The sequence below is a fragment of the Paenibacillus sp. SEL3 genome (assembly GCF_054602585.1).
Map to the genome: position 1 here is coordinate 346,029 of NZ_CM137725.1, position 115,343 is coordinate 461,371.

Annotated in this window: 108 protein-coding genes, 3 tRNA genes and 1 other annotated feature (2 of these 112 cut by a window edge); of the genes, 36 read left to right on the plus strand and 75 right to left on the minus strand. The window is 44.9% G+C overall.

Annotated features, from left to right (window positions below):
• Nucleotides 1-554: the 3' portion of a 30S ribosomal protein S4 gene (rpsD, locus tag ACYCS5_RS01765; protein WP_013310919.1), read on the plus strand. The gene continues 46 nt to the left of window position 1, outside the view; only the last 554 of its 600 coding nucleotides appear in the window; its start codon lies off the left edge, out of view; the stop codon is at nt 552-554.
• A 78-nt stretch (nt 555-632) separates the two neighbouring features.
• On the opposite strand, the gene ACYCS5_RS01770 is transcribed toward rpsD, so the two are convergent.
• The gene (locus ACYCS5_RS01770; RefSeq protein WP_029517647.1) at nt 633-1,502 is read right to left on the minus strand and encodes an AraC family transcriptional regulator; all 870 of its coding nucleotides are present in this window, start codon (nt 1,500-1,502) and stop codon (nt 633-635) included.
• Nucleotides 1,503-1,703: 201 nt separating this feature from the next.
• Nucleotides 1,704-2,957 (minus strand): tyrosine--tRNA ligase, encoded by a 1,254-nt coding sequence (gene tyrS, locus ACYCS5_RS01775; RefSeq protein WP_165150271.1) that lies wholly within the window; start codon nt 2,955-2,957, stop codon nt 1,704-1,706.
• A 66-nt stretch (nt 2,958-3,023) separates the two neighbouring features.
• Nucleotides 3,024-3,289: a binding site (T-box leader), on the minus strand.
• A 135-nt stretch (nt 3,290-3,424) separates the two neighbouring features.
• Between tyrS and ACYCS5_RS01780 the strand changes: the two genes are divergently transcribed.
• Nucleotides 3,425-6,448 (plus strand): penicillin-binding protein 1A, encoded by a 3,024-nt coding sequence (locus ACYCS5_RS01780; protein ID WP_209949563.1) that lies wholly within the window; start codon nt 3,425-3,427, stop codon nt 6,446-6,448.
• Between the two features lie 88 nt (nt 6,449-6,536).
• Here ACYCS5_RS01780 and acsA read toward each other — a convergent pair whose 3' ends face one another.
• The gene (acsA, locus tag ACYCS5_RS01785; protein ID WP_209949561.1) at nt 6,537-8,252 is read right to left on the minus strand and encodes an acetate--CoA ligase; all 1,716 of its coding nucleotides are present in this window, start codon (nt 8,250-8,252) and stop codon (nt 6,537-6,539) included.
• A 240-nt stretch (nt 8,253-8,492) separates the two neighbouring features.
• Between acsA and ACYCS5_RS01790 the strand changes: the two genes are divergently transcribed.
• Nucleotides 8,493-9,125, plus strand: a complete 633-nt coding sequence (locus ACYCS5_RS01790) for a GNAT family N-acetyltransferase (protein ID WP_340955876.1) — start codon at nt 8,493-8,495, stop codon at nt 9,123-9,125.
• A 13-nt stretch (nt 9,126-9,138) separates the two neighbouring features.
• On the opposite strand, the gene ACYCS5_RS01795 is transcribed toward ACYCS5_RS01790, so the two are convergent.
• From ACYCS5_RS01795 to ACYCS5_RS01810, 4 genes are all read right to left on the minus strand, one after another.
• Nucleotides 9,139-9,837: a 5'-methylthioadenosine/adenosylhomocysteine nucleosidase gene (locus tag ACYCS5_RS01795; protein ID WP_029517651.1), complete on the minus strand. Its 699-nt coding sequence runs from the start codon at nt 9,835-9,837 to the stop codon at nt 9,139-9,141.
• Nucleotides 9,838-9,951: 114 nt separating this feature from the next.
• Nucleotides 9,952-10,959 (minus strand): catabolite control protein A, encoded by a 1,008-nt coding sequence (gene ccpA, locus ACYCS5_RS01800; protein WP_029517652.1) that lies wholly within the window; start codon nt 10,957-10,959, stop codon nt 9,952-9,954.
• 107 nt (nt 10,960-11,066) lie between these two features.
• Nucleotides 11,067-11,408 carry a bacillithiol system redox-active protein YtxJ gene (gene ytxJ / locus ACYCS5_RS01805; RefSeq protein WP_069010576.1) on the minus strand — a complete coding sequence of 114 codons (342 nt, stop codon included), beginning with the start codon at nt 11,406-11,408 and terminating at the stop codon, nt 11,067-11,069.
• 101 nt (nt 11,409-11,509) lie between these two features.
• On the minus strand, nt 11,510-11,956 hold the full coding sequence (locus tag ACYCS5_RS01810; RefSeq protein ID WP_039270826.1) for a hypothetical protein: 447 nt from the start codon (nt 11,954-11,956) through the stop codon (nt 11,510-11,512).
• Between the two features lie 337 nt (nt 11,957-12,293).
• On the opposite strand from ACYCS5_RS01810, the gene ACYCS5_RS01815 reads away from it, so the two are divergent.
• Nucleotides 12,294-12,824 (plus strand): type 1 glutamine amidotransferase domain-containing protein, encoded by a 531-nt coding sequence (locus tag ACYCS5_RS01815; RefSeq protein ID WP_029517654.1) that lies wholly within the window; start codon nt 12,294-12,296, stop codon nt 12,822-12,824.
• 193 nt (nt 12,825-13,017) lie between these two features.
• Here ACYCS5_RS01815 and ptsP read toward each other — a convergent pair whose 3' ends face one another.
• From ptsP to aroA, 4 genes are all read right to left on the minus strand, one after another.
• Nucleotides 13,018-14,763 carry a phosphoenolpyruvate--protein phosphotransferase gene (ptsP, locus tag ACYCS5_RS01820; RefSeq protein WP_459760711.1) on the minus strand — a complete coding sequence of 582 codons (1,746 nt, stop codon included), beginning with the start codon at nt 14,761-14,763 and terminating at the stop codon, nt 13,018-13,020.
• Nucleotides 14,760-16,643, minus strand: a complete 1,884-nt coding sequence (locus ACYCS5_RS01825) for a glucose PTS transporter subunit IIA (RefSeq protein ID WP_023989337.1) — start codon at nt 16,641-16,643, stop codon at nt 14,760-14,762. Before ACYCS5_RS01825 ends, ptsP begins: the two co-directional genes overlap by 4 nt.
• Nucleotides 16,644-16,942: 299 nt before the next feature.
• Nucleotides 16,943-17,377 (minus strand): CoA-binding protein, encoded by a 435-nt coding sequence (locus tag ACYCS5_RS01830; protein ID WP_013310932.1) that lies wholly within the window; start codon nt 17,375-17,377, stop codon nt 16,943-16,945.
• Nucleotides 17,378-17,410: 33 nt separating this feature from the next.
• Nucleotides 17,411-18,703: a 3-phosphoshikimate 1-carboxyvinyltransferase gene (aroA, locus tag ACYCS5_RS01835; protein WP_459760712.1), complete on the minus strand. Its 1,293-nt coding sequence runs from the start codon at nt 18,701-18,703 to the stop codon at nt 17,411-17,413.
• A gap of 268 nt (nt 18,704-18,971) precedes the next feature.
• Here aroA and ACYCS5_RS01840 point away from each other — a divergent pair, with 268 nt between their 5' ends.
• Nucleotides 18,972-19,277, plus strand: a complete 306-nt coding sequence (locus ACYCS5_RS01840) for a rhodanese-like domain-containing protein (protein WP_010345522.1) — start codon at nt 18,972-18,974, stop codon at nt 19,275-19,277.
• 248 nt (nt 19,278-19,525) lie between these two features.
• On the opposite strand, the gene gndA is transcribed toward ACYCS5_RS01840, so the two are convergent.
• On the minus strand, nt 19,526-20,932 hold the full coding sequence (gene gndA, locus ACYCS5_RS01845) for an NADP-dependent phosphogluconate dehydrogenase (protein WP_013310934.1): 1,407 nt from the start codon (nt 20,930-20,932) through the stop codon (nt 19,526-19,528).
• A gap of 173 nt (nt 20,933-21,105) precedes the next feature.
• A complete protein-coding gene (locus tag ACYCS5_RS01850; RefSeq protein WP_029517659.1) occupies nt 21,106-21,705 on the minus strand; it encodes a hypothetical protein in 600 nt (199 codons plus the stop codon).
• A 279-nt stretch (nt 21,706-21,984) separates the two neighbouring features.
• On the opposite strand from ACYCS5_RS01850, the gene ACYCS5_RS01855 reads away from it, so the two are divergent.
• A complete protein-coding gene (locus ACYCS5_RS01855; protein WP_029517661.1) occupies nt 21,985-22,617 on the plus strand; it encodes a YktB family protein in 633 nt (210 codons plus the stop codon).
• 25 nt (nt 22,618-22,642) lie between these two features.
• Here ACYCS5_RS01855 and ACYCS5_RS01860 read toward each other — a convergent pair whose 3' ends face one another.
• Complete coding sequence (locus tag ACYCS5_RS01860) at nt 22,643-23,926, minus strand: MFS transporter (protein WP_340932581.1); 1,284 nt, start codon at nt 23,924-23,926, stop codon at nt 22,643-22,645.
• 187 nt (nt 23,927-24,113) lie between these two features.
• On the opposite strand from ACYCS5_RS01860, the gene ACYCS5_RS01865 reads away from it, so the two are divergent.
• On the plus strand, nt 24,114-25,589 hold the full coding sequence (locus ACYCS5_RS01865) for an aminotransferase class I/II-fold pyridoxal phosphate-dependent enzyme (protein ID WP_459760713.1): 1,476 nt from the start codon (nt 24,114-24,116) through the stop codon (nt 25,587-25,589).
• A gap of 107 nt (nt 25,590-25,696) precedes the next feature.
• On the opposite strand, the gene ACYCS5_RS01870 is transcribed toward ACYCS5_RS01865, so the two are convergent.
• Entirely contained in the window at nt 25,697-26,002 is a 306-nt protein-coding gene (locus tag ACYCS5_RS01870) for a DUF1292 domain-containing protein (RefSeq protein WP_007431055.1), read from the minus strand.
• A 79-nt stretch (nt 26,003-26,081) separates the two neighbouring features.
• Nucleotides 26,082-26,639 carry a hypothetical protein gene (locus ACYCS5_RS01875; protein WP_013310940.1) on the minus strand — a complete coding sequence of 186 codons (558 nt, stop codon included), beginning with the start codon at nt 26,637-26,639 and terminating at the stop codon, nt 26,082-26,084.
• 201 nt (nt 26,640-26,840) lie between these two features.
• Between ACYCS5_RS01875 and ACYCS5_RS01880 the strand changes: the two genes are divergently transcribed.
• Entirely contained in the window at nt 26,841-27,599 is a 759-nt protein-coding gene (locus ACYCS5_RS01880; RefSeq protein WP_340932583.1) for an MBL fold metallo-hydrolase, read from the plus strand.
• Nucleotides 27,600-27,707: 108 nt separating this feature from the next.
• Here ACYCS5_RS01880 and ACYCS5_RS01885 read toward each other — a convergent pair whose 3' ends face one another.
• Entirely contained in the window at nt 27,708-27,944 is a 237-nt protein-coding gene (locus ACYCS5_RS01885) for a DUF3892 domain-containing protein (protein WP_069010570.1), read from the minus strand.
• A gap of 87 nt (nt 27,945-28,031) precedes the next feature.
• The gene (locus tag ACYCS5_RS01890; RefSeq protein ID WP_029517666.1) at nt 28,032-28,475 is read right to left on the minus strand and encodes a GNAT family N-acetyltransferase; all 444 of its coding nucleotides are present in this window, start codon (nt 28,473-28,475) and stop codon (nt 28,032-28,034) included.
• A 142-nt stretch (nt 28,476-28,617) separates the two neighbouring features.
• On the opposite strand from ACYCS5_RS01890, the gene ACYCS5_RS01895 reads away from it, so the two are divergent.
• Nucleotides 28,618-28,689, plus strand: a tRNA-Val gene (locus tag ACYCS5_RS01895).
• 249 nt (nt 28,690-28,938) lie between these two features.
• Here the strand turns inward: ACYCS5_RS01895 and nirD are convergent.
• Together nirD and nirB (ACYCS5_RS01905) are read right to left on the minus strand one after the other, a co-directional pair.
• Nucleotides 28,939-29,268: a nitrite reductase small subunit NirD gene (gene nirD, locus ACYCS5_RS01900; protein ID WP_029517667.1), complete on the minus strand. Its 330-nt coding sequence runs from the start codon at nt 29,266-29,268 to the stop codon at nt 28,939-28,941.
• Nucleotides 29,269-29,280: 12 nt separating this feature from the next.
• Nucleotides 29,281-31,713 (minus strand): nitrite reductase large subunit NirB, encoded by a 2,433-nt coding sequence (gene nirB, locus ACYCS5_RS01905; protein ID WP_241113302.1) that lies wholly within the window; start codon nt 31,711-31,713, stop codon nt 29,281-29,283.
• Between the two features lie 445 nt (nt 31,714-32,158).
• Between nirB (ACYCS5_RS01905) and ACYCS5_RS01910 the strand changes: the two genes are divergently transcribed.
• A complete protein-coding gene (locus ACYCS5_RS01910) occupies nt 32,159-32,761 on the plus strand; it encodes an ANTAR domain-containing response regulator (protein ID WP_029517669.1) in 603 nt (200 codons plus the stop codon).
• 19 nt (nt 32,762-32,780) lie between these two features.
• On the plus strand, nt 32,781-33,854 hold the full coding sequence (locus tag ACYCS5_RS01915; protein WP_342444230.1) for an anthranilate phosphoribosyltransferase: 1,074 nt from the start codon (nt 32,781-32,783) through the stop codon (nt 33,852-33,854).
• 125 nt (nt 33,855-33,979) lie between these two features.
• Here ACYCS5_RS01915 and nasC read toward each other — a convergent pair whose 3' ends face one another.
• A complete protein-coding gene (nasC, locus tag ACYCS5_RS01920) occupies nt 33,980-36,160 on the minus strand; it encodes an assimilatory nitrate reductase catalytic subunit NasC (RefSeq protein WP_459761291.1) in 2,181 nt (726 codons plus the stop codon).
• Nucleotides 36,161-36,241: 81 nt separating this feature from the next.
• Nucleotides 36,242-38,416 (minus strand): nitrite reductase large subunit NirB, encoded by a 2,175-nt coding sequence (nirB, locus tag ACYCS5_RS01925; protein WP_459760714.1) that lies wholly within the window; start codon nt 38,414-38,416, stop codon nt 36,242-36,244.
• A 419-nt stretch (nt 38,417-38,835) separates the two neighbouring features.
• Here nirB (ACYCS5_RS01925) and ACYCS5_RS01930 point away from each other — a divergent pair, with 419 nt between their 5' ends.
• The 4 genes from ACYCS5_RS01930 to ACYCS5_RS01945 all read left to right on the plus strand — a co-directional run bounded on the left by ACYCS5_RS01930 (nt 38,836) and on the right by ACYCS5_RS01945 (nt 45,340).
• Complete coding sequence (locus ACYCS5_RS01930; RefSeq protein WP_029517674.1) at nt 38,836-40,077, plus strand: nitrate/nitrite transporter; 1,242 nt, start codon at nt 38,836-38,838, stop codon at nt 40,075-40,077.
• A 395-nt stretch (nt 40,078-40,472) separates the two neighbouring features.
• Nucleotides 40,473-42,191: an NAD-dependent malic enzyme gene (locus tag ACYCS5_RS01935; protein ID WP_459760715.1), complete on the plus strand. Its 1,719-nt coding sequence runs from the start codon at nt 40,473-40,475 to the stop codon at nt 42,189-42,191.
• Nucleotides 42,192-42,290: 99 nt separating this feature from the next.
• A complete protein-coding gene (locus ACYCS5_RS01940) occupies nt 42,291-43,250 on the plus strand; it encodes an AEC family transporter (RefSeq protein ID WP_341039604.1) in 960 nt (319 codons plus the stop codon).
• 326 nt (nt 43,251-43,576) lie between these two features.
• A complete protein-coding gene (locus tag ACYCS5_RS01945) occupies nt 43,577-45,340 on the plus strand; it encodes a methyl-accepting chemotaxis protein (RefSeq protein ID WP_459760716.1) in 1,764 nt (587 codons plus the stop codon).
• A 93-nt stretch (nt 45,341-45,433) separates the two neighbouring features.
• Here ACYCS5_RS01945 and ACYCS5_RS01950 read toward each other — a convergent pair whose 3' ends face one another.
• From ACYCS5_RS01950 to ACYCS5_RS01980, 7 genes are all read right to left on the minus strand, one after another.
• The gene (locus tag ACYCS5_RS01950; protein ID WP_069010561.1) at nt 45,434-46,486 is read right to left on the minus strand and encodes a glycoside hydrolase family 53 protein; all 1,053 of its coding nucleotides are present in this window, start codon (nt 46,484-46,486) and stop codon (nt 45,434-45,436) included.
• Between the two features lie 101 nt (nt 46,487-46,587).
• The gene (locus tag ACYCS5_RS01955) at nt 46,588-48,675 is read right to left on the minus strand and encodes a beta-galactosidase (protein ID WP_318627886.1); all 2,088 of its coding nucleotides are present in this window, start codon (nt 48,673-48,675) and stop codon (nt 46,588-46,590) included.
• A 26-nt stretch (nt 48,676-48,701) separates the two neighbouring features.
• Nucleotides 48,702-49,580, minus strand: a complete 879-nt coding sequence (locus ACYCS5_RS01960; RefSeq protein ID WP_029517680.1) for a carbohydrate ABC transporter permease — start codon at nt 49,578-49,580, stop codon at nt 48,702-48,704.
• A gap of 27 nt (nt 49,581-49,607) precedes the next feature.
• Nucleotides 49,608-50,498: an ABC transporter permease gene (locus ACYCS5_RS01965; RefSeq protein WP_029517681.1), complete on the minus strand. Its 891-nt coding sequence runs from the start codon at nt 50,496-50,498 to the stop codon at nt 49,608-49,610.
• 251 nt (nt 50,499-50,749) lie between these two features.
• Complete coding sequence (locus ACYCS5_RS01970) at nt 50,750-52,432, minus strand: type 2 periplasmic-binding domain-containing protein (RefSeq protein WP_459760717.1); 1,683 nt, start codon at nt 52,430-52,432, stop codon at nt 50,750-50,752.
• A gap of 136 nt (nt 52,433-52,568) precedes the next feature.
• Nucleotides 52,569-54,194: a response regulator transcription factor gene (locus ACYCS5_RS01975; protein WP_029517683.1), complete on the minus strand. Its 1,626-nt coding sequence runs from the start codon at nt 54,192-54,194 to the stop codon at nt 52,569-52,571.
• Nucleotides 54,169-55,989, minus strand: coding sequence for a sensor histidine kinase (locus ACYCS5_RS01980; protein WP_459760718.1), 1,821 nt, complete (start codon nt 55,987-55,989; stop codon nt 54,169-54,171). Before ACYCS5_RS01980 ends, ACYCS5_RS01975 begins: the two co-directional genes overlap by 26 nt.
• A 114-nt stretch (nt 55,990-56,103) precedes the next feature.
• On the opposite strand from ACYCS5_RS01980, the gene ACYCS5_RS01985 reads away from it, so the two are divergent.
• On the plus strand, nt 56,104-56,280 hold the full coding sequence (locus ACYCS5_RS01985; RefSeq protein WP_176715684.1) for a hypothetical protein: 177 nt from the start codon (nt 56,104-56,106) through the stop codon (nt 56,278-56,280).
• Here ACYCS5_RS01985 and ACYCS5_RS01990 read toward each other — a convergent pair.
• Entirely contained in the window at nt 56,273-56,713 is a 441-nt protein-coding gene (locus ACYCS5_RS01990) for a NucA/NucB deoxyribonuclease domain-containing protein (RefSeq protein ID WP_029517685.1), read from the minus strand. The two genes, ACYCS5_RS01985 and ACYCS5_RS01990, sit on opposite strands and share 8 nt — an antisense overlap.
• Before the next feature lie 140 nt (nt 56,714-56,853).
• Here ACYCS5_RS01990 and ACYCS5_RS01995 point away from each other — a divergent pair, with 140 nt between their 5' ends.
• Nucleotides 56,854-57,048 carry a hypothetical protein gene (locus ACYCS5_RS01995; RefSeq protein WP_029517686.1) on the plus strand — a complete coding sequence of 65 codons (195 nt, stop codon included), beginning with the start codon at nt 56,854-56,856 and terminating at the stop codon, nt 57,046-57,048.
• Between the two features lie 385 nt (nt 57,049-57,433).
• Entirely contained in the window at nt 57,434-57,736 is a 303-nt protein-coding gene (locus ACYCS5_RS02000) for a hypothetical protein (protein WP_013310964.1), read from the plus strand.
• Between the two features lie 74 nt (nt 57,737-57,810).
• On the opposite strand, the gene ACYCS5_RS02005 is transcribed toward ACYCS5_RS02000, so the two are convergent.
• From ACYCS5_RS02005 to ACYCS5_RS02025, 5 genes are all read right to left on the minus strand, one after another.
• On the minus strand, nt 57,811-59,697 hold the full coding sequence (locus tag ACYCS5_RS02005; protein ID WP_459761292.1) for a tenascin: 1,887 nt from the start codon (nt 59,695-59,697) through the stop codon (nt 57,811-57,813).
• 129 nt (nt 59,698-59,826) lie between these two features.
• Nucleotides 59,827-60,249 (minus strand): YolD-like family protein, encoded by a 423-nt coding sequence (locus tag ACYCS5_RS02010; protein ID WP_029517688.1) that lies wholly within the window; start codon nt 60,247-60,249, stop codon nt 59,827-59,829.
• 16 nt (nt 60,250-60,265) lie between these two features.
• Complete coding sequence (locus ACYCS5_RS02015) at nt 60,266-60,934, minus strand: uracil-DNA glycosylase (RefSeq protein WP_029517689.1); 669 nt, start codon at nt 60,932-60,934, stop codon at nt 60,266-60,268.
• A 259-nt stretch (nt 60,935-61,193) separates the two neighbouring features.
• Nucleotides 61,194-61,856, minus strand: a complete 663-nt coding sequence (locus tag ACYCS5_RS02020; RefSeq protein ID WP_341039612.1) for an S-layer homology domain-containing protein — start codon at nt 61,854-61,856, stop codon at nt 61,194-61,196.
• A 117-nt stretch (nt 61,857-61,973) separates the two neighbouring features.
• Nucleotides 61,974-64,034, minus strand: coding sequence for a glycosyl hydrolase 115 family protein (locus tag ACYCS5_RS02025; protein ID WP_459760719.1), 2,061 nt, complete (start codon nt 64,032-64,034; stop codon nt 61,974-61,976).
• 257 nt (nt 64,035-64,291) lie between these two features.
• On the opposite strand from ACYCS5_RS02025, the gene ACYCS5_RS02030 reads away from it, so the two are divergent.
• Complete coding sequence (locus tag ACYCS5_RS02030; RefSeq protein ID WP_459760720.1) at nt 64,292-66,235, plus strand: serine hydrolase domain-containing protein; 1,944 nt, start codon at nt 64,292-64,294, stop codon at nt 66,233-66,235.
• A 177-nt stretch (nt 66,236-66,412) separates the two neighbouring features.
• Here the strand turns inward: ACYCS5_RS02030 and ACYCS5_RS02035 are convergent, their stop codons facing one another.
• Nucleotides 66,413-66,679 (minus strand): hypothetical protein, encoded by a 267-nt coding sequence (locus tag ACYCS5_RS02035; protein WP_459760721.1) that lies wholly within the window; start codon nt 66,677-66,679, stop codon nt 66,413-66,415.
• Nucleotides 66,680-66,995: 316 nt separating this feature from the next.
• On the opposite strand from ACYCS5_RS02035, the gene cysK reads away from it, so the two are divergent.
• Nucleotides 66,996-67,934: a cysteine synthase A gene (gene cysK, locus ACYCS5_RS02040; protein ID WP_459760722.1), complete on the plus strand. Its 939-nt coding sequence runs from the start codon at nt 66,996-66,998 to the stop codon at nt 67,932-67,934.
• A 79-nt stretch (nt 67,935-68,013) separates the two neighbouring features.
• Here the strand turns inward: cysK and ACYCS5_RS02045 are convergent, their stop codons facing one another.
• The 3 genes from ACYCS5_RS02045 to ACYCS5_RS02055 are packed head-to-tail and all read right to left on the minus strand — an operon-like array spanning nt 68,014 to nt 68,959.
• Nucleotides 68,014-68,220, minus strand: coding sequence for a hypothetical protein (locus ACYCS5_RS02045; protein ID WP_165150340.1), 207 nt, complete (start codon nt 68,218-68,220; stop codon nt 68,014-68,016).
• A complete protein-coding gene (locus ACYCS5_RS02050; RefSeq protein ID WP_459760723.1) occupies nt 68,220-68,690 on the minus strand; it encodes an IS3 family transposase in 471 nt (156 codons plus the stop codon). Before ACYCS5_RS02050 ends, ACYCS5_RS02045 begins: the two co-directional genes overlap by 1 nt.
• Nucleotides 68,645-68,959, minus strand: coding sequence for a transposase (locus tag ACYCS5_RS02055; RefSeq protein ID WP_459760724.1), 315 nt, complete (start codon nt 68,957-68,959; stop codon nt 68,645-68,647). Before ACYCS5_RS02055 ends, ACYCS5_RS02050 begins: the two co-directional genes overlap by 46 nt.
• A gap of 542 nt (nt 68,960-69,501) precedes the next feature.
• Here ACYCS5_RS02055 and ACYCS5_RS02060 point away from each other — a divergent pair.
• The 3 genes from ACYCS5_RS02060 (at nt 69,502) to ACYCS5_RS02070 (ending at nt 71,188) form a co-directional block, all read left to right on the plus strand.
• Nucleotides 69,502-69,846: a hypothetical protein gene (locus ACYCS5_RS02060; RefSeq protein ID WP_165149147.1), complete on the plus strand. Its 345-nt coding sequence runs from the start codon at nt 69,502-69,504 to the stop codon at nt 69,844-69,846.
• A gap of 153 nt (nt 69,847-69,999) precedes the next feature.
• Nucleotides 70,000-70,455, plus strand: a complete 456-nt coding sequence (locus ACYCS5_RS02065) for an AraC family transcriptional regulator (protein ID WP_165149145.1) — start codon at nt 70,000-70,002, stop codon at nt 70,453-70,455.
• A gap of 331 nt (nt 70,456-70,786) precedes the next feature.
• Nucleotides 70,787-71,188, plus strand: coding sequence for a hypothetical protein (locus ACYCS5_RS02070; RefSeq protein ID WP_459760725.1), 402 nt, complete (start codon nt 70,787-70,789; stop codon nt 71,186-71,188).
• A 379-nt stretch (nt 71,189-71,567) separates the two neighbouring features.
• Here the strand turns inward: ACYCS5_RS02070 and ACYCS5_RS02075 are convergent, their stop codons facing one another.
• On the minus strand, nt 71,568-71,819 hold the full coding sequence (locus ACYCS5_RS02075; protein WP_459760726.1) for a hypothetical protein: 252 nt from the start codon (nt 71,817-71,819) through the stop codon (nt 71,568-71,570).
• A 198-nt stretch (nt 71,820-72,017) separates the two neighbouring features.
• Here ACYCS5_RS02075 and ACYCS5_RS02080 point away from each other — a divergent pair, with 198 nt between their 5' ends.
• Entirely contained in the window at nt 72,018-72,191 is a 174-nt protein-coding gene (locus ACYCS5_RS02080; RefSeq protein WP_203055954.1) for a hypothetical protein, read from the plus strand.
• A gap of 340 nt (nt 72,192-72,531) precedes the next feature.
• Here the strand turns inward: ACYCS5_RS02080 and ACYCS5_RS02085 are convergent.
• A tRNA-Leu gene (locus ACYCS5_RS02085) sits at nt 72,532-72,617 on the minus strand.
• Between the two features lie 236 nt (nt 72,618-72,853).
• Here ACYCS5_RS02085 and ACYCS5_RS02090 point away from each other — a divergent pair.
• Nucleotides 72,854-73,012 (plus strand): hypothetical protein, encoded by a 159-nt coding sequence (locus ACYCS5_RS02090; RefSeq protein WP_013311032.1) that lies wholly within the window; start codon nt 72,854-72,856, stop codon nt 73,010-73,012.
• Between the two features lie 129 nt (nt 73,013-73,141).
• Entirely contained in the window at nt 73,142-73,330 is a 189-nt protein-coding gene (locus tag ACYCS5_RS02095; protein WP_023989396.1) for a hypothetical protein, read from the plus strand.
• Between the two features lie 75 nt (nt 73,331-73,405).
• Here ACYCS5_RS02095 and ACYCS5_RS02100 read toward each other — a convergent pair whose 3' ends face one another.
• The 3 genes from ACYCS5_RS02100 to ACYCS5_RS02110 form a co-directional block, all read right to left on the minus strand.
• Nucleotides 73,406-73,558: a hypothetical protein gene (locus ACYCS5_RS02100; RefSeq protein WP_165149143.1), complete on the minus strand. Its 153-nt coding sequence runs from the start codon at nt 73,556-73,558 to the stop codon at nt 73,406-73,408.
• 97 nt (nt 73,559-73,655) lie between these two features.
• Complete coding sequence (locus ACYCS5_RS02105; RefSeq protein ID WP_029517707.1) at nt 73,656-73,982, minus strand: YnfA family protein; 327 nt, start codon at nt 73,980-73,982, stop codon at nt 73,656-73,658.
• A gap of 53 nt (nt 73,983-74,035) precedes the next feature.
• Nucleotides 74,036-74,218 (minus strand): hypothetical protein, encoded by a 183-nt coding sequence (locus tag ACYCS5_RS02110; protein WP_029517708.1) that lies wholly within the window; start codon nt 74,216-74,218, stop codon nt 74,036-74,038.
• A 353-nt stretch (nt 74,219-74,571) separates the two neighbouring features.
• Here ACYCS5_RS02110 and ACYCS5_RS02115 point away from each other — a divergent pair, with 353 nt between their 5' ends.
• Both ACYCS5_RS02115 and ACYCS5_RS02120 read left to right on the plus strand, forming a co-directional pair.
• Entirely contained in the window at nt 74,572-74,850 is a 279-nt protein-coding gene (locus tag ACYCS5_RS02115) for a hypothetical protein (protein WP_029517709.1), read from the plus strand.
• A gap of 31 nt (nt 74,851-74,881) precedes the next feature.
• A complete protein-coding gene (locus ACYCS5_RS02120; protein ID WP_029517710.1) occupies nt 74,882-75,913 on the plus strand; it encodes a glycosyl hydrolase in 1,032 nt (343 codons plus the stop codon).
• A gap of 72 nt (nt 75,914-75,985) precedes the next feature.
• Here the strand turns inward: ACYCS5_RS02120 and ACYCS5_RS02125 are convergent, their stop codons facing one another.
• The 6 genes from ACYCS5_RS02125 to ACYCS5_RS02150 form a co-directional block, all read right to left on the minus strand.
• A complete protein-coding gene (locus ACYCS5_RS02125) occupies nt 75,986-76,201 on the minus strand; it encodes a hypothetical protein (protein WP_013311038.1) in 216 nt (71 codons plus the stop codon).
• 186 nt (nt 76,202-76,387) lie between these two features.
• Complete coding sequence (locus ACYCS5_RS02130) at nt 76,388-77,491, minus strand: glycerol dehydrogenase (protein ID WP_029517711.1); 1,104 nt, start codon at nt 77,489-77,491, stop codon at nt 76,388-76,390.
• Nucleotides 77,492-77,624: 133 nt separating this feature from the next.
• Nucleotides 77,625-78,101 carry a GNAT family N-acetyltransferase gene (locus tag ACYCS5_RS02135; RefSeq protein ID WP_238437947.1) on the minus strand — a complete coding sequence of 159 codons (477 nt, stop codon included), beginning with the start codon at nt 78,099-78,101 and terminating at the stop codon, nt 77,625-77,627.
• A 273-nt stretch (nt 78,102-78,374) separates the two neighbouring features.
• Nucleotides 78,375-79,361: a ketoacyl-ACP synthase III gene (locus ACYCS5_RS02140; protein ID WP_165149141.1), complete on the minus strand. Its 987-nt coding sequence runs from the start codon at nt 79,359-79,361 to the stop codon at nt 78,375-78,377.
• Nucleotides 79,362-79,392: 31 nt separating this feature from the next.
• Entirely contained in the window at nt 79,393-79,743 is a 351-nt protein-coding gene (locus tag ACYCS5_RS02145) for a hypothetical protein (protein WP_029517714.1), read from the minus strand.
• A gap of 183 nt (nt 79,744-79,926) precedes the next feature.
• Nucleotides 79,927-80,580 carry a cell wall hydrolase gene (locus tag ACYCS5_RS02150; RefSeq protein ID WP_459760727.1) on the minus strand — a complete coding sequence of 218 codons (654 nt, stop codon included), beginning with the start codon at nt 80,578-80,580 and terminating at the stop codon, nt 79,927-79,929.
• Between the two features lie 457 nt (nt 80,581-81,037).
• Between ACYCS5_RS02150 and ACYCS5_RS02155 the strand changes: the two genes are divergently transcribed.
• Together ACYCS5_RS02155 and ACYCS5_RS02160 are read left to right on the plus strand one after the other, a co-directional pair.
• Complete coding sequence (locus tag ACYCS5_RS02155; RefSeq protein ID WP_342444275.1) at nt 81,038-81,703, plus strand: cupin domain-containing protein; 666 nt, start codon at nt 81,038-81,040, stop codon at nt 81,701-81,703.
• A 112-nt stretch (nt 81,704-81,815) separates the two neighbouring features.
• On the plus strand, nt 81,816-82,046 hold the full coding sequence (locus tag ACYCS5_RS02160) for an LSm family protein (RefSeq protein ID WP_029517718.1): 231 nt from the start codon (nt 81,816-81,818) through the stop codon (nt 82,044-82,046).
• A 189-nt stretch (nt 82,047-82,235) separates the two neighbouring features.
• On the opposite strand, the gene ACYCS5_RS02165 is transcribed toward ACYCS5_RS02160, so the two are convergent.
• On the minus strand, nt 82,236-82,364 hold the full coding sequence (locus ACYCS5_RS02165; RefSeq protein WP_013371969.1) for a hypothetical protein: 129 nt from the start codon (nt 82,362-82,364) through the stop codon (nt 82,236-82,238).
• A gap of 168 nt (nt 82,365-82,532) precedes the next feature.
• On the opposite strand from ACYCS5_RS02165, the gene ACYCS5_RS02170 reads away from it, so the two are divergent.
• A complete protein-coding gene (locus ACYCS5_RS02170; protein ID WP_025719729.1) occupies nt 82,533-82,799 on the plus strand; it encodes a DUF2642 domain-containing protein in 267 nt (88 codons plus the stop codon).
• Nucleotides 82,800-82,870: 71 nt separating this feature from the next.
• On the opposite strand, the gene ACYCS5_RS02175 is transcribed toward ACYCS5_RS02170, so the two are convergent.
• The gene (locus tag ACYCS5_RS02175) at nt 82,871-84,415 is read right to left on the minus strand and encodes a GH25 family lysozyme (RefSeq protein ID WP_029517719.1); all 1,545 of its coding nucleotides are present in this window, start codon (nt 84,413-84,415) and stop codon (nt 82,871-82,873) included.
• 239 nt (nt 84,416-84,654) lie between these two features.
• Nucleotides 84,655-85,680, minus strand: a complete 1,026-nt coding sequence (locus ACYCS5_RS02180) for a YeiH family protein (protein ID WP_459760728.1) — start codon at nt 85,678-85,680, stop codon at nt 84,655-84,657.
• Nucleotides 85,681-85,798: 118 nt separating this feature from the next.
• On the opposite strand from ACYCS5_RS02180, the gene ACYCS5_RS02185 reads away from it, so the two are divergent.
• Entirely contained in the window at nt 85,799-86,686 is an 888-nt protein-coding gene (locus tag ACYCS5_RS02185; protein ID WP_459760729.1) for a LysR family transcriptional regulator, read from the plus strand.
• A 64-nt stretch (nt 86,687-86,750) separates the two neighbouring features.
• Here ACYCS5_RS02185 and ACYCS5_RS02190 read toward each other — a convergent pair whose 3' ends face one another.
• From ACYCS5_RS02190 to ACYCS5_RS02220, 7 genes are all read right to left on the minus strand, one after another.
• The gene (locus ACYCS5_RS02190) at nt 86,751-88,328 is read right to left on the minus strand and encodes a glycoside hydrolase family 43 protein (RefSeq protein WP_459760730.1); all 1,578 of its coding nucleotides are present in this window, start codon (nt 88,326-88,328) and stop codon (nt 86,751-86,753) included.
• A complete protein-coding gene (locus tag ACYCS5_RS02195) occupies nt 88,294-89,301 on the minus strand; it encodes a pectinesterase family protein (protein ID WP_318627875.1) in 1,008 nt (335 codons plus the stop codon). Before ACYCS5_RS02195 ends, ACYCS5_RS02190 begins: the two co-directional genes overlap by 35 nt.
• 25 nt (nt 89,302-89,326) lie before the next feature.
• Entirely contained in the window at nt 89,327-90,211 is an 885-nt protein-coding gene (locus tag ACYCS5_RS02200) for a dienelactone hydrolase family protein (protein ID WP_029517724.1), read from the minus strand.
• A 23-nt stretch (nt 90,212-90,234) separates the two neighbouring features.
• Complete coding sequence (locus ACYCS5_RS02205) at nt 90,235-91,596, minus strand: glycoside hydrolase family 28 protein (RefSeq protein WP_318627874.1); 1,362 nt, start codon at nt 91,594-91,596, stop codon at nt 90,235-90,237.
• 171 nt (nt 91,597-91,767) lie between these two features.
• Entirely contained in the window at nt 91,768-93,288 is a 1,521-nt protein-coding gene (locus ACYCS5_RS02210) for an extracellular solute-binding protein (RefSeq protein ID WP_190297585.1), read from the minus strand.
• 28 nt (nt 93,289-93,316) lie between these two features.
• Complete coding sequence (locus ACYCS5_RS02215) at nt 93,317-93,940, minus strand: YesL family protein (protein WP_013311055.1); 624 nt, start codon at nt 93,938-93,940, stop codon at nt 93,317-93,319.
• Nucleotides 93,941-93,961: 21 nt separating this feature from the next.
• Nucleotides 93,962-94,921 (minus strand): ABC transporter permease, encoded by a 960-nt coding sequence (locus ACYCS5_RS02220; RefSeq protein WP_459760731.1) that lies wholly within the window; start codon nt 94,919-94,921, stop codon nt 93,962-93,964.
• 267 nt (nt 94,922-95,188) lie between these two features.
• Between ACYCS5_RS02220 and ACYCS5_RS02225 the strand changes: the two genes are divergently transcribed.
• Nucleotides 95,189-96,088, plus strand: a complete 900-nt coding sequence (locus tag ACYCS5_RS02225; protein WP_459760732.1) for a carbohydrate ABC transporter permease — start codon at nt 95,189-95,191, stop codon at nt 96,086-96,088.
• Here the strand turns inward: ACYCS5_RS02225 and ACYCS5_RS02230 are convergent.
• Nucleotides 96,085-98,346, minus strand: a complete 2,262-nt coding sequence (locus ACYCS5_RS02230; protein ID WP_029517728.1) for a helix-turn-helix domain-containing protein — start codon at nt 98,344-98,346, stop codon at nt 96,085-96,087. The genes ACYCS5_RS02225 and ACYCS5_RS02230 overlap by 4 nt on opposite strands.
• 168 nt (nt 98,347-98,514) lie before the next feature.
• Between ACYCS5_RS02230 and ACYCS5_RS02235 the strand changes: the two genes are divergently transcribed.
• Nucleotides 98,515-100,011 (plus strand): GDSL-type esterase/lipase family protein, encoded by a 1,497-nt coding sequence (locus ACYCS5_RS02235; RefSeq protein WP_459760733.1) that lies wholly within the window; start codon nt 98,515-98,517, stop codon nt 100,009-100,011.
• A gap of 288 nt (nt 100,012-100,299) precedes the next feature.
• The gene (locus ACYCS5_RS02240) at nt 100,300-100,632 is read left to right on the plus strand and encodes a hypothetical protein (RefSeq protein ID WP_165149122.1); all 333 of its coding nucleotides are present in this window, start codon (nt 100,300-100,302) and stop codon (nt 100,630-100,632) included.
• A gap of 102 nt (nt 100,633-100,734) precedes the next feature.
• On the opposite strand, the gene ACYCS5_RS02245 is transcribed toward ACYCS5_RS02240, so the two are convergent.
• The 12 genes from ACYCS5_RS02245 to lspA form a co-directional block, all read right to left on the minus strand.
• Complete coding sequence (locus ACYCS5_RS02245; protein WP_459760734.1) at nt 100,735-101,838, minus strand: fibronectin type III domain-containing protein; 1,104 nt, start codon at nt 101,836-101,838, stop codon at nt 100,735-100,737.
• A 473-nt stretch (nt 101,839-102,311) separates the two neighbouring features.
• Nucleotides 102,312-102,385 (minus strand) — tRNA-Ile (locus ACYCS5_RS02250).
• A gap of 124 nt (nt 102,386-102,509) precedes the next feature.
• The gene (locus ACYCS5_RS02255; RefSeq protein WP_014282411.1) at nt 102,510-102,674 is read right to left on the minus strand and encodes a hypothetical protein; all 165 of its coding nucleotides are present in this window, start codon (nt 102,672-102,674) and stop codon (nt 102,510-102,512) included.
• Nucleotides 102,675-102,821: 147 nt separating this feature from the next.
• A complete protein-coding gene (gene pyrE, locus ACYCS5_RS02260; protein WP_013311063.1) occupies nt 102,822-103,463 on the minus strand; it encodes an orotate phosphoribosyltransferase in 642 nt (213 codons plus the stop codon).
• Complete coding sequence (gene pyrF / locus ACYCS5_RS02265; RefSeq protein ID WP_459760735.1) at nt 103,460-104,254, minus strand: orotidine-5'-phosphate decarboxylase; 795 nt, start codon at nt 104,252-104,254, stop codon at nt 103,460-103,462. Before pyrF ends, pyrE begins: the two co-directional genes overlap by 4 nt.
• A 67-nt stretch (nt 104,255-104,321) precedes the next feature.
• Nucleotides 104,322-107,537, minus strand: a complete 3,216-nt coding sequence (carB, locus tag ACYCS5_RS02270) for a carbamoyl-phosphate synthase large subunit (protein ID WP_459760736.1) — start codon at nt 107,535-107,537, stop codon at nt 104,322-104,324.
• Between the two features lies 1 nt (nt 107,538).
• The gene (carA, locus tag ACYCS5_RS02275; RefSeq protein WP_459760737.1) at nt 107,539-108,675 is read right to left on the minus strand and encodes a glutamine-hydrolyzing carbamoyl-phosphate synthase small subunit; all 1,137 of its coding nucleotides are present in this window, start codon (nt 108,673-108,675) and stop codon (nt 107,539-107,541) included.
• A gap of 61 nt (nt 108,676-108,736) precedes the next feature.
• A complete protein-coding gene (locus ACYCS5_RS02280; protein ID WP_459760738.1) occupies nt 108,737-110,059 on the minus strand; it encodes a dihydroorotase in 1,323 nt (440 codons plus the stop codon).
• A 58-nt stretch (nt 110,060-110,117) separates the two neighbouring features.
• Nucleotides 110,118-111,032 (minus strand): aspartate carbamoyltransferase catalytic subunit, encoded by a 915-nt coding sequence (locus ACYCS5_RS02285; protein WP_023989427.1) that lies wholly within the window; start codon nt 111,030-111,032, stop codon nt 110,118-110,120.
• Nucleotides 111,029-111,595, minus strand: coding sequence for a bifunctional pyr operon transcriptional regulator/uracil phosphoribosyltransferase PyrR (gene pyrR, locus ACYCS5_RS02290; RefSeq protein WP_043882258.1), 567 nt, complete (start codon nt 111,593-111,595; stop codon nt 111,029-111,031). Before pyrR ends, ACYCS5_RS02285 begins: the two co-directional genes overlap by 4 nt.
• A gap of 504 nt (nt 111,596-112,099) precedes the next feature.
• Nucleotides 112,100-113,071, minus strand: a complete 972-nt coding sequence (locus ACYCS5_RS02295) for an RluA family pseudouridine synthase (RefSeq protein ID WP_459760739.1) — start codon at nt 113,069-113,071, stop codon at nt 112,100-112,102.
• A gap of 1 nt (nt 113,072) precedes the next feature.
• Nucleotides 113,073-113,564 (minus strand): signal peptidase II, encoded by a 492-nt coding sequence (gene lspA / locus ACYCS5_RS02300; RefSeq protein WP_023989430.1) that lies wholly within the window; start codon nt 113,562-113,564, stop codon nt 113,073-113,075.
• 235 nt (nt 113,565-113,799) lie between these two features.
• Here lspA and ACYCS5_RS02305 point away from each other — a divergent pair, with 235 nt between their 5' ends.
• Nucleotides 113,800-114,534 carry a TraR/DksA C4-type zinc finger protein gene (locus ACYCS5_RS02305; protein ID WP_459760740.1) on the plus strand — a complete coding sequence of 245 codons (735 nt, stop codon included), beginning with the start codon at nt 113,800-113,802 and terminating at the stop codon, nt 114,532-114,534.
• Between the two features lie 22 nt (nt 114,535-114,556).
• Here ACYCS5_RS02305 and ACYCS5_RS02310 read toward each other — a convergent pair whose 3' ends face one another.
• Both ACYCS5_RS02310 and ileS read right to left on the minus strand, forming a co-directional pair.
• Nucleotides 114,557-114,949, minus strand: a complete 393-nt coding sequence (locus ACYCS5_RS02310) for a DUF5665 domain-containing protein (RefSeq protein WP_459760741.1) — start codon at nt 114,947-114,949, stop codon at nt 114,557-114,559.
• 140 nt (nt 114,950-115,089) lie between these two features.
• Nucleotides 115,090-115,343, minus strand: the 3' end of a protein-coding gene (gene ileS, locus ACYCS5_RS02315; protein WP_341039634.1) for an isoleucine--tRNA ligase. 2,836 nt of this gene lie beyond the right edge of the window; 254 of the gene's 3,090 nt are visible here — the last part of the coding sequence; its start codon lies beyond the right edge, outside the window; it ends in the stop codon at nt 115,090-115,092.

Here is a 115,343-nt window from a genome sequence, read left to right on the forward strand (position 1 = left end):
GTATTTCCCTGAGCGGCACAGGTAAAGAATTGAAACGCCCTTTCCCTCCGGGACAACATGGTGCAAACCAACGGAGAAAAATCAGCAACTACGGTATGCAGCTTCAAGAGAAACAAAAGTTGCGTCACATGTACGGCTTGGGTGAAAAACAATTCCGTACCCTGTTCAACAAAGCTCAACACATGCACGGTATCGCTGGTGAAAACTTTATGTTCTTGCTGGAAAGCCGCCTGGACAACCTTGTATTCCGTCTTGGCTTTGCTAATTCCCGTGCAGGCGCACGTCAATTGGTAGCTCACGGTCACGTTACTGTGAACGGTAAAAAAGTTGACATCGCTTCTTACCAAGTAAGCCCTGGCGACGTGATCGGTCTTCGTGAAAGAAGTCGTTCCCTGTCTTCCATCAAAGAAGCTTTGGAAAACCGCAACCACTTGGTAGCTTACCTGGAGTACAATGACGCAGCTCTGGAAGGTAAATTCATTCGTTTGCCTGAGCGTGGCGAATTGTCCCAAGATATCGATGAAAAACAAATCGTCGAATTCTACAACCGCTAATCCCTGCATTAGCACCAAAAAGCACCCGAATTTATTCGGGTGCTTTTTTTATATTCCTTATGATCGAGCCTGAGAGTTTTATTCAATGGGGATGTATACTTTCATGCTCAAATGATCTGGATAGGAGGAATTCATCACGTCCGTAATTTCAAAATCTGGTCCCTCCCTCCGTTCAAAATTAGAATTAGGAAGCCATGTGCCATAGATAAAGTCTCGTATATTCTGAACCCGTCCATCTGAACCCGAAGCGTCAAACTCAGCATACTTCCCTGCTGGAATCTCCATATATATGAAACCCTCTGCCAGTTCATTTGACTCTTTTTCAACTGCCTCGCCCACCACAAATGAAAATGCACCATTGTCTTCAAATCGACAGGCAACCCCATATGACATTCCCGGTGCGATCTTGTTCGGGATACACATAAAATATTCATTGGCTCCAAAGTGCCCATAAAATCCTGGAATTTCTTTATAGTGCTGCTCATTATTCAGATTTGTTTTATATTCATACCCTATAATTTTGGTCGTTTCGAGCTGCAATATCACTGGCTTGTTCACATCCAAATCCCCCTTCGTATTTTTTTGATAATCCAGAAAATTAATTTTGCTTTGTCCAGGAAGCTCAATATCACTGTTACGATATTTCCCAGGGGTGATCCCAAAATTCTTTTCAAAAGCGCGGGTAAAGGCTTCTTGCGAGTTGTACTGAAACTCAATAGCAATGTCCAACACTTTTTGATTGGATTGTTTTAGCTGTTCAGCCGCCTCGGACAATCTTCTCCTTCTTATATACTGTTGAACCGTAAAACCCGAAATGGCCTGAAAAACCCGCTGGAAATGAAAAGCTGAAAAGCATGCCTGTGAAGCAATATCGGCAATTTTTAGATCCTCCCGGAGATTCAATTCAATAAACTCAATCGCACACTGAATTCGTTTAAAATAGTCCATATAATCCTTCCCCACACTCGTAATTGTTCTGATTATCGATCCTACACCCAAATTGTGCAACCCACGTTTTCATTATGTATAACTCTTCACCTACATGTTTGATTATTTGTGCTAAGTTTACCATGACTTTTCACTTGGCAGAAATAAAAAAGCAACGCTGAGATCGAGACAATCTCAGCGCTGCTTTTGAATATATTTTCATTATCCAAGCTTGATTTTAGCAAATTTCCGTTTACCTACCTGCACAATGTCGCCTTCCTTCGGCGTGTATGCTTCGTTCACATCGGTCCATTTCTCTTCGTTAATTTTGACCGAACCCTGCTGAATACTGCGCTTGGCTTCACCGTTAGATGCTGCAAAGCCCAGATGAGTCAGCAACTGGATCACACGAATGCCACCTTCTTCTAACTGATCAGCCGTCAAGGTGAACTCTTCAATATCGTCAGGCAGCGCGCGCTGCTGGAATACGGTCACAAAATGCTGCTTCGCTGCTTCCTCTGCTTCTTCACCATGGTACATGCGCACTAACGTTCCAGCCAGCTTCATTTTGGCATCACGTGGATGCACTGAGCCTTCCTTAACACCTTTCGCCAGCTCTGCCAACTCCTCGTTGTTGATATCCGTTGCAAGCTCAAAATATTTCAGCATCAGCTCATCAGGAACGGACATGGATTTTCCGTATATTTCGTTCGGCTCCTCATCAACACCAATGTAGTTCCCCAAGCTTTTACTCATCTTCTGAACTCCATCCAGCCCTTCAAGCAATGGTAAAGTAATAGTAGCCTGTGGCTCAACTCCGTATTCTTTTTGCAGGGTTCTACCCATCAGAAGATTAAACTTCTGATCCGTTCCCCCTAATTCAATATCGCTTTGGAGAGCCACGGAATCCATGCCCTGCATCAGCGGGTAAAAGAACTCATGGATGCTGATCGGCAATCCGTTTTGGTACCTTTTTGTAAAATCATCCCGTTCCAACATACGGGCAACCGTTACTTTGGCCGACAGGGTTACTACATCAGCAAAAGACATTGGCCCTAACCATTCGGAATTGTAAAATACCTTTGTTTTTTCAGGATCGAGAATTTTAAAAATTTGTTCCTTGTATGTTTGGGCATTGCGCTGTACATCTTCTTCAGTCAGTTGCTTACGAGTCTCCGATTTACCTGTCGGATCACCAATTCTGCCTGTAAAATCTCCGATAATCAGTTGTACTTGATGGCCTAATTCCTGGAACTGGCGCAGTTTGTGCATAACAACCGTATGTCCGATGTGAATGTCGGGAGCAGATGGATCAAGGCCCAGCTTAATTTTGAGTGGCTCGCCGCTAACGACCGATTTGATCACCTTACGCTTCAGCTCATCCTCCGGTACAATTTCCGCTACACCCCGCTGTATCACCTCTAGCTGTCGTTCTACCTCTACCTGCTGCTCCGGCTTCAATTCTTCCCACTTCATCCTGTATACCTCCTATTTTTCATCCAAAATATTACATATTAGACAAACCAAAAAGCCCCTTTCATCCCAAGGGACGAGAAGGAGCTACTCGCGTTACCACCCTAATTAAAGAAACGCATGTCAAAGACAGACATTTCTTTCACTTCATTCCTATAACGGGCCTACACCCGGTACTGGATTACTATGGTGCTTCGCAAACCTGCAAAAGCTTTCCATTCATCCAGACAGCTCCAGACGGTAATTCAAAGGAGGGACGCTACCGATTCACACCACCCATCGGCTCTCTGTACAACGTGAATCCGCCTTCTACTGAAGTCTTTCTCTGCTTTTCACGATATTTACTTTGACCTATTTATAACACACTGCTTTTATGTAGTCAACGACACCAAAAGACAGGCTTTTTAGCATATGGGTTCATTTTGTAATTTTATGCTATAATAATGGCTGTTATAAAGGAGGAAGACTTAATGGTTGAAGAAAAAAACAATGTATCAGAGCCAAAGCCTTCCCGCTTGCGGACAACCATGCGAAGGCTCGGCCGTGTCATAAAGTGGGTCGTCATCATCGGTTTTATGGGGGCACTATTTGCAGGAGGGGCGGCCGCCGGCTATGTTGCTTCTATTGTAAAAAGCGAACCCGTGCGTTCCAGATCCATGATCCTACAGGAAGTAGATAAGAATGCAATTACAGGCTTCGCTTATTTCAATGATGGCTCTCCCATCGGACAACTCCGGACAGAAGAAGATCGAAGACCTGTCACGTTTAAGGAGATTCCACAACTCGTCATTGACGCAGTCATTGCCATTGAAGATAATCATTTTTACGAGCATAAAGGTGTCGATCTATCGGGAACACTGCGTGCTGTGAAGCAAAAGGCGCTGCATGAATCCGTACAAACCGGGGGTAGTACCCTCACCCAGCAGCTTGCGCGTCGTGTCTTTCTAAATCTCGATCGCACGGATGATCGCAAGGTCAAAGAAATTTTGCTGTCTCTGCGCCTTGAACGCTTCCTAAGCAAGCAACAAATTATTACGGCCTATCTTAATAAAGTACCTTTTGGTAACGGTTCAAGCGGTTACAACGTCTTTGGCATTAAAGCAGCGGCCAAAGGTATTTTTAATGAGAATGATCTGAACGAGCTTAATATAGCCCAGGCTGCCTATCTGGCAGGTTTGCCACAGCTTCCTTCTTCCTATTCTGCTTACAACGGTAAGGGTGAGTTTAATGAAGCTGGCTTTAAAAGAGCCATCAACCGCCAGCACCTGGTGCTCAGTCGAATGCTGGAGGAGAACAAAATCAATAAAGCACAGTATGATGAAGCGATGGCTTTTGATATCAAAAAATCTCTCGCACCACGTACTGTTAAGGCTTATAACACCTATCCATATCTTATGATAGAAACAGAACGACAAGCTGCGCAGGCACTCATGTCTGTCACCAATCCGGGTCAAGCAGCTAATGCCAGTGCAGATGCCAAAACCAAGGACGATAATGATTTGCTCAAAGAAGCTGAACAGCAGCTTCGCACAGGCGGTTATATGGTGTACACCACCATTGATAAGAGCGTATACAAATCTATGCGTCAAATTGCAGAAAATAAGAATAACTTCTCTGCCACTAGTAAAACCAAGGGTGACGAACAAGCAGCGGCTATTCTGATTCAGCATAAAACAGGCGCCATTCTTGGAATGATGGAAGGTCGGGACTTCCAAAAGGAGCAGATGAATTATGCCACCCAGATGGTTCGTCAGCCGGGTTCGGCAATGAAACCGATTGCTGCCTATCTCCCTGCATTGGACAGCGGTCTTGTGCAGCCTGGTAGTATCGTGGATGATGCCCCTATTATTTTGAAAGATGGCAGTAATGGGTATCACATTCCGAAAAATTCTAACAACCGCTATCAAGGATTGGTCACGGCGCGTTATGCACTGAATCAATCGCTCAATACGATAGCACTCAAGCTGTTTAACGAAAAAGTAGGGATCAGCAAAGCCTGGGCTTTTGCCAAGAAGCTGGGCATCACCACCTTGGAATCCAGTGATAACAACGCCCAAACGGGTGTACTTGGCGGCTTGGCCCATGGGGTGACCGTCGAGGAGCTTACGAATGCATATGGAGCCATTCCAAATGGCGGTGTGTTTAATGACGCCTATATGATCGAAAAGATTGTGGATTCGCAAGGCAATATTATATACAAGCATCAGCCTAATCCTGTGCAGGCCTTCTCACCGCAAACCGCCTACCTGATGACAGATATGTTGCGTACAGCCGTGTCGGAGGGCACAGGCAGACTGGTGAAGCGGAACTTTGACCAATCCGGTAAGATTCCGATTGCCGGCAAGACAGGCACTACGCAATCCTACACTGATGTTTGGTTCGAGGGCTTTACGCCTGACGTCACACTGGGTGTATGGGTTGGTTACAAGCAACCTGTCAATAAGCTTGAAACGAAAGTCCAAAAAGAGCGGGCTCGCCGCTTATGGGCTCTAATCATGAATGAAGTAACAGCTAAAGATGCTCAGCTGTTCCAAACGGACAGCTTCAAGAGACCTGACGGCATTGTAAGCCGTACAGCATCCGCATATGGTTCGGACATTTATAACAGTAAGTATCCACCTAAAAACAGTGAAAATGGTGTGAGTCGTGCGAAATATATTACCTACCAAGGTGTGAATTATATTCCACGCGATGGTACACCGGATGATATGTTATATGAACGGACCGTTAGGAAACGGGAAAAGTCAATCTCAGAATTGATTAAAGAGCTTCAGCAAGCCTTTAAGGTGATGAGACGACATAATTCGTTGTCCTACTATCTGCCTCAGGATGCAGATAAGGAAGCTCCTACTCAGATTGATCCACGCAAGGACGATGGAGCAGCTCCTAACGCTCCATCTAGCGTCAACGTAAGCTATAGTGATGGTAAAGCCATAATCAGCTTTAGCCCAAGCGGAAACAGCGACGTCGTAGGATACCGTCTGTATCGTTCTACAGATGGGGGGAGCTTCCAACGGCTTGGCAAGGTCGTTATGGCTGACAGCTCCAAGGTGTTCTCTGACAGCCCTGGGGGCAGCAGCTCTAGCTACTACGTGACCGCCGTTGATGTGGGCGGCCATGAGTCCGGTCCAAGCACGAAAGCAAGCGCAACACCTGTAGTGCCACCTGCAGATTCTGAGTCTCCAGACGTTCCGGGCGAGGGAGATGGAACAGGTGAGCAGCCTACAGAGGTCCCTACTGCCCCTGGACAGCCTCAAGCTAAAGCCGCAGGCTCATCCGTAGCGCTCCAATGGAGCGCAGGTAAGTCGGCGGACGCTATTACAGGCTATAACGTGTATTACAGCGAAAGCGGTGCGGAGCCTTTTACAAATATAGGCTCTACCGCATCTACCAGCTTTGAATATAAGTCGAAGAAAAAGCCAAAAGGCTGGTTTCGTGTCACTTCCATGAATGCCATGGGGGAATCGGCTCCTTCCGGAGCCGTCCGTCCATAACTGAAGACAAGAGTAGAAAGTGATAGGAGTCCCCTTAGCCATTAGGGCTTTGGAGACTCCTTTTTTTAATTCTAATATACACAGTACTTCAATCCTCTATGGTAGATAAGTCACCTGTAGGAAGGTTAAGCTCCCAGGCTTTCAACACGCGTCTCATAATTTTACCAGAGCGGGTTTTGGGTAACTTTTCCTTAAATTCAATTTCGCGTGGAGCAGCATGGGCAGACAGCCCTTCCTTAACGAAGCGATAGATGTCCTGCTGTAAAGCTTCAGACGGTGCATAGCCTTCACGCAGTGCAACAAAAGCTTTGATAATCTCTCCCCGCACGGTATCTGGTTTTCCAATGACTCCGGCTTCCGCTACAGCAGGATGCTCCAGAAGCTTGCTTTCCACCTCAAAAGGGCCGATTCGCTCTCCAGAGGAGTTAATGACATCATCAATCCTACCCTGAAACCAGAAATATCCGTCCTCATCCATGTAAGCTGAATCACCCGATACATACCAACCGGGAAAGCGGAAATATTCCTGAAACTTGTTCGGATTGTTCCATATACGATTCATCATGGATGGCCATGGTGTACGGATCGCCAAGTGACCCATCCGGTTAGGAGGCAACACCTGCCCTCTGTCGTCCAAAATAGCAGCTTGAATACCTGGGAGTGGCTTTCCCATCGAACCCGGCTTAATCGGCAGCTCAGGGTAATTACAGATCAACTGTGCGCCTGTTTCCGTCATCCACCAAGTATCATGAATGCGCTGTGTATATACTTGCCATCCCCATCGCACCACTTCGGGATTCAGCGGTTCCCCAACGGATAATACATGCCGCAGACTGCTGAGATCATATTTGGAAACAACCTGCTCCCCTGCGCTCATCAGCATCCGAAACGCTGTAGGAGCACTATACCATATGGTCACTTCGTGACGCTCAATCGTACGGTACCAGTCTTCCGGGCTGAAACGCCCCCCACGAATGACATTCGTCGCTCCATTTAGCCATGGAGCAAAAATACCGTATGACGTTCCCGTGACCCAGCCAGGATCAGCAGTACACCAATACACATCATCTTCCCGCAAATCCAGCACCATTTTGCCAGTATAGTAATGCTGAATCATTGCATTTTGCACATGATACACGCCTTTGGGCTTGCCTGTTGAGCCTGATGTATAGTGAATAATTAATCCATCTTCACGATCCAACCATTCAGGCTCAAGTTCCTCTGAGGACGTAAGCATTTCTGTCTCAAAATCGATAATTCCCTGCTCGCGTTCATCCATATCACCAACCACAAAAATATGCCGTAGCTCAGGAAGCTCCTCACGTTTTACCCGTGACAGAAGCGCAGGTGTGGTCACTAATGCAACTGCCCCACTATCCTCCAATCGATCCTTAACCGCAGTTTCCATAAACGCCTCAAACAATGGACCGACAACAGCCCCTACCTTTAGAACACCAAGTAAACTAATAACCAGCTCAGGTGAACGTGGCATGAAAATAAACACCCGCTCCCCTTTACCAATACCGTATTTGCGCAGCACATTTCCGAACCTGTTAGAGCTAGCACGAAGCTGAGAGAAGGTGTAGGTTTCATGACGGTTTGCGTCACAATACAATAGTGCCGCTTTCTCACCCCGTCCTTCCTGTACATGTCGATCAATGGCTTCATGTGCCATATTTACCTTGCCTGTTTCATACCACGTAAAATGACGCTCTGCATCCTCCCACTGAAAGTTGTTGTAAGCTTGTTCATACGGGCCCATGTTGGATGTGGGAACTACAGTCTGGAGTTCTTCAATCTTCATGCGTTCAGCCTCCTCACAATGGATTAATGAGAAATACACAGGACAAGATAACGCTTACAAAAATCAATAAAGCAGATAGATTCCTTTGGTTTACTGGTTGATTTAAATTGTGAACATTTTATGTCTAAAACAGTATATCATAGGTCACGATGTGACGACCATCCTTTTCATTTAATTGTTTTTTTGCTATAAGTATGGGATATGAGGAACGAGCTCATGGCGAACAAGGAGGGCGTACGTATGCAGCATTTAAAACTGTACCACTCGGATACGCTGAATCATAACGGACAAACAATCTATGTAGAAGGCCCCGTATCCGCGGATCAACTGCGTTCATTTCAAATGCACAAGCAATTAGATGCCTTTCGCAAACCAAAGGAGCAATTCGACGCGTTGGTGGATATTTCGGAACTGCCAGAAGGCAGAATTATCATTGCCCACAACGGGGAAACCCTTTTGGGATATGTTACTTTTCATTACCCAGATGAGATGGAGCGCTGGTCGGAAGCTGGCATGAAGGATTTACTGGAACTCGGAGCTGTTGAGGTAGCCGATGACTATCGTGGTCTAGGCCTGGGTAGCCGAATGATACGGATTGCCTTTGAGGATGGACAGCTTGAATCCTATATTATTTTTACGACCGAATACTATTGGCATTGGGATTTAAAAGGCAGCGGTCTCTCCGTATGGGAATACCGGCGCATGATGGAGCGTCTAATGAAAACTGTAGATATGGTCTGGTACGCCACGGATGATCCTGAAATATGCTCACATCCTGCTAACTGTCTGATGGTACGAATGGGAAAGGATGTGCCCCTCGCATCACAAGAGCAGTTTGACCATATCCGATTTGTCCGAAGATTCATGTATTAAAAAAATTATACCATTAGCCCAAATGCTTGAGCATGAACTCCACAATACGATGCGAACGATGTGAAGCTTCTACCGTAAATTCAGCATAATTAACGTGGGCCGATCCATCAGCCTTATCTGACATAGATCGTAGTACAACATAAGGCACAGCGTTCATATGAGCTGTCTGAGCCACAGCCGCACCCTCCATTTCGGTACAAGCGCCGTCCATTTCCTGATGCAATGCAGTCACTAACTCACGATGTGCAACAAATTGATCGCCAGAAAGTACCTTGCCGACAATATACCGATCGCCAAACGATTTGCAGGCTTGCTCAGCTAGACTTACAAGCTCGGGATCAGCCACAAACTCTGAGGTGTCCTGATAAGGAATGACCCCTCTGGCATAACCCAAAGGCGTTACATCCATATCATGCTGCATACATGTTGATGAGATGACAATATCTCCAATGTTTAAATCAGGATGAACCGCCCCTGCCACTCCCGTGAATATAATCTGTTCTACACCAAAATGATCAATCAGGATTTGTGTTGTTACCGCCGCATTAACCTTGCCTACACCGGATTTACAGACGACGACTCTTTGCCCGTGAATGATTCCTGTAGTGTAAGTGATTCCAGCCTTGACCGTCTTACTCGCTTCCGTCATCGCTGCCAGCAGCAATTCAATCTCTTCATCCATAGCACCCATTAATCCATAAAGTCGGCTCATTACGCATCCCTCTATTCTTAGTTTGATGATGATGTCCAGAAGAAGCTTTATATCCACGAAAAAAGCTCCATCAAAGGAGCTTTCATCGAAGGTATATCCTATTCAGCACTGCGTCTAGTCTAAATAATTAACTGACAACCGCAAAATAGTTTCATGCGGCAAAATAACGCGAGGGTTCTCCACGTTTTCCTTTTTCATCAGCTTGGTCAGCAAACGCATCGCTACCGCACCCAAATCGTACATCGGTTGCGCGACGGTTGTCAGCTGAGGACGAACCATAGAGGCCATACGAATATTATCAACACTGATTACCGAAAAATCATCAGGAACTTTCAATCCCTCATCTTGAATACTATGGATCGCACCAATTGCCATTTCATCCGTTGCAGCAAAAATCGCACTTGGCTTCTTCTTCAGGCCGAGAAAATATTTCATGGCTTCAACACCAGATTCATAACGGTAGTTCCCGATTCGCACCAGATCCTCCTGATAATCAATTCCGGCTGCTTCCAATGCTCTCTTGTAACCTTGGAAACGTGCATAGCCGTTTGCAGGATCTTGAAGCGTACCACTGATCATTGCGATTTGACGGTGTCCATGGCGGATCAACGTGTTTACTGCATCAAAAGCAGCCGCTTCATGGTCAATATCGACCGAAGGATAGCTTCCTTTTTCATCACTCGTTGCACATAGAACGATAGGGACCGCAGCTGTATGGAACGCCTGAATATGCTCGTCCGTTACTGTACCACCCATGAACAGAAGACCATCCACTTGCTTTTCAAGCAATGTGTTGATGACACGAATCTCTTTTTCTTTTCGCTTGTCGGCATTACACAAAATAATATTATAGTGATACATATTCGCTATATCCTCAATACCGCGTGCAATTTCTGCAAAAATTGAGTTCGATATATCCGGTATAACCACGCCGACGGTCGTTGTCTTCTTGCTGGCCAGACCTCTAGCGACCGCATTTGGGCGATATCCCAATTGTTCAATCGCTTCGTACACTTTCTTGCGGGTCTGAGGTTTCACATTAGGATTATTGTTAACTACGCGGGACACTGTGGCCATTGAGACACCAGCTTCGCGAGCTACATCATAGATCGTTACCGTCACATTCCTTCTCTCCATTGCCAATAAATTTTCAACCGAATCCTAGATCAACTAATTAGAACCATGATACGACAAAATACTACTTTATGCAACGACAGCACACATTCTATCTATGTGAGATGATCGTGGAGTGCACGGGCTGTAATATTCGAATGGGATGTATGCCAAACAGCTTCTCCGCCCTTGATTAAAATGGCCTGCGGGGATTCATGCTTCACCTGAAGCCTGTCCGCGGTTTCATTGGACACCGGCCGATCTTCTACTACATAAATGATACCGTATTCAATATTTTCGTTGGGAGCGTCATGCAAATAGGACTCCACTTCCTGATATGCGCCTGCACTTATCGGACAACGTGTGCTATGTTTAAAGAGAAGCAACGGCTTGTCTGATGACGCTTCCAGAGCCGTATCTAATTGTTGAACAGTAGTCATTTTTGTCATCGTCGCCATTGGATATACATTCCTTTCTGTGTCTTGTCGTATGGCCTATTCCCATCGTAACAAAAAGAACATGTAAAATCCAATGGTGACCATGAAAATTTTCATATTTTTTAGTTTTTTGTATTTGTAAATACCGATTCACTGGTAAAACCGGATAATTGGACCAATTTTTTCTCTACATCATTCATCCAATCTTCGTCTCCCAGACTTCTCGCATAGCGATAAAGATCCAGTAAGAGATTAATTCGAAGCTCCATCCGCTCCTCCAAAGCAGATTGCCAATCTACATTGGGATTGTCCGCTTCCTCCAGTACAAGCTTGCGAATGATTTCTGCCAGTTCATTGTTGCGAGCAAAAGAAATTCTCCGCGCCGTAGGTTTGCTCCCTAGACTTTGTAATAGTGCCTTAATGTCCTTCGTCACATGCTGCAAAACCTCACTGGAAAAGCATGACGAGCATGAGAATACAGGGACGTGCAAAATTTCAACCTTGTCCGCATAGATTACCTTTCGCAGTTCCAGTCCCATCGGTTTGCCACATTGACATTGCTTTTGCATTTAACCACCTCATTACGTAGGATCAAACTATACGAGGATCTCATCAGAATCCAAATATATCTATCTACTAGTCTAATAAATATTTGTTAACTCCATTAAATCTATCATACCTTGTTTTATTTCGACTTTGGGACTTCAAATCCTTCCACACGTTGCAGCTATGAACAAATTACCAAAGCTTTAGCGAGTCAGAAAATGACGACAATTGCCGTCAAAGAGCAGACTACTACATAAGAATCTGCGAAGGAATGGACTTCGGGCGTTCTTTTTCTTAAGATGTAAAAGTACAGATTACAAAACAGAGGTGTCATCATGTGACGCACGAAAGGATGGTTGGATGTCAAGACTTGCCGGAAAAAAGGTTATCGCCCTAGTGGATGAGGAATTCGAGGATCTGGAGCTGTGGTATCCAATTTACCGTGTTCGTGAAGAAGGTGCAGAAGTGCATTTAGCCGGTGCGGAAAAGGGTAAAAAATATATTGGAAAATATGGCGTACCTGCTGAAGCGGAATATGCCTTTGAGGAACTGAATAGCAGTGATTATGACGGGATTCTCGTCCCTGGCGGTTGGGCACCTGATAAATTGCGCCGCTATCCCAAAGTAATTCAACTCGTACAGGAGTTTCATGCTGCTCATAAGCCGATTGGACAAATCTGTCATGCAGGCTGGGTACTGATTTCTGCTAAAATTTTGGATGGTGTTACGGTAACTTCCACACCAGGTATTCGTGATGATATGGAAAATGCAGGAGCTACCTGGAAGGATGAAGCTGTTGTGACGGATGGGCATATTGTTTCTGCTCGTCGGCCGCCCGATCTTCCACCTTACGGAAAAGCGTTCTGCGATTTGTTAGCAGATAACACCTAAACCGTAATCACAACAGACTGTCAACAAGATGAAAAAAGAACCTTCAAAACCATGAATGAGGTGGTTTTGAAGGTTCTTTTTCGTCCAAACCATGCTACGCCATTAAGGTTTGTCACGACAAGTCTAACAGTATGGAGTTTTTGGCTCCCCCCAAAAGTGTATGCTAATTGCGAAGCTTTGCGGACATTACATATTACTGCCGTCCAGGCCCGGCCGGAGTGCAGCTGACATTAGCTGCAGTCAGCTTGTCTTCAATCGCTGCACCAGTGGACATGCCAAAGCAAACCTGAGCGACCGTCGTTGCCTCAGATGCAGTCGTATTCAGCACACGATGCTTGACCCGCAATAAAGATTGGGGAGACATGCTGAGTTGATGAATCCCCAGTTCCAGCCAAAGCGGAACGGACCGTTCATCTCCAGCCATCTCACCACATACACTCACATCAATTCCTGCTTGATGTGCCGCTTGTGCAGTCATGCGCAGCATTCGAAGTACAGCTGGATGGTATGGATGGTACATATGTGCAATCTGCTCATTCATACGGTCTACAGCCAGCACATATTGAACCAGATCATTCGTTCCGATACTAAAAAAATTGGTTTCAGCTGCCAATAAATCAGCGATCATCGCTGCAGCCGGTACCTCAATCATAATTCCTCGCTGAATGTTCGGATTATAGGCAAGCCCTCTTGCATCCAAATCCGCCATAGCCTCCTTCAAAAGAGCATCTGCCTGGCGGACCTCCTCTACAGATGAGATCATCGGATACATTACCTTGATATTTCCCATTGCACTGGCTCGCAAAATTGCAGTCAACTGGGTTTTAAACAATTCTTTCCAATCCAGACTGATCCGTATAGCACGGTAACCCAGAAAAGGATTTTCTTCCTCTGGTAGTTCAAGATAGTCCAACGGCTTATCTCCACCGATATCCAAGGTACGGATGACCACAGAGTGGTTTCCTGCCTTTTCTGCTATCAGCCGATATACTTCATACTGTTCCTCTTCATCTGGAGCAGATTTGCGATCCATGTATAAAAATTCCGTGCGGAACAGTCCTACACCTTGAGCGCCATGCTTCAAAGCTGCCTCCAGCTCTTTAATCGAACTAATATTGGCCGCCAGCCTCAGGGTGGTTCCATCCTTAGTCACGGCATCTACAGAAGCAAGTACCTGAAGCTGCTCTTTTCTACGTCGCTGCTCGTCGCGCAAAATTTTATAATGATCAGTTACCGTTTTTTCCGGATTCACATAAACTTTGCCCAGGTCTCCGTCCACAACCATTATGTCTCCCGTTTGAACGGGCAAATTCAGATTGCTCTCCAGTCCTGAAACGAGTGGAATCCCAAGTGCACGGGCCATGATCGCAGAATGCGAAGTTTTACCACCATTCATAGTTACAATCCCTAAAACATAGCTAGGATTCAAGTGTGCCGACTGGGAGGGTGAGAGCTCCTTGGCTACCAGAATATAGGGCTGTGTGTCCTTGGGAAGAGTCACCTCCGGTGCACCCAGCAAATGCTTGAGCAGCCGGTTCCCCACATCTTTGATATCGATTGCCCGCTCCTTCATATATTCATCGTCCAGTAAATCAAACATTGTCACAAAATGATCAATAGCTTCCTTCACGGCCACCTCGGCCGCCTTGTACTGACGCTCAATAATTCCACGAATTTCATTCATGAATTCCGGATCTTCCAATATCGCAAGATGAGCATCAAAGATGCTGGATTCTTCTGGCCCCACCATCTCTCGAAACTCATCCTTAATAAACTGGATTTCACTTTTGGATGTGCGTATCCCTTCATACAAACGTTCAAATTCCTTTGCAAGATCTACCGCATCCATTTTTTGATCAGGTAAATCCCACTCCCAGCTCGGCAGGACAAATGCCTTCCCGATTGCCACACCTGCTGCGGCGCCGATGCCTTCTATCATGTTTCTACCCCTCCAACATTCCTGTCATGCAGCACAACGGACATTACCGAGGCCTGACCTTTTTTCACTGTTTTAAACGGAGCAAAGCTCCACGACTTGACGCGATCCGGATTCGTGATGACCATAGGAGTCACCAGCGATGGAGCTTGCTCTCGTAGCGCCTGCAAATCAAATTTGATCAGCAATTGCCCCGGTTCCACCGTATCGCCTGCTTCTACCATAGCAGTAAAATTCCCTTTTAGCTGTGAAGTATCAATCCCGATGTGAAGTAGAACTTCAAGTCCTTCTCGTGTGGAGATGCCTAAAGCGTGCATGGTCGGATACAAATGCATCACAGTACCATACACCGGAGAAACAAGTTCACCGCGTTCAGGAACAAAAGCAACACCGTCCCCAACCAGCTTCGTCGCAAAAATTTTGTCAGGCACTTCATGAATCGGTAGCATTTTTCCATGTACAGGAGCGTTGAACAAAATTTGAGGGAGATCACGCTCCATCAGCTTCGCGATTTCCTCACGAATCAGTTCTGAATACGTTCCGAATACAACCTGCAAATTACCCCCACCCAGATTGATAAGCCCAGCCGATCCCAAAGCCTTCATCGCTCCGGTATCAATTAGCCTGTCATTGTGGACGGTCAGCCGCAAACGTGTGATGCAGGCCTCTACTTGCACAATATTTTCCTTCCCGCCAAGTGCTTCCAAAATAAGCGGAGCACTATAAGGAATATTGCCGGCCCAATCCTCCAGAACCGAACCTTCCTCGCGTCCAGGAGTTGGAATACGGAACCGCCGGATAGCCCATCGAAACAGTACATAATACACAAGCCCGTACGCGACTCCCACTGGAATTAACAACCAGGCGTTATGTGAGAGATGAAAATTAAGGACATAATCTATAAAACCCGCCGAATAGGAAAATCCGTGATGAATATCCAGCTCAAAGGTAAGCCACATGGCCAGCCCAGACATAACTGCATGAACGAGGAACAAATAAGGAGCAGCAAATAAAAAGGCAAACTCAATCTGTTCCGACACTCCAGTAAAAAAGCAAACAAGCGCAGCTGTCAAAAATGTTTTTTGCACCTTTGGCTTCAAATCTTCACGCGCTTCCTGAATGATCGCCAGCGCAATGGCAGGGATCGCAAACATCATAATGGGGAACAACCCGGACATGAAATAGCCCGCTGTCGGATCGCCAGCAAAAAACCGGGGTAAATCTCCCTGCACAACGTTACCAGACGGTGTTTTATATGTACCCAGTTGAAACCAAAAAATATTATTAAGCAGATGGTGAAGACCAAAGGCCGCCAGTAGTCGGTATAGAATACCGTAGATAAACAGTCCAAAGCCGCCCAAGCTCGATTCCAAACCTACTATAAATTGCAGCCCTCTCTGTATGAGTGGGGCAATAATTAGCATGAGTCCTGCAAACACAGCCGAGAAGAGACCAATAAGCAGCAGAACAAATCGGGTACCTCCAAAAAATTGAAGCACCTCGGGCAATTTGATGCTTTTGAAGCGATTATAGGCCACCCCTGAAATGACCCCCAAAATGATACCAATGAGCGTCGCCGGTTGAATGAGTCCGTTTCCAAATCTCAATGTGACCTGATCGTATATAGCCATACCAGCCAATGCTGCCAGTCCCGCCTGACCTGCCTGATTCGACATACCCAGGGCAACACCAACCGCAAATAAATATGGCAAAAAATAAAAAATCCCGTGTCCCGCCGCATTTGCCATATCAGACACCATGGGGAATCCCCATGTCGACCAAGGAAGGCTGCCGAGACTTAGCAATATTGCAGCGGCTGGTAGCACCATCGTCGGGAGCATGACAGCACGACCGAGCTGTTGTAAGGATCCGAGCCAATTCATGGCATTCCTCTCCTTTCTTTCCCTGATGGTAAGCCGAATAAATACTTTTGTCAAAGCAATGATTCCGTCTGCCAAATATTTATTTACGCTACTACAGGTCAAAAACTTTATCATCACAAAAGATAACACTATGAATCCGTTTAGATCCATTTCATCAACAAGGCATACATACATTATATGGATTCCCGAGAGGATAATATACTGTACCATATTCCTCATTTCGCACCAAAAACCTTCAACCCTGTGAAGCAAGGGAAGAAGGTTTTCATGTGCGTATAGCACGGGTCACTGATCCTTGTTTATCCTTTACGTACAGCCTGGGTCACTGAGTCCTCCACCTTAATGCAACGATCCATAATAACCGTCATTCCATGCTCCTGCGCAATGTCAGCGGCTTCCTGGCTTATAATCCCCTGTTGAAGCCACAAAATCTTAGCTCCAATAGCTGCTGCTTCACGCGCAACCTCTGCACAGTATTCACTGCGGCGGAATACATTGACCAGCTCCACAGGCTCAGGTACTTCAGCAAGACTGGCATAACAAGTCTCCCCAAGAATCGTTTGCCCTGCCGCCGCAGGGTTAACCGGAATAATCCGGTATCCCCGCTTCTGCATGGCATAAGAAACCATATAAGAGGTTCGATCTGATTTATCAGACAAACCAACAACCGCAATATTTCCTACTTGTTCCAAAATGGTTTTAATCTCTTCTCTCGACGGATTTTCAAAAGCCATCCTGTTCCCTCCTATTCGCATCTTCGTTTGCTTTTATTTTACCCATTCTACAGAAGCACCAAGCGTCGTTAGATGATCAAAATACTGCGGATACGATTTGGCGACATGATGTGCATCCTTGATCACTAACGGCTTCTGTGAACGCAAACCTACAATCGTCAAGGCCATAATAACACGGTGATCAAAATGCGCGTTAATTTCCACGCCACCTTCGACACCCTCCGGTCTGCCATGTACGATAATTTCCGCTTGGCGTTCTTCTACCCGAGCTCCAGCCTTGGTCAGCTCATTCAAATAATCGGTAATGCGGTCGCATTCCTTATACCGTAAATTCTCCACGTTATAAAAGCGGGACGTGCCTTCAGCAAATACAGCCGCAGCCACCATTGCAAGCACAGCGTCTGTTGCAGCATCACCGTCAAACTCGACAGCTTTCAATCGGCCATCGCCCTTCACGACAACGGTATCGTTCTCATGTGTCAGTGGCACTTCCATCATACGCAACACATCTACGATAGCGCGTTCTCCCTGTTTGCTCTGCTCTTTAAGACGATGAATGGTAACATCAGAATTCGTTACTGCAGCAGCCGCTAGCACCGCTGCACTCCCTGGATAGTCTCCCTGTACCGTATATGTACGTGGCTGATAGGATTGCCGTCCCGGGACACGGAAAGACATGTAATCATCGCTTGCATGAATGATAATACCAGCCTCTTGCAATACCTCCAGGGTCTGCCCAATGACCACCTTGGATTTCAAATCATGCAGCACTTCGATTTCACTGTCTTCCTCCAGTAAAGGCGTAAGGAATAGCAAGGCACTCAAATATTGTGAGCTAACCGAGCCGGACACCTGAATTTTACCGCCCTTCGCCTGACCACCCTGAATACGAATTGGCAACTTACCTTCACGATGATCTACTTTCACACCCAGTTGCCCCAGTGCATCGATTAGATCATCATGTGGTCTCTTACCCAATGAGTCGGGATATGTATTAACAAATGTAACATCCGGACATAGAGATGCAATACCCATCAAAAAACGGAGCACCGCTCCTGCGTTTCCCACATTCAATTCCTTCACAGCTTGAGGATGGCTACCAAAACCTGTAATAACTATTTTTTCATCATCCTCTTCCAGAACTGCACCCAGATCGGCGATACAACGACGCATAGCATCACTGTCTTCACTATGGGCAGGATAATAAATGGTACTTTGTCCCTCAGCAAGTGCCGCAGTGAGCAGATAACGAGTAGTGTAGTTTTTGGAGGACAGGGCCCCAATCTCTCCTTGTAAGGAAGGGGTAGGTCTAACGATAACATCCATAATGTACATGCTCCTTTTCGGTTCAACCATCAAATTATACGTTAATTATACAAGTTGTAGCATTCATTTCTCCACCCAAAAAATAAGAAATATTAATCTAGGCCACCCGAGTGAATCCCGTCGGTTATTTAATCTATACCTGCCTTCAGGATTAAGCTGATTGACAGCCTAGAGATAGCTTAGCTATCATACATAGAGTGTGTGTGACATTTTGCACACGTCAAAAACATACGCAGCACCCATTATATATCAGAAAAGAGGTCCGGCCATGACGCAAATCGCCCTGATTGAACCTTCTGAGTTGCGCGCACGTCTGCAAGCAGGAGAGCAATTGCAACTAATTGACGTCCGCGAAGCGGAAGAAGTAGCGGAAGGCATGATTGAAGGTGCCAAGCACATTCCGCTCGGACAGCTTCCGGGTCGTCTTGAAGAAATTGAACGCACCGGTGAAATTATCTTTATTTGCCGGAGCGGTTATCGCAGTGAACGAGCCTGCGAATATCTACAGCAGCTAGGTTATGAAGGCTGTACTAACATGACTGGCGGCATGCTGCAATGGTCACAGGAGCAATAGAATACCTACTTCACAAAAGAGACGGGAACCTTCCCGTCTTTTTTGTTTCAACTCAAAGCTTAGACGCGGTAATGCATTAAAATCTTTTGTCCCTATCATACCATAGCGCCAAAAGATTACACAATCCTCTACTGCCATCATAATCGTATCCATAATTATAAATTAAAAAACGGAAGCTTCTTCTACCCATAGGGCAAAAAAGCTTCCGTTGTATTACATAATGCTATTCATACATATCCGTTCGTTCATTAGAACCATTGATGATGGAATACGCCTTCTTTGTCCACACGTTTGAACGTATGGGCACCAAAGTAGTCACGTTGTGCTTGCAACAGATTTGCTGGCAAACGCTCAGTGCGGTAGCTGTCATAGTATGCAAGCGCGCTGGAGAAACCAGGCACTGGAATACCTTGGGATACAGCCACGGAAATCACTTGACGCCATGCATCTTGATACGTTTCAACTACATTTTTGAAGTAAGAATCCAGCAACAGGTTTTTCAAGGCAGGATCGCGGTCATATGCATCCTTGATATTTTGCAGGAATTGCGAGCGGATAATGCAACCGCCGCGGAAGATCATAGCAATTTTTCCGTATTTCAAATCCCAATCATATTCATCGGAAGCTGCACGCATTTGAGCAAAACCTTGAGCATAGGACACAATTTTACTTGCAAACAGTGCTTTACGTACGCTTTCGATAAATTCTTTCTTGTCGCCACTGAAGGACTCAGCATTAGGACCGCTCAGCACTTTGCTTGCCGCAATGCGCTCGTCTTTCATAGCAGACAAGAAGCGGGAAAATACAGATTCAGTAATCATGGACAATGGCACACCCAGATCCAAAGCGCTTTGGCTTGTCCATTTACCTGTACCTTTTTGACCTGCAGCATCCAAGATAACATCTACCATTGGCTTGCCTGTTTCAGCATCGTACTGGGAGAAGATGTCAGCTGTAATTTCGATCAGGTAGCTGTCCAGTTCCCCTTTATTCCATTCCGTGAAGATTTCATGCAGCTCTTCTGCATTCACGTTTAGGACTGATTTTAACAGGTGATACGCTTCACCGATCAATTGCATGTCACCGTATTCGATACCGTTATGCACCATTTTTACATAGTGACCAGCACCGTCGGGACCGATATATGTACAGCATGGGTCGCCTTCCACTTTAGCAGAGATTGCCGTTAGAATCGGCTCTACCAGTTTATAGGCACTTTCTTGTCCACCCGGCATGATCGCAGGACCATTCAAGGCACCTTCTTCACCACCGGACACGCCTGTACCAATAAAGCGAAGTCCTTTTTCCTCCAGCTCCTTGCTGCGGCGCTGTGTATCAGGGAAGTAGGCATTGCCTCCGTCTATAATAATGTCGCCCTTGTCCAGATGAGGCACAAGCTGTTCAATCGTGGCATCTGTAGCTTTACCAGCTTGAACCATGATCAGGATTTTACGGGGCGATTCCAATGAGTTCACAAATTCTTCAATGGAGAAAGTACCCGTCAGTTTTTTACCTTCTGCTTCTTTGATAAGATCGTGCGTTTTTTCTGGAGAACGATTAAAAACCGAGACAGTGAAGCCTCTGCTCTCAATATTAAGGGCTAAATTCTTACCCATTACCGCCAGGCCGATCACACCAATTTGCTGTTTTGCCATCTGGTTCCTCATCCTTTGCAACATATTTTGTCTTCTATATCGCCGCTTTACCGCATTACACTTTATGTGAATCGGAATACGTGCACTTCTATTTTAACGTTTTTGGTGTAAGAAGTGAACCCCTGTCTATTCACAGATCAAAACACCCCATTTACATGAGGTGTTCAGATGTACTACGCTTCCATCATCAGCAGTTGGTGGGATAGCGTTTGCAGGCGTTCATGGCAATTCCCGATTTCAGTCTTATCTCCGTCTGTCATCGCTGTGAACAGCTTCTCCAATGCATCGTCCACTTCCATTTTAAGCAGCAGCAGTCGGGTTTCTCCTTCATTGGAAGCGTACATATCCTCCATTTCCTGTGCTGACAGCACCGGTCCCTTCTGATAAATAACACGCTGCTTAAAGCCTGTAACCTCGACCAGACGAATGACCTCACCAAACAAAATATTTTCTACTAAAATATGATGGTCCTTGACTCTTTTGACAATGGCATGGCCCCGGGTGCTTCCAATCAGCTTCTCCAGCCACTCAGCCAGCTTGGCATCGCGGATCACATAATCTCCAGCCAGCTTGTAGTGTCCTGTGCGCAATTGTTGAAAACGGAGCTTCACCAGCTTGCGCCCGGTTCTCACCGACAAAACCAGATACGACTCATCCTCGCTCCAGTACAGCGAATACCCTTCCGATATCAAATCCTTGATCAGATTATGGATATGCCGACGGCTAAACCGGAGCTCTAGATTGCAATATTCTACCTCACAGCCCTTGTTCACGGCATTCCCTCCTTTTTCAAGTCCGATTCAAGAAGTCCGGCTACAGCAAGCCTGCGGCTTTCCCGCTTGATCTTCCCTTGCTCTATTTTATACTTCATTTTATGTAAGGGTACTTGGTTATTTGACCTATTTTTATGAGTAACAGCGCACAATCCTACTTTTGCCTTATATGCTTGTACCGAGCCTGGCCTAAAGTCGGTCAAGCCCGCTGACATTATGCTATAATCGGACATATTACGCCACACGACATGGCTTAACCCATTTACAGGAGGAAAAGGAATGACATTTAGTGGATTTACTGCAAAGGACTTCGATGTTTTTGAAATACCGGGGTTGGAGCCTCGTATGGAAGTGCTGATTCAGCAGGTTCGGCCCAAGCTGGAAGCGATTGGCGAGGAATTAGCTCCATTTCTAACAGATTTATGTGGGGAGCCTATGCATGTTCACGTTGCCAAGCATGCACGACGCAAAGTCAATCCCCCGATAGATACATGGGTAGCCTGGGCGGCAAATAAACGCGGGTATAAGGCGTTGCCCCATTTCGAGGTAGGTATGTTTGCTTCCCATATTTTCGTCATATTCGCAGTCATTTATGAAAGTCCCAATAAAATAACGTTTGCCCAGGCGCTTGAAGCCAACCTGAGCGATGTGCGCTCTAACATACCGGGCCATTTTTACTGGTCCATGGATCATATGGCTCCAGAAGGTACAGAACAGCAGCACATGGACACTGAAGAGTTTCAAACGATCATCCACAAGCTGCAACAGGTAAAAAAAGCCGAGGTCATGTGTGGGCTCCGTATTGATCGTAATGACCCTCTCGCCAGTGACGGAGCAGCATTGCTGCAGACGGTGCGTTCCACCTTTGAGCATTTGCTGCCGCTGTACCGAATGTCTTTCTCGAAAGAGTAGCCCTCGCTGCTTTTCAAGGCGCTGTTCAGGCCTCCACAGTCTTCCTGCGTGGATTCCGCGCCAGAGCCAAGTGGCAGCCAAACATGAGCAGCATCACGACCCCACTGATGATAAATGGAGCTGTGTGTCCAGCACGGTCCCATAGCACTCCTGAAACGAGCGGGCCTATAACCATGCCGGAGCCTTGAAGTGTTAAAAAAAAGCCCCATACCGTTGCTCGCTCGTTTTCCGGAATCAGTCGGGCAAGAAACGTGTTCCATGCAGGCAAAATGAGCGCATATCCCAAACCAATAAGCGCTACGGATACAAACACCAGCGGAATAGATCGAACGATTGAGAAGAAAAACAGCGTAATTCCGGCTAACAAAAAGCCAACATGTAGAAAATACTCCGTTCCAAGTCGGTCGACCAATTTGCCGCAAGGGATCAGTGCCAGCACAGTCACCCCACCGCCTGCAATCAGGAGCACGCTGTACAGGTTCGGTGAAATCCCAAGGTCCGTCCGAGCGTATAGCGTAAGTACTGGGCTGATCAAACCGATAACAAAAGACTGCAAAAACAGCGCCGGGTAAATTAACGGATTGACGTTAAGCTTTGTTTTGAGTACGCCGATCGTCTCTTGGATTCCCCTTAGAGTCCCCCGCTTCTGCTTTATGTACCCATCAGACGACACTAGAGCGCTCTGTTCGAGGTCAACTTTGTCAGCAGACCTTTTCGGTCCTGGCAGCATGAGAGCAACCAACAACAACACAATACTGCATCCTATCAACATCATGAACACCATGCCGTAAGAATGTCCATAGTGGGATATGGCGAAGTTCATAATGAGCGGGCCCAATCCTGTTCCGCCCATAGACGCAATTTCCAGTGTACCCATCGCCGCGCCATTGCTGTTATTAGGCCCGGACATTTCAGTCGTTCCGGTCATAACACAAGGCCAGAGCGGAGAAGTACCTAGACCGAGCAGCAGACACGCGACGACGAGCCACACGGGCTCTGTCAGTACGCTCAGCATAATAATCGCTACAAGCGTAAACAACAGCGCGGTCGACATCGTTCCACGGTAGCCAAGTCGTTCAGCCATCCAGCCCGCCGGTGCCCGAAACGCGTTGTCTCCAAAATACTGAAGTGAAAAGGCCAAACCAATAACCCCAGCCGACAAACCAAGCGTTTCTCCCATATATACCGGCAGGATGGATACCAGAAGAGATCCTTTCATAAATTCGACCAGAAATACCAAAACCCATAATTTAGTAAAAAAAGGAGTCCACAACCGCTGCGGAGCTTTTTTTCGTCCTATTTGTCTCATCTAATCCACATCCTCCACCTTCATTTTTTGGCTATAAAGACCGGGTTCTCCGCCTACTCCACTCTTTCGCAAATAAATGCGCCCTCAATCGCTTGCATTCCTACTTTAAACTGCTATACTCAATTTTGTTCTATTATCACTTGCACAGGATTGTCGAAATCCTGCACGAAAGGTTGTGACAACACTAATGAATCAAAGCAACACCCCGCTTTTTACTGCTTTGAAAAAGCATGCTCAGAGCAACCCGGTTCAATTTCACATCCCAGGTCATAAAAAGGGAGTGGGAGCAGATTCGGAATTTCGCGAATTTATGGGGGATAATGCCTTTTCCATAGATATGATCAACATCGCTCCATTGGACGATCTGCATCAGCCTTCAGGCGTCATCGAAGAAGCTCAAAAGCTTGCAGCAGAGGCCTTCGGAGCTGATTATACGTATTACAGTGTACAGGGAACAAGCGGAGCCATCATCACCATGATTATGTCGATTTGCATGCCTGGTGATAAAATTATTGTACCCCGAAACATACACAAATCTATAATGTCTGCCATTATCTTTGCTGGTGCAAAACCAGTATTTATTTCTCCAGTCAGTGATGAGAATCTCGGTATTCATCACGGGGTTACAACCAAGTCCGTACGCCGGGCATTAGAACGTCACCCTGACGCCAAGGGCGTCCTTGTTATCAACCCGACATATTACGGTGTGTGCGCCGATTTAAAGGAAATTGTAGATCTCGCTCACAGCTATAATGTGCCGGTCCTGGTCGATGAGGCTCATGGAGTACTGATTCATTTTCACTCTGATCTACCGATGTCCGCCATGGAGGCAGGAGCAGACATGTCAGCTACAAGCGTTCACAAGCTGGGTGGTTCCTTAACTCAAAGCTCAATTCTGAATGTGAATACGAAAAACGGATACGTTAACCCACAGCGTGTACAAACGATTTTCAGTATGCTGACAACAACGTCGACTTCGTATATTCTTTTGGCTTCGTTAGACACATCCCGACGTAATCTGGCCCTTAACGGTCATGAAATAGCACAACGCGCCCTTGATTTGGCTGAATATTGCCGCTCAGAGGTTAACAAGATTGAAGGGCTATATTGCTTTGGTAGTGAAATTCTCGGCACGGAAGCTACCTACGATTATGATCCAACCAAAATTACGGTTCATATCCGCCATTTGGGCCTTACCGGATACGATGTGGAAAATTGGCTGAGAGATCACTATAATATCGAGGTTGAACTTAGCGATATGTACAATATTCTCTGTTTGGTGACCCCTGGGGATACCAAAGAGGAAATTGAAATTTTGTTGAAAGCTCTGCGTGAGCTGGCTTCTCTGCACTATTCCACAGGTCAGGAGCATGAGCTGGTTGTAAAGATACCAGATATCCCTCAGCTCTCCCTCATTCCAAGAGACGCTTTTTATGGAGATACGGAAATCGTGCCCTTCAAGGAATCTGCTGGTCGCATTATTGCAGAATTCATTTATGTGTATCCACCGGGTATTCCGATCTTACTGCCAGGAGAAGTTATTTCGCAGGACAATATTGATTATATTGTTGATCATGTAGAAGTAGGCCTGCCTGTTAAAGGACCTGAGGACCGAACAGTACATCAGGTGAAGGTTATCGTCGAGACTGACGCTATTTCATAATATTGATCGGACAACACATGCTTACAAAATATGTTGATAGTCAAGAAAAAAAGCCTCCATTTGGGGGCTTTTTTCTTAAAGAACTATAACAGCTACTACATCCAATTCTATTCGTATTGGGCAACAAGCTCGCTATATGCAGCTTCTACACGTTTCCACTCATCTTCGTCCTCAATATTGTAAAGCACCATTTCTTCGTTTTCTTCTTCCATACGAAGAATAATGCCATCCGCTTCGGGATTGCCTCGCTCAAGCAGAAGAGCATAAACGTGATCTTCTACATCAAAGGTCTCTACCAGCACCATTTCTACATCTTTACCATTTTCATCAGTTAGCGTAAGAACCATTTCTTCATGTTCGTGGTCATGATCGTGGTTGCAGGCTTCACCGTGTTCATGTTTGTGATCACTCATGGAAATACCTACCTTCAAATTGTTTTATTTTCCCCCGTATCGTAACATGATCAAGGGTGCAGGTCAATTTGTGGTATGCCTAATTTATCGCTGTAATGACTTTTTCGGACACCAAGGTATAGCTGCCGTCTTTGCTCTCTTTAATATAGAAACCAACCCGGTAATTCCCTGCTGTTTTGAAATCATACGTAAAGTCGTTCGTACGGAACCAGAAGTTATCCTTTTGCGCTCCTTTGATATCTTGAGACTGAATATCCTTCACGTTGCCCGAAGGGTCGGTGATCGCTACCTTCACTCCGGAGATATCTGTTTTCAAGGTATCAATTTGACTAAATACATTAAATTTCACTTTATTGCCTTTATTCACGTTACCAAACACAGTATCTCCCTTGAACAGGAACATATGCACGTTAGGCTGGTCGAAAACAACTTTTCCACCGGATGGATCAAAATTTACAAGTCCGTTAAAATCACGGATGGGCACATAGGTCTTCCCATCAATGACAACTGCACCATCTTTTGACACCTCTCCATTAATAATCAACTGCACTTGGTCCTTGGCGGATTCCGCCGAAATGGCGGTCCCTCCCATTATTGAAAAGGCCATCATTAGGGCCATCACTCTTCTCCATTTCATCACTACTAATCCCTCCATCGTCATCTGTTAAAAACCTTCTGTCGTACATTTATACCTAGCTCAGCCGCACAAGTTGCGCTGTGTTTCACAAATTGTCCAAAGTTTTTACAGAAGGAGCCAAATCTTTAGTTCCAGCAGCATAGGTGGTAAAATACGACTGTAGAATGTCCTAGTACACAAAGTCTGGAGGATAGATCCATTATGAGCCTAACGATACAAATGCTTGGCACAGGCAGTGCCTTTGCCAAACATTATTACAACAACAACGCGCTGCTGGACAGCGGAGAAGGCAAACTGCTAATCGATTGTGGTACAACCGCTTCGTTAGCATTACACCAAATGCGCGTTCCTTTGCCTGATATTGACGCCATTTTAATCACACATATTCACGCAGATCATGTCGGAGGTTTGGAGGAATTCGGTTTTCAAATGAACATTCTCCATCGTCGCAAGCCTCTACTTTATATCGCCGAACCCCTAATCCACCCTTTATGGGAGCATACACTCAAGGGCGGGATGTCACAGCAGGGTATGATTGACAAGCTTGAAGATGTATTCGAGGTAAACGTAATAACGCTTGGTGTGCCCACTACATTAGTATCCGGTATTCAGGTGGAGCTGATCCCTACACGGCATATTCCTGGTAAAAACAGTTATTCCTTATTCATAAATGACCGACTTTTTTATAGTGCAGATATGGTTTTTGACCCTGATTTGCTTCATCATCTGGTGCATGAACGAGGATGTCGGAGTATTCTGCATGAGGTTCAATTACAAGGTGCCGGAGAAGTCCATACGACGTTGAACGAGCTGCTAAGCTTGGCGCCATCTCTTCAAGAGCGGATTCATTTGATGCACTATAGTGATGATATGGAACAATTCAGGGATAAAGCTGGCGTCATGTCCTTTCTGGAACAGCAACGATTATATCAACTTGCAGAGTTGGAACGTGCAGAGTAGCATGCTAAATACAGCTTAACAATTAACAAAAAGCCGCCTGGCTATCCTTTGTAGGAAAGCCAGGCGGCTTGCTGTTCTTAAATATAATGCTAGTGTTGCGAGTTAAGGTCAGAACAATGGCAGTTGATCCAGGTTATTAGAAGGATCTCCGTCGGCATCTCCCCGAATTCGTTTGCTGCCATCCTTGGCCTTGAAAACGTTAACGCCTGCAATTGAGCCTGTCTCAATCTCATTCAAAGCCTGGCTATAATCTAAAATCCGACCGGTAGATGTCTGAAAAGACATAAGGTCGCCATCCCCGTTTTTACGTACTGCTGTAATTTGCTCCCGTTCTGTATTAGCCATGCTGTATCGCTCCTTATCCATAGTATAGTGGAGGAACTTTTACTAGCATGCGCATTGTACAGATTTGTATGCACCTTGCGCTGCCGACTACAACTTTTTGCGCATACGAACATGCGGTATTCCCGCATCGTCAAAAGGTTCATCGGAGATCGTCTCGTAGCCAAGCTTTTCGTAAAACTTCTCGGCTTGACATTGGGCATCTAGCAACGAGTATCTTAACCCCAATTCACGTGCACGTTCCTCCAGTGCTAGCAGTAATACACGTCCATAGCCTGCGGCACGATGCTCCTTGAGAACGGCAATACGTTGCATTTTAGCTGTATCTTCCTCATAGTATGTCAACCGACCAGTGGCCACCATTTCACCATGTTCACAAATTAGCAAATGATGGGCCGTATCTCCCAGCTTGTCATAATGGTCAATTTCTAAATCGAGAGGAACCTTTTGCTCATCGACAAACACTTTGGTACGGATCGATATTGCCTCCTGTAGCTGCTCCTCTGTTGTTACACTTATAATTTCTGCGGCCATCACCTGTTCCCCCTATCATTAACTCCAAATTTGTAAACTCACTAAATTCGAATTATATATATAAATGGTCATGAAGTACAGGCTGACTTCTATTTTTTCACTTTACATATATGGTTAATACATGATATTATCTAATAACCGAAGGACGGTAGCTCAGCGGGAGAGCATTATCTTGACAGGGTAAGGGTCATGGGTTCGATCCCCATCCGTCCTATTCGTCAAAAGCCTTGATATTCAAGGCTTTTTTGTTTGTCTAGAGATAAATCCAGTTATCCTGTTTTTTAATCAAAATGATATTTATAAGATAAAAAAGCCGCCCGGAAAGATAGGGTCGACTTTTCTGTATACTCAGATCGTTGTAATTTAACAATGTCATTTTTTCTTCAGCAAAGCTTTTCACCTTAATCCTTCTATTTATATAGAAGAAAAAAAACAGGACCTCAGCACAATACGCATAGAACTCTTAGATTACGATATAAACCGCCCCGCTCTCACCGTCAATCTCCGTCGGGTAAGCAGTCACACATCCAGTATCTGGCTCTTGCACCCGGCCAGTGGAAAGGTCAACTTTCCAGTCATGGAGCGGACAATGGATTGCTGAGCCACATATCATTCCTTCGGATAACCGTCCCCCTTTGTGCGGACAACGATTCTCAAGTGCATGCACGCTGCCATCGCTCAGACGGAATACAGCTATTTCTGTATCATGAATGCGAACTGTCCTTGCTCCACGTCGGTCAATTTCGTTCAAATTAGCTATTCTGATTCTGTTGGTTGTCGTATTGGTCTCCATTTTGTCAGCCCCCTATTCCATTACTGGCTTAAGTTCCGGCAGCTGCACAAAATTTTTGCGCAGCTCTTCGTTGTGAATAATTTCGTGCCACGGATCAGTCGTCGTGCTTAATGTCTCTTCAATTCTGGTCACCAGTTGCTTCCTCGTCTCTGCATCCGAAAGTGCCTGTTTGATGGATTCCACTCCGACCCGTTCCAACCAATGGGCTGTGCGTTCGTTCCAATTGGCCTGCTCACGATAATACTGCAGATAGGCACCGGTCCATTCCATCACTTCATCCTCGGTTCTAACGGTACAAAGTAGTTCAGCTGCCCGAACCTTGATACCCCCGTTACCTCCAACGTAGATCCCCCAGCCACCGTCAATAGCAACGACGCCCAAATCCTTGATCGTCGCTTCAGCGCAGTTACGCGGGCAACCGGACACAGCCAGTTTGACTTTGGATGGAGCATTCAGACGTTCAAATGCCTTTTCCAACCGGATGCCCATCCCCATAGCATCCTGCGTGCCAAAGCGGCAAAAGGTATTACCTACACACGTCTTAACCGTTCGCAGCGTCTTTCCGTAGGCATATCCAGACGGCATATCCAACTCGGCCCAGATCCCTGGCAAATCCTCTTTTTTCACACCAAGCAGGTCAAGACGTTGACCACCCGTAAATTTAACCAGAGGCACATTGTATTTCTCCGCGACAGCAGCAATTTTCTTCAGGTCGGCAGGTGAAGTAACTCCTCCATAAATGCGGGGCACGACAGAATAGGTGCCATCTTTTTGTATATTGGCATGGTACCGTTCATTCGTAAATCTGGATTCCTTCTCATCTTCATAATCCAGTGGCCATAGCATACCTAGATAATAATTGAGGGCCGGCCGACATTTCGTGCAACCTTCCGGTTCGTTCCATCCCAGCACATTCATCACTTCTTTGACACTCTTTAATCCCATCTCCCGAATGCCATCAATGATCGCTTCCCGGTCAAGCGTCGTACAACTACAAATACCCTCTTTCATCGTTTCTCCGGCTTCTGCGCCTGCGTATAGCTGTAAGAGTCCCTCCACTAATGGCTTGCAGCCGCCACATGAGGCCGATGCTTTTGTGCATGCCTTAATCTCCCCGACACTCCGGCAGCCAGCCGCAACCGCCTCTCCAATGTCACCCTTGGATACACCATTACATCCACATACAATTTCGTCATCAGGCATCTGCTCCAGCATCATGGAGCCACTAGCTTCTGGTTGACCAGGATTGAAGCCAAGTAATAACTCTTTCTCTCGGCCAACCACCGACTCGCCACTTTTGATCAACGAAAACAGCATGGCTCCGTCAGACGTATCCCCAAACAGAACGGCTCCGATCAGTTTTTCTTCCTTGATTACGATTTTTTTGTAGACGCTACCAATATCATCCTGATACCGCAGGGAACGTGTTCCCGGTTCATCCTTGTAATCCCCTGCTGAAAACACGTCGACACCCGATACCTTCAACCTTGTCGAGGTAACTGAACCACTGTAGCCGGGAGTCTCCATTCCCGCGAGTCGCTGAGCCAGTACACCACCTTGCTCATATAATGGAGCAACCAGCCCGTAAGTGATTCCCCGGTGTTCTGCACATTCTCCAACGGCGTAGATGCCGGGGATATTCGTTTCCATGTGATCATTTACGATGATCCCGCGGTTTACAGGGATTCCCGCCGACACCGCCAGTTCAATGTCTGGTTTGATGCCTACCGCCATAACGATCAGATCCGCTTCCAACTCGCTGCCATCGGCAAATTTCAACCCTTCCACGCGGCGACGTCCTGTTATAGCCGCCGTCCGCTTATTGACCAGAAATGTCATTCCCTGCTCTTCCAGCTCGCGCCGTAGCATAAGGGAAGCAGCCTCATCCAGCTGCCGATCCATAATATATCCGTTAATATGGATAACTGTGACGTCCATCCCCAAGTTAAGCAGCCCCCTGGCTGCCTCTAGTCCAAGCAATCCGCCACCGATGACGGCTGCTTTTTTGTGCGTCTTCGCCGTCTCCATCATCGTTTCACAGTCACGAATATCCCGGAAACCGATAACACCATCCTTGTCGGCCCCTGGAAGCGGCAGAATAAAGGCTTTAGACCCCGTTGCCAACAACAACAAATCATAAGAGATGCATACGCCGGAGCGTGATGTCACCTGCTGCTTTTCCGTGTCGATAGCTGTGACAGGATCATTGGTATACAATCGAATATTGTTGTCTTCATACCAACTCCAGTCGTTGATGACAATATCCTGCAAACCAGCCCCTCCCGCCAGAACGGAAGACAGCATGATCCGGTTATAGTTTGGATGGGGCTCGGCCCCGAATACCGTAATCTCATAGCTACCTGGTGCAAGCTTCAGCAAATGTTCGAGAGTGCGTATCCCCGCCATTCCGTTGCCGATCAACACTAACTTTTGGATATTGTTCATCAGGTCACTCCCTTTCCATTTGTATCCTCAAAACATAAAAAGCCCGCTTCACATATGGGGATTCAAAATATCCCCCACATGAGAAAACAGGCTCCATTGCCGTTTCATCGAATACGCCGTTGTATCCATCAGAGTATGGAATTAAAAAGTATTGTAGCTAATATATAATGGTTCAAATGATATGTCAACATTCCTTACGCATTAACTTATAAAAAATTATATTTTATCACCATGTAACATGTCTATGACGTATAAAATATCACTCCCCTACAAAATTAGGATTGATTTTCAGACCAAAACACGCCAAAATGGTTTAAAAGTCCGTTTTAACTTGATGATGGTGGAAAAATAAAGCAAACGGATAAAATCCAATGTCATATTTGTTATCAATGAATACCATCCCCATCGCTAACTACCCTTCATATTACAGAGAGGAGGAGCCCGCTTGCGTTCCTTGTTGGTAATTCACTTACATTCTGACCATGTATCTGAGCAGACACACGCCGTTTCCTCATGGCAGGCAGGACCTGAAAACCTTTTAGAATCCAACGGATACCTAACTCTGCCCTGCCGCAATGAATCTGAAATCAAACAGCTAATCCTTAATGCAGATGCGGCGGTACTAGACATGCCTGTCGGCACGATCAGCATGTGGGGTGGCAGGCTGGAGCAAGCCAAAGCAGTCCCGTTGCTCTGGTGGTGCAGCGCAGAATCAGCGTTATCATCGACAGAGGCTTGTGAAGCTGATGTCACTGTTGATGGCATTCTAACCCCTTCTATGGCAGCCCATGAGCTGAATTGGGCTCTTCATTTTAGTGCCAAACGCTTTTTTGAACGCCAGCACTGGCAAAGTGAACGCAAGCAACTGACCGCTCGGTTGGAAGAACGCAAATGGATTGATATGGCGAAAGGAATACTTGGAGAAGTAAACGGTATCCCGGAAGCGGAAGCATATGATGTGCTGCGGAAAAAAGCAATGAACGAACGCAAACGTATCGTTGATGTGGCAATTTCCATCGTCAAAGCACAGCAAATGCTAAAAGCATAAATCTGAAAGGGGCCTGAACATGAATATCATAGAAATATTAAAAGAAGTGGGTCGTGGCAAAAGGGGCGCCCGGGATCTGAATTACGCCGAAGCCGAAGCTGCTGCCGAACTTATTATGACCCAGTCAGCAACCCCTGCTCAAATCGGAGCTTTCTTTGCCGCGGAGCGCATTAAAATGGAGAGTGTTGGCGAGCTGGAAGCATTCGTAAACGTCTGCCGTAAATATACCCATCGCTACCCGATGCATAAAGGTATTGATTTCGCCGGTCCGTATGATGGCAGGAAGTCTTCATTTATTGCCACCTTCGCAACGGCCTTTCTACTCGCCTCATGCGGAATTCCTGTAACGATGCATGGTAGTGCACCCCTCCCTCCCAAATGGGGTGTTACGCTCCCGCTTTTATTGCAGGAAATGGGAGTAACGCCCCGGAACATGACGCGTGAAATCGCCGTTCATGCCGCGAAGCTGACTGGTGTACTGTTCGTAGCCTCCGAACAGTGGTGTGTGCCCCTGCGAGATATGCGGCCCATTCGCGAAGAACTGGGGCTTCGCACAGTGCTGAATACTGCCGAGAAACTGGTTGATTACGGTTCTTCCCCATATATTGTATTCGGCGTTTTCCACAATACTGTGTTCGAAAAGACGGCGAAACTCATACAAAATCTGAATTACCACAGAGCTCTGATCGTCCAGGGGAGCGAAGGATCGGAGGATCTGTTCATCGATCGGCCGACCCGGACTTACCTGCTTGCTAACGGCGAGGTATCATTACAGGTTATTGATCCGGAAATGTACGGACTGGATTCGGTGGTACCAGAGCATAACTGGACCCCCGCTGAACAACTGCGCATTACGGAGGAAGTGCTACAAGGCACAGCTTCTATAGCCTTTTCGAATCAAGTGTTACTCAACAGTGCGGTCCGGCTGTTCGTTGCAGGGCGAGTTGACTCCATAGAGGAAGGTTTGTATACCTGCAAACCGCTGCTAGAAAATGGGCACGCCTGGGGTTTGTATTGTCACTGGCGGGAAGCCATGCTCAGAACAGAAATAAAAACGGGAGCAGACAGATCTGAAACCCGATTGCATTTATAATTACTGGCGTCACGCAGTCTGTGATTACGAGCCCTAAACTGTCCAACTCAAAAAGGCTAGCTCCCTCACTCATACAAGGGGGCTGGCCTTTTATGCAAAGAAAAAGTCACTTACTCCGTCCTGCTCTAGAACTCCGACCATTCCTCGTTATCTGCACTGGTTGCGGCTGCAGCCAGATGAAGGGGACGGATGCGTACAGCTGCCGTTTTGAAGCCAGGCATCCGACAGAACGGATCAAGATCAGGGCGGGTCGCCCGATTAACATTTTGTATCCCACCCCAATGCATGGGCACGAAGAGCGTATCTTCGCGGATATGTGGTTTGATCCGGCTGCGGACAGTGAAGCTGCCGCGCTGTGATGCTATTTCTACCCACTCCCCGTCCCTGATGTGCCAGCGTCGCGCTGTCCGCGGATGAATTTCCACATAATTCTCAATCTCTCGCGCGGCCAGCGACGGACTTCTGCGCGTTTGTGCACCGGTCAAATAGTGAGCCAGTACACGGCCGTTCGTCAAAATAAGCGGGTACTCCTCTGATATCTCCTCTCCTGCTCCACAGCTTTCAACCACCGTAAAAACAGCCTTTTGATCAGAATGGGCAAAGGTTTCCCGAAACATTGTATCCATACCGGCTCTGTCCGTAGACGGGCATGGCCAATATACTCCTTCTTCACGACGCAGCCTGTCGTATGTGATCCCGTAGTAATCGGAAGGACCGCCCCGGCTGGCGAGCCGCAGTTCTTCAAAGATATGCTCGGCATCCCTGTACGAGAAATAGCCGCCCTTGTTTAGCTTTGCAGCCACCTGACACAAAATGTTCCAGTCATCTCTAGCCTCGCCTGGTGCGGGCCTCGCCGCTTCCCGTAGCAGAACGCGGCCCTCCAGATTGGTCATCGTCCCCGTATTCTCCAAATAAGATGTCACAGGCAAAACGACGTCAGCCATTCGCGCGGTTTCCGTGAGAAACATATCCGCCACAACCAGCAGATTCAGCTTTTTGAGGGCTTTCTCCACCAGCCGGACATTCGGGTTAGATACAATAGGATTAGAGCCCATCACGAACAAAGCTTGGATTTGTTTCTGATGGACAAGCTCCATCATTTCATAGGCGGACACCCCTTTTCCTGGCAAACTGCTTGGTTTCACTCCCCATACGGACGCCACATAGGCTCGATCTTCTTCATCCTCAATCGATCTGTAACCAGGAAGCTGGTCAGCCTTTTGGCCGTGCTCTCGTCCCCCTTGCCCGTTTCCCTGACCTGTGATAGCTCCATAACCGCATCCTTCCCTTCCAATCTTGCCAGTGGCCAGCACCAGATTAAGAAATGCACGCACCGCCATATGTCCATCTGTCTGCTGTTCAACACCCCTGGCCGTAAAAACGATGCCCGTCTCCACACTGCCAAAGGCACGTGCTGCCTGCTGGATCATTTCTACTTCAATTCCGCACAACGCAGCCGATTCTCTCAGATCCACACCCTTCAAATGAGTCAACAGCTGGTCATAGCCGTTGGTCCGCTTGCGGATAAACTCTTCATTCGCAAATCCCTCATCCACGATGACCTTTAGCATGGCATTGGCCAGCACAGCATCCGTACCCGGCTTGATTTGCAGGTGCAAATCAGCGGCGGCCGCCGTTGGTGTCGCGCGCGGGTCAATTACGATGACAAAGGCGCCGTTTTCCTTCGCCTGGTGAAAGTAAGGCATTAAGGTCGGCTGGCATTCAGCGATATTCGTACCTGCGAGCACAATACAACGAGCCAACGGAATATCAGCCAGCCTGCAGGTCAGTCCGCGATCAATGCCAAACACTTTACTGCCAGCGGATGCCGCTGCCGACATGCAGAAGCGCCCGTTATAGTCGATATATCGCGTACCTACAGCCACTCTTGCAAATTTGCCGAGTAAATAAGCCGTTTCATTGGAGAGTGAACCTCCACCGTAAATTCCGATTGCATCAGGACCTTGTGTGGACAGTAGCGTAGAGAAACTGCTAGCTATAGTATCCAACGCCTCCTCCCACTTGACGGGAACCAGTTGACCCTCTTTGCGAATGAGGGGCTGTACCAGCCTTTCCGCATGAGTCGCATGCTGATGCGCATTCATTCCCTTGATGCACAACCTACCCTGCGAGGCTGCATTATGCTTCCCTTCCGCCTTATACACTGTACGAATGATACCCGCAAGTGTCTCTGTACCCGTGCTAACGGTCATCTTACATTGCACGCTGCAAAACGGGCACTGCGTATCCATTACTGACGGTACATGTAGCCCAGCTTCCGGTTTGCCTTCTCCCGACTGACACATCAAAGCCACCTTCCTTTCGCCATTTTTCGGAATTTTATCGTCTGCACGATAGATAATTCGCCATAACTCCAACTCAACCCGTCATCCTGTCAGCATTGTGGTCCGCAGACTACCCGCTAGACCACTTCGAAGAGCAGCGTCAAGCACACTTTCCCGTAATGCCAGAACACCAGTCCTTTCAATCCACTCCCACATTTTTTCCCCATACCGGGCACTATGTCGGTATATTTGCAAGCAAGTTGCAGTCAGCAGAACCGCTTCTGTCGGGTCTTCCTCCAATCCAAGCAGGTGCCCCTGGCGAACCGGATGCTCTGCATGGCCACCCGCATAGACCTCCCAGCCTGCTGGAGAACGAGATATTCCAATATCGTGGACAAGTACACCTCCGGGATACGCCGATCCAGGACAAATAGCAACTGTAACTAACGCTGGCAATGCGAGACTTCCCCATAAAGTTGCCAACCGCTCTCTTAGCCAGGCTACTTCTACAAATGCCTGATCCATCAGATCCGACTCAACAAAAGACCGATCCTCGGCATTTAGGTTCGTAAAGCGCAGACCCGCAGAGGGCGCCTCTCCTCCGTACTGCGGTGTGACCTGAACCGCAACGCCAGCCCCTAATGGATTTGTCGCAGATCTGTCGCGCAACCCGAGAGATTCCAAGTAATAAAGTACAGCCGGACGACACAATTCACACCCCTGCTGTCTAGTCCAACCGAGACGGGATACTACTTCACCTGGAGTCTGACAGATTGCGTCCACCATAGCTGTTTTAAGCGAATCATGATCGTAATGCGTACATCCACACACAGGGACAACTTCTTGGGCGGTTGGAGTAACTACAGGTCCGGAATCTGTGGATCGGGACAAACTATTTTTGACCAGTGCAGCCACCAGCGGCCGACATCCCCCACAGGAACCGGACGCTTTGGTCCGGCTCTTCACCTCTTCCACCGTCTTCAGCTTATCCGTGGCAATCGCTCGCAAAATAGCCCCCTTACTCACGCCGTTGCACGCACATACCGTTTCTTCTTCCGGCAGTGCGGCTGCCGCATCCTCTGCTTTGCTCCGGCTGTTATCCCGGGATGTAAGCTCTGTAGCGGACGCCCCGCGCCGTACCATTCCGAGCAACGAGGTACTTTCCGCCGTATCTCCGTACAAAATGGCGCCAGTGACAGCACCGCCGTGCATCATCACTTTTTTATAAACCTCCAGCATCCCGTTATATTCCATAACTGCTGTCTCGTTTCCCTCATCGCGAATGTCTCCTGCGGAAAACACATGGATCCCCGCTACCTTGAGCTGCGCATACGGAATCGTCCCTTCATAGGGAGCCGTTTCACGACCACAAATAACTTTTGCCAGCACTTTGCCCTGCTCATATAGCGGCGCCACCAGTCCGTATGAAATCCCCCGGTGCTCAGCACATTCGCCAACGGCATAAATACCAGGAATACTCGTGCGCATATAATCATCCACGACAATGGCGCGGTTTACAGTCAGACCGCTATCCTGAGCTAATTCGATATTCGGTCGGATACCAACCGCCAGCACAACCAAATCCGTGTCCAGCCTGTTCCCGTCCGCAAACATCAAGCCTTGTGCCCTGTTTCGGCCTATGATGTTGACCGTTTCCTTCGCCAAATGAAACCTCATGCCCTGTTCCTCCAACTTTCGCTGCAGAAGCACAGCTGCCGTCCGGTCAAGCTGACGGTTCATAAGATACTGCGCATTATGAACAACCTCAGTTTCCATCCCTAGATTCAGCAGGCCTTGAGCAGCTTCAAGTCCTAACAGCCCCCCTCCGATAACCGTGGCCCTGCGGTATGTTTTGGCATATCTAGCCATGGTTTCACAATCATTCACATCACGAAAAGCAATTACTCCCTGTTTTCGCACTCCAGGAATGGGCGGCATGAAAGGCAATGAGCCCGTTGCCAATATGAGCATGTCATAAGGTTCTTTCATGCCGGATTCCGTTTCCACCATCCCGGCTGCAACATCAATACGACAGACGCGTTCACCCGCGTACAGCTTTACCCCGTTCTCTTCATACCAGTCCCAGTCATGGGTAACGATATGTTTAAATGAGCTCTCCTCCTGAAGCATTTTGGACAGGAGCACTCGGTTGTACCCGGGACGGGGCTCTGCACCAAATATCGTGATTTGGAACCGCTCTGGCTCCAAATTGAGTATTTCCTCCACACATTTGATGCCTGCCATACCATTGCCGACGACGACCAGTTTTTTCATCATGTTAAACCAGCCCCATTCTCCGAATAAAATAAGACAGAAAAAGCCCTTCTCCATTCAATGGAAAAGGGCACCGTTGCCGTAAAAGTCGGCACATCGTTGTGCCGATATGTATCTAAGATTACTGAATTGTGAATGTCATGTCAACATTCAATACATGAAAACTATATTTTCACCTTTTATTTAATTTTTTTCTCGAATTTGTGTTATGTATATTGACATACATTAGATCCTTTTTTATAATTTGAATTAAAATCACTCCAACGTGATCATACCAAGTCGACTCACAATGAAGTGTGTCAACCACGGCAATGAAGCCGCAAACCGTTTCCTAGATACCATGTAGGGGCGATTTGCGGCTTTTCATGTTCAAATTACATTTTGCAGACAAAGAACAACAATTAGAACAGGAGAGATGGAGAATGAACAAAAAAAGTTTCTGGAAAAGCGGACACAAGCCCACCTTATTTGGTTCCTTTCTGTATTTTGATATCAGTTTTATGATATGGGGGATGATCGGACCGTTGGCCGTTGTAATTGCCAATGATTATCCAATGGACCCTGTACAAAAAGCCAATCTTGTCGCTCTACCCATACTCGGTGGTTCCCTGCTGCGGCTCGTGCTCGGATTCATGTCGGATTATATCGGTCCCAAGCTCACAGGACAGATTGGTATGCTTGTCACGATCATCCCGCTTTTGCTCGGCTGGCTGTGGGTTGATTCGCTGGAGCAATTATACGTTGTTGCCCTACTCCTGGGCGTAGCTGGAGCTTCATTTGCAGCTGCGCTGCCGTTAGCCGGTCAATGGTACCCCAAAGAGCATCAAGGCTTGGCTATGGGAATTGCCGGAGCCGGTAATAGTGGTACCGTCCTTGCGACTTTGTTCGCCAACCGCATTGCTCAACATTTTGGCAGTTGGGAAGCCGTTTTCGGATTGGCCATCCTCCCCATCTTAATCGTCTTCATTCTGTTCAGTATTTTTGCCCGCAACAGCCCTCACCGCCCGGCACCAAAAAATCTGTCGCAATATGCTTCGGTGCTCAAACAGAGGGATGCCTGGGTATTCTGTGCCTTTTATTGCGTGACGTTTGGCGGATTCGTTGGCCTTTCTAATTATTTGACTATTTTCTTCAATACCCAGTATGGCCTCTCCGCGGTACATGCCGCCGATTTTGCAACCGTTTGTGTGATTGCCGGAAGCTTTTTTCGTCCTGTAGGTGGTTTTTTATCCGATCGGATTGGTGGTTCACGCATGCTAATGTACTTGTATGCGGGGGCCGGGATTATGCTCGCCGGCATTGCGTTTTTACCGCCACTTACCGTGGTAGTTGTGCTGCTGTTCGTAGGCATGATGTGCCTTGGCGCTGGCAACGGCTCTGTATTCCAGCTCGTGCCGCAGCGCTTCGGCAACGAAATCGGGCTCATGACCGGCATCGTCGGCGCTGCTGGTGGCATAGGCGGGTACTTTCTCCCTCTTATACTGGGTCATCTGTACAAATCAACGGGTTCCTATATGCCGGGCTTCATCTGTCTGAGCCTACTTACGTTCTGTGCCTTTACCCTCGTCATCATAATGCAATTGAAATGGCGTAACAGCTGGATGCGACGCTCTGCTACAGTTACTGATGAAGCCGTCAATCGCATTGGAGAATTAAATGCCTGATATTCATTAAATATAAAGCTGCGAAAAATATAAAGCTGCGAAGCATTGAATTGTCCCTCAACCATCCCTATAGCCCAAAAAATGGCTTAACTTCGTTTATATAAAATGAAGTTAAGCTATTTTTCATGCACACTCAATCGAATCACACCTATAAAAACTATGATAATTATCACATTTGATCAATGTTTTCCGAAAATATTATGAAAATTAAATGAAATTTTCATTTAAAAACATTGAAAATCGCTTTTATTTTCATAATTTCTCTTATGTAAACACTTATATAACCATTTTTCACACAACATACTTGTTCACTTGGTTTAAAATAAGGCGTATACTTGTTCACGAATTGTTCAAGGATGAACTAAATGTAATTTTCTAGAAAGAAGGAATTAAAAATGCGTGCTTTTCATTTTACGGAAGACGGATCTATCGAAACCAAATTAACCGGAAAAGATCTACTTGCCAACCCACTGCTGAATAAAGGAGTGGCTTTTACCTTGGAAGAACGGAAACAACTTGGACTTGACGGTCTCCTTCCTCCTACGATATTAACTATTGAGGAACAGGTTCAACGGGTTTACGAGCAATTTCAGAGCCAACCGGATAATTTGCGTAAAAATGTTGCGTTAAATGATCTTTTTAATCGCAATACGGTCCTTTATTATCGTTTGCTCTCTGAGCACCTAAGCGAAATGCTCCCGATTGTTTATACACCAACAGTAGGCCAGGCTATACAGGAATACAGTCATGAATATCACAAGCCCGGTGGTATGTATTTATCTATTGATAATCTGGCGGGTATCGAAGAGGCTTTTAAGAATTTGAACCTGGACCCTGATGATATCGACCTGATCGTAGCCACAGATTCCGAGAGTATTTTGGGAATCGGGGACTGGGGAGTCGGAGGTATTAATATCTCTATTGGTAAGCTTGCTGTGTATACAGCTGCTGCTGGTATAGATCCTAGCCGGGTGCTGGCAGTTGTTCTTGATGCAGGTACAAACAACGAGAAGCTATTGGAAGATCCTTTATATATGGGGAATCGTCACAAACGTGTACGTGGAGAACAATATGATCAATTTATTGACACTTATGTTCAGGCTGCACTTTCCTTTTTCCCGAATGCTCTGCTGCACTGGGAAGATTTGGGCAATGTCAATGCACGGAACATTATCAATAAATACGGAAATAGTATTTTGACTTTTAATGACGACATTCAAGGTACTGGAGCGGTTACACTCGCAGGTGTGATGTCCGGTGTTCAATTGTCCGGAATCCCACTGAGCAAGCATCGGGTTCTAGTCTTTGGTCCAGGAGCTGCCGGAATCGGCAATGCAGACCAAATTAGCGCCGCCATGATGCTGGAAGGACTGTCAGAAGCAGAAGCAAGACGTAACTTCTGGGCTTATGATTACCGTGGCCTGCTTACCAACGAAACAGAAGGACTTTTTCCATTTCAGCTTCCTTATGCGCGTGATGCTGCAGAATGCCGTGACTGGGAACATGCTGAAGATGGAAAAATCCCTCTGCTTGAAGTCATTCGCCGCGTGAAACCGACGATTATGATTGGTACTTCCGGTGTTAGTGGGGCATTTAGTGAGGAAATCGTTAAAGAAATGGCCAAACATACAGAACGTCCTATAATTATGCCTATGTCCAACCCGACTCCACTTGCAGAAGCAACTCCGCAAGATTTGATCCACTGGACCGAAGGAAAAGCCCTGATTGCCACAGGAAGTCCTTTTGAGCCGGTGATCTATAACAATATTAAGTTTGAAATTGGGCAATCCAACAATGCTTTCGTGTTCCCGGGTCTTGGTCTTGGCGCAATCGTGGTAAAATCCAAAATCATAACAGATAGCATGTTTGCTGCAGCTGCCCATGCAGTAGCTCAAATGGTGGATTTGTCGCAGCCTGGTGCTTCCCTGCTGCCAAAAATCAATGAATTACGCGAAGTATCTGAAGCGGTAGCCGTGGCTGTGGCCAAGGCAGCAGTTCAGGATGGAGTAGCGCGTCATCAACCGGACGATATCGCACAAGCAGTTCGAGATGCGATGTGGGACTGTAAATATAAACCCATCAAACAATATGGTCAGGAAGCGGTCCTGGTTTAAAAAATAGCGAACAACATCAAATTTATACTTGCATACGCAAAGTGATTATTTAACTGATGTCCGCCATTTTTGGCGGACATCTTCATTGGAGGCGACATCATGGCTACAGGTCATATTTTTATTATCTTAATTCCTATTTTCTTTGTCATTTTAATTGGTTATTTCGCAGGATTGTTTAAAGCTTTTAACCCCGCTTCTTCTAAGGGATTAAATACACTCGTGACGAAGTTTGCTCTACCCGCACATTTGTTTATTGGGATTACGACGACACCAAGAGAGACGTTGATTCAAAAGTGGCCCTTTCTTGTGGCTTTGCTACTTGGTGTAATCGGCTTTTATATTGTATTGCTCATTGTTTATCGCTTAATTGCCAAAAAAGGCCTGACTGAATCCTCTATGTTCGCATTGAATTCAACACAGCCTTCTTTTGCATTCATGGGAATTCCGGTTCTGGGCAGCTTGTTCGGAAGTGCGGCAGTCGCCATCCCGATTGCAATTACCGGGATCGTCGTTAATGCCATTCTTGATCCGCTTGCAAGTATTTTGGGAACGGTCGGCCAGCGCAAAACAACAGAATCCGACGGCACTAAAGGCAACTTATTTAAAGTCACTATGAAATCAGTCCTTCATGGACTCAGCGAGCCGCTTGCCTGCGTACCTTTGTTTGGTGTCGTATTGACTCTATGTGGATTCCACGCTCCGAAACTTTTGCAATCCATGTTTGATCAAATCGGCAATATTACTGCTGGTACAGCCCTATTTGCCATCGGGGTAACTATTGGTATCAAAAAGATTACGTTCAGTCCAAAAGCACTTAGCATCGCTGTGCTGAAAGCGATCGTGATGCCTATTGTTATGCTCGGTATTGCTGTTCTGATAGGACTATCCCATGAAGATGTAAGCAAAGCCGTACTGCTTGTCGCTTTTCCCGGCTCGGCTGTGGCCGCTATGATTGCTACCCGTTATGAAACACTGGAAACGGAAGCTGCATCTGCATTTGTTATTAGCTCAGTCTTATCGCTCATTTCACTACCCTTGCTCATTTCACTTCTTTTATAAGGGACAGAAAAGTTAAGAACCCTCAATGCAATCCAGGTATTTATAGGTGTAAAGCAAACCCGTTTGTCCTCATTTATCTTATTTTTTAAATATTGTCTGAACAATAAAGTGATTTAGTAAGAATTGAGTTGGAAAAACAACATAAATCCAGTTTGCCGACAAGCGGCGGCCCCATCGTTTCATTCACTCGGGGGCCGCCGTTCTTTTTGTATAACCTTCTACTCTCCCTTTTAATAAATACCTAACAATTAGAAAGCAAATTGTCGAAATATATATGGGATAGGTTGTATATGAAACTAAATCGCTAATTCAAAGGAGAAGAAAACGTGAAAAACTTGAAGTGGAGAACTATGTCCTTTTTTGGTAAAAATCTATTAATCTCTTTTCTTAACATCGTATTAATAGGAGCTATTCTCATCACATCCAGCTATATACTTCAAAAGAACATTCTCACCACGCAGCTGCAAGACCAAGTTAAGGTATTGACTAAAAAATGGGCAGAAGATGTTGATAAAACAAAAGTACAACAAGCATTGAATGAAAAAGATTATAACGGCTCTGTGCAACAAGATTTACGCAAATTTCTCGATTCTATTCACACACTTTATCCTAACGTTGCCCAAGCTTACATATTCGGCACAGAACTAAAAGAAGGAAATCAAACTTCCATTATTGGCGTTCCCACAAATTTAGTCCAAGCTTTCCAAGACTTAAAGATGAACATTGGGGACATGTACACTCTTCCTGACGAAAATGCACAAGCCGTAAAAAAGATGCTTCAATCTAATGAATCAGCATTAAGCAGCTTTTACACGGACGAATATGGCACATGGACTACTATTGTTTACCCGATTACAGATGCTAGCGGGAAAGTCACAAGTGCGATTTACTTTGACGTAGATGCGAGCTCTGTACCTACCGGCCTTCATAAATTGCTTGTATACGGTGTTTCACTGCTCATTCTGTTTCTTGCCATCTTCTTAACGATTCAATATTTACTGGTAAAACGCACCCTCTCCCCGATTCGTAGCCTGATGAAGGGCATTGAAGAAGTCAGCGAGGGAAATCTGAATGTAAAAATCAAGACAGGCGAGGACGACCTTGGCATTATCAATCAAAAATTTAATTCAATGATCAAACACCTTAACGATACAATGGTGAAAGTACAGGATACCACGCAAGAAGTTACGGGATCTGCCCAGGAATTGTTAAGCATTAGCGAGAAAAACAGTACGAATACGAACGTCATTAACAGCAATATTCAGGAAATAACCCAAGGGCTTGAAGCTCAGGATCACGCAGCACTTGAAAGCTCCAGAGCTATGAATGAAATGTCGACGGTTATCCAAACCATTGCGGAGAGCTCCTCTTCCGTAGCCGATCAAGCTTATTCTATGGAAAAACGCTCCGTTGAAGGCAATCAGGTAGCCCAAAAGCTTTCCGCTCAAATGGACTCTATCTCCACTACAATGGAAAGTACAGCTGATTCCGTTAATGCGCTGCAGAACCGTTCTAACGAAATCAGCAATATCGTCAGCATCATTACAGGCATTGCCAGTCAAACGAATCTGCTTGCACTGAACGCTTCTATTGAAGCTGCCAGAGTCGGTGAAGAAGGCAAAGGTTTTGCAGTCGTAGCGGGAGAAGTGCGTAATTTGGCTGAACAGTCTCAAGAGTCTGCCAAACAAATTGCAGAGCTTATTGAAGAAATCCAAAAAGAAATTGAACAGACTGTAAAAGGCATCAGCCTTGGTACAAAAGAAGTTCAGATTGGGCTAGAAGTTACGAAGCAGACAGGCGAAATGTTCTCTGAAATTTTAGATGCGTCTAATAAAGTGTCGTCACAAATCCAGGAAGTATCCAGTGCAACGGAGCAGATTTCAGCCAGCACGCAGGAAATGTCAGCTACCTCTGACGAGCTGTCTTCCACAGTTAGCAAAACAGTCGACAGCAGCAAACAAATTCAGCATACTATTGGAGAACAGGCTGAGTCTATGGCTTCTATTGTCCAAGCTTCTGACAAGCTTACATTGATGTCCGGCGAGCTGGAAGAGCTCATTTCGTTCTTCAAGGTGAACCGAGAAGCCTAATCCTATAACTTCCAAGAGCCCTAGATAACAATAAAGAACCTCTAGTCTGATAAATGCGAACTAGAGGTTCTTTGATCTACTCTTACATACTTCTTAATTTATAAATCCTTCCAAAGCTGAGGTTGGTTTACCGTCAGCCTGCCAAGCACCTTTGTTATAACCTTGATTGTAACCTGGAGTTGCAGCAGGCTCCCAATAAAATACCCCTGTACCTTTACCGCCTCCGATGTTCCGAACCTTCGTTTTGATTGCAAATATAAATGCCTTGGAAGCCGCAGGTTCATTATATTCCATCCCGATTTCACTGATGACAATGCCTTTTCCGTATTTGGCAATGAGGTTATTGGCATTGGTAATCGTCTGATCCACCTTGCCCTGCCAGTCCGCAGGAGAGGGATACAGAGACAGTCCGATGAGATCAAACTGAGCTCCATTATCAATCAGTCCGCCGATATTCCAGTTCAACACAGAACTGTTATCCCCGTTGGCTAAATGTACGATCGTTTTAGTACTACTGCTTACCGATTTTACAGCGTTATTGCCCGTGTTGACGAGCCACGCATAGTTTTTCATGTTCACCGAAGCTTTGCCGTCTTCCCAGAGCATTCCATTGTTCGTCTCATTACCGATCTGCACCCAGTCCGGTGTTACCCCCTTGCTTTTCATCGTGTTCATAACATAGACCGTATGGGACCAGACTGCATCCATAAGTTGTGTAAATGTGAAATTGCGCCACGCATAAGGTTTGTTCTGTTGCCCTGGATCTGCCCAAGAATCACTATAATGTAGAGTCAGCATAACGCTCATACCTAACTTTTTAGCTCGTTGCGCCAGTTCTGCTGCCTTTTCGGCATTCATGTATCCGCTTGCATAATCTTTCATGTCAGGGTTTACCCACACACGGATACGCACCGCGTTGATCTGATAGTCATCTCGCAAAATTTGCAGTATATCTCGACGAACACCCTTCTTATCCTTCCAACTCATACCTTGCGCTTCCATTCCTGCTACCCAGCTTATATCTGCTCCTTTGGCGAAAGCAGGGGCGGCCGAAGCCGCACCCAACCCTACAGAACCGAACGGATACAATAAGCTGGATAACAAGATCAACATCGCAAATACCATCGTGCGGTTACCTGTTTTCATAAGTCATCTCCCATCCGAATTGTATACTTCTCATTGCCTCTGACCAATCTACCAGCTCCCACTCGGGAAAACGATAGAGATCACACTTAATATATCATGTTCTATTTATTGCGCTCTGTCTTTAAAACCTTAACAGCGTAGGCATCCAATTGAATGCTACCATCTTCTATCACATGATTTTCAAGCATATCCGCATAAGTTCGTCCATCCAACATAATCTTTTGCGGCTCATGCGTGAAATTCAATATGAAAATATAATCATGAACTCCATCGGTACGAATCGCCGTATTCACTCCATGAGGCAACTTCACATTGAGCGCTTTACTGATTCCTGCATCATCAATTAAACTTCTGTAAAAATGACTGTGGAATAGTCCGATGTTGCGTGATGCGATGTAATAAGCCTTTCCTTGTCCCAAACGGTTCACCGTCAAAGCTGGGCGTCCTGCATAAAAGTCTGAACCGTACACAGCCAGTACCTCTGCACCCTCTGTATGAATGAGATCACACAATTCTACAGCTTCATACTCCCCTTGCAGATCCAGCTCATTGCCTTCAACCGGCAAAATGTGATTACGGTCATGATCATGCAATCCGTCAATCTCTTCCGACCAGATCCCCAGCGTCTTACGAAGCGGGCCCGGAAAGCCTCCAAGGAAGCACAAATCATGTTCATCTACGATACCAGACCAATAGGTTGCTACGAAAATACCACCGTTTTCAACAAACTTCTGTATACGCTCCCCCACACCGCTGCGGACCATATATAACATCGGAGCTACCAAAAGTTTGTATTTGGAGAAATCTGCATCCATATGAATGACATCTACAGGCACACCCTGCTCCCACAGCGCCAAATAATGCGCTTCAGCTGTCTCTTCATATTTTACACCTTTGTTCCGCGGTCCCTGTGAATCGTTGATTCCCCAACGGTTCTCCCAGTCAAAAATGACTGCGGCCTCCGCCGGTACAGATGTACCGATAACCTCCTCCAATTTTTCCAGCGTATTACCGACATGGGTCACATCCCCGAATACCCGAGTGTGCTCATGTCCGACATGATCGACAACCGCACCATGCAGCTTTTCACTCGAACCGCGGCTTTTCCGCCACTGAAAATATTGAACGGTGTCTGACCCGTGTGCCACAGCCTGTAAAGACGAGAGCAGATGCATTCCCGGCCGCTTCAGCTTGCTAACGTCTTGCCAGTTCGTCAAACTTGGTGTACTCTCCATGAGCATCCAAGGCTTACCTCCCTTGATTGAACGAATAATATCATGCATCATGGCCACTTTAGCAGCCTGACGGCTATCATCTCCCTCACGATCATGCCATGTTGGGTAACTATCCCAGGATATAACATCGAGCAGATCAGCAAACTTCCAGTAGTTCAATCCTTCAAAAAACTCCATCAAATTGGTTGTGACCGGAATTGCTGGATTTGCAGCCTTGAGCGGCACAATCTCATGCTTGATAAAATCTGCGGTCTGATCGGTCACAAACCGTCTCCAGTCCAAATTCATGGCATGAACCTGTGTTTCACCGTGAGGTGCCGGGGACTCAACTTGGCTCCAGTCCGTAATCGTATGACTCCAAAAGGTCGTCCACCATGCGTGATTTAGCTTGTCCAGCGTACCGTATTTATCCTGGACCCAAGCGCGAAATGCCTCCTGACAATAATCACAGTGGCAATCTCCACCAAATTCATTGGAAATATGCCAGCCAATAACAGCCGGATGGTTAGCATAACGCTCGGCTAGCTTCGTATTCATGATACGTACTTTTTCCCGGTAAACAGGCGATGTAGCACAGTGATTATGGCGAAACCCGTGCAGATTACGAACACGGTTAGCCTCCACACGCAGCACCTCAGGATATTTTTGTGACATCCAGGCTGGTCTTGCTCCACTAGGAGTAGCCAAAAATGCATAGATTCCGTTCTCAGCAAACGAATCCAGAATACGATCCAGCCACTCAAACGTAAATACACCTTCCTCAGGCTCCAATGATACCCATGAGAAAATGCCAACAGACATCACGTTACATTTGGCTAGTTTCATTAGACGAATATCCTCCGCTAACACCTCAGGGTAATGCTGCCATTGCTCCGGGTTATAGTCCGCTCCATGCAGCATACGTGGAATTCGCTCACTAATCGGGGGGTACTTAGTTATGTTTTGATACGTCACTGTAAATCATCTCCTTATTATTTCTATTACTCTTTGACGGAACCTAGCGTCATACCTTTAACAAAATACTTTTGTAAAAATGGATATACAATGAGAATAGGCGCTGCACCAATGAAAATTTGCGCTGCATTAACCGTCGTTTGAGAAAGTAATTCCATCTCCTTTGGACTCATGCTCATGGAACTCATGTCCTTCTGAATAATTACAGTTTGCAGGAACGTCGCGAGCGGATAGTCCTTTGCATTGCTCAAATAGAGTAGACCGTCAAACCAGGAGTTCCAATGAAATACCATACTAAACAGCGCAATCGTCGCAATGGAAGGCATGGATATCGGTAAAAAGATACTAAACAATGTCCGAAAATGTCCTGCTCCGTCGATCAATGCGGCCTCTTCCATCTCTTTGGGAATTCCTCTAAAAAAGTTCAACATAAGGATGACCAGAAATGTGTTGACCGCTCCTGGCAAAACAAGTACCCAGAAGCTATCCATGAGATGGATCTTTTGAATAACCATATAGAATGGAACCAGACCACCGTTAAAAATCATGCTGAACACGAACAACCATGAATATACGTTTCGGCTACGGAACACAGATGTTTCCTTTGAAAGTGGATAAGCAGCTAAAAAGGTAATCAGCAGTGTCAAGCCGGTTCCCAATACAGTCCGACAGACAGAAATCCAGATGGAGTGCAGAAAAATCGGGTTATTCATTGTCTTCTTATAGGCTTCTAATGAAAACTGCACTGGCCACAGTCCAACCAGATTGGCATCTGCTGCTGATTTAGCACTAAATGATACCGCCAACACATGAATCAGTGGAACGATACACATGATAGACAACATCACTAGTAAGCAAATATTAAACACATTGAAGATGCGGTATGGCGTTGTTTTATGATACATGACTCTCCCTCTTTCAGCCTCGTGGAATCAGAATATGCGGTAACCTGCCCATTTGTAAGCAAGTCGATAAGATATCAGAATGAGAATCATACTGATAACGGATTTGAACAAGCCGATAGCGGTGGCAAAGCCCATTTCCCCATTGATTAACGCTGTCCGGTAGACGAATGTATCAATAATATCGCCTTTTTGGTAAACCAGTGGATTATAAAGGTTGAAAATCTGGTCAAAACCGGCATTCAGTACATTGCCAAGTGCAAGCGTTCCAACAACGACTACCATCGGAATTAACGAAGGTACAGTGATGTGTAGCGTCTGTCTCCAGCGGCTCGCTCCATCCATTTCAGAAGCCTCATACAACGAAGGATTAATACCCGCCAGTGCAGCGAGAAATACGATGGTGTTGTAGCCGAACTCCTTCCATATATCTGAAACAATGACAGTAAACCGAAACCAGTTATTATCTCCCAGAAAAAAGATAGGCTGGATCCCGAAACTACCGAGAATACGGTTCATAAATCCATCTGTAGCCAACAGGTCAATCAGAATTCCGCCCAAGATGACCCACGACAGAAAGTGTGGTAGATAAACCAGTGTCTGAATGGATCGCTGAAGTCCGACCTTGCGAATTTCATTCAGCAGTATAGCAAAAACAAACGGAACCACCAGATTGAAAAACATCTTTAACACAGCAATAATTAGTGTATTCCATACAACTTGAAGACTGTCCTCTCGTTGGAACAAAAAACGGAAGTTATCCAGTCCAACCCACTCGGAACCCGTTATGCCTAGCCAAGGCTTGTAATTTTGAAAGGCCATCACGATGCCGCCCATCGGAATGTAGCTGAATACAATTAAGAATATGATGGCTGGCAGCAGCATGATATGAAATGGCCACGTACGTTGCAGACTTCTCATTGCAGTTCCTCCTGTAACTTTCATTCATGGTATACTTCAATTATAAAAGCGTTTTCGCAGTCCCGACAGTTCAAAAAACCAACATACATGGCACAAAAGCAATCATTTTTTTTAGCTCGCCAAACGAATAAAACTTTTTTTCAAATACACCATGATAGCGCATTCATTTCTACTCGATACGGGTGAAACTGTAGTAAAAAGGCTGCCCACCTCGGGACAGCCTTCCTACTCTGTTACAACATCATTGGTTTTTACTTTTCGACGCTTTTATACCATTCGTTTACTTCATTTGTAATTTGTTCGCCACCCGCTGTTTTCCACGTCTGCACAAAGGTATCAAAAGCAGAGATCGGCTGCTTGCCATAAATAATTTCATTGAAGGTCTGACTTTCAATTTTATCCAGATAGTCCTTTTTAGCCTTCATGGTTGGCGTAGTTGGACCTGTGAACTGATCTTTCATGGAGATATCCTTCTGTTCCATAAGCACTTTGGCAGCTGCAGGAGTACCTTTCCCGTAGTTCACCATTACATCTTTCTCCAGACGGGTCTTCGGTTCTGCGCCGTTAGCCAAACTTAGCAAAGCCTTCATTTGGGCATCAGGTATACGCGCACCATCACGAACCAGCAAATAACGAATAGAGTTTACATAACCGCCTGGTATTTTATCAATAGACATTAGCTTTCCGTCCGCATCCAAATCATAATCGTAGCCCTTAAACAGCCCATTCGACAAATCGCTATCCGGTTTGGCATTAGCATAATGGTCAAACAAATAGTTTTGATAAGTGAAAAAAGCTTCAGGATGCTGCATTTGTTTGTTGATTAATACAACACCATTGGTGTATTGCGTTCCGTGACGCATGGCTTTGTTGTCAGGACCCGCTGGAATCTTGATCGGCTTCCACACGGCACCCGGCGCATTTTTGACTGTATCCTGAAGCGGCCAGCCGCTCATCCAATATGGCCCAGGAATCATGCCGGCTGTTCCTGCGACTGTAGGTTCTGCCGTTTTATTTTCATCCCACAATGCTGCTTCCTGAGGGATATATCCCTTTTTGAGCCACTCGCTCAGCTTTTGCAAACCCGGCTTCATGCCAGGCTGCACGGAGCCATATTCCAAACTGCCATTCACGCCTTTGTTCCACTGCTGAGGTAGTGTGCCATATGCCCCGAAAATCCAGGACGGGTCACCCATCCAAGTGTTCATGGATGTTTTAAAACCGATACTGAGCGGAACCACTTTGTTCGGAGCCAGTCCGTCCGGATTTTTATTTTTAAAGGCATCCATCACTTTTTCCAGATCATCCATCGTCTCAGGAGCCTTCATACCCAGCTTATCCAACCAATCTTGTCGTACCCACAATACATAATCATGGTTATAGGCGAAATCAAGCACAGGAATACCCATTTTCTTACCATCTCGGCTATACTGATTCCATACATTCGTATCCTGATTCATCGCCTGCTTCCAGGAATCCGAAGCGTACTTGTCAAACAACGGACCAGCCTCTGCAAACATACCGGAATCGATCATGTCCTGTGCCAGTTGCTCATTTTCCGTCCCCAGTACAACGACGTCCGGCATCTCCTGACCGGAGGACATAGCCAAACGCAGCTTCGTAGCAAATGCACCATTCGTATCCGTGACGGACCAGAGTGATTTGATATTAATACCGAATTTCTCTTTAGCCCATTTGGTCGCAATGTTATTTTCGATAGATTCACCATTTTTAAATTTTAAGGCGGGATCTACACCCCATACCGTGGAAATTGTGACTTCTGGATTGTATTTTTCTTTGTATACGTTTTCAGTTTTAGCTGTGCCGTCCGCATTCCCATCATTTTCCGCACCTGAGCAGCCCACAAGGCCAACTCCTAATACCATAGTTGCGGCGAGCAACGACAACAGCTTTTTCTTCGAATGAACTCGCATATTGTTCCCCCTCTAGAAATCATTTTCTACTCTTTTATTATAGAAGGGCTTTTCTTCACAGCCTATGTCACAAAATAAATATTTCTGCACCTTTCCCAACTGATCTTTACTGATTTCGTCTTTACTGGTCCCATCTCTACTGATCTCGAAATTCGTGCGGAGTCATTCCGTAATGCTTTTTGAACATTTTACTGAAATATTGGGGATTCTGGTAGCCTAGTTCCGTCGTAATTTCGTATATTTTTTTGTTGGAATATTTGAGCAAATAAAGAGCCCGCTCCATTCTCATTCGGATAATATAGTCACCCAGACCTTCTCCGGTTTCAGCTTTATAAATTTTAGACAGATAGACTGGATGAAGATAAACCTGATCAGCAATCGTCTTAACAGACAGCTCCTGGCCTTTATCCTGGGAGATGAGCTCCTGAACCTGCTTGACCACATAACTTTTAGCGCTTTGTTCGCTTGCGGACCATTCAGATTTAAGTTTGTTCATCATGGAAAATATCCACTCTTTGAGGTGGGGGAACGAATGAACCATTTTCTGCGCATGTAACGGATCGAAGCCTACTTGATCCATCTGTGTAATGAAACGTCCTTGTTTGTGCGCTGTATACATAAAGGCGCTCGTCACCGAAATAAACAGCTCATATAAATGCTCGCGTGTATATCCCACCTCTTCCATTTTTCCAAATACACGGCTCACTTTCGCTTCAGCCTCGTCCCATTGCCTGGATTCGAGCAGATGAGTAAGCGTAGGGTGCATATAAAGCCCCTCTAGTGACTTAACTGAACTGTGTGGCTGTTCTGTCTGTTCTTCTATGAATAGCAGTGCATCCGTTTCCTCCTGATGATTCCAGTATAAAGATCTAATCGCTGTCTGATATAGCTTAGGCAGTTCCTCTGGAAACTTAAACCATCCGGTTAATGCAACGTAAATTTCCCCTTTCAAGTAATTGCTTACATTTTTTCGAAAGGCCTCAATCGCCGCACTCAAAAAACGATTCTGCTCATCCACACTCCGCTCAGGAAATGAATTCCAATCCCCTTCTATTAATACAATTAAGCAGTCATGCGGCGCTTTGCAATGCCAAACGTGAAAATCAGGTGCGAACACTTCTTCGGCAATATTTCCAATCGCATACTCAATTAAGGAGACTGAATGATAGTCCATATCAGAAAAATGCTTTCCTAGCTGAATAAGCAGCATACTGGCAGGATGTCCCGTACGTAGCTTGATTTCGTACTCGGACATTTTGCTCTCTATTTTTGGTACTGGTAAATCACGCCCGAGTAGCAAATCATGCATCAAATGGGTCCGCAGTACACCAAAATCGTTTCTGCGGCTATATTGTAATTGATGAACCTTGTCAAATGCTTCCCATTCTTCCTTTAGCGAATCCATGGCGGCTGACACACATTTGATAAACTCTTCATCATCCACCGGCTTTAAAATGTAATCAAAAGCCTTAAGCTGAAGCGCTTTTTTAGCATATTCAAAATCGGCATAGCCTGTCAGTAACAAACTTCGGATATGCGGCCATCGCTCGTTTACTTCAACAATCAACTCCAGTCCCGTCATACCAGGCATACGAATATCTGTTACCAGAATATCAATATCGTACGCTTCCAGCACATCCACTGCTGCTAATGCGGAAACCGCTTGATGAACCCTCTCGATGCCTAGCGTCTCCCACGGAATGGTAGCTGCCAGACTTTCTGTTACATAACTCTCATCATCTACTAGTAATATCTGAACCATCTGGTCCCTCCGTTTTAACTATATTCGAATCTAGCGAAGGCTCAATTAAACCATTCGCATGCTCTCCTTCTGTTGAGATCGACCATTTTAATACTGCACGCAATCCTCCCAATGGAGACAAAGAGAACTCCAGTCCGGCATCTTCCCCAAAATGTAATCGCATGCGGTGATGCACATTCCACAAACCGTATCCATGATCCTCTTCCACAGGCTTGTCAAGCGTTGATGTCAGGGCAGCTATAGCCTCTCTACTCAAACCGAGTCCGTTATCATCCACAATCAGGTACATATACGAGCCAACACGCTCAGTCAAAATATGAATTAGACCCTCCTCCGCTTGAGGCTCTATTCCGTGCAGCACCGCATTTTCCACCAGTGGCTGCACTATAAGCGGCGGAATCGGCAGACTGCTGGCCTGCGAAGAAACATGAACTAAGAACGTTAGCCTTGGCATACGCATCTGCTGTATCCTCAGATAATATTGAACAAACTCGACTTCTTCTGACAATGGAACCAAATCCCGCTCCTGTCTTGTCGTATACCGATAATACCTGGATAAATTATGAGCCATAGCCACGACCGCCTCATGATTGCGCAGCTTCGCCATACTTGTGATAAACGAAAAACAATTATAAAAAAAATGTGGATTGATTTGTGACTGGAGCTGCTTTAGTCGCGCTTCCTTGACATGTAGCTGCTCAACATACACCTTCTCAAACAGCTCCTGAATCTGTTCGACCATCTGATTGAATTGACTAGACAGGAAAGCAAACTCGTGACTCCCCCTTAGACTTAATCGAACAGCATAGTCTCCGTCCTTTAGTCTCCTAAATGCCCGCACAAGCTGAAGAATCGGCACTTGTACCTGTGAATGAAGCAAGTAAGCGCCAATCAGGCCTACCAGCAGCGAGCCAACAACCGTTATATAAAACAGTCGATTCGATGAGTAAATCGGAGACATCATATCGGACAAAGGCATGTAATCAATCAAATACCAACCCGTCGTTTGCGAAAGAACGGCATGAACCAGGTAGCTTTCTTCTCCAATTTTCACAGTCAGATTGTCAACTTCATGGAGTCCCATTTTTTCTAATTTTGAAATCAGCTGTCCAGACAGCTTTTCATTGGCAGTACGATTATAGATCGCTCCTACGCCTTTTTTATAATAAAAAGGCTCCTTGCGTCCATCACCTTTGAAGCGGTCAAGCATATCCTGAATATTACTGCTGTCAAATTCAACCTTAATAATCGTGTTAGCAGTTTCTGGATTACCAAGTGAAGAAAACGGGGATAATGTATACAATGAAAATATAAATTGGTCTTTCCCGTATGATCTTTTTTTGGATACCTGCCAGCCGTCTTTTATCAGCTGATTTAGTTTTTTCTGGTCATATAAACCTGCTCCATTTTCCGATACAACCCGTCCAAGCGAAGGAGAATAGATACTCAGTCCGGTTCTCCAATTAGAAGAGCTTTCCTGAAGCCCAAGCTTGGTTTGAATCCGTTTGACAAGGTTAATTCCATCCAGATTGAGAACTTTGTCCTTCAAAAAAATCGCTTGAAAACTGGCTACATCAGGATCATGAATCAGCAGATGCGGCCAGGAGGAAATCATTTCAATATTCGTATTCACCTGGTTTTGAAAAAAAGTCAGCTGATTATAATTAGATTGATTCAGCTCCTCACGTAGTACACCTGTCGTTGTCTGATTAGAATAGACATACAGGATCAGCAGAGGTATAAGCAATACGATAACGATGGAGACGATTTTAGTATAAAAATTAAATTTAAACATGAGTTCTACACATCCTCTGCACAAGAAACAGGCATACTTAATTGGTATGCCTGAGCCCTGACCTTTGTTGCCGTCAGTACATACACTACATTATCAATGGTTGGCGGTGATAATATGTTTGATGCTAAGCAAATGGAATGGTTTAACCAACTATCCGCTGAAGACTTGGCCATTTTAGGTGCCGGCTTCAATACACTAGGTGATTTTTTTGATTTTCTGGCGTTGGTTAAGGCCAAACAGGAAACATCTAAGGAGCTAAAAGGTAAAAACACGAAATCAAAAACTATTTAATAACGAATTTTACACGAGTTCCATCCTCATACTCATCCAATTGATGACTAACCCATGATCCTGCCCCACGATTATCCTTAGGGGCTATGTATTTGACATTTGCACCTTTGCCTCCTTCTGAACACATAGCCATCGGCCATTCATCACGATCGTATCCCTTACGAGTGGGAACACCTGTAAGCGAATGCTTGCGATTTTGCTCGGCTCCTTCACGGTCAATTGTGCATACTGGTGATTTTCCCGCCTGAATGGCTTCCTTAATATGCTGCGCCGTTTCAGGGTAACGACCTGACGGGAATTGCAGCGTTACCTGAGCCGCCGAGGAAGGCGGGTTCTCTCCTGTTATTTTCGTAAGAAGATTGCCTCCTTCAAACCAGTACGCGCCCGCAGCTAGCAGAACTAAAGCTATAAAACTTAGCAACTTTTTCTTCAATTTCTCTCTTCCCTTCAAGCTATTCCAATAGATGCCTTCAACTAAGGTGATCCCCGGATTTTATTTTTTGTAACCCCTTACTAACTATAAAAAAAGGTTGAATATTGGACGACAAATAGTATAGAGAGGAGGTTGCACGAATGAACGATGAGATCAAACTGGCCGTGAGCCAAATGCAAGCCGTTGTAGTCCGGTTACTGAATGGAAGTACCGTAATTGGCTGGCCTAAGCTCCTATCTGACCAAGAAACTCAGCAATTCAAGCTCTATGATGACGAACACGTATATACGATTTCTGTTAATGACGTGGATACAGTCGCAAGAGTTATTGTATAAGATACAGGAAGCGACTTAATGAGACATCCAGCGGACAAGCCCAAACAAGGCACACCACAGAAGAAGACTAATCAGAATCCCCAAAAATAAACCTTTAAAAAGCTTCATACCATACTGACAACCTTTCCGACTGGGCTTTTCCCCATTATAACATGTCAGAAAGACAGCTGTCGCAGCTTGCTCTTGCATCATCTTCGTATCATATATTTTAAATTTTAAAATCACAATACAAAGGAAAATAATGAAATTTCCGAAAATTATGCCTGATCACCATTGAAAATGCAATCATGACATAATAAAAGTCACATTTTAATCAAAATTTAATGAAAGTTTTCCGAAAATGATGTATAATTATTGACATAACAAAACGCACGAGGTGATCATCATGGCATTATTAAACAGAGTTCATGAATTAAAATTGCAACTGCCTAACGAGCATCATAGCATTTCCCAATACGTGGAGCATGCATTGCATTCGATTGACAGTTTTGTGGAGCAACATCGTCAATTTATAGCCGCTCAGGCTCTATATGGTGAAAAGATCAATGGTACGGAAGAAAGACTGTTCCGAGACACAATTTCTGAGATTAAAGCCCAACTGGTAGCTACTTTGGAAAAGACAGTTGAAGACTTCGCACACAAAGGCGATAAACATTGGAAAAATCATTATCAGGACGGCGTAGAATAAGCTGAAAATAACCCCCGGTCTTTGGACCGGGGGTTTATTTGTTGGTATACGCCGGATGTGGCAATGTACGTAGACTATTTTAACACTTTGGCAGATGTCGTTACCTTCTTACCACCATAGACTACTTTAATACTGGAGCTTCCACTATCCAAGGCCTTCACCTGACCGCCAGTAACCTGTACGATCGACGGTTTGGAGGATGTCCATACCGCAGAATTGGTTACATTCGTAGTCGCACCTGAATCATAAACAGCACTCACGCTAAGGACTTGAGATGAGCCCTTAGGCAACTTCAGGTTTTTATTGCTCAATACCAGCTTGAGCAGCTTAGGTGTAACCTTAATCTCCACGTTAAACGACTTATCCTGGTACGTACCTGTAATGGTTGCTGTTCCAATTCCAACAGCTTTAATGGAAGACCCTTTTACGACCACTACAGAAGCATTCGATGTTGTCCATTTCACTTTACTGCTCAGGGTAACTTTTTTACCATCCGTATATATGCCGACGACTTTGATGGACTTACTTCCCTTCAAATTCATCTCAGCATTCGAAAAGCTTGGTGTCAATGTAGAAATAGCTCCCTCCACAATGACAGGTACTTTCACATATTTATTCATATACATAGCTTTGATTCCAGAGTTACCGCCACTCACCGCTTTTACTTTACCATTTGCTACTGTAACTGCGGCTGTTGTACCTACCCAGCTTACCTGATTGGTAATATCCAGTATTCCACCACCAGCCATGTGGGCTTTTACTGTCGGAATACTTGCTTCTTGGCCTGCAACCAGTACATATTTTTTCTCAGAAGCCGTCAGCTTGAGCACTTTATATTGCACAGTCACTGGAATATCCAGTTTGAGCGCACCTACCGTTGCTGTCAATGTTGCACTGCCTGGGTTCACTGCAACCAGCTTACCATTTGCTATTTTAACTGCACTTTCACTGCTTAAGCTCCATTTTACATCGGATTGAACTGCTTTTTTTGCTCCATTGACCAAATAAGCAGATATACTCGGAAGAGAAGTTTTGCCTCCTGTTTCGAGAGTCAGACTGGCTTTGCTTGAAACCAGTTTTTCAACCGTCGGAAGTACATTAATCTTCAGAGTCTTGCTCAAACCATGATAGGACGCTGTAATCGTCGAATTGCCTGCATCCATCGGTGTGATTTTACCTTGCTCGACTGTGGCAACCAGCGGATTGGAGGAAGTCCATTCTGCCGTGTTGGTCACATCTGTTTTGCTGCCAGTCAGGTTGACATCAGTTGCACTAACCTGAATGGGGGAGCTACCTAAAAAGACCGATTTGGACCCAGTTGCACTCAATACCAATGCCTGGGAAGAAGAGCGCACATACACAATCGTTTGTGCTTTGAGTTCATCTTTGCTTGCTTTAATGTAAGTCACGCCTTTGGCAAGTGGACGAATAAGACCATCTTTAACGGTAGCAACAGCCGCATTCGAAGAAGTCCATTCGACACCGGATACATTTTCCGTCCCACCTCCAGTAAGAACACCTTGAGCAGTCAATTGCTTCGATTCTCCGCCAATCGTCAGATTCAGTGGACCCGTCGGATTTAATTGCAGCTTGCTGTAAGGCGATTTTACTGTAATCGTTGTACTTACCGTTTGCTGCTCATATGTAGCAACAATCTTAATCTGCCCTTTTGACACAGGAGTAATGAGTCCCTTATCTACCTTTAAAATACTTGAATCCCCAGAGATCCATTCTGCCTTTTGTGTAACATCTTCCTTGCCCTTTTCTGTCAATGACCACACTTTTAATTGAGCGGGGCTTCCACCCAGATTCAATGTAGTCGGATTTTGACTATCCCACTCTACCGTGGAGGTCTTGCTCTCCTCAGCCCGGATCAAACCTGCTGGCCATGCTGCAAATACAAACATCAGCAACGCAAGTAAGAAGGTACTCCGTTTGCTCATACGTTTCATACGTTTCATACGTTCCATTCGTTTCGCTCCCTTTGTTTCATTCTATAAAACAGGGTATTATTAACAATCCCATTATCTTTTATCGGTAAGCAGTTAACTAAATTGAACCCTTCATCAAAAAAAGGTGAATTATTACAGTTAAAGTTCTCCACGCAGTGACCTTACCACAAACAAATGCTCTTCCTTAGATAAGGTTTGTCCATCTTCAAGAATTACATCGTGTGCCGAGTGACTAACCAGCTTTACATTATAAGCAATCAGCTGATCCTCTCTCCAAATCGTCACCGCCGACTGAAAATGAATGGCATTATCAAACTGTAACGGAACGCTCATTACATAACCAGTAGCGTTCAGCTTCGCCGGATGGCGGCTTCTACGCTCACGCCCCGGAGGAAACATGGTAATATGCGTAATATTTTCAAAAGGAATAGCCAGCATTTTCGGGCCTAAAATAACACACTTTCGTATCTCATCCCATTTTTCAAGCGTGCCGCGCACCTTCTGGGTATGACCATTGTTGCCGTGATATAAAATGACCTGACGTCCCTTCCATTGACGCATGTCCTCACCTCCAGTGCTAGCGGCTATGAATCTCCCACCGAATCGGTTCCATTCCATGCTCCTGCAAAAATGCATTGGTACGCGAAAAAGGTTTGCTGCCAAAAAAACCTCTGTGAGCCGCCAATGGACTCGGATGAACGGATTTCAGCACCAAATGCTTGCTGGTATTCACGAAGCTTGCTTTTTTCTGAGCATGGCTCCCCCACAAAATAAACACTGCTGGCTGCTCGCGCTCATTAATCGCTTCAATGACAGCATCCGTGAAACGTTCCCAACCTATTCCCTGGTGAGATTGCGGTTGTCCTTCACGAACGGTTAACACGTTGTTCAGCAGCAGCACACCTTGCTCAGCCCAAGGAACGAGGTATCCCTGATTCGGAATGGGAGTACCGATATCATCGCGAAGCTCCTTGTATATATTTAATAGAGACGGTGGCGTTCGCACACCAGGTCTAACAGAAAAGCTTAAACCGTGAGCTTGTCCCTCTCCATGATATGGATCCTGTCCCAATATAACCGCTTTGGTCAGATGAAATGGCGTTAATTTGAGTGCGGAAAACAAGTCTTCTTTTGGAGGATATACCTTATGTAACTTGTACTCTCGGGCTAACGTATACCTTAAATCATTAAAGTATGGCTTTTCGACCTCTTCTCGTAGTACATCATCCCAGTCATTCCCAAACATACTCCTGTCTCCTCTCAATATGTAAATCAGTGAAAACGGTAAGCTTTTTGATCCAAAAAAATAAGCTGAACTCCTCATCCGGAGCCAGCTTATTTATTCGTTACCTGTGTTATATGCCGAAGGACCAGGAAAATATCCTTACGGTAATCAGCTACCGCAGGTCTAAATTCGATTTCCTTATTATAACATTAACGATAATGATGTCAAGTAACTGAAAGCTTAATTCCCTCTGAAGAAAAGCTCTTTATTGCTGTATTTATTACGAGTTTGTATGAGTATTCAAGTATTCCAATGCATTATATAACATAACAGCAGCTTCGGCACGTGTAATCTCGCTTTTTGGATAAAACTTTTCATTTGCATCCAAGGTATTGACCTTGTAGACTAGCGAGCGTTGAATGCTACCTTGGTAAGAAGGCTCCAGTTCGCTGTCATCCGCAATATTCGCAGGTGCGATTTTAATCATCGGAAGAGCGCCTGCTTTTTCCATGCCCTGAATCAGCATATGGGTGAACTGTTCCTTAGTCAGAGCTTTGGCAGGATCAATATCCTTTGGAATAACCACACCATTATAATGAGCGTTGATAAAAGCTTCAGCGTACCATGCAGTATCCTTAACATGGGTAAACAGTCTACTGACCTGTGGCTCCTTGTTCAAATCAATGGCGGCCAAACTGAGCTGGAGTCCGCCGGAGATCAACTGAATGCCTTGGGCAGCGGTCACTTTAGATGACGGGAGAAACTGCGTGTCAGAGGCACCTTTGAGTAGACCCTGATCTTTAAGGGATATAATTTTTTCTTTACCGCTTACGTTATTCAAATCCTTAAATTGGCGGTCTGCCGCAGACATTTGACCTCCAACGGAAAAGGACAAAATGGCTACAGTTGTAATGGCTGCAAATGCACCTTTTCTCATACTCATGTTAAATTCCACCTTGTAGTTGAATTAGGCCGCTTGGCCATTAACAACTTCATTGACGTAGTACAAGCTGGAAAGGTTGCAGGCAGACGCCGTTGCTTCTTATGCTACATGCCTTCCTTAATATAATACCTTCTCCAGACTGCGTGCCAACTCATCATCGGGAAGGGGCTTGCGATGCGTATTCTCTAGGTAGATATATTTCTCTGTTTCTGGCATTAAATATTGTTTGGACCACAGGAACATATCCGGACTGTCTCCCTGAAGACGAAGAAATCTCCGTACAGTGTCCGCATGTGAAATAGTATTATCCAGATTGGTTAACCAATCTGCCCGGTAGAAATGCTCCCATCTTCCAGTTCCTGCGAGCGATAAAGCTTCTTTACCCATCCGGTAGCTCCAAACGGCATGAGAAGCTTGTATAAATGCTCGTGGATAATCTTTTTCAAGGAACAGCCCATAAGCGCTACATAAGCTTGCCAGTCCACGTGAACCACTTAGATGCAGTTCAATCTGCACAAGCAGTTGATTATATAGCCTGCGACATTCATCTTCAGACAACTGCTTCATGATTCGTAGACACCGCTCTCGCAGTTCAACCCAGTCGGGAATTGCCGACTCGGCTTTTTCCTTGAACCAGCGAACCTGTTCAGGAAAAGGCCTTTCTCCAGTAGCCCAGTACAGCCGTTCATCACTGCCTTCTTTGCCTTGTAGCCAATACCCCATAATTTGCCGAGCTGGATGGTGATAGAATTCCTCCCCTGCTCGATCATCCTTATGCGGGCCATAAACGATAGTGCAACGGGAATAATCCCGGTATAATTGGGAAATCTCTTGAAGCTGACTACTGTACAGCCGTCCAATAAAATCAGTAAGCTGCTCTTCAGCATCCACTTCACCCTTCATCCATAAATTTGCTACTAAATCCAGCGTATATACATGCGGCAAAATATTACCTGAATTGACCAGCAGGTACTCGTCCGCCCCTGAAGTAAACGCTGTTGTTAATTCCTCTACAATCAAGCTGGCTGAGGAGGGAAGTTGGGTAAGATGGTTCGACGCTTGCAAATCGTGGAAGGTCACATGGTAATATACTCCATTCTTGTCCCCATCCTGCGTCTCAGGCAATGCTGGTACACGATAATTAAGATTCCCATGGCGCCGAGATACCATTTTACCGTAACCATTGTCCGCCCATACTTTAATCACCCCTTCGGGTACTTCCATATGCCCCTGCTTGTATAACTCGGCAATCTCACCATACATCGCCATACAGCACACAGGATGCTCCACAAATTCACAGATCATATTGTACTGCTTGCGAACCACATACGAGATTAATTGTCCGCGTTTGTCCGGCGTATTAAAGGAAGGATCATCTTCCCAAAAAGGCTTGTCACCCTGCCCGCGAAAAGATAATACCCATACAATCTTTTCTTCCTTTTGCCGTTCAATCGCTTCCTGCCACAGCTGTTCAAACAACTCGGGATGCTCTCTGTAGCTAGCTTGTTTACCCGGAAAGGCGCGCAAAAACATCTCCGCCCCCAACGGTTCAGCATGATGATGTGTGATCCATAAACCCATGTCTGCTGCAAGCTTATGATGGATACCTGTGCGTGGTAAATCGGTTCCGGGAATCACCATATTTCCACCACAGCGCAGTAACGCTTCAAAAACGGGCTTCCACACCTCCTCCGTCGGTGGGTAATCATCCTTCCAGCCAATCAAGCATACCTCATCATTGACAAACCATCCCCGATACCGGACCTTGGACGGTATACTGTCAACATTCTGACTCGGTATTACTATGATATCCCGCTTAGGCGGTAGAATCTCCGCCCAGAACCAGAACGGCTCCACACCCAGAGCGAAACGGCTGTAATGAAGCAGTCCATAAATAATTCCCAATTCATCACGGCCAATAATATGGAGTACCGTTCCCTTGCTACCAGCAACAAAACGCAGACAATAGCCCTCTGGCCAATGCGGACAGCTATCTCCTTCCTGCGCATAACGGATAATGATCGAGGGCTCTACTTCTGTTTGCAATGGCTCGCAGCCAAACACTTGCTTATGATCTCGCGCAATCATGTTCCAAGCGTGGGCAATGGGCACACTTTCATCAGTTTGAAGATTGTATCCGCTTTCAGATGAAATAGTCAGAGGTTCACAGGCTTTCATTTATTGTCATCTCCTATTTTTTTCAACTATGAGGATTCTTCTTGTCTTTATTTTATAGGTTGTCAACATACATATAAAGCTGTACCAACGTAAATATAGCTTTTTTTCGGTAAATCATTTGAGAGTTGAAGCTTCATTTGAGAAAGAAAAAAGTAAGGAACAGGAGAGAAATAAGAAAGACTTGACTGCTACACTAAAAATGTTCCAAAAAACAGACTGCTCTTAAAGATTCAAGCGCAGCAAAAAGGAGACTTGATATGAAATTGAAAAAACGATTTGCCTCTTTGTTCCTGTTGGCATTGATGGCATTTATCCCGGTCCAGGCATATGCTTCTGGGTCCGTTCCAACCACTCCCTCTGGAATCCCGATTTCCGAAATCGAAAACAGAACAGATCAAATTATGAAAAAATATATAGGAACAGCGATTCCTGGTGCTGCGGTTTCCATAGTAAAGGACGGAATAATTGTTTTTTCAAAAGGTTACGGATACGCAAACATCGAGAAACAAACACCCATGAGTACGGAAACAACCTATATGGAGGCCGGTTCCGTATCGAAATTGTTCACCTGGACGGCAGTAATGCAACTGGTTGAGCAAGGAAAGCTGGATTTGAATACGGACATCCGCACATACTTGCCTGACGGCTTTCTCAAGCCTTCTTTTGATAAGCCTATTACCCTGAAATCACTGATGAGCCACACGGCAGGTTTTGAGGAGCGCCTGGAAAAACTTTTGGTTCATGATCCTGCTGATCTTAGGCCTCTCAAGGAGCATGTCGCACCCGAAAATCAGCCTCAACAGATTTATGAGCCTGGAACAGTGATTGCTTATTCCAACTATGGGACCAACCTAGCCGGTTATATTATAGAACGTGTATCCGGAATGCCTTTTGAAACCTATATTCAGAAACATATATTTGAGCCTCTAGACATGAAACATTCTTACTTTACACAACGGTATGATCTTATTCCAGAGGTTATCGAACATAAAGCAACAGGCTACTTCAAGAAGGATGGAAACTGGGTGGCAAAGCCGAATGTTTTCTTTAATGATGTGCCGGCTGGTGCGTTAAACATTACTTCGGAGGACATGGCTCATTTTATGCTTGCTCATCTGAACATGGACCATTCCTTAAAATATTCGCTGTTCAACAAGAATGAAACCTTGCGAGAAATGCATGAGGCTTCGTATACCCACTATCCCGAGCTTCCGGGGAATGCCCATGGCTTTTGGGAACGGTTCGCGGGAGATTATCGTGTTATCGAGCACGGTGGAAATACAGATTCATTCTCCTCTCTGGTCTCTATCGTGCCGGATCAAAACTTTGGGATCAGTATTCTGACTAATGTGGAAAATGAAATGTCCGGGGCAAGAAGCGAACTCATTGACCTGTTTGTCGGGGGTTCCCACGCTACTCCGCAAGCGGACAGCACGTTGAAGCATAGCGCGGATGTGGAGGGAAAATACCGTTCTGCTCGCGCAGTATCATCTGGTATATTGAAGCTTATACCCGTATTATCCAATGCGGAAGAAGTGGTCACAGCCAACGGCAATGGCGGAATCACTCTGAGTATTCCATCCATGAATATTCATGTTGATTATGTAGAAACCAAACCCTATTTTTTTGAACGCGTGACTCCCGGGAGCACTCCTTATGATCACGCGGGCCTAAACATCAGCCGTCTTTTTTTCTTAACCAATGCCGATGGTAAAGTGACGCAGTTGTCATATGGAGTGATCGATGACCAATTGCCGATATCCTTCCTGCAAACATCCATCTTCAGTTATATTCTGGTCGGGGGATGCGGTATTTGGTTTGCGCTTGGGTCTATTTTCGGTATTATTGGATGGCTGCGGAAGCTCAAGGACGCAAGAAAGCAGAAGAGTGCTTCACGGCTTCCCTTGCCTGACAGTGTAACCTTAATACCGCTGCTGGGTCTGCTTGTGATCATCAATCTCATTGCTTCAAGCATCCAATTGATAGGCGACCCCTATCAGCCTATGTCCAATTTCAATTTCAATATTATCTTTTTCTGGGTACTTGGGCTTGCCTTTGTACCGGCTGCCTATCTTGCTGTAAGAAAATGTAACGTTTCGGAGACTACATTATTAAGAAAGGTATACACCGCGACGCTGATTCTTTCGTTTTTAGCTATTTCGTTTTTCCTGTATTCCTATAATTTCTATTTTTTCGCATAGATCTACTTAATTTTATCCTTTTTGTAGCATAGATAGCCTCCACGACATATTTCGAGTCGAAACATAGAAAAGGCCGTCAATAGACGGTCTTTTTTGTATTCTCTTCTCTATGAACACTCTTATTCATATTTCATAAACTACTAGTGTAGCAAATATGTCTACAGAAAGAGGGTTAATTCAAATGAAACCAAAGAAAAGTGGAAAAGGCGCAGCCCCTGTCATATCCTCCCTCACTTTCTCAATCTCAGGAAATTCGGGAACTGTTTCCAGAGATTTAGTGTTCCGTGTTACAGCAGAGGATACCTTTGCCACAATACTTTTAGATGATGTATCGATATCCTTATTAAGAACATAAATTACTTGGTATTGTAGGCATTTAGTCGTAAGCTCTCGCAAAAGCGACTTGATGGCACGAATTGATACACCGTAAGCTTGCCAAAACAAAAACGCCTCCCCGTATGTTAACGGTGAGGCAGAAGGATAATTCCTTACTGCTCTTTTTGCCTTCTACTAAATACAAATTCGTTATCCGCCGACCACTAGGTTAGCGGGTAAAAGGATACACTGTATACATTCTTAATGACTCTCAGGTTCTGAATAAGCTTGGACTACTTTTTTATGAGTAGTACCTTAGGTTTAAACTGTTCCATCCGTTCCCGCTCCTCACTATGAATTAACAGAACATGGTTATGAAGAAAAATTCGTGATAATATCTATGTCATAGTAAGTGGATATGAATTAATTGTTTGGAGGGATAATTTTGACTAAAATTCACCAAAAGTTGACTGAATTAATTGGAAATACTCCTTTGCTAGCACTGTTGAACTACAGCCAAATCCAAAATATTGAGGCAAACGTGGTAGCTAAGTTGGAATATTTCAATCCGGCTGGTAGCGTTAAGGACCGCATTGGATATGCTATGATTAAAGACGCTGAGGAGAAAGGCTTAATCAATAAAGACTCCGTTATTATCGAACCAACAAGTGGAAATACTGGAATCGGACTTGCATTTGCAGCTGCAGCTCTTGGATATAAACTTATAATTACACTTCCTGAAACGTTTAGTATCGAACGTCGCAAGCTTTTGACTGCGTTCGGTGCTGAGCTTGTGTTAACACCGGGATCCGAGGGGATGAAAGGCGCTATCAAGCGTGCTGAACTATTGGCTGCCGAAACACCAAACTCTTTCATACCACAGCAGTTTAGCAATCCTGCCAATCCAGAAATCCACCGCAAAACTACAGCTGTAGAAATCTGGCATGATACGGATGGCGGTGTAGATATTTTTATTGCGGGCGTAGGTACAGGTGGAACTATTTCGGGCGTTGGCCAGGGATTGAAGGAACGAAAACCTTCTGTAAAAGTGATAGCCGTCGAACCGTTCGATTCACCAGTGCTGTCTGGCGGTACTCCAGGTTCACATCAACTACAAGGACTCGGTGCTGGTTTCATTCCAAATAACTTTAATGAAGAATATGTGGATGAGGTTTTCAAAGTTAAAAACGAAGATGCATTTGAAACTGCACGCCTGCTTGCCAAAACAGAAGGGCTGCTTGTTGGTATTTCTTCTGGGGCTGCGGTTTATGCAGCAACACAAATTGCAAAGCTTTCAGAAAACAAAGGCAAGACGATCGTGGTCATATTACCTGATACAGGTGAGCGTTATTTGTCCACTCCGCTTTTCTCAGACGTAGAATAATAACAAAAGAGGCAGGAATCCAGCTGCCTCTTTTGTTAATTTCCCAAGTACACAAGCATGAGCGCATAGAATTGTTTCATTAACCTGAATTGATTTCTTTCTTCGCTAGCGGTCCATTTTTTTGCACAACAAATGGACCGTTAGCGAAGAAAAAGTTACCTTGGCCCAGCCCGATGTTGTTGTAGCTCATCAGGCTTTTTCTGTAAAAGTGAGCTTCTCCGTAGTAGTTTTGTACCACTCTGTAAGCCTCTTTCTTTAACTTGATGCGGGTGTAACGCATCATCATCAGGAAGTCTTCGATTGCGATATGAGAATTCTGTTTTTTAATATATCTGTGACCCATTTTTGATTAGGTTTGTCCGCCTTGAAATCCTGTTTTAACAGATTTTTCGCCACACGACCTTTCGTAGAGGAAGCATAGTTGCAGCGATGTTTCTGGCGAATTTGTGAGCGGATTCCCAAGACCTGCATGAGCCGGAGTACCTTTTTATGGTTCATCCAGACTCCATGATCGTGCTGCAAAAGTAGTTGAATTTGGCGATAGCCGTAGACCCCGTTATACTGCTCATACACTTTCTTCACAAGTGCTTTCGCGTCCCGATCTCGATCTGCTCCTCTACGCTTTAAGAAGGCGTAATATCCACTTCTGGAGACTTTGAAAAGCGTACACAGCTTGCTAATAGGATAGTCTTTCGCAGCTTTCTCAATGGTTATATATTTGTGTGCTTCATCTCCTGTATCCAGATTTCCAAACACTTTTTTAGCATGTCATTTTCCCGTCTCAGCTTCTGTACATACCTATCCTGGTCGATATACTCCTTACGCCGTCCTCGCTGGTCCATGAGCCCGAATTCACCGAGTTGCTTGTATTTGCGCATCCATTCTTTTAATCGATGTCGATCTGCGATCCCAAACTTCTCCATGAGTCTACGATACGTCCAACCTTCTTCAATATGGAGTCGTATGGCCTCTACCTTGGTTTCAAACGTATACTTGTTAAACTTTGTCCCCTTTTTCGCCGGCATAAAAAATGCAACCCTTAGATTTCATCGGATAAACCAGAGGTTTATTCCAATGTCTATTCTAAGGGGTGCACTTCAAGTTAGGGTTTTGTTTATTTATTTTTACGATATTGGTTAATATCGCTTTTAGGTTAGCAACAGACCCGGGATCAAAGACTTTTTTATCAACTTTTAGTGCAACCTTTTTAGTCTTCACCTTACTGTGGGGGGTAACGGGATTACTGAATTAATTTCATTAATCCACAATAAAAATAGGATAAAAACCGACTATAAAAATGAGCAAATTGGCAGAGAACAATATCGTAGGGGAATAATAGCTTTTAGAGTATGTATCTTTGTAAATGTAGTTATCTTGTTGCTGTTACATTTTAACTTTGGTATGTTATCAGTAATTGGGACATGTTAAATATATATATAAATTCACAAAAGCTCTCGTCGGAATGCAGTAATCATTAAGCTATCTTAAAACGATAGTTAAACCAACATAGAGATCCTTGTTACATCAATACTGGCTTAATCAACGACATATGGAGGTTAATTAGGCAATGGATAACTGGAATGATGGTAATACTCAGGAACAGAATGAGATTTATATTGACCAACTGATTGGCGAGATTGATCATATTCTACATAAAATAATTAACGAGCTAGGAAAGCTAGGTATAGCATACGGTATCATTAAGGAATTTAGTTATGCTCCTGAGGAGCCACCGACCTGGACTATTAGTATTGAGGACTCTAAAACCGTACTCACCTTGGACATCTTATTTCAATATATGAGCCAGCATAGAAACATCAGGGATGCGTTGACTCATTTTATGCATGATCACTTTCCGACTTTACTTAACCAGAGTATAAACGGCGAAGGCTTTTCAACAAACGGGACATGATTGTTGAATACCATAAGGCGCTATAAGTCTGCTCAACAATGTATGGTATTAGGCGCTAATTTGACTATTTTTAAAATTGAGTTGTTTATCATTTTAAAGCATTATAAGATGATTTCAGACATCGATGTACTTTAAAAAGAAAGAGAAGAAGATATGAAGGCTGAAATTGAAAAAATACCGTCTTGTAGAATTGCATACATGAGACAGATTGGTCCTTATGGAATTGCAAATTCACAACTAATGGAGAAATTTAAATTCTGGGTTGAATCTAATGAATTATTTAATAATACGTCTATTATCCTCGGTATTGCTCAAGATAATCCTACATTTGTAAAACCGGAAAATTGTCGCTACGATGCGTGTTTGATTGTTCCAAATGATTACTGTGTTGATGCTTATGAAGTAATCCTGAGCAACATTAGTGGAGGAAGATACGCTGTTTTTAAGATAAATCATACAGCAGAAGCTGTTCAAAAAGCTTGGGCTGAAATATTCCTGGAGTTGGAAAATCAAAGGTTCAGCTTAGATGAAACCAGACCTATCTTAGAGCGATATACAGTTGAACTTATTAATAATCATTATTGCGAAATTTGCGTTCCTATTCAATAGACGTATTGAGAGATATAAGTTGTTTCTATTAATGAAGGTAGTCTAATACTATTCTCTGTTATAAAAGTAAAAGCCCTCCGTTTAAGAGGGCTTTTGTTTATATCAATGTATCATTATCATCTTTGCTGTGAAGGAATTATCTCGTAAGTTGCAGTATTATTCATATCTGAGTTTGCTTTTCTGGTTCCTCTTCTAATGCTGGATGTTTTAGTTCAAGATATTTAGTATAATTTGTTGTCGTTAACAACTCCTTTATCTTTGAATCAAGTATCTCCAAGAAACTGTATCCTTCCTCGATCAATCTAAAGTCTTCTTTAGAGTGAACTTAAAAGTGGATGGAAAGACAATTCAAATTGATTCATCGAATAATTCTTCTTCACAACAAGCAAATGCTGAAGTGAAAACTGTCGCAGGTAAATACCAAGGATGGCCTATTTATAATTTGGAAGAGAGGAAAACTGAGCTTGAGAGATTTGTAACAGATACAGAAAGTGACAAGGGAAATATGGTGAAGTCTCTTGAGATTTCTTCTAAGAAGACGGAGTCTACTTCAGATAAGTTTGCGGAAATCAGAGAAAAAAATGTTGAAGAAACAAAGAAAAATATACAAGAAGCTGAAACTAATATAGCTAAATATACATCATCGATTTTAATGTTACAGCTCGCAAAGGCACGTGCACCTTCCCGTCAACGACTATGGCATTTTCGGAAAGTGAATTCCCATTTCCCTTGACTACATATTCCCCAGCGACCTTCTCTCCGACTAAAGATTTGATTGGATCCGCAAATGCACTGCCAGCCGTAGCAACAACCGCACCTCCTGCATAGTACATTGTCCTAATATTCCCATCGGCAGAAGATACAGTAAACATGATGTTGTCGAACTACTAGAACTTCCACCTGCTGGAATATTGACGGTGACTACCGTTCTTCCTTGACTGTATAGTTTTAATTTTCTAGTACCCGGATCAAAAGTAGCATTAATGATTAAACCGTTAAAAAGATCACCACGAATTTCTCCAATTTCATTTTGTAAACTGGTCAATTTGTTCTGAACGCCTTCAACGGCACCGATCTTTAGTCCGCTTACTGTCGCATTACTGAAATCTATTTCACTTTAAAAATAAACCATATTCCGTGTATTTGATATATACTCCAGCCATATTCCCTAAATGAAACCCGTTTGAATCTCCGTATAGACTTCCTCTTAGACTTCCATTATCCATAAAGAGTAAGGCTCCACCATCATTATATTGCCCTAAAGAAATAGCTTCTCCATCGCGCGAGTTATAAGCAGTAAGAGCAGTAGAATTTCTTTCAATACGGCGACCTTCTTTCGCTATTCGAAATAAGGTCCTAGTCATGATGCCTCCCTCGATTTCATTACCAATTAATTTACTACCTCGTATTGGATTCCGACGCGGTGAGTTAATTGCTTTAGACGAAGACGATTGCGACTTTGAAAACAACAAATTGAGGATTGACGAGAGCATTTCAAGCACCAAAAATGGCCAGGCGGACATTACAGATACCAAGAATGAAGCATCTAACGATATGTAGATATGCCGCAGTGGTATATGGAGGAACTGGTCGCTCATGCTAAAGGCATGAGTAAACTAAGGTTTGAGGCAAAGGCAAATGGGACATGGAAAGGCGGGGATCGTAACTTTGTTTTTCATTCAGGTACAGGGAAACCCTATTACCATACAACGCCGTCCCAGCAGTGGAAAAACTGATGTGAGCGGCACGGCTTCCGTAATGTATCACTTTATGGTCTCCGCCATACAAATGCAACGTATTTGCTTGGCCAGGGAGCATCTGTCAAGGAGATTCAACATCAATTGCGACATTCCACATCTCAGGTGTCTTCAGATACCTATGCTCACGTCACCAAGAAGCTTAGTCGTAAAACAAAAGCACACCTCGATGTCTTCGATCCAAAAGTTCGTCCCCAATCCGTCCCCAGGAGCGAAAAAGGCGCTCACTCCCTGTGATCCTGTGATATGGAATCGAGGATTTCAATCACTAAAAAAATAAAAAACCCCTTGATAATCAAGGGGTTCAAAAAAACAATAGTGCCGAGGACCGGGATCGAACCGGTACGGTAGTCACCTACCGCAGGATTTTAAGTCCTGTGCGTCTGCCAATTCCGCCACCCCGGCATAATCTTAGGAACGCTACTCTTTACACTTACTTGTCTTACAAGTATCTGAGAAACACAGAAGTGTTCTCGTTATGTAAATGTCGTTCAACCGGGCACCAACATATAATACGATAATTTCATCGGATTGTAAAGTGTTTTTTTAAAAAAATAATAAAATTTTCTTTTTGTATAACTTATGCACATTTGAATTACACTAATAAACGTCTTTCCAAACTACCAGAAGGGGTGTTACGAATGCGTGAAGGTATGATTCCAGCTGTTCTTGGAACGGTAGTATCGGCTTCAGGCGCTGTGTTGCTGAGCAGTAAGTACAAACTTGCAGCTACAGGCATTCTCGGTTTCGGACTGGCTCATGTTGTTCTGGGAGCGATTGATCTGATTGAGCATCGCTAGTTGTTTGGGAAGTGCCGGGCGGGATTTACTCCCCCCGGTTTTATTTTTATCAACGTTTAGTCTGGAGTACAAACGTTTATGTAAAGTATAGAAGCTGAATGTACCTAATAAAAGGAGCTGTGATGTGCTATGAGAGATAATAACTCTGAAAAGAATCGTACTGACGATCAAATTGAACATAAACAATCCCTGGACAAGCGCGAGCCAGGATTTAATCGCATTCCTGACACTGATGCGGATACACCTGCTGCTACTGATATGATCGATGAAGCCATAGGTCGCGGGATAGACAAGTTACGTAACGATTTCACAAAATAAAGCATGGGTAATAGGACATAGGTTTAAAGTAGCCCTTAATGCATTTGTTTTGATATGTACAGCGATTTCGTAAAATCACTTAAAGATCAGCATGATCCAGCCAATGATCGAGATCCACAGCACGATGCTGATTAAGAGTCCACACATGATACCAAAAGAGAAATTACCTTCATTCTTTGGCATGGTACTGCCAAATTTCAATCTAAGCTTCATTTGATTCCAGTTCATAGAACCCCCTCCTTAAGTTCTATTTCGGAATATGAAGCTTGTTTTTGTAGACCTATAGTCATGTTTTTAAAAAATAAAAAAAGGGTTTTTCGTCCTATCATCCTGATCGCGGAAACAGGATTACAGCTATACCGACCAAACAAATCAATCCACCAATGAAATCGTACAAGTCGGGTGTCTTTTTATCAATCCACCAGCCCCATGCAATGGAAAGAACAATAAAGACACCACCATATGCTGCATATACACGCCCAAAGGAGGAAAATACCTGAAAGGTAGCAATAATTCCATACACAGCTAAAATTAATCCGCCGCAAAGTCCGACATACCATGTCTTCCCTTCCCGCAGCCACTGCCAAATCAAATATCCTCCTCCAATTTCAGCGATGCCAGCCAATATAAAAAGTAAAGCTGCCTTTAGCACCATTTCACATCCCTAATTCTTTAAATTTTTTTTGATTTTTTTGGGATATCTCATTAGAGCACTCGACCTAAAATGATAATCAATGCAATCACACCAACCAGAATCAGCAGGTTGCTGACCTGACGCCATAAGCTAGGCACTCCCTCGGAGTGAAGCTTCCGCTGATTGGCATCAAAGTTCGCTTTTGCTCCTTCAGCATCTGCTGATCTAGAGAAGGGTCTGTTTTCTTCATTCATAAGAGTACCTCCTTTTCAATCCACTTTAATCATACCAAACTTTTCCGTCGATTTCGCGTTGCTTTTATGTATATACTTACCACATATTTCTGATTGCATCTTCATATATGTGAAGTGTACCCCCTTATGTCAATATTTCGCTGAATATAAAGTCTGATGTCGAATCAAGGTAGAGTGGGTATTTAGACGTCTTTCATTGCAGGACGGTAGTTATGGTATAATTTAGTCAACTTGTTCAAGATCGTAACCAGTGCTCAATTGTTTACTCAACTTGCAATTAAATTCACATCCAAGAATCCACATTCCGTTTACAACCTGCATATTCTGTTTGTAAACCCAGGAGGAGGATACCGATGTCCCCAATCTTTTTAGCAAGTTTAATGATAATGGGTATATTTTTATTTCAGGCAGCCATCGTTTTCGGCATCATACATTGGATTTCGAAACGCACTCAACGTCCAGCACAAACCAAAATGTATCTCACAATGAGTTTGCTCGTTGTAATTTTAGGCTTCCTTGTATGGGACAACTGGATACACTCACAGGAATTCAATGGATGGGCCATGATTAGTCTGCTGGTGATTATTATTAGTGCCTATATACAGCTTAGAAAGCAAAAAGAAAAATACTAATCCCATTACCATGCATCAAAGGAGGAGCGCCATGAAATCTCACTCAACACGCTTTTGGTTACAGAGGGTGCTACTGCTAATGCTTGTTTTACTCTTCAGCGGCTCTCAGCAATCGTTCATTGTTGCCGATGCCGCCCCGCCAATTAATGTTCAGGCCTCTGCCAAAGCCAAGCAATTACTTGCCTACCTATCTAATGTACCGGATGGTATGCTAATTTCCGGGCAGCATGATTACTTAGAGGCACCGGATGAACAAAATAACAAGCTACAACAAATCAGCGGACAATACGCAGGGCTTCACGGCTATGAGTTTGGAGGATTAGCCAATCAGTCTCTTACGGCCCTACGAGAGCAACGTCAGCATGTTGTGAATAGTGCTATCCAATGGAGTCGGGGCGGCGGAATCGTAGCTGTTACCTTCCATCAGGCGCTACCGGGCAAACCCAAAACGTGGAAAAACGTACAAGCAAAAATTACTCAAGCTGAATTTAATCGTTACATCACGCCAGGTACCCCGCAATATAAACAACTGATCGCCGATCTGGATGAGGTGGCTCTGTCCCTTAAGACCTTACGAGACGCGGATGTACCTGTTTTATGGAGGCCCTATCATGAAATGAACGGCAACTGGTTTTGGTGGGGAGACAAGCAAAATTACGCCAAGTTGTGGAATTTAATGTATGATCGATTTACTCATGTCCATCATCTGGATAACCTGTTGTGGGTGTGGAGTCCCAATGCCCCAAACGCATATAGCACTCCTTATGATCTTTCCTTCCCAGGTATTAACCGGGTAGATATTCTTGCAGCTGATATCTATAACAATGATTACAAATCCTCTTACTACACCGAATTACTAAAGCTTGCGCAGGGCAAGCCTATGGGAATCGGAGAAAGTAATATTCTGCCGAGTGCGAAGGTGCTGCAGAACCAGCCAGCCTGGGCCTATGCCATGACATGGGGTAAGGAACTGTCGGCAACCAATTCACAAGCAGCAATCAGACATTTTATGAACCAAAATAATATCATTACACGAGACCTTCTTCATGAATCTCTGGACTGAAAGAAAAAAGCTTTCACTTCGCTCTAGAAGCAAAGTGAAAGCTTTTTTATACCAAAATCCAAATAAAGTTCTCTAACTATTCCTGATAACCTCTTCTAGATCAATATCGGCATATGCCTCTTCTCCAAGATGTACGGATACAATGGTGTAGATCCGCTTGGACAGTCTAGACATCAGCCGATCACCCGGTGCTACAGAGTATTCTTCCCGATAATCTCCAATTTTGTGAAAACCGCTGGACATATGGATGTACAAGTTGCCCCTACGTGTTTTACCATGCACCAACATCAAATCTCCTCCTGCTGTGTAACCAACCTAATTTCCCTGTTACATGTATATCGGTCAGAACAAGATAGGATATAAGTCCCTGGTATCCTTCTTTCGTTTCACATGTAGTGCACGTACACGAAACGGGTCTGCCAGTGATGTGACAGACCCGTTTTTGCAAACCCATTTTCGTGATTTAGGAAGAAACTATTCTTGATAGGATTCTGCTATTGCATTCGCTGCAATGATTGCATTGTACACGTCAGCAGGACTAACCGGGAACGGCATGTTGACCATTGTATCATTCGATGCACAAGCAGCTTCAGCCACTTGGCGCCATTCAGCCTCAACAAATTCCTCTACACCCAAGTCACGAAGTGTCAATGGAAGGCCTACATCCTTAACCAGTTTAATCACGGTTTCCAGTTCTTCTTTCGGTGCATTTTCCAGCACTAGCTGGGTTAACAAACCGAATGTGACTTTCTCACCATGCTGTGCTTTATGAAGCGAAGGAACAGCCGTCATACCATTATGAATGGCGTGTGCTGCTGCCAATCCACCTGATTCTGCACCAACACCGCTCAGATAAATGGTAGCTTCAATCGTATCCTCCACCGCACGAGTATATACTTTACGATCCACAGCACGTTTGGCCTTCACAGCATTTTCCAGCAACGTATCATAACAAAGACGAGCAAGTCCCAGCCCTGTAGTGGAAGGCTTGTTCAGAACCAGGTTATCCCCGTTGGCCTGATAGCAAGCACGAGCTTCAAAATAAGTGGCCAGTGCATCACCGATTCCAGCTGCAAAGAAACGTGCAGGCGCTGCTGCCAGAATGCCTGTATCCGCCAGTACAACGTCTGGATTAGTAGGCAGGAACAGATATTCATCGAAAGAGCCATCTTTTTTGTATATAACCGCAAGCGCGGTACAAGGAGCATCTGTAGAAGCAATCGTTGGGAAAATAACAACAGGCAGCTTTTCATAATAAGCCGTTGCCTTAGCGGTATCCAATGTTTTTCCCCCGCCAATGCCTATGATAATGTTCGAACCATGTTTACGCACCAATTCGCGGTTACGATCAATCTCTTCTTTTGTACATTCATATTGGAATTTCTCGAAGACCACTTGGTTACCAGCTGCTTCAATTGAAGCGCCTGCCTCCTTTTGGGCCCTTTCAAGTATGAACTCATCGCAGATAACAAAGGCTTTATCGCCATAATCCTTAATATAGTCATTTAACGACGAGAGCAGATTTTGTCCAGAAATAAATTTCTTGGGTGAAGTGATGGATCTTACAACGTTTGCCATGTAAATTCCTCCTCAGCTTTGACTCATACTCAAATTAATAACCATTTGGGCATGTGACCCCTTAACTATAAACCTCTTTTCACATTATTAAAAGGCTTATTATGGAATATTTTATGAACAAATTGTGTATCTATTATACTTGAACAGTCGAGCTCCATTCAGAATACAGGATACCCATCATGATACGATCATAACTGTTGCCATCACGAAGAACAGCGGAACGAACTCTACCCTCAAGCTGGAACCCCGCCTTCTCATAAGTTCGGATCGCTTGTGTATTGTACTCAATCACATCCAAGCCGACCCGATTTAAATTGAGCTCATAAAACGCATACCGAAGAATGAGACCTACAGCTTCTGCCCCAAAGCCCTTGCCACGGTACTCCGTATTACCTATACCTATTGCCAGTTGTCCGCTGCGATTATTCCACTCAATCCCGTGGATAGCAACAAATCCGATCAAGACATCATCTACCAATGTTCTTAATCGAAAATAGACCTCGTTAGATCTGGGAGATCCTTCTGACTCCATCTGTTTCAACGTATAAGGAAGCGCTAAATCTGTATCTACATTTCGCAGATACTTCGCATCCTCACCCCATTTGAACATCACTTCGGCATCTTCTTCCCTGACTGCGGCCAGCTTTATTCGTTCTCCATAAAATAAATTTTCGATTTTAATGACCCTTCAGCTCCTATTATGAAATGTGTGCTATGTTTTCTGTCACAATTGTCATGCTATCCGATGTCCGCAATATAAGCTCTCCCTTATGAATTCAATGTTTAAATTTTACAAAATAATCAAACATAACACAACCAAATCATTACAATTGTCATTGTGTGATACACAAAAAGACCTTGCAACTGCAAGGTCTTCGCATAACTAATATTTAAACAACATAGCAACCAGCTGATACCCAGCTCCAATCGTCCAGAACAGCACATAATCACCACGCCGGATACGACCCGATTCAATACCTTCATAAAGAGCAATGAACGGGCTACTGGTTCCTGTGTAACCATATCGATCACCCACATAAATCATTTGGGCATCCTCTAGCTCCAAGTGATCCTGAATCTTTAATACATTTGCTAACGAGAACTGAGACAGACAATAAGCCCGTACATCCTGAGGCGATAGCCCATTCTTTTTTAAAATGCGTTCAAGCAGATCAAATGTAGGAGGCAAGGCCATATTAGCATCGAACGGAAGCCACTGAATATATTTTCCGGGGGCATTCCTTTGGAGTGTTGCCGCTAATCCCTGAGCCGGGTACAAAATTTTATCTATATTGACTGGGTCCGTAAAATACATAGAATCTATAAATCCGGTGTCTTCTTCTGTACGCTCCAAAATAACCGCACATGCAGCATCTCCATAGTTCGCATAAGTAATCTCATCCTCCGGACCGGAAATGAGTGAATTATAATCCGAACCGATAATAAGCGCTGTCCGCACGTCAGGATTAGATAACATCGACCGACTGGCTTGATCGACAGCGACTGTCATCCCTGCACAATTCGCGTTGGAATCCATCACGGCCACATCATGTCTGGCTCCAATCGCATGGTGAACAAACAAGGCATTCATCGGAAACAGTGACTCAGGAACTTGAGTGGAGAACACGATCATATCCACGTCACAGCCTGTCATACCAGCCTGTTCCAAAGCTTTTTGCGCAGCCGCAATTCCCATGGTTAAACCGTTTTCGTTCGGGTCATCAATGATATAACGCTGTCTTCTGCCCATATGCTCCATGAAGCGTCGAATATCCTTGCCCCGCTCGTCAAAATGGCGAACATAGTATTCGTTATCCAACGAATGGGACGGATGGTACACACCCAGTGCTTTTATTTTGATATGGCTCATCAGGCTTCCCCCTTACACATACGTCAGCGCATTATTGTACAACAATATCTACGTTGTTTAATCCTGCTTCGCGTGCTACTCGACCAAGCTGCATTTTAATAATGGTTTGTTGAAGGCTGATACCAAAGATTACTTTGGCAAATCCGGTTTCTTTATAACGTACAAATGAGCCCTTCAATTTTTCCACTTCTCCCGGACCCAAAAGTGCCATCTGGGTACAATCTACCTTGAGTGTAAAGCTGGACGCCTGAATGGATGAGGTTTTGGCTACATAATCTTTTACAAAGCTATCATACTCCTCCTGGCTAAACACTCCATTCACCGCCATATGTACCGTTTTCATGGCTTGATCTACTTCGATAGTGTAAGGATGTTGACTCATTTTAGAAAGACTCCTTTAATTTCATTTTTTTGTCTATTAAGAGTATCGGAATAATAGGTAGAATTTTTAATATTAAATCAGATGAATCACCACTAATATATTACAAATTTGCGAATATAAAAAACCGTCACTGCTCCTAAAGAAGCAACTGACGGCTAGAAATTTGCGTATTCTCATGTGAAATTAATTCGTAAACGTATGGCGACCGAGTGAGATGACAGCCGGGCGACTTTTACTCCATTTGGCTGTGGCAATGGCCGGGTTGTAATAAAACAAGGACCCATTGGTCGGATCAGCACCATTAAGTGCCTGTCTGGCTGCACGGTACGCAGTCTTGTTGGGTTTCAGGCGGTATTGTCCATCCTGTACAGCGGTGAATTGGCCAGGCTGCAAAATAACGTCCGGGATCGAGCTTGGAAACTCGCCGGACTGAACACGGTTTAATACGACAGCGCCGACAGCTACTTGACCTTTAAACGATTCTCCGCGCGCCTCAGAATAAATGATACGAGCCAGTTGATCCAGCGCGGTTACGCGCACCTTACCGAAGGATTTCAGCTTGGCTTGTGTAGCAGCTCCGGCTACTCCATCAGGTGTCAGACCGTTATCCCGTTGAAAACGAGTCACCGCTTTACTGGTCAGAGAACCATAGTACCCAGTAAACCCGGCTTTGAAATAACCGAGCGAATGAAGCCGCTGTTGAAGCTCCAGCACCCGTTCGCTTTGAACCCCTTTCTTCAAAGCTGACGATTGTGCTTGTGCTTGTCCTGGTGCGACTGACAATACAGTACCTAACATACATGCGCAGGACAGGATTAAAATAGATAATTTTTTCATATTCCAGACAACCTCCTCTTTCATGTTCTGTCCGGTGCAACCATTCCGGCCTGTACAACTCAGGGACGTTTATCCGATGATGTTTCTTATGACATAACTTATGCCTAGCTGCAGAAATGACGCGTGGCTACATACGGAATGGGACAATCATGCTTTCACACGTCCGTTGCAGTATACCACAAGCCGCATTTACGTATCATCCGGCTCTGGTCCTAAGACTACCCAAGCAAATAAAACGCCATCCCTAAAGGAATGACGTGTATTAAAAGCAATGGAGCATGTTCTGGACACACTTGAATACGTGACTTTTTTCGCTATTTTTCGCTTTAACTTACCCGGGACCGAAGCCTGATTTCTATGAATTCAAATCACATTTCCGCGCACACATATATAGGCGTATGCATAGGGTAGCGTACGATCCTCAAATTTCGAATAACAGAAAGGCTGGAAACGACGCGTGAATTCATATATGGATTACACCTCTCCTACTGTACAATTCACCTATGATTTAAGAGACAATGTTTTGTTTCAGAAGGATGCTCAAAATTCGATCAACGAGCTGTCGATCCAGCAGCTGAATACATTGGCAAATGTATCGCTGCTGGATATTCGCCTCAGCACTGCTAATGTTGTGGAGCCTCACTATCATCAAAATGCCACAGAACTGGTCTACTGCATCTCTGGAGCCGTAACCGTGTCACTGATTAACCCCTTTACCCGCGAGTTACGACATTTTCCGATCACACCTGGCCAAGTGGCTAACGTCCCTCAAGGATGGTGGCATTATCTGGTCGCCACGATGGATAACACTCATTTGTTGACGATTTTTGATGCCCCGACCCCTGAATTCATACTGGGATCTGACATTTTGCGCCTAACGCCAAATAACATTATGGCTCATACTTACTGCCTGGATGAGAATAAGGTTCAGGAAGCGCTCGTCCCTATTAAAAAGCCTGTCATCATCGGTCCTCCCAATGACTGCAAGCAGCAGCCCCCCCGAAAACCTGGGATACATGTGAGGCTTGCTGATGCTTCACCACACTATCAAGCCGTCCCCCAAAGAGATTACGCCTATACTAACGGATATCCTGGCTTCTCTTTTAATCCCTATCAAGAATAGGCTAACTCTAGTCAGGTCTTAAGTTCGAGGGAATACCTTTTCCCTGTATGTTCGCCGTTACCATAAGACCGTCCCTCTCATAAAATGCCAATGTATAAGAGGGGGTGATGGAATGGACGCTTACTACAACTGTTTGAACTGCATGAATAAAAAAGTACGTATTCTCACCATGGACGGAAAACAGTACGAAGGAACCATTATGGATGTGGATCGTAATAATGTGTACTTAAAAACAGAACGGAACGGACGTGTACAAACGTCTGCCTTTTATCCTGGCTACGGGTATGGGAATCAAATCTTAACATTGAGCCTGTTCACCCTGCTGGCGATTGCGTTAATTTAATCCCTGACCCATTGTCCGTTCCTGTCTATAGATGCCAGTGTACCTCAAATGACAGCTGTCCAGCCCGGCACCATTTGTGTAGGGCTTGTACGCTGTTATTTGAGGTGTTTTATCATATGTTCCAACCTCTAAAACACTTAACCCCCCATCAGTTATATACCGATGGGGGGTTAAGCTACTCATTTTAAATTAAACCCATAAAGACTTCGTAATGATAACGAGCAGAATGAACAGTACCAGAATAGCTCCTGTCGATGTCCAAACTCCTGGGTAGCCTCCTACTGAACCGCCGCCACAACCTCTTTCACATTCACTCATGGTCATTGCCTCCTTCAATTCAAGGTACAACATAGCTTATGTATTGAGCTTTCCCATGGACCGGGCTTTTTGGCAATGTTATGAATGTTTTCGCTGATGGGCATTAGCCTACACCTTTCCTAGGCAGGAGCATAGGATAACACAACTAATCTTGAAGGAGTGAAGCAATTGAATTCAAATCAAATGCTCAATTACAACGTTAATCAACCTTTTCCTCACCATCCTACCTCTCACCACGTCGTGGTGCACCCTGTAGATCCATACGTCGTAGAAACATTAAAATCGGTGATCGGCAAGTACGTTGTACTTGAGACCACTCGTGGCAGAATTGATGGATGCGTAGTTGATTGTAAGCCCGACCATGTTATTTTAGATGTATATGGGAAAAAATTCTTTGTTCGAATCAGCGAAATCGTATGGATCATGCCCAACTAAACAAATCAGACATTAAAAATCCTCGCAGATCCTGTTCCGGATTCGCGAGGATTGATCATAATATGATTATGCTAATCGAGCTCTCCTCCAAGTGAAGCCCGGAGTTCATCTATCGTTCCGTTGTATTCATCCAAATCCACTTGGCCTCGAATACCCGGAACACTGCCTGTGCTACTGTACTGCCAAGCCCACCAGTTATTCCAAGCTGGAACCGCGGTCGGCTTTTGCGTAGTGCTGTATCGGGCTACCCACAGTTTATACATAGAAAATGTAGGATCAAACTTGGAAGCAAAGACATTACCCGTGTATACGATCGGCTGACGTCCGGTAAGCCTCTCCATTTCATCCAAAAAGGCATGAGCCACTTCATTAATTTGTGCAGGAGTAAGACCTTTGGGGTTATTTTCATAGTCCATCACAGGGGGCAGATCCAGCCTGCCTCCTGCTGAATCTAGAGCCCTAGCAAAGTTAGCAGCTTCCTGACGAGCTCCATCCGCGGTAGTTGCGTTCAAAAAGTGGTAAGCGCCAACCAAGATGTTAGCCTCTCTGGCACCCTGTACATTTATCAAAAATTGATTATCTTGATATTTTGTGCCCTCTGTAGCTTTAATAAAAGCAAATGTTTTACCTGCCGCTGCCACTTGCTGCCAATCAATATTGCCATTATAGTGTGAGACGTCAATCCCTTGCGCGTGTCCATCGGAAGAAATCACAGGTGCAACAGGTATGGTAGGTAAAACGTTCTCGGTAGTTGATGGCTCCTCCGTTTCCTGATCCAATGCTATAACAACCTTACCATCATCTGCATTGAGTATATGAAAAGGTGTGCTGTTATTAAGATCAACCACAATACGTACCGATGCGGGAGTTGTACTAAACATGGAATATCTTACTTGGGAAACATCTGGATCTTCTGTGACTGGAAAACTTCCTTGTCCACTATTGTCAAATGATTGCGATGCTAGAAATTCCTCAGCAAACTTTGTATCCGGTATGTCTACAACAATACGGTCTGCATGAGTCAACGTAGTTACTTTGGGGGTTACTTTTCCATTAACAGCTATAGTCAATTGGTGATTAGCGAAGCTAATTTGGTTTATAGCCGTGCGCGCACTCTCTTTAGGATTACTTACAGCTGGAGTAGCAGAATGATCATGAGTGGACTCGCTATTCCCGCTTGAAGCAGGTGGAGTCGTCAGGAACACGGTTTTAAGCTCGTTGTTCCAGACCACATCAACCCCTGTCTGTTCGGATACAAAGCGAAGCGGAACATAAGTCGTCCCCTCTCTAAGCAAAGGCGCTACAGCCAATCCCATTTGATGATCATTAACAGAGGCCATGGGATTGTTGACCTGAAGACTGAGGTTAAGATTTTGCTTATGTATAGTTATGGTCCCTGTCTTGGACTCCCAATTCACGCTATAACCCAATTCCTCTACAATGAGACGGAGTGGAACCAGTATATTCCCCTTTACTTCTTGAATCTGAACACCTTTGCCAACACTTATATCTTTACCGTCTAACTGAAGATGTGAACTCGAAGAGGCAGCGTGACTCTCTCTTGGAAATGCTAGTAGAAACAGAAACAAAAAAGCAAATAAACAAATTTTCTTCATTATGTACCCTACCATTCTCTATATTTTCGCTTATGAAATTCTTGCACTCTATGATTCTCAGGACCTCCATTTTGATAGACGCGAATCATATGTAAAAAGTTACGATTGATTCAGTACATATTTCAGTCTTATCATACAAAAGTACTAAAAAACTCTACCAGCTATATAGCAAGCAGAGCTTTCTCCAGTTTTATTAATCTGGTTTACTAGCAATCTTATCACAAACGAATACTTCATGTTCACACTGTTAAAAATGTTAAACCTATAAGAATGATCGAGGTAACAGACAGTACCAGTAAGGGAAGCATTGCTTTCTCCCGCAGAGCCTTAAAACTCACATTCAGCCCCATGCCTACCATAGCCATCGTTAACATAAAGGTAGTAACTTGAGAAATTCCGTTCGTCAGACTAGACGGAACTACAATATATTTTCCAAATACATAGCTGCCCACAATACTTGTAGCTATAAAGCCGATGAGGAACCAGGGGAACTCCACTTTAGCGTCTGTACGAATTTTTCCAGTTCGTTTCATCCAAACCATTAAAACAAAGCTGAGCGGTATGAGTAAGAAAACACGCCCCAGTTTGGCTAATAAGCCCATTGCAAGTGCATCCTGTCCGGCAGGCGCTGCAGCTAAGGCCACATGTGCAATTTCATGTAAACTGATACCCGACCAGATTCCATATTGCATATCCGTCAAAGGAAGCCAGGGCCGAAGCACAGTAAACAAAATGGCAAATACCGTTCCAACCAAGGCAATGAGTCCTACCCCTATGGCTGTATCCTCATCTTTGGATTTTAACAAGGGAGAAACCGCTGCAATCGCTGCTGCACCGCAAACTCCTGTTCCAATACCAAGAAGAAGCGAAAGCGAAGCATCTGCCTTGAAACGTTTTGCCAGCCAAACCGTAAAAAAGATGGAAAATACAACAGTGCCCACATCACGCAAAAGTAAACCCAGTCCATGATGAATGACAACATCCATATTCAGCTTCAGCCCAAATAGCACAATCGCTCCACGTAGTATTTTCTTTGCTGAAAACTCAACCCCTGAGCGCACAGCTTCAGGGTATCCCCACAACTGTCGGTACAAAATAGCGAGAAACATGGCACAAGCCAATGGACCTACATAATGAAAGCCTGGCAATTCGTTCAGACCGTATCCTGCCAAAGCAAATAACATCGTGAGGATAATGCCAAATATATGCTGGAATAATCGCCCTCTGTTCGAAAATAATTTGGTATGTTGTGTATGACTATTCATGGTGAACCCCTCCAATTCTACATGCATCCAGCTTAATATGTTTTTTGTCATAAGAAAAATAAATCATTATAATAATGATAATAAGTAAATAGATATAATAAATTTGGAGGAACGGGCTTTGGACCAATCTTTAATCGTATTTGTTAGGGTCGCAGAGAAACAAAACTTCACACGAGCTGCCGAGGTATTACACATGACCCAACCTGCGGTAAGTCAGTATATTCAAATGCTGGAACGTAGCGTAGGAACCCGTCTCCTGGAGCGTAGTAATAAATATGTGCGCTTAACCAAAGCAGGTGAAATTGTGTATCATCATGCCCAGGAGATTATCCGACTCCATACACGTATGCAGTACTTGGTGGATGAGCTAATGCATACGGCAAAGGGTAACCTGTCTATTGGTGCAAGCTACACGTATGGCGAATATGTGCTGCCGCATGTGATTGCGCAAATGAGAATCCAGTATCCACTCATTCAGCCCTCCATTACCATCGGCAATACATTGGAAATTGAAAAGCTCGTGATCCATAATCAACTGGATGTGGGGATTATCGAAGGAGAATTTCAGCATGACCATCTACACATTGAATCATTTGCTGATGATCGAATGTATATCGTCGTTCCGCAAAATCATCGTTTGGCTGGTAAATCTCAAGTGGATATAAATGAGCTGCATGAGGACATCTGGATTCTGCGGGAAGAAGGCTCTGGAACCCGGGAGGCGGCTGAAAAGGTGTTTGCACAGCTTCGATTTTATCCTTCTCATATGATGAATTTTGGCAGTACACAGATCATCAAAGAGTCTGTAGAAGCAGGCTTGGGGATTTCTTTGCTGTCCCAATGGGTCATTCAGAAGGAACTTGCTCTGGGCACATTAAAAGTACTGGATATTCATAATCTTCCGGTCATTCGAAAATTCTCCTTCCTAACTCCTTCATCGACATTTGAAACGAAAGCAAGCACCGTTTTTTTGGAGATTTTGCGAAGTTATAATGTGACAAGGTAAAGTGCAGAAACCACGAAAAAAAGCACCCATTAAGGTGCTTTCAACATAATCATTATCATGTTTTTTATGAGGAAAGATGATCCTTACCATGATATAAGAAATGAGAAAAATCAGCGTAGCTTCCTTGGAATTGTTGCATATCATGAGCAGCAATACCTACAAAATTCCCTGTAAAACCACCGGATAAAAAGCTGATATCCTGCATTTCAAAAAGCCGCTTCCAAGCAGGTTTGTCTCCGACTCCATAATAAAATTGCCCGTGGGATGCATGGACTTCCACAGCTAAATGTATAGGAAGATCGTCCTGAAGCGTAATCGCTTGGGGAACTAAGGTAAATGTGTTGGCTTCACATCGCATCAAGCGTAGTACCTTCCCTTGTCCTTCCTCATAGCTAATATAGGCGTACAAATAATCTTCTTCATTAAGGTACAGTAGTAGCCCCGCCATCTGCAAATAGCTTGTTGGCTGGTACTCCAGTGCTGTTTCTACCCGGAAATGATGATCTGTTTGCCGAATGGCAAGCACGTGATGCTGGAACAGACTTTGTATGGATTCCCCAGCATGGATTCGAAGGTAGTCCGGGCGCTGACTTAATGAACACCAGCTCTCGTTCGCTAGGATACGCAATGTGTTCCACGTTTTATCTAATAGGGTTCCCTCGAAAAAATCCTCGAAAATATTACTCTTTTGCTCTTGGTTAACCGAAATTGTCCCTTGAGGTGCAGGCACCTCCAATTGAGGCGTATGGCCCCCCGCGGTTAATCGCAGCCAGCCTTCATCATTCCAGTACACTTGCTGCAAGGCTGTTTCCCGTCCCAAAATGGCATATTTCCCCTCTACCGGGCGTGTGCATAAATGAGCCATGTACCATTCGCCGTCTGGTGTTTGTACAAGACTGCCATGTCCTGCACATTGTAACGGGAAATCCAGTCGATCACGTGATGTAAGCATCGGGTTGTGCGGGTCTACTTCATATGGTCCGGTTATTTGCTTCGAGCGTGCTACGGTAACGGCATGCCCCGTACCCGTTCCGCCTTCCGCTGTAACAAGATAATAATATCCGTTTTGCTTGTAGATATGAGGCGCTTCTGTTTTCTTCAAAGGAGTACAATCAAAGATTTTAACAGGCTCCCCAATGAGCTGTTGTTGCTTGCTATCATACTCCTGCATGACGATACCGGAAGATTTATTGCTTTCCAACATGCGATAATCCCACAATGCGTTCAACAGCCATTTGCGTCCGTCCTCATCATGAAATAAAGACGGATCAAATCCGCTACTATTAAGATAAACGGGCTTCGACCACGGTCCTTGGATCGTAGGCGCCGTCATCACAAAATTATGAACATCCTTGAACGGACGTTTGGTGCTTTTCACATCCGTATAGAGCAGATAAAAAAGGTTATCCGCATAACTAAGCTGTGGTGCCCAAATACTGCAATTTTTAGGATTACCTCTTAAGTCAACCTGATCGGTCAAAATATCTGTGCAGTGCTCCCAATGGGCCAAATCTTTGGACTGGTACACCCGTACTCCAGGCAGCCACTCAAACGATGACACCACAATATAGTAAGTATCCAGGGCTCGTGTAATACACGGATCGGGATTAAAGCCTTTTAATATGGGATTTTGGATCATCATGAAACCTCACTTCTCCTTGCTTCCAAAATGTGACTTCTGCAAAAATCTGCTCCTTGCTCCATATTTTTGTTCCCAATTCAAAACAATCTGCCCACGGAACACGCTGCTTACGTAACGTAGCCACTTTGTCGAATTCACCGTATTCCTGATAACAGACGGTTTTCTCGTTCGCAACATTGTTCCAATTGTCCCAGCCACGTGGGTCAATATGATCGCCCATTTTACAATCGACAAATACAGTCTTGGCATATTCCCGCCACGGACGCCCCAAAAAAACTGGGGTAATATCAGGCTCTGCAGTTAGGTAGCATTGGTTGAATACATAGCCATACGCTTGTCCTTGCGGCGTAGAGGCGGCTGTGACGTAGCTCGTTTGGTTCTCATGATGGCGTAAACTGCGAATTTCGCAATCTTCAAAATAAGCGGTAGCCCCACCAAAAATAAAGTCCACCGTACCCTCTATATAACAATGCTGATAGAGCTGCCGATAGTGTCTATGGTGCTCCTTCAAATGGATTCCACCAAACTGGAGTCGTTCTTTCGGTGCAGGAGGTAGAGGGCCTGTAAATAAAGTATCCTGGTGCCCTTTAAAGGTACAGTTTCTAAAGACCGTTTCATCGCAATGAGCGTATACCGCAACGGCCTGCCCAATGGCTTCTCCCTGTCCTGCCGTGTTGGAAATCGTGAGATTTTCCAAGATCAGATGGCTACCGCCTAAAAATAAAGTGGGTGTCGCAAAGGTCCCTATTTCCTCACCCGCTTCATTCCGCTCCTTGGCATACCGATTCATTCGAATCTCTACCTGCCCGATGCCTATAATATGAAGATACGAACGGTAAATTCGCACCTCTTCCTCATAAATACCTGATAAAATAGTTAACGTTTCCATTTCATTGGAAGCCGACTGCTCCAATACAGCAATTGCCTCCTGAATCGTATGGAAATCACAAAAGGATTCTTTTCCAACTAGCATGATTACCCCGATCCTTTCATTTGATTTACAGGTGCTTGGCTAAAAATGTCTGCCACGCCGTGCGCATTTGCAGCGTCTCCATATGTCCACCGCCTGCAATCACAGGCTGCCAATGCTCTGGGTGACCTGCCTGCTGGTAAGCTTCCAGCAACCCTTTTGCCAAATGCTCGACTCCTTCAATAGGACACATCCGGTCATTTTGACCTGTTATACTCATCCGTGGACGAGGTACGATCCGCTTTTGAATATCAAGGGTGGTAAAATGCTTCAGCAAGCCGGGGACATAGGAATAAAAGCCATGATGGTCCAATCCCCGTTTAGCGATTAGCGTATGGGCATCTACCTGTCCACAAATATCAACCGTAACCTGTATCCGTTCATCTAACGCAGCCATCCACCATGCCATGAGTCCGCCCATCGACATACCGATTGTTGCGATACGGGAAGCATCAATGTCTTCACGCTGGCACATATAATCCACCAAGCGACGGTTATCATACAGCATCATGCCCCACAGCACTTGGCCCTGCCAGAGCATTTCCTTTACCAGCTCGCTTTCGGTTTTGCCCCCACGTTCATTGAAGCCCCACATGTCAATGCAGCATACGCAGTACCCCATGTCTGTCAGGGTTGTAGCAAACGAGGGCTGCTGCAAGTAAGAGCTGCTATGGAGCAGTTCCTTACGTCCATTCGTATAGTTGCCCCCATGCGAATGGTTAAAAACGACCATTGGAAACGGACCGTTCCCTTGCAAGGGTGTAGCTACATAAGCGGGTACAGATTCGATCCCGTTCAAGTCCAGCAGGAGACACTCCAGTCGGTACCCCTCACGCTCTTCTTCATTCAACAGAGTTGCCGTTATAGGGCGATCTGCCGGAAGGTCTCCCAACAATGCTTGTAATTTATCCACGTTGTACCTCCTTTCATGTCCTCCTAATTCATCCTATTTTGTTCAGAAGGTTGTATCGTTACTTGTTCTATCAGCTTTTCGGGCTGAGCTGTATTCTTCGAATGGCAACGATTGATTTCAACGTCTTCCCCATTCTCAATATAAAAGGCAGGACCTTGATGATTCTCAATCGTCACCTGTTGAAAACGAATATCCCTCACGTTACCTAGATAAAAACCACGGTTATTCATATCTTCGATCCCTGTCATCATGGCCGGACGACCGGGAATTGCATTTTTAGCCATAGAAATATCAATATTGGAGAATGTAATTTCAGCAATATATTGTTCTGCTAGTCCGTATAAGAATCCAGCAGCCGCATGAACCTGTCGTGCCGTAATATCGGAAAAATGAATTCGTCTAAAGCACGGGGTTTCATCGGTAATCGGATAGGGATTTTTGTCCCACACATATTTGTCTTTGCCCCGAGGGCCGCAGAAATAATACAGGTTCAGAATAAATGGACAAATGACCTCCTCCATCACAATGTTGCTGACGCGGATATCCTCGATGATTCCGCCACGTCCCCGTCTGGATTTCAGACGTATACCCCGATCTGTTTGCTTGAACACACAATTGCTGATCGTAACATTACGAATATCACCACTCATTTCGCTCCCCAGTACAACTGCGCCATGTCCATGCACCATCGTACAGTTGGTAATCGTAATATTTTCACATGGAATTCGCTCTTGTGTATCTTCGGTCCCTGCTTTGATCGCAATACAATCATCGCCCACATCTATATTGCAGTTGCTAATACGAACATTGGAACAGGATTCAGGATTAATGCCATCCGTATTGGGGGAGTCCGCCGGGTTAAGAATGGACAAATTATCAATCGTAACGTTATAGCAAGCGATGGGGTTCACAGTCCAACTGGGGGAATTTTTTAACATAACATCTTTAATGGTAACCCGCTGACAACGGTCAAAGCTGATTAATTTGGGTCTCGGATACTGTAACTCCTCTGGATGATTTCGGTGCTTTTCCCACCACGGCTGACCATTTCCATCCAGCGTTCCGCTACCTGTAACTGAAATATTCTCAAGATTCTGTCCATAAATGCATGACGCATGCACTTCCCGCTGAACGCCTTCCCATCTGGATTCCACTACAGGGTAATCAGCCAGATCCGTACTGAAGGACAGAATTGCGCCAGGACTTACATGTAGTTCAATGTTATTTTTCAGAAAGATAGCACCTGTCAGATACGTCCCAGACGGAACAACAACGGTTCCTCCTCCAGCATTGCTGGCCGCTTCAATGGCAGCCGCAATCGCTCCCGTAGCCAACGTCGTGCCATCCTGAACTGCTCCATATTCTACAATGTTATACAATTGCATTTCGTTCTCTCCTGTCTTTTTTTTGTGAATACGAAAATGATTTATAGACTGGGCTTGAAAATACACTGGAAAACGGAATAGGCGGAATGGTGCTGGACAAGTGTCAGCGATGGTAAGCACCTTCCGCCTGCGTAGTGGCAATTCATGTACACTCATGCTCAACCTATATCTTTATTTTTTCGTTTTCTTATACGCTTCCTCATACTCAGCAGTAATCCGTGATCCACCGGAGTTTTTCCAGTTTTCTACGGCTGCTTTAAATCCGGCTTCGTCAAGCTCACCCATAATAAATTTGAAGGAGGCGTCGGTAATGATTTTCTCCAGCTCTGTTCCTTGCTCATTAGCGGTGACTGAATCCAGTGGCACGGTCGGGTCCAGAACAGCAAATTCATTATTTTCTCGGACTAATTCATTAGCCAGTTCCTTTTCTGGATTGGCATCTTTTAAGTTATAAGTCACTTCACTTGGTCTGGAGCTTGAAAACGGCTGAACATCTGCTTGCCACAAATCTGTATTCGTAATTTTGAAGGCTCCATCTTTTTCGATTTTATAATGAGTGCCTTCAATACCACCGGTCATATACATATATACATCTTTGTCAATTAAATCATCTACAAATTGCAGCAGTCTCTTCAACTCAGCTTCTGTTTTTACTTCAGATTTCGGAAATGCCAGCAAACCTCCAACCCCGCTTCCCTCAGACCATACGTGGTATTTACCATCTCCATTTGAGATCTTGTTAACCGGTACCAGCTTCAGCCCCTTTTGTAAGCCTTGGGACAAGGTTCTGAGGTTAGAAATATCGATCATGCCTGTATAAATACCTGCTTTACCTTGTGCAAATTGTTGCTGCTGGTCCGTTTTAGCGGTTACAGCAAAGTCTTTAGAGAGATATCCGTTTTTGTATAACTTATTGGAATACTTTAAGGTTTCCAAATATTGAGGAGTATCAAATTCCGGTGTAAACTTTCCGCTTTCATCTACTTTCCAGCCATTCGGTGTGCCAAAGTAGGAACTTAAAGTTTTGAAGCTGCTGTAGCGTAGATCCGATCTGTCAACAAACCCAGTCGTATCTTTTTTTCCATTCCCATCTGGATCATCTTCTGTAAACGCTCTCGCAACTTCATACAACTCATCCAGTGTCGTCGGCACCTTCAGTCCTAAGCGATCCAGCCAATCCTGGCGAATGACCAGACCAGCCCGAGCCAGATTCTTCTGGAACGGAACACCATACAGTACCCCTTCAATGGATGCGGCTTCCCGAACTTCAGGCGGGATCTTTTTCAAATTTTCATAATCATCCAAATACTTTCCTACATCCCAGAATAGTCCTGATTTCAATGAACTACGCACTGAAGAATTTGTCATCATCGTCAGCGTCACCATATCGGCCAATTCGCCAGAAGCAAGCGCAGTAGTGATTCTCTCTTCTTTAGAAGCGTCAGGCACCCAATTGAACGTGATCTTAGAATTGGTGTATTCTTCAATTTTACTTTTGATCGTTTCTGTAGGCGGAGAAGCTGTATGCAATACGTTTAACCAGGTAAATTCCAGTTTGGACTTCGGATCATAGGTTTGGCCGCTTTGATCCTCAGCTCCCTTGTCACCGCAAGCAGCTAAAAAAACACTCATGACCATTAGTACAGCAAGAAGGCCCGATACTCCCTTTTTCGTCGTGATTCCCTTTTTCATCGTGTTTGCTCCTTTTCTGTTTATATATTTATGCCATATCTTCCTCTTTCACCAGAACCTCTCGCTCTATTTTGCTGAACACCTGATGCGTCATCCACATCACGAGATAACCCATAATACTTGCTCCGGCAAAAGTTAGAATTCCTGGGTACAAGCCTAGAATCAATGCAAAAAGCACGACAATGGCTACAAAAAGAACAAGCGTATATTGTAAATACGAAAATCCAATCACTATCGACATTTTGACCTTCAGTCTGATACCTTTCCAATCATAGTGAGCCAGCAGCGGGAAAATGTAGGCCAAAGAGATAAGATACAAAAAGGCTCCAATAAGCGTCACCACACGAACATACCAGGACGAGACGTTGACTATATCTACGTAGAGCACGTAACCCACAAGGCTGTAAAGCCCGCCAATGATTGCTGCTTCTTTAAAGCTTTCTCTAAAGTAACGTACAAACGTCGAGAAAATGGCGACTTCCTCATTGCCCCGAATCCACTGTCTTAAAATACTAAGCATAGCGACGGTTGCAGGCCCAACGCCTATAAAACCCAAGCCCAGAATCGTCGCAACCGTCCAAAGCAAGTTAAGATAGACCAAGCGTAGCAGGCGCATGCACCATTTGTTCATGTTTTCTACAAACCGTACCATTTTGCATCCTTCCCGTCGTCATTAGTAAACGCCGTCTTCACCAAATTTCTTGGCCAGTCGATTGGAGCCCATTATCAGGATTAAACCTACCACACCTTTAAAAAGTCCTACCGTCGTACTGAAACTTAATTGTCCATTCTTTAAGCCCGCAGTATAAATATAGGTGTCAAAGATTTCGGCAACTTCGCGGTTTAAGGAGTTCAATAGCAGATACATATGCTCAAAGCCCAAATCCAACGTGCTACCGATTTTCAAAATTAACAATGTAATAATGACTGGGCGAATCGCAGGCAAGGTAACGTGCCATGTCTTTCTTAGGCGCCCAGCTCCGTCCATCTCTGCTGCCTCATACAATTGCGTATCTACCACTGTAATCGCAGAAAGATAAATGATGGTAGACCAGCCGAGTTCCTTCCAAATCACTTGCCCGATGTAGACCGTTCGTAGCCATTGCGGAGAAGTTAAGAAGCTAATCTTCTCACCGCCTAGCGCGGCAATCATTTCGTTCAGCACCCCACCGTCTACGGTTAGGAATACATAAGAAATCGAAACAATGATAACCCATGACATAAAGTGCGGGATGTAGATAATGGTTTGAATAATGTTTTTAAAAAACATCTTCCTAACCTCGTTCAGCATGAGTGCCAAAATGATGGGCAATGGAAAAAAGATTACAATGTTCAATGCAAACAAAACCAGCGTATTGCGGAGCAGCATAAAAAACGTGGGTTCGGTAAATAAACGAATAAAATGCTTCATTCCTACCCATGGACTACCTGTGATTCCCTGAAAAGCTTGATAATCCTGAAATGCAATCACCAATCCCCCCATAGGAAAGTACTTAAAAATAATGAAGTACACCAGTCCGGGCAAAACCATTAAATAGAGCAACTTGTGTTTCTGCATTCGTAAAAGGCTTTCCGTCGTTCTTTTGTTCTTTTTCATTTTCATGTTTGATGCGGGGACACTTGAAACTTTCATTAGTTCGACCTCCTTCAAACGATCCTGTATACGTTTTCAAGAGTACGCGATTTTCATCATTCCGCATATAATCATCAGATGATAGCGTTTACAAAATTGGGTGTGTAGCCTACTTTTCAACCTTTTCACCTTAGCTAATGATTACTACACAACCTAATGAGCATCCGCTTTTTCCATGATTAGAGAACACCTCAAGATTTGATTATATACGGAATTCTTTCCTCTTGATAAGGTTGACATGTAAACGATTACAAGGAGGTCAACCACATGACACAGCCATTACGAAAAAAAAAATTACGAAAAAAAGAATCGCTGGGCAGTCGTATTTTCAACATTGTAAACAGTACACTATTGATTCTCATTGCCCTCACTTGTCTCTTACCTTTTTTGAATATCATCGCCAGCTCTTTTGCCTCAACCGAAGAAGTAATAGCCAAGAAGTTCATTTTATTCCCAGTTACTTTTTCCTTGGATGCCTACCGTTATATTCTGTCGACTCCCACCATTTTTAGAGGTCTGGGGGTTTCGGTCGGCGTAACGATCGTCGGTACAGTTGTAAGTATGATATTTACTGCTTTTATGGCTTATGGATTATCCCGAAGATATCTACTCGGCCGCAATACGATTAACTTCATTGTCGTGTTTTCTATGTTGTTTAGTGGGGGGATGATTCCAACATTCCTGGTTGTAAAAAGCATGGGGCTTATCAATTCGTATTGGTCATTGATTCTGCCCGTGGCCATTAATGCGTTTAATCTGATTATCATGCGTAACTTTTTTCAAGCGCTGCCAGATGATCTGGAGGAATCAGCCAAGATGGACGGGTGCAACGATTTTGGTATCTTCTTTAAAATTATGTTGCCATTAGCCCTGCCTTCTATTGCAACCATCTCTCTATTCTACGCTGTTGCCTACTGGAATACGTATATGCACGCCATTCTCTATATCAATGATTCTGCCAAATGGCCGATTCAAGTCTTGCTTCGGCAAATTGTAATCGTTTCCAGTGGTATGCAGGCAGAAGGAACTGCTGTAGATGTCATCCCGCCTGCGCAGACCATTAAGATGGCGGTCATTGTCATTGCGACCGTTCCAATGTTAATCGTATATCCATTTGTGCAGAAGCACTTTGTCAAAGGAGCTTTGTTAGGCGCGGTTAAAGGCTAATTGGCTTGCTTCATCTTTCGGTAAGCTCCCGGTGTAACCTGTTCCTTTTTCCGAAAAGAGCGGATAAAGTTTTGCGAATTATGATATTGCAGTCGCTCGGCGATTTCCTTAATCGTCATATCTGTCTCAACGAGCCACTTCTTACCCATTTGCAGCCGGTAGCCCATCAGATATTCACTAAACGTCGTTCCGTATTCTTTTTTGAAAATACTGCTTAAATAATTCGGATTGTAATGAAGTCGGTCTCCAATGAGTTCTAATGATAATTCCTGGTCATATTCAGCACGGATAATAGCAGCAATTTTCTCCGAGAGACAGCGGAATTGCTGGTTGGTCTTCTCCTTCATGCTTTTTACCATGGGGAAAATAACTTGCTCTATCAGCATACGTTCTATCTCTTCCGGATTACGGATGTCCAGCAAACGATGATACAAGGCATGATTGTCTTGCGTCAGCAGCACTTCAATCCCTAATAGTTGCTCTAATTGGATGAGGTTATTCACAAACCGTACCAACAGCACCTCAAAGTTCATGGAATGATTGTTTTTTACCATCATTTCCTCCAATAATGAGTGCACGGTATGATATACCTGCTCTTCGTCCCCTATTCGGATGGCATCAAATAGTTTTGATTCCAATTCCGTAGGATAATGGAGCAGCACCGGACCTGAAATGACCATGGAAATATCTTCATAAAAAATAATCGACTCTTTGCCTAAATTTAAACGGTGATGCAAAGCTTGCTTGCTCATCTCACAGGCTTCTTTACTTTCTAATAAGTTATCATACGCCGTACTAATGCCGATGCTGATGGAAACATTTAAATACTCTTTTACGTTTCGAACCAAAAGGGTCGCATCATCCAAGACTTGCTTTCTCATTTCCTGTTCGCTCAACCCTGTCAAAATTAATATGGTGGCCTGAGTGTTATCGTTCAAAATGATGGGAAGCATTCGCTGCTGCTCTGGAATCGTTTCTTCTACGATTTTGTTAATAGCCAGCAGCAAAACATCTTTATCCGAGGGATCTCGATCTCCCAGATTATCCAGTTGGACTAACAAGGTAATATACATTTGATTCTCGATCTGCGGATAACCCAAGCGTGGCATTTTTCGTGCCAATTCCTCTGCAGAAATACGTTTGCGGAACAGGTTGAGAATCAATTGGGTTTCCAACTGTGGCATTTCGGACTGAATGAGACTTTCCAAGCTTTCCTTCTCGGTTACAATGTTATCGATGGAATTAATAATCCATTCAATTTCATTTTTAGAAGGTTCATTTTTGAAAGCGAAATTAGGATTTTTAGGCAAGCTTCGTTTTATTTGCTGAAATGGCTTTGTAAAGTAAATGGCAATGAAGTACGCCACTACCACCATTAAGAGCGTTAATACAAGTCCCATCATGATGATCCCAAATTTGGTCGTTTGAAAGGCATCCGCAATTTCTTTTTTATCTAATACTGTTAAGTAAGTCCAATTGTTATAGGCAGATTTGGCGTAAATGACTTGTCGTGCAGGCTGCTGATCCGTTTTCTCCAAAGTTAGCATACCTGTGTTGCTCGGCTTCACTGTGGCTTCTGAAATATGCTGGAGCTGCTGGGTGGACAATAATTGTTCGGCAGGCTGGGTTTCATACATTAAATCGCCTTGATTATTCAAGATAAAAACAGCCATATGATCCTCGGTTTGAATCGTATGATTTAATGTTTGCAGCGAAATATCCGACAGAGCAATGGCTTGCTTCTTCTTAGAGAATACAGGCAAGGTATTAACAAAACGAATCCCTTTATCTGTTTTAACCCAGAATAGTCCCTGATTCTGATGGTCGATATAGGTATTAACCAGCTTCTCCCTTTCTGCTTTCGTCAAATAAGACAGGCTTCCATTGGAGATTCTCCAATTCTGATCCAGACTGATGAGTGAATATTCCGTTCCCTCTAATCCCATTGTAGCAATATAATTGAGCTGAGTATTCACATTCCGATACGCTATAAAATCTTTTTCTGTAATGGGATTTTTCACAACATCATTAAAGGAACTGGTCGTGCTATACGTATTAAAAGCATATTCAATCGTTTGAATTTTCTGCTCCAGGCTATTTCTGATCTGTGCCATATAGCTTTGCTTGGTATTGGAAACCCTCTCCACAACGGAGCTAATTGTTGTAAAATAGATGTAGCTGCCAAAACTGGCCACAAATCCTATTCCTAAAACCAGAATCGTAATAAAAATGGTGTAGAACATTCTTCCTTTTTTCATTGCGCTCCCCCTCTGGCTCTTTGCATCACATCAAAATTATAGCGCTTTCATAACAAGGTTTAAATCATTTTTTTCACGTGTGCATTATTTTTTACATCCGTATCATTCCAATTTAAGTCGATTTTGTTTGGTTGGCGGCAGTTAAAAAGAAATTTGGAGGAATTACTTATGTTACATGTTGTTAGTCCTAAAGAACCGATTGTAAAAGAAGAATTTCCGTCAGAAACTTCCTTTCTCTCCCTCTATCCCCTAGCAGTTGGTGAAGCTCGTCCTTTTATATTGGTATTACCTGGCGGTGGTTACGAGCATTTGGCCTCACATGAAGGAGAGCCTATAGCTCGGTGGTTAAACGATCTAGGTATTCATGCGGGTGTGCTGGAGTATCAAGTCGGTGATTTCGAGATTACTTCCTTGTTGGAGGATGTAGAACATGCTCTGCAATGGATTCGCCAAACACCGCAAGACTGGCTGGTCATCCCTGACCAAGTGGGGCTCATCGGTTTTTCAGCAGGCGGTCACTTGGCCTCCATTGTCTCCACTATAGGGACGGTAAAGCCAGATCTTCTGTTGTTGGGATACCCTGTAATTTCATTTTATGAGCCTTATACACATATCGGAAGCCGTACGCATTTTTTAGGGGAACAGCCGACGCTGGAACAGCTTCAAGCCTTTTCATCCGATCGGCAAGTGACTTCAAAGACACCTCCAACTTTGATGTGGACTACAGCCAATGATGGGGCAGTACCGGTAGAAAATAGTCTGTTGTTCGCTTTTTCATTATCCAGGGAACGTATTCCGTTTGAACTGCATGTATTTGAGGAAGGACGACACGGCTTGGGACTGTCAGAAGACAACCACGAATGCCGTCAATGGCTCAATATGGCGGAAACTTGGCTTCAAAAACATGGATATGCTCGGGCGAGACAACAGATGACAACTCGACTGTTTATCGCCGGGGACTCCACTGCAGCTCAAAAAGGGGCTACCGAAAAACCGATGACAGGCTGGGGCGAACACTTGCAAAGCTACTTGGCACCGTCTGTTCATGTGGACAATCGTGCCGTCAATGGGCGAAGCACCAAATCTTTTATAACAGAAGGCCGATTAGCTAATATTGAAAAAGATATTCAAGCTGGAGACTATCTGTTTATTCAATTTGGACACAACGATGAGAAAAAAGAAGACCCCACTCGCTATACCGATCCTGATGGAGAGTATCGTCAAAACTTAATTCATTACATTCAGTCCGCTAGGGAGCGTGGTGGAATTCCAGTGCTATTGACCTCTGTAAGCCGCCGCCGATTCACCGCAGACGGTGAACCTGATCCGCTGGCTGTAGGAGCCTATCCCGCTGCCATGAGACAAGTAGCCTTGGAAACCCAAACACCGTTGCTCGATATTTTTGAAGCTTCTCAGCGGCTTTATCGTTCCATGGGTGAAAAAGAGTCCCAGCAGCTATTTATGCATTTGCCTGAAAAAGCGCACCCTAATTACCCCGCTGGTATAACGGATAATACCCATTTTTCTGACGAAGGAGCCAAACAGGTCGCCCAGCTTATAGCGGAAGCCATTCGTCAGTGTGCGGAACTGTCTGCATTAAAACAGCGTATGGTAGAAAGGAATCTAGACAGCGATGAGAGACTTGCACACCAACTTGTCAACTGATATCAAGTGCCAAATATACAAATACGAAAACGGACCTCGAGCGTATCACTCCGACGTCCGTTTTTTGTTCAGATTAGGTAAAGATGGTCCAGCTATAGAGAATAGTTCAAAAATGCAGTACAATAAAATGAATTTCTTTAATTGTTATATTTTAATTATTTTGTATCTTATAGGACTTTAGAATCGTTTTGTTGTATTATTTTGACAACATTTGTCGAATAAAACGAAGTCAATAATTTAACATGGTATATTTTAGGAGCTCATATCATACATCAGGAGGAATTTTTTATGAATACTAAGAAAATACTATTATCAACAGCTATGTCTTTGGGGCTAATTGGTAGTATCATCGTCCCTAGCGCTTCCGCGGCAGTAGGCCCTTCTCCGGTAATTACGCCAGTTGTACAAGTTAACGGAGTATATTACAGAACGGCTACATTGCCACGAAATTATTCCTATGCGCTGTCAAATTACCCAGGGGATACTTATAAAGTGGCGAGCGGAAATGTCACAGTCTCCTCTTCCGGCGTGGTAACCACCACCACTGCAACGAGCGCAAGAGTAGAAATTTACGGCGGTAACGGTAAATTGAGAATGGTGTATACCGTCAAGGTAAACTAAATATTTAGCTAGCAAAGTGCCTTGGCGCGCTTAGCCAATAATTAGCAAGAATACGATGCATTGTCGAAAAAATCCCCTGCCATTACAGCAGGGGATTTCAATTTATTTAGAGAATTCACTTACTTCAAATGTCAGAATCTTGTCAAAGATTACGTAATCTTTGCGACTGCTGAATGGGCCTTTGTTGTTATCGTGTTTATCAATTTTATAAAATGATTGACCACGACCGGCATCTTTTGCATCATACCACGCTATAAAGTTGTTAATTTCCTTCATACTTAGATCAAATTCCTTCTCGAAACCATTTGTGATAGTCACTACAAGAATTGCACGATCACCTGTTGGTTGTGCTGGCTCAGATGGTTCAGGATTAGGTTGAGATGGATTGTCTGTATCGGGATCTGTTTGCTTTTCTCCTTGTGGAGTAGCTGATGCTTCTTTAGAAAGTTCACTTTCACCATTATTACTTACTGCTGTAACTACGTAATAGTATGTTGTTCCATTGACCACAGAGGTATCAGAATATGATGGAGTTTTGACGTTGGAAGCAATTGTATCATATGGACCTGCAGAAGTAGTGCTGCGTTTAATAGTATATTCTATTTTATCGGAACTTGCTGTCCAGCTCAAATCTATCTTAGCGTCTCCTGCCTTTGCAAATAGATTTGAAGGAACACTGATTTTAGGATTTACTAAATATCCAGTGTCGTTGATATCTAAAGCATCTAATTCGAATATATTATAAACGCTTGAGTTGCTTGCACTTACCACTACAGAGTGTAATTTATTTTCTAAATTCCTTTTTTCAAATAAAAGGGTAGTCACTTGTGCTTGACCATTAGCAGAGTAATTATAATCAACACCATCAATATTTACTTGAATAGATGTTTGTCTATCTCCCCCTCTATAACTAATTAATCTTAGATCCGTACCCCAGAATTGAAATTTAACAGAATGTAGCGTTGGGTTAAGTGTAAACTTTTCACTCCCTCCAGAATAACTCCCTGCAGTTGGGATTTGCCACCCATTACCTTCAAAAGTAAATCCAGGTGCAAGCTCTTCATATCGTTGCCATCCACTCTCTGGAGTAGGTAATGCTTGCCCAACTGATGTTGCTGCATACGTTCTTAAATTTAAAAATATGGTTAGTAAAAATAATGATGCGCTGAACAATATAAAAATTTTCTTAATGAGATTCTTTTTCATATATATTCCCCCAGTAATCTATCTTTTGAACAGATACTAAGTTAACATATTCCTCAAAACTTATCTAAACATAAACTTGCTGATCTATAAAAATAATCCACATATTTGAATATTTATTTTTTATTGGATACTAATGATGAATAAGCTCTCGCGGAGATGGGTAACAATTTTAATAACCTACATAAGCTAAAACGAAAGTTAAATAAGCTGTTTCAGGTTGCCTACCAGAAACAGCTTACCGCCTAGATCTTTTTAAACTTCCTTTATAAAATAAGGTTTTGGTTCCATTAAAGAAATGTTTTTCAATTATATAGAGTATTCATCTATTTGAAATGAAACAATCCGATAAAGAAAGCAACATGACCAAAATGTAACCATTTGATAAGTATTAAGCCACTATTCCCCATGACCTTTAAGTACAAAAAAATGAAAATAACAAAAAAACCCTTGCTTAGCAAGGGTTTTTGAGGAAATGGGCCCTGAGGGACTCGAACCCCCGACCAATCGGTTATGAGCCGACCGCTCTAACCAACTGAGCTAAGGGCCCTCAAAAAAACATGTATATTCACGTCACATATTCATAACAGCAACGTTAATTAATATACAACATTTTCTTGTGTTTCGTCAATAGTCTTTCGAAAATTTTCTTTTTAAAAATTATTTTTGTGGACTTACGGAATAAATCGGACACCATAACGACCTTTGCGCGAGCGGTACACCTCCACTGCGCGGGGATCATTGTAGCCATACATCCAGCCGTCGTGCTCCAACCTTTTTGCCAGACATCCTGCCTGAAATTTAGTCGTGTACAGTCTGCCATAGTAAATCCAATACATCCGAGCTCCCTCTTTTCACATGATGGTAGGAGTTAGTGTAACCGGATCGAATTCGATTTACACGGCCTGGGCCATAACAATCTACAATGGTTAGCAAAGAGTACGAATCGCTCTAATCATTAGACCTATTGGCCTCTATAGCTCATCTTATTTACCAAAGGAAGCGGGGTCCTGGCGCCAGGAACGCAGCAGTTCCATCTCTTCTTCCTGAATGGTTCCTTCACGCAAGGCAACGTTCATCAGGGCTGTATAATTGGACAAGCTTTGCAGCTCCACACCCGCTTCTTCAAAGGCTTGAGTCGCTTTGTCTAGCTGGTAGCTGAAAATGGCCAGTACTGCTAATGGCTGAGCGCCTGCTTGTGCTACGGCCTGTGCTGCTTTAATGGAGCTGCCTCCTGTAGAAATAAGATCCTCGATAACCATAACCTTCTGACCTGCGCTAATACGGCCTTCGATTTGGTTTTCTTTCCCATGTCCTTTGGCTTTGTCCCTTACATAGGCCATTGGCAGATTTAGCTTTTGCGCCACCCAGGCTGCATGAGGAATCCCTGCTGTAGCTGTCCCTGCAATGACTTCAGTTTCGGGGTATTGCTCACGAATAAGAGCAGCAAATGAGTCTGCGATCAGCTCGCGCACCTCCGGGTAGGACATGGTCAGGCGATTATCACAGTAGATTGGCGATTTAATGCCAGATGTCCATGTAAAAGGCTGTTGTGGGCGCAATGCCACCGCCTGAATACGTAACAGATGGGATGCAATTTGCTCAGGTATACTATTGAATGTGGTCATACTTGTATCATCTCCTCAATAATGTGTTCCGCTGCGGCGCGTGGGTCTGCTGCTGCGGTGATAGGACGTCCAACGACAATGTAGCTGCTGCCTTGTGCAATGGCTTGGCCAGGTGTAAGCACACGCGACTGATCGCCTGTAGCACTACCTGCCGGGCGTATGCCAGGAGTTATCGTCTTAAAGTCTGATCCACATACAGCACGAATGGCAGGCACTTCCAAAGGTGAAGCTACCACACCATCCAGTCCCGCCTCACGGGTCAGTTGTGCGTAACGAACCACTGCATCCTGCACCGTACCAGGAATACCCAACTCCTTATTCATAGTCGTCTGATCCGTGCTGGTCAGCTGTGTGACTGCAATAATGAGCGGCATGGAAAGCGAGCTGTCTGCGGAAATAGCTGCTTCTGCACCAGCTTTAGCGGCTGACATCATATTAACGCCCCCAGCAGCATGTACGTTGAACATATCTACACCTAAGCGGGTAATGCTCTCTGCCCCTCCCCGCACCGTGTTAGGGATATCATGCATTTTCAAATCTAGAAATACGGAGTATCCTCTGGACTTTAGCTGTTCTACAAAAGCTGGCCCTGCACTATAAAACAGTTGAATACCTACTTTTATATAACAAGGAATCCCTTCTAGCTGCCGAATTAACTGCTCAGCCTGTTGTGCATTGGGATAATCTAACGCAACCATCAGCCGTCCTGCCATCTGCTGAAATGCTCCATTCACCGTTCTCCATCCCCTTTTTACGTCAATTCGGGTGCATTTGCCCGTGATAAAGGACATCCGTCAGCCGAAGCTGATGAATGTCCTTCCCTGTGCTACTTATTTCCTCACATCTATTCGTAACGCATTATTTGCTCAGGACTGGCATGGATTCGGATGTGAAATTGATCGTTTCCAGCATTCTTAGCAAAGCGCGTACTGTATCCAGTGAGGTCATGCAGACAATGCCATTCTCAACTGCTTCGCGGCGGATACGGAACCCATCACGCTCTGGCGTTTTGCCTTTGGTCAACGTATTGAAGACAAAGTTGGCTTCACCCGTACGGATCATATCCAGGATGTTCGGGTTCCCTTCGCTCAGCTTATTGATCGTGTTCACTGGAATGTTGGCTTGCTCCATAGCAGCCGCTGTTCCACCTGTTGCAATAATTTTATAGCCCAGTCTGTAAAAGCCCTGCATCAACTCGACAGCTTCTTCTTTGTCCTTATCTGCCACTGTAATGATGATCGCCCCAGTGGATGGAATTTTCATACCAGCTCCCACAAGTCCTTTGTACAGTGCTTTGGCATACTGAATATCGCGTCCCATAACTTCACCTGTCGATTTCATTTCCGGGCCCAGCGTCGGCTCTACACGACGCAGTTTGGCAAAGGAGAATACCGGAACCTTAACCGAGACATAATTACTTTCAGGCCATAGGCCTTCTGAATAACCTGCATCTTTAAGCTTACCGCCCAAAATAGCCTGTGTAGCCAGATTCGCCATTGGGATATTTGTTACTTTACTCAAGAAAGGAACTGTCCGCGAGGAGCGAGGATTAACCTCGATCACGTACACCTCGTCTTGATGAATAACAAACTGGATATTTACCAGACCGATGGTTTTCAATTCCTTAGCGATGCTGATTGTAATTTCCACAATTTTTTGTTTCAACTCGGCAGACAAGTGCTGTGGTGGATACACCGCGATAGAGTCACCTGAGTGAACCCCGGCCCGTTCTACATGCTCCATAATGCCTGGTACCAATACTGTCTCGCCGTCGCAGATGGCGTCAACCTCAACTTCTTTACCCAACATATAACGGTCGATGAGCACCGGGTGCTCTGGATTGATTTTAACCGCTTCTTCCATGTACCGCAGCAATTCCGTATCTGAGTACACGATTTCCATAGCGCGTCCGCCCAGAACGTAGGATGGACGTACCAGAACCGGATAGCCCAGCGCCTGTGCGGTTCCTACTGCTTCATCAACTGATGTGACCGTGTTGCCTTTAGGCTGTGCGATAGCCAGACGAGACAAAAGTTGCTCAAACTTCTTCCGGTCTTCCGCTTCATCGATACTTTCCAGACTCGTACCCAAAATATTCACGCCTGCCGCACTCAGTGGAGCTGCGAGATTAATGGCCGTTTGACCCCCGAACTGGACGATAACCCCAATCGGTTTTTCCTGCTCGATAACATTCATTACATCTTCGAAGAAGAGCGGTTCAAAGTAGAGGCGGTCGGATGTGTTAAAGTCCGTAGATACCGTCTCCGGGTTGTTATTGATAATCACTGCTTCGTAGCCCGCTTTTTGAATAGCCCATACCGCATGTACGGTGGAGTAATCAAATTCAATCCCTTGCCCGATCCGAATCGGTCCGGAACCGAGTACGATAACTTTCTCTTTGCTAGATGGAATCACTTCATTTTCCACCTCGTAAGAGGAGTAGTAGTACGGAGTTGTGGCTTCAAACTCGGCTGCGCACGTATCTACCATTTTGTAGACCGGACGTAGGTTTTGAGCTAGACGGAATTCACGTACCTCACGCTCGGTTGTCATACTGTCGTTTTGGCCCATACTGCGAATCTCAGCGATAGAGCGGTCGGTAAAACCTTTACGTTTGGCCTGATAGAGTGTTTCGTAGGTCAGCACAGATTCTCCAGCGATGATGGCTTCGAACTTGACGATCCCCTCTACCTTATCGAGGAACCACCAGTCAATTTTTGTCAAATCTTGAATCTCCTGCTGCTGCCAGCCGCGACGGAACGCCTCGGCTACCAAGAACAAACGCTCATCATCTGCTTTAATCAAGCGATCCTTGAGCACGTCATCAGACAGCTGATCGGCTCCCTTAAGATGCAGACGGTGTACACCGATTTCCAAAGACCGTACCGCTTTCTGGATGGACTCTTCGAATGTGCGTCCGATGGCCATGACTTCACCCGTTGCTTTCATTTGCGTGCCCAGCTTGCGGTTGGCAGAAATGAATTTGTCAAATGGCCAGCGTGGTATTTTGCTCACGATGTAATCCAGTGTTGGCTCAAAGCAAGCATACGTCTGTCCCGTTACCGGATTCACAATTTCATCCAACGTGTAGCCCAGTGCAATTTTAGCAGCCATTTTAGCAATCGGATATCCGGTTGCCTTTGAGGCCAGTGCCGAGGAGCGGCTTACGCGTGGGTTTACTTCAATAACATAGTATTGATAACTGTGCGGATCAAGCGCAAACTGTACATTACAACCGCCTTCGATATTGAGGGCGCGGATAATTTTCAGAGAAGCAGAGCGCAGCATCTGGTATTCGCGATCTGACAGCGTCTGACTCGGAGCTACGACGATACTGTCGCCAGTATGCACGCCGACTGGATCAAAGTTCTCCATATTACAGACAACGATGCAGTTATCATTGCCATCACGCATGACCTCATACTCGACTTCCTTCATGCCTGCAATACTTTTTTCCACCAAACATTGTCCGATTGGACTGTATCTCAAGCCAGAGCTGACGGTTTCACGCAGTTCTTCTTCTGTGGAGCAGATACCACCGCCTGTTCCCCCTAGCGTATAAGCCGGGCGAACGATAATTGGATAACCGATTTCGTTAGCAAATTCTAACGATTCTTCCAAGGTTGTTACAATAACACTCTCTGGTACAGGTTGTTCCAACTCGCGCATCAAATCACGGAACAGATCACGATCTTCGGCTTTTTCTATCGAATTCAGTTGAGTTCCCAGTAACTTGACGTTTTCACGCTCCAGCACTCCGGCGCGAGCCAGTTCCACTGCCATGTTCAGACCTGTCTGTCCTCCCAGCGTAGGAAGCAGACCATCTGGACGCTCTTGACGGATGATCTGTGTTACAAAGTCAAGTGTAATCGGCTCGATGTATACTTTGTCTGCCATGTTGGTGTCTGTCATGATGGTTGCCGGATTACTGTTGATCAGTACTACCTCGACGCCTTCTTCTTTGAGCGCTTGACAAGCTTGTGTACCAGCATAATCAAATTCTGCTGCCTGACCAATGACGATAGGACCGGAACCGATCACAAGTATTTTTTTAAGTTCTGTATTTTTCGGCATATTAGCGCTCTCCTCTCACTGCGGCGGCGATAGCAGCCTGACGCGGTTGCTTTGGATGATTTCTTTTGTGCTCACGGATCATGTCCAGAAAGCGGTCAAACAGGTAACCATTATCGTAAGGTCCTGGTGCAGCCTCTGGATGATATTGCACCGAAAACGCGGGATACTTGGTATGTTTAAGACCTTCAATCGTTTTATCGTTGTTATTAATATGCGTCACTTCAAGCTCAGTACCTTGGATCGAATCCTCATTCACCGTGTAGCCGTGATTTTGTGATGTGATAAAGCAGCGTCCGCTCTCCAGTTCTTTCACCGGATGGTTACCACCGCGATGTCCGAATTTCAGCTTTTCCGTATCCGCTCCCGAAGCTAAAGCGAACAACTGGTGTCCCAAGCAAATTCCGAAAATCGGATATTCCCCTAACAGTTCTGCTACCGTACGAACGGCATGGGGTACGTCTTTTGGATCTCCAGGGCCGTTAGACAGCTGGATACCGTCTGGGTCCAAGCGACGAATTTCCTCAGCCGTCGTATCATGTGGAACGACAACTACATCGCAGTCCCGTTTATTCAGTTCGCGCAAAATGCCGCTTTTTGCACCGTAGTCAATCAATACGATCCGCTCTCCGTTGCCAGGACTGCTGTACGGATGAGGTGTGGAAGTCATAGGAACCTGATTGCGCAGTTCTTCAATGGTCAAGTCAGACATCATTTCTCTCAGTTCTTCCAGCGGCTGGGAACCAGTCGTCAAAATGCCCTTCATCGTACCGTGATGGCGAATAATCCGGGTAAGCATGCGGGTGTCGATGTCGCTAATGCCAATGATGCCATATTCCTTCAGCAAATCGCCCACGCTGTATTGAGCACGCCAGTTACTTGGCGCTGGCTCGTAATGTCTAACAGCAAAGCCATGGACATAAGGCCGTACCGATTCAAAGTCATCACGAGTAATTCCATAGTTGCCAATCAGCGGGTAAGTCATCGTTACGATTTGTCCGCAGTAAGAGGGATCAGTAAGCACCTCTTGATAGCCTGTAATCCCTGTGTTGAAAACGACCTCGCCTGTTTTATCACCTTCCGCACCAAATGATGTGCCTGTAAACAGCGTGCCGTCCTGAAGTAACAATCTTGCCTGCATCCCGTCTCACTCCTCTATATTGTTTCCTGCTATAAGGTTCTATTTTTTTAGTGGTTTCTATTTATTTTACTTCGTCAGCAGACCATACCAGTTTGCCATCTACCCAAGTTTTCACAGGCCAGCCTTTGAGCTTCCAGCCTGTAAAAGGAGTGTTGCGTCCTTTGCTGGCAAACGTTTGCGGATCAACTGCCTGCTCCTGCTCCAGATCAATCATGGTCAGGTCAGCTGGAGCCCCTTCTTCCAGGCGTCCCGTATCAAGGCGGAAGACACGCGCTGGATCAGCAGTCATACGACGCACCAGAAAGTCCAGCGTCCACTGTCCGGTAGCTACGAATTTCGTGTACAACAGCGGGAAGGCCGTCTCAAATCCAACGATCCCGAATGGCGCCAGCTCCATCCCCCTTGCCTTCTCTTCCTCACTGTGCGCTGCATGGTCGGTTACGACGATGTCAATCGTACCGTCTTCCAGTCCCTCGATGCATGCCTGCACATCACGCGGGGAGCGTAGCGGAGGATTCATTTTCCAGTTCGCATCCAGCCCAGGGATATCCTCATCTGACAATACCAAGTGGTGCGGGCATACCTCAGCCGTTACCTTGATGCCAAAAGATTTCGCATGGCGGATTAACCGCACTGACTGCTCCGTGCTGACATGGCATACATGATAGTGTGCCCCGGTTGCCTCGGATAGTAAAATGTCCCGTCCGACGTGAATCGCTTCAGATTCGTTCGGAATGCCTTTAAGCCCGTGGCGCTTGGCAAATTCGCCGTCCGTCACTGCCGCTCCTTCAACAAGTGTGTTATCCTCACAGTGTGCAATAACCGGCATATCCAGTGCTTTGGCCCGCGCCATGGCGTCCTTCATCATTTGCGCGCTTTGCACCCCGACACCATCGTCAGTAAAGCCGATGGCACCTGCTGCTTTGAGCGCTTCAAAATCTGTCAGCTCACGACCCAGTTCGTTTTTCGTGATGGCTGCGTAAGGAAGAACCTTGGCAAGCCCCGCTTCCTGTCCCTTTTTCAATACCAGCTGAACTGTGTCCACATTGTCCGTCACTGGACGGGTGTTTGGCATGCAGGCAATCGTCGTAAATCCGCCTTTCACCGCCGCGCGGCTACCCGTTTCAATCGTTTCTTTATATTCAAAGCCGGGTTCTCTCAGATGCACATGCATGTCGATTAAACCGGGGATGACCAGCTTCCCCTGGGCGTCAACTTTCTCGACTTCGCGCTCCTGCCCAGATGCGCCTTCTTCCATAAGTAGGCTGATTCCAGCATCCGCACTTGCGATAGCCAAAATCTTTCCGTCGGCGATTAGGATGGATTTCAATTCAGCCTCGCCCTGCTCGTTCAATACGCTTGCATTCATAATTAATTGTTTCATCTGAAATATTCCTCCGCTCAGTTTTTGCAACTTTTCCCTACGATCCTACTGACAGCTTCTACAGCTTCATTGCCCGTTCCATAACCGCCATGCGGATCGGAACCCCATTTGCCATTTGAGGAAAAATTCGCGATTGTTCGCTTTCCACAACTGCACTATCAATTTCCACATTCCGATTCACTGGAGCTGGATGCATGATAATCGTTCCGGGCTTCAGGTTCGCTGCTCTTTTCTCTGTCAAACCGTACTGCTCTCGGTATTCATCCGCTGAGCGCAACATTCCTTCGGCATGCCGTTCCAGCTGTACCCGAAGCATCATGACCACGTCCGCTTGTAGTGCCTCTTGCATCGGAACATAGGGCGCGTAGGCCGCAAGATCAGGTGCTTGCATATTATCAGGAGCGCAGAAGCTTACCTTGGCTCCGAATTTTTGCAAGGCCCACAGATTTGAGCGGGCGACACGGCTGTGCAGAATGTCTCCTATGATGGATACTCTCAAGCCTTTAAGCTCACCGAAAGTTTTGCGCATGGTGTACAGGTCCAGCAGAGCCTGCGTTGGATGCTCATTGTTGCCGTCCCCCGCATTAACCAGTGGGACACTGACCTTCTCAGCGAGCTCTTGCAGCACTCCGGCCGGCTTTAACCGGATGACTCCTGCATCAATGCCCATGGATTCGAGCGTACGTACTGTATCGTAAATGGACTCCCCTTTTTCCACACTGGAAGCCGCAGCGGAAAAGTTCAAAACCTGAGCGCCCAGCCGCTTCTCTGCCATTTCAAAAGAAAAGCGGGTACGAGTGCTGTTTTCAAAAAACATGTTGGCCGCAAAGCGTGATTGCAGTACTGGAACCAGTTTTTCTGGTTGAGATTCCCAATAATGAGCGCGATCCAGAATGGACTCGATTTCATTTCGGCTGAGTTCCTTTAACCCGAGTAGGCTACGTTCTTTAAGTTGACTGGCTGTGGTGATCATAGCTGTTCCCCCCGGTTCTGAATGATTGTCACTTCGTCCTTACCGTCCGTCTCTTGAAGGGCTACTACGATTTCCTCAGATTTGGAGGTCGGGATGTTCTTGCCGATGTAATCCGGACGAATCGGAAGCTCACGGTGTCCGCGATCCGCTAGCACTGCCAGCTGAATCATTTGCGGTCGTCCGCAGTGCATCAATGCATCCATCGCCGCGCGGATGGTGCGGCCTGTGTACAGCACATCGTCAAAGAGAATGACTTTCTTATCATGAACCGATACGTCAGCAGGATTCATCAAAAGCTCTTTTCCATTTCCTTTAGCTTCGGCTACGCTGCTCCGGTCATCCCGGTAGGCTGTGACATCCAGCTCTCCCCATGGAATTGGTGCGCCTTCAATCTCAGCAATTTTTTCAGCCAGGCGTTGTGCTAGATGAACTCCGCGTGTTCGAATACCTACTAGCACACAATCGTCAATACCTTTGTTTTTCTCCAAAATTTCATGTGCAATCCGTGTCAATGCCCGACGAATCGCAATTTCATCCATCAGTACATGTGTTTCATTACTCATGCTTCCAGCCTCCTCAGGTGATGTTCCCTTCAGACCTGGTCCCGTGTTCGGATACAAAAAAGACTCCTTGCCCAAGTTTGGCAAGGAGTCTCGTGTGAACAGTCTTCTACTGTTCTCCGATCTCTCGGACACACTGAAGACATACCGCCGCAGCGGATGCACTGCTCAGTGATCCATTCACGTTACCTTGCCAGCCTCACGGGACTGATTTAAAGGTGCTATTCAGGATTTCCTTTGTCCTGCTTCTCATAGTGTGAGATGGTTAGCCATCTCTTGGACAAAGTTCATCGCAACTACAAGAAGTATGACAGATTGAAAATCGTGTGTCAACACCCGTTCAACCGGAACCACCGGAAGCACTTTAATAATTATACAAGGTTATTGTATAATTATCCATAGTTGTTTTTACCCATACCTTGTCTCACAATAAAAAAACCGCCATTTAGGCGGTTTAACTTAATAATTTATTCAGGTTTGTGAATAGGAATGCAAATCACCATTGTTTTAACGACTACGCAAGGATGCTAACACATCCTCCATATCAGGAGGAATCGGTCTGCTAAATTCCATGTATTCTCCAGTGGATGGGTGCTTAAAGCCCAGTACCGCCGCATGCAGCGCCTGACCATCCATACGAACCCCTTTGCTGCGCCCATACATAGGGTCACCAACCAATGGGTGTCCAATAAATTTCATGTGAACACGAATTTGATGTGTTCGTCCTGTTTCCAATTGAAGTTCAAGGAGGGTATAATCCCCCAATCGTTCAATGACGAGAAAATGGGTGACGGCATGCTTGCTGTTACGTTCCGTCACTGTAAACAATTTGCGATCACCCGAATCACGACCAATCGGAGCATCTACCGTTCCCTGATCGTGGCTCAAATGACCGTGAACTAAGGCTATATATTTCCGAGTCACACTATGATCCTTAAGCTGTGCTGCAAGTGATGCGTGAGCCTGATCATTTTTAGCCGCCATCAGCAGTCCTGATGTATCCTTATCAATACGGTGAACAATACCAGGACGTAATTCCCCGTTAATGCCCGAAAGATCGTGACAGTGGTACATCAGTGCGTTAACTAATGTTCCCGAAGAGTGTCCCGGTGCAGGATGCACGACCAGACCACGTTGCTTGTTAATAACAATAACGTCCGAGTCCTCGTAAACGACATCCAACGGAATATTCTCTGGAACAATATCTACACTTTCTGCTTCCGGTACTGATAATACAATCCGGTCTCCTTCAGCCAGCTTGTAGTTCGCCTTAATCGTCGTACCGTTCACCAGCACGCGACCATTTCCGATCCACAGCTGTATCTGAGAACGAGACACTTCCTTCATTTCTTCGGCGATATATTTGTCTATACGCGTTTTGGCATCGCTGGAATCGGCCGTCCATTCCAGAGATTCACCCTCCAGTTCGTCCTCATAAGACAGACCTGCGGCTTCGCCGTTTTCATTCACTTCGCTCATGCTATGACTTCCCTTCAATGCTATCATTGCCATTTCCCTTTTCCCGACGCGATTCCAGCAGTGTGTCCAAAATAATCAGTGCTACACCGATGACAATTGCCGAATCTGCCACATTAAAAATGGGGAACGTATAGCTTCCAAAATTAAATTGCGCAAAATCAACCACTTCCCCTGAAATAGCCCGATCCAGAAAGTTACCAACTGCTCCCCCCAGCACTAAACTTAGCGCAACAGGAAGTAGCTTTTGTCCAGCCTTAACTGTTTTTCGCAGATACCAGACGATACCGATCACCACTACAATTGTAATCACGATAAAAAGCCAACGTTGACCTTCCAAAATCCCAAAAGCGGCTCCACGATTACGATGGGAGGTGATTAAAAAGAAATTGCCGATGACTGGTATTTGTTCGTACAATTCCATTCGTGTAGCCACCAAATATTTGACTCCCTGATCAATCAAAAAAATTATTAGCGCAATACCAAAATAAATCACAGTCCTTCGTCACTCCGATCCGCTTATATCCGTTGTTGAACCCATTTATTGTAGCATAAGCGTTCTCAGATCGTCCACGAAACCCGCAAGCTATCAAGCACAGACCATCCATAAAATGAACTCCTTCGCATTTGATTAGAATTTCCTATGTAAAAGAGGTCTTCCCGGTGCAAACTACAAGGAGCATACTCGACACAACGCATGCGCATGAAACCTAGAACAAGGAGAGGATTCCATGTCCCCATTGACGGAGCAACAATTGCAGGGTCTGCGTAACGAACTGCTGGAACGCAAAAAGGAAATTGAGCATCGCTTGCAAAACAACGACCATTACGGACTCGGTGATTCACAGCGCGATCAAACCGGTGAGCTTTCTCCCATTGATAATCATCCAGGCGATCTGGCTACCGAAACCTACGAGCGAGCCAAAGATATTTCCTTATTGGAGCATGATGAGTTTCAATTGGAACGTATCAAATCAGCCTTGATGGCAATGGACAAGGGGACCTATGGCATTTGCGCCGCCAGCGGTAAACCTATTCCCTATGAACGGCTACTGGCTGTTCCCTATACCATTTACTGCAAAGAGTACAGTCCCGAAACAGAAGTGTCTAACCGCCGCCCAGTGGAGGAAGAATTTCTCGCTCCCTCGTTCGGCAGAACGAGTCTGGATGAGCATGATGATCAAAACGGCTTCGACGGTGAAGATGCCTGGCAGATCGTCGAAAATTGGGGTACCTCTAACACCCCAGCCATGGCCGAAAGTGGAGAAATCCACAGTTATGATGATATGGAAATTGAAGCAGGCGACGATAATATGGGCTTCGTAGAACCATACGAAAGCTTTGTTGCTACTGACATTTATGGACAAAATGTATCCGTTATTCGCAGTTCCATTTATCAGCGTTATATCGAAGATGGCGAGGGCGAAGGTCTACTGGAGCCGGATACGCACGAAGACGAATCGTGAACTTCAAAGTGGAGATCGTTGCCTAATAGGTAGTAAGCTCCAGCTGTCGTTGTACGATCCGTACAATATCAGCGATATAATCACCGATAATCGGTAAATTTAGCGCACCGAGCACTTGCAGCACATAAATAATGGTAGCGGCAAAAAAAGTAAAACCTAGCGCGATGCCGATTCCCCGGGAAACACCGGATATTAGATTTAGCCAGAGTAATCGCCAAGGTTTATTTAGCAGCAAAGCGTAATCTGCAATACGTGTCCGTTCCATCTGCTCTGACACAGCACGTATCAGCTTTTCAACACGACTTAATTGCTCTGCCTGATTATCTGTTTTGCTTTTATCTGCGGCTATGGCAGCCCCTTCTCCGTTCCCTCCTCGGAGACTCCTTCCCTGTCTACGCCTTGATCGTGCCGTCATATGCACAATCCCCCTTTTCCCATGGCTGCCCTGAACGCAGCAAACGAGCCGAAGCACGTAACGGAGAAAACCCGTTTCCGATGCTTAGGCTCGTTTTTATATGCTGCCTGTTATTGTATTATGGGACAAGGGGCTTGTAATTATTCCCCAATATGAACGCCGATGGTTTTACCGTTCACTTCCACATGTTCTGCCGGTTCGGCTTGACCAAATGTCACAGTCGTAACCAATACGTTCTCACGCAATACAGTGTCGAAGCTTGCGATGGCCTGGCGCAGCTCGTTATCTACATCCAACGTCAATGCCACATACTTTTCAATCGGCAGATCCAGTTTTTTACGGTAATCCTGTACCGCACGAACCACTTCACGTACCCAGCCCTCTTGCTCCAACT

What these genes read in the sequence shown, in the direction of transcription:
- ACYCS5_RS01770 (WP_029517647.1), bottom strand. Translation starts at nt 1,502, where the DNA reads ATGGACTATTTTAAACGAATTCAGTGTGCGATTGAGTTTATTGAATTG.
- tyrS (WP_165150271.1), bottom strand. Translation starts at nt 2,957, where the DNA reads ATGAAGTGGGAAGAATTGAAGCCGGAGCAGCAGGTAGAGGTAGAACGA.
- ACYCS5_RS01780 (WP_209949563.1), top strand. Translation starts at nt 3,425, where the DNA reads ATGGTTGAAGAAAAAAACAATGTATCAGAGCCAAAGCCTTCCCGCTTG.
- acsA (WP_209949561.1), bottom strand. Translation starts at nt 8,252, where the DNA reads ATGAAGATTGAAGAACTCCAGACTGTAGTTCCCACATCCAACATGGGC.
- ACYCS5_RS01790 (WP_340955876.1), top strand. Translation starts at nt 8,493, where the DNA reads ATGCAGCATTTAAAACTGTACCACTCGGATACGCTGAATCATAACGGA.
- ACYCS5_RS01795 (WP_029517651.1), bottom strand. Translation starts at nt 9,837, where the DNA reads ATGAGCCGACTTTATGGATTAATGGGTGCTATGGATGAAGAGATTGAA.
- ytxJ (WP_069010576.1), bottom strand. Translation starts at nt 11,408, where the DNA reads ATGGCGACGATGACAAAAATGACTACTGTTCAACAATTAGATACGGCT.
- ACYCS5_RS01810 (WP_039270826.1), bottom strand. Translation starts at nt 11,956, where the DNA reads ATGCAAAAGCAATGTCAATGTGGCAAACCGATGGGACTGGAACTGCGA.
- ACYCS5_RS01815 (WP_029517654.1), top strand. Translation starts at nt 12,294, where the DNA reads ATGTCAAGACTTGCCGGAAAAAAGGTTATCGCCCTAGTGGATGAGGAA.
- ptsP (WP_459760711.1), bottom strand. Translation starts at nt 14,763, where the DNA reads ATGATAGAAGGCATCGGCGCCGCAGCAGGTGTGGCAATCGGGAAGGCA.
- ACYCS5_RS01825 (WP_023989337.1), bottom strand. Translation starts at nt 16,643, where the DNA reads ATGAATTGGCTCGGATCCTTACAACAGCTCGGTCGTGCTGTCATGCTC.
- ACYCS5_RS01830 (WP_013310932.1), bottom strand. Translation starts at nt 17,377, where the DNA reads ATGGCTTTTGAAAATCCGTCGAGAGAAGAGATTAAAACCATTTTGGAA.
- aroA (WP_459760712.1), bottom strand. Translation starts at nt 18,703, where the DNA reads ATGGATGTTATCGTTAGACCTACCCCTTCCTTACAAGGAGAGATTGGG.
- ACYCS5_RS01840 (WP_010345522.1), top strand. Translation starts at nt 18,972, where the DNA reads ATGACGCAAATCGCCCTGATTGAACCTTCTGAGTTGCGCGCACGTCTG.
- gndA (WP_013310934.1), bottom strand. Translation starts at nt 20,932, where the DNA reads ATGGCAAAACAGCAAATTGGTGTGATCGGCCTGGCGGTAATGGGTAAG.
- ACYCS5_RS01855 (WP_029517661.1), top strand. Translation starts at nt 21,985, where the DNA reads ATGACATTTAGTGGATTTACTGCAAAGGACTTCGATGTTTTTGAAATA.
- ACYCS5_RS01860 (WP_340932581.1), bottom strand. Translation starts at nt 23,926, where the DNA reads ATGAGACAAATAGGACGAAAAAAAGCTCCGCAGCGGTTGTGGACTCCT.
- ACYCS5_RS01865 (WP_459760713.1), top strand. Translation starts at nt 24,114, where the DNA reads ATGAATCAAAGCAACACCCCGCTTTTTACTGCTTTGAAAAAGCATGCT.
- ACYCS5_RS01870 (WP_007431055.1), bottom strand. Translation starts at nt 26,002, where the DNA reads ATGAGTGATCACAAACATGAACACGGTGAAGCCTGCAACCACGATCAT.
- ACYCS5_RS01875 (WP_013310940.1), bottom strand. Translation starts at nt 26,639, where the DNA reads ATGAAATGGAGAAGAGTGATGGCCCTAATGATGGCCTTTTCAATAATG.
- ACYCS5_RS01880 (WP_340932583.1), top strand. Translation starts at nt 26,841, where the DNA reads ATGAGCCTAACGATACAAATGCTTGGCACAGGCAGTGCCTTTGCCAAA.
- ACYCS5_RS01885 (WP_069010570.1), bottom strand. Translation starts at nt 27,944, where the DNA reads ATGGCTAATACAGAACGGGAGCAAATTACAGCAGTACGTAAAAACGGG.
- ACYCS5_RS01890 (WP_029517666.1), bottom strand. Translation starts at nt 28,475, where the DNA reads ATGGCCGCAGAAATTATAAGTGTAACAACAGAGGAGCAGCTACAGGAG.
- nirD (WP_029517667.1), bottom strand. Translation starts at nt 29,268, where the DNA reads ATGGAGACCAATACGACAACCAACAGAATCAGAATAGCTAATTTGAAC.
- nirB (WP_241113302.1), bottom strand. Translation starts at nt 31,713, where the DNA reads ATGAACAATATCCAAAAGTTAGTGTTGATCGGCAACGGAATGGCGGGG.
- ACYCS5_RS01915 (WP_342444230.1), top strand. Translation starts at nt 32,781, where the DNA reads ATGAATATCATAGAAATATTAAAAGAAGTGGGTCGTGGCAAAAGGGGC.
- nasC (WP_459761291.1), bottom strand. Translation starts at nt 36,160, where the DNA reads ATGTGTCAGTCGGGAGAAGGCAAACCGGAAGCTGGGCTACATGTACCG.
- nirB (WP_459760714.1), bottom strand. Translation starts at nt 38,416, where the DNA reads ATGATGAAAAAACTGGTCGTCGTCGGCAATGGTATGGCAGGCATCAAA.
- ACYCS5_RS01930 (WP_029517674.1), top strand. Translation starts at nt 38,836, where the DNA reads ATGAACAAAAAAAGTTTCTGGAAAAGCGGACACAAGCCCACCTTATTT.
- ACYCS5_RS01935 (WP_459760715.1), top strand. Translation starts at nt 40,473, where the DNA reads ATGCGTGCTTTTCATTTTACGGAAGACGGATCTATCGAAACCAAATTA.
- ACYCS5_RS01940 (WP_341039604.1), top strand. Translation starts at nt 42,291, where the DNA reads ATGGCTACAGGTCATATTTTTATTATCTTAATTCCTATTTTCTTTGTC.
- ACYCS5_RS01950 (WP_069010561.1), bottom strand. Translation starts at nt 46,486, where the DNA reads ATGAAAACAGGTAACCGCACGATGGTATTTGCGATGTTGATCTTGTTA.
- ACYCS5_RS01960 (WP_029517680.1), bottom strand. Translation starts at nt 49,580, where the DNA reads ATGTATCATAAAACAACGCCATACCGCATCTTCAATGTGTTTAATATT.
- ACYCS5_RS01965 (WP_029517681.1), bottom strand. Translation starts at nt 50,498, where the DNA reads ATGAGAAGTCTGCAACGTACGTGGCCATTTCATATCATGCTGCTGCCA.
- ACYCS5_RS01970 (WP_459760717.1), bottom strand. Translation starts at nt 52,432, where the DNA reads ATGCGAGTTCATTCGAAGAAAAAGCTGTTGTCGTTGCTCGCCGCAACT.
- ACYCS5_RS01975 (WP_029517683.1), bottom strand. Translation starts at nt 54,194, where the DNA reads ATGGTTCAGATATTACTAGTAGATGATGAGAGTTATGTAACAGAAAGT.
- ACYCS5_RS01980 (WP_459760718.1), bottom strand. Translation starts at nt 55,989, where the DNA reads ATGTTTAAATTTAATTTTTATACTAAAATCGTCTCCATCGTTATCGTA.
- ACYCS5_RS01985 (WP_176715684.1), top strand. Translation starts at nt 56,104, where the DNA reads ATGTTTGATGCTAAGCAAATGGAATGGTTTAACCAACTATCCGCTGAA.
- ACYCS5_RS01995 (WP_029517686.1), top strand. Translation starts at nt 56,854, where the DNA reads ATGAACGATGAGATCAAACTGGCCGTGAGCCAAATGCAAGCCGTTGTA.
- ACYCS5_RS02000 (WP_013310964.1), top strand. Translation starts at nt 57,434, where the DNA reads ATGGCATTATTAAACAGAGTTCATGAATTAAAATTGCAACTGCCTAAC.
- ACYCS5_RS02005 (WP_459761292.1), bottom strand. Translation starts at nt 59,697, where the DNA reads ATGAAACGTATGAAACGTATGAGCAAACGGAGTACCTTCTTACTTGCG.
- ACYCS5_RS02010 (WP_029517688.1), bottom strand. Translation starts at nt 60,249, where the DNA reads ATGCGTCAATGGAAGGGACGTCAGGTCATTTTATATCACGGCAACAAT.
- ACYCS5_RS02015 (WP_029517689.1), bottom strand. Translation starts at nt 60,934, where the DNA reads ATGTTTGGGAATGACTGGGATGATGTACTACGAGAAGAGGTCGAAAAG.
- ACYCS5_RS02020 (WP_341039612.1), bottom strand. Translation starts at nt 61,856, where the DNA reads ATGAGTATGAGAAAAGGTGCATTTGCAGCCATTACAACTGTAGCCATT.
- ACYCS5_RS02025 (WP_459760719.1), bottom strand. Translation starts at nt 64,034, where the DNA reads ATGAAAGCCTGTGAACCTCTGACTATTTCATCTGAAAGCGGATACAAT.
- ACYCS5_RS02030 (WP_459760720.1), top strand. Translation starts at nt 64,292, where the DNA reads ATGAAATTGAAAAAACGATTTGCCTCTTTGTTCCTGTTGGCATTGATG.
- ACYCS5_RS02045 (WP_165150340.1), bottom strand. Translation starts at nt 68,220, where the DNA reads ATGATGATGCGTTACACCCGCATCAAGTTAAAGAAAGAGGCTTACAGA.
- ACYCS5_RS02055 (WP_459760724.1), bottom strand. Translation starts at nt 68,959, where the DNA reads ATGCCGGCGAAAAAGGGGACAAAGTTTAACAAGTATACGTTTGAAACC.
- ACYCS5_RS02060 (WP_165149147.1), top strand. Translation starts at nt 69,502, where the DNA reads ATGGATAACTGGAATGATGGTAATACTCAGGAACAGAATGAGATTTAT.
- ACYCS5_RS02065 (WP_165149145.1), top strand. Translation starts at nt 70,000, where the DNA reads ATGAAGGCTGAAATTGAAAAAATACCGTCTTGTAGAATTGCATACATG.
- ACYCS5_RS02075 (WP_459760726.1), bottom strand. Translation starts at nt 71,819, where the DNA reads ATGACTAGGACCTTATTTCGAATAGCGAAAGAAGGTCGCCGTATTGAA.
- ACYCS5_RS02080 (WP_203055954.1), top strand. Translation starts at nt 72,018, where the DNA reads ATGCCGCAGTGGTATATGGAGGAACTGGTCGCTCATGCTAAAGGCATG.
- ACYCS5_RS02090 (WP_013311032.1), top strand. Translation starts at nt 72,854, where the DNA reads ATGCGTGAAGGTATGATTCCAGCTGTTCTTGGAACGGTAGTATCGGCT.
- ACYCS5_RS02095 (WP_023989396.1), top strand. Translation starts at nt 73,142, where the DNA reads ATGAGAGATAATAACTCTGAAAAGAATCGTACTGACGATCAAATTGAA.
- ACYCS5_RS02100 (WP_165149143.1), bottom strand. Translation starts at nt 73,558, where the DNA reads ATGAACTGGAATCAAATGAAGCTTAGATTGAAATTTGGCAGTACCATG.
- ACYCS5_RS02110 (WP_029517708.1), bottom strand. Translation starts at nt 74,218, where the DNA reads ATGAATGAAGAAAACAGACCCTTCTCTAGATCAGCAGATGCTGAAGGA.
- ACYCS5_RS02115 (WP_029517709.1), top strand. Translation starts at nt 74,572, where the DNA reads ATGTCCCCAATCTTTTTAGCAAGTTTAATGATAATGGGTATATTTTTA.
- ACYCS5_RS02120 (WP_029517710.1), top strand. Translation starts at nt 74,882, where the DNA reads ATGAAATCTCACTCAACACGCTTTTGGTTACAGAGGGTGCTACTGCTA.
- ACYCS5_RS02125 (WP_013311038.1), bottom strand. Translation starts at nt 76,201, where the DNA reads ATGTTGGTGCATGGTAAAACACGTAGGGGCAACTTGTACATCCATATG.
- ACYCS5_RS02130 (WP_029517711.1), bottom strand. Translation starts at nt 77,491, where the DNA reads ATGGCAAACGTTGTAAGATCCATCACTTCACCCAAGAAATTTATTTCT.
- ACYCS5_RS02135 (WP_238437947.1), bottom strand. Translation starts at nt 78,101, where the DNA reads ATGTTCAAATGGGGTGAGGATGCGAAGTATCTGCGAAATGTAGATACA.
- ACYCS5_RS02140 (WP_165149141.1), bottom strand. Translation starts at nt 79,361, where the DNA reads ATGAGCCATATCAAAATAAAAGCACTGGGTGTGTACCATCCGTCCCAT.
- ACYCS5_RS02145 (WP_029517714.1), bottom strand. Translation starts at nt 79,743, where the DNA reads ATGAGTCAACATCCTTACACTATCGAAGTAGATCAAGCCATGAAAACG.
- ACYCS5_RS02150 (WP_459760727.1), bottom strand. Translation starts at nt 80,580, where the DNA reads ATGAAAAAATTATCTATTTTAATCCTGTCCTGCGCATGTATGTTAGGT.
- ACYCS5_RS02160 (WP_029517718.1), top strand. Translation starts at nt 81,816, where the DNA reads ATGGACGCTTACTACAACTGTTTGAACTGCATGAATAAAAAAGTACGT.
- ACYCS5_RS02165 (WP_013371969.1), bottom strand. Translation starts at nt 82,364, where the DNA reads ATGAGTGAATGTGAAAGAGGTTGTGGCGGCGGTTCAGTAGGAGGCTAC.
- ACYCS5_RS02175 (WP_029517719.1), bottom strand. Translation starts at nt 84,415, where the DNA reads ATGAAGAAAATTTGTTTATTTGCTTTTTTGTTTCTGTTTCTACTAGCA.
- ACYCS5_RS02180 (WP_459760728.1), bottom strand. Translation starts at nt 85,680, where the DNA reads ATGAATAGTCATACACAACATACCAAATTATTTTCGAACAGAGGGCGA.
- ACYCS5_RS02190 (WP_459760730.1), bottom strand. Translation starts at nt 88,328, where the DNA reads ATGATGATCCAAAATCCCATATTAAAAGGCTTTAATCCCGATCCGTGT.
- ACYCS5_RS02195 (WP_318627875.1), bottom strand. Translation starts at nt 89,301, where the DNA reads ATGCTAGTTGGAAAAGAATCCTTTTGTGATTTCCATACGATTCAGGAG.
- ACYCS5_RS02205 (WP_318627874.1), bottom strand. Translation starts at nt 91,596, where the DNA reads ATGCAATTGTATAACATTGTAGAATATGGAGCAGTTCAGGATGGCACG.
- ACYCS5_RS02210 (WP_190297585.1), bottom strand. Translation starts at nt 93,288, where the DNA reads ATGAAAAAGGGAATCACGACGAAAAAGGGAGTATCGGGCCTTCTTGCT.
- ACYCS5_RS02215 (WP_013311055.1), bottom strand. Translation starts at nt 93,940, where the DNA reads ATGGTACGGTTTGTAGAAAACATGAACAAATGGTGCATGCGCCTGCTA.
- ACYCS5_RS02220 (WP_459760731.1), bottom strand. Translation starts at nt 94,921, where the DNA reads ATGAAAGTTTCAAGTGTCCCCGCATCAAACATGAAAATGAAAAAGAAC.
- ACYCS5_RS02225 (WP_459760732.1), top strand. Translation starts at nt 95,189, where the DNA reads ATGACACAGCCATTACGAAAAAAAAAATTACGAAAAAAAGAATCGCTG.
- ACYCS5_RS02230 (WP_029517728.1), bottom strand. Translation starts at nt 98,346, where the DNA reads ATGAAAAAAGGAAGAATGTTCTACACCATTTTTATTACGATTCTGGTT.
- ACYCS5_RS02235 (WP_459760733.1), top strand. Translation starts at nt 98,515, where the DNA reads ATGTTACATGTTGTTAGTCCTAAAGAACCGATTGTAAAAGAAGAATTT.
- ACYCS5_RS02240 (WP_165149122.1), top strand. Translation starts at nt 100,300, where the DNA reads ATGAATACTAAGAAAATACTATTATCAACAGCTATGTCTTTGGGGCTA.
- ACYCS5_RS02245 (WP_459760734.1), bottom strand. Translation starts at nt 101,838, where the DNA reads ATGAAAAAGAATCTCATTAAGAAAATTTTTATATTGTTCAGCGCATCA.
- ACYCS5_RS02255 (WP_014282411.1), bottom strand. Translation starts at nt 102,674, where the DNA reads ATGTATTGGATTTACTATGGCAGACTGTACACGACTAAATTTCAGGCA.
- pyrE (WP_013311063.1), bottom strand. Translation starts at nt 103,463, where the DNA reads ATGACCACATTCAATAGTATACCTGAGCAAATTGCATCCCATCTGTTA.
- pyrF (WP_459760735.1), bottom strand. Translation starts at nt 104,254, where the DNA reads ATGTCCTTTATCACGGGCAAATGCACCCGAATTGACGTAAAAAGGGGA.
- carB (WP_459760736.1), bottom strand. Translation starts at nt 107,537, where the DNA reads ATGCCGAAAAATACAGAACTTAAAAAAATACTTGTGATCGGTTCCGGT.
- carA (WP_459760737.1), bottom strand. Translation starts at nt 108,675, where the DNA reads ATGCAGGCAAGATTGTTACTTCAGGACGGCACGCTGTTTACAGGCACA.
- ACYCS5_RS02280 (WP_459760738.1), bottom strand. Translation starts at nt 110,059, where the DNA reads ATGAAACAATTAATTATGAATGCAAGCGTATTGAACGAGCAGGGCGAG.
- ACYCS5_RS02285 (WP_023989427.1), bottom strand. Translation starts at nt 111,032, where the DNA reads ATGATCACCACAGCCAGTCAACTTAAAGAACGTAGCCTACTCGGGTTA.
- pyrR (WP_043882258.1), bottom strand. Translation starts at nt 111,595, where the DNA reads ATGAGTAATGAAACACATGTACTGATGGATGAAATTGCGATTCGTCGG.
- ACYCS5_RS02295 (WP_459760739.1), bottom strand. Translation starts at nt 113,071, where the DNA reads ATGAGCGAAGTGAATGAAAACGGCGAAGCCGCAGGTCTGTCTTATGAG.
- ACYCS5_RS02305 (WP_459760740.1), top strand. Translation starts at nt 113,800, where the DNA reads ATGTCCCCATTGACGGAGCAACAATTGCAGGGTCTGCGTAACGAACTG.
- ACYCS5_RS02310 (WP_459760741.1), bottom strand. Translation starts at nt 114,949, where the DNA reads ATGACGGCACGATCAAGGCGTAGACAGGGAAGGAGTCTCCGAGGAGGG.